The organism is Streptomyces sp. NPDC047886 (assembly GCF_043204435.1).
In the GTDB taxonomy this organism is placed as follows: domain Bacteria; phylum Actinomycetota; class Actinomycetes; order Streptomycetales; family Streptomycetaceae; genus Streptomyces.
Map to the genome: position 1 here is coordinate 1 of NZ_JBIDCF010000014.1, position 112,700 is coordinate 112,700.

Sequence of the window (112,700 nt, forward strand, 5' to 3'; positions counted from 1 at the left end):
TTTCGTGTTTCCAGCTTAGCAGATCCGTTTTCCGTTTCCGCCACCCGCTGGAGCGGGCTGCCGGGCTGTTCTTCGCTTTCGCGTTTCCCTTTCCGACGGTTCCGACTCTATCAGATCCTTTCGGGCCTGATTCCCAGTCAGCGGGGGGTGTCTTTCCGGCTGTTGGGCCGTTCCGACGAGGTGAGACTTTAGCGAATCCGGGGCGCCGACGCTAATCGGGCTGCGTTCTCTCGAACGCCGATTCTTCATTTCGCAAAAGCGCACGGAAAGCGGGGCGACGCTGTGTCGCTCGCTGGAAGTGGTTCTTGCGGAATGGCTGTCCGGGGACCGACCGGGGTCGGCGCTCACGTCGGACAACTCGGAGCACACTACGGATGCGGGAAACCCGTGTCAACTTGAGGCCCCTCCCGTACCCTGGGGGCATGACAGCGCGTACGTGCTTCCTTCAGTGGTGGGCCGCCTGACCGGCGGCCGAGCTGACACGTACGCATCCAACGGCCGCCGCCTCGGCGGCCGTTCGTGTTTCTCCCTCCTCCGGGGGCCGGCCGCTGATCGCGGCGGCTTCGACCAGGTGAGAGTGAGGGAGACAGCGGTGACGCGGATCTTCAGCGGGGTCAAGCCGACCGGGCATCTGACGTTGGGCAACTACCTCGGGGCCGTACGGCGGTGGGTCGAGGTCGATCAGCACCGGGCGGAAGCGCTCTTCAGCATCGTGGATCTCCACGCGCTGACCGTGGAGCACGATCCGGCGCGGGTACTGCGGCTGAGCCGTCAGGCGGCGACGGTGCTGCTGGCGGCGGGGCTGGAGCCGGAGCGGTGCACCGTCTTCGTACAGAGCCATGTGGACGAGCACGCCCGGCTCTCGTATCTGCTGGAGTGCACGGCCGCGGACGGGGAGATGCGACGCATGATCCAGTACAAGGAGAAGGCGGCGCGGGAACGGGCCAGGGGCGGCAGCGTACGGCTGTCGCTGCTGACGTACCCCGTACTGATGGCGGCGGACATCCTCGCGTACGAGACGGACGAGGTGCCGGTCGGCGACGACCAGGCGCAGCATGTGGAGCTGACGCGGGACCTGGCGGTGCGGTTCAACCAGCGGTATGGGCACACGTTCACCGTGCCCAAGACGACGCACCCGCCGGTGGCGGCGCGGGTCATGGATCTCCAGGAGCCCCGCTCGAAGATGGGCAAGTCGCATGAGAACGGGGCCGGCATCGTCTATCTGCTCGACGAGCCCGACGCGGTACGGCGGAAGGTGATGCGGGCCGTCACCGACAGCGGCCGGGATGTCGTGTACGACCGGGACCAGCGGCCGGGGCTCGCGAATCTGCTGGAGGTGCTGGCGGCCTGCCGGGGCGGTGCGTGCGATCCGGAGGTGCTCGCCGGGGAGTACACCTCGTACGGGGCGCTGAAGCGTGATGTCGCCGATGCCGTGGTGGAGCTGCTGCGGCCGCTGCGGAAGCGGCACGCGGAGCTCGTGGCGGATCCCTCGTACGTGGAGGGGGTGCTGCGGGACGGGGCGGCGCGTGCGCGGGCGATGGCGCGGCCGGTGGTGGACCGCGCCTATCGGGCCGTCGGCCTGATGCCGGCCGTCTGACGGAAGGCCGCGCTGTCGTCGCGCGGAACGGCTGACCCGCGGCCGGCGGCTCAGCCGTTGCCGGAGGCGAGTTCGCGGCTGCGGTCGCGGGCCGCTTCCAGCGCGGCGATCAGCGCGGCGCGGACGCCGTGGTTCTCCAGCTCGCGGATGGCACTGATGGTGGTGCCGGCCGGGGAGGTCACGGCCTCACGCAGCTTGACGGGGTGCTCGCCGCTGTCGCGGAGCATGACGGCGGCGCCGATGGCTGCCTGGACGATGAGGTCGTGTGCCTGGGCGCGGGGCAGACCGAGGAGGATTCCGGCGTCGGTCATCGCCTCGACCAGGTAGTAGAAGTACGCCGGGCCCGAGCCGGACAGGGCGGTCGCGGCGTCCTGCTGCGATTCGGGGACGCGGAGGGTCTTGCCCACGCCGCCGAAGATCTCCTCGGTGTGGGCGAGGTGGTCGGCGGTGGCGTGGCTGCCGCCCGAGAGGACCGACATGCCCTCGTCCACGAGGACGGGCGTGTTCGGCATGACCCGGACGACCGGGGTGTCGGGGGCGAGGCGCTCCTCGATGAACGCGGTGGTGATGCCGGCCGCCGCGCTGATGACGAGGTGGTCGCGGGTGACATGGTGGGCGAGTTCGTCGAGGAGCTTGCCCATGTCCTGCGGCTTGACGGCCAGGATGAGGGTGTCGGCGCGCTTGGCGGCCTCGTCGTTGGTGACGGACTCGACGCCGTAGCGGGCGTGGAGTTCCTCGGCGCGTTCGGTGCGGCGGGCGGTGACGAGGAGGTGGGCGGTGGGCCAGCCGGCCCGGATCATGCCGCTGAGCAGGGCCTCGCCGATCTTTCCGGTGCCGAGGACTGCGACTGTCTGGGTCATTGCTCTGTTCACCTCGCCGTGGGGTACGTGCCTGTCGCCATCCTTTCACCGGGGTGGGGGGTGGTGTGGGTGGTGTCCGATGGGCGGTACGGGTACGGGTGGTACGGGTGCGGCTGGGCGGTGCGGTGCGGTGCGGTCAGACGGTGCGGCGGCGGAGCGTGGCCGCGCCCAGGACGAGGACCAGGACGGCGCACCCGGCCACGACGAGGACGTCGCGGACGAAGTCGCCGGTGATGGCGGTGTACCGGAGGACCTGGTTCATGCCGTCGACGGCGTACGACATGGGCAGCGCGTTCGACAGCGCTTCGAGTGCCGGCTGCATCCGGTCCCTCGGCGTGAACAGCCCGCAGAGCAGCAGCTGGGGGAAGATCACGGCCGGCATGAACTGGACGGCCTGGAACTCGGAGGCGGCGAACGCCGAGACGAAGAGGCCGAGGGCGGTGCCGAGGAGCGCGTCGAGCAGGGCGACCAGGAGCAGCAGCCAGGGCGATCCGGTGACGTCGAGACCGAGGATCCAGATGGCGACGCCGGTGGCGAGGGCGGACTGGACGACGGCGAGCAGACCGAAGGCGAGCGCGTAGCCGGCGATGAGGTCGGCCTTGCCGAGCGGCATGGCGAGCAGCCGCTCCAGGGTGCCGGATGTGCGTTCGCGCAGGGTGGCGATCGAGGTCACGAGGAACATCGTGATCAGCGGGAAGATGCCGAGCAGTGAGGCGCCGATGTTGTCGAAGACCTCGGGGCTGCCGTCGAAGACGTACCGGAGCAGGGTGATCATCAGGACCGGTACGAGCAGCATCAGGGCGATCGTGCGCGGGTCGTGGCGCAGCTGGCGCAGGACTCGGGCCGCGGTGGCGAGGGTGCGGGGGCCGTTCATCGCGCGTCCTTGGTGGTCGGGTTCGCGGGCGTGCTCGGGGGTGTGGGGGTGCTCGGGGGTGCGGGCGCGGTGCCGGGGGCGGCCGCGGTCGCCTTCGCCGTCGCGGCCATGGCGTCGGCCGTGTCGACCAGGTGGAGGAATGCCTCCTCGACGGTGGCGGTGCCGTTGCGGCGGCGCAGCGCCTCGGGCGTGTCGTCGGCGAGGATCTCGCCCTCGCGCATGAGCAGGAGGCGGTGGCAGCGCTCGGCCTCGTCCATGACGTGCGACGAGATGAGCAGCGTGGCCCCCCGGTCGGCGGCGATGCGGTGGAACAGGTCCCACAGGTCGCGGCGCAGGGCCGGGTCGAGGCCGACCGTCGGCTCGTCCAGGACGAGCAGTTCCGGTGTGCCGAGCAGGGCCACCGCGAGCGAGGCCCGGCTGCGCTGTCCGCCGGAGAGGTTTCCGGCGAGGGCGTCGGCGTGGGAGGTGAGGTCCACGTCGGTGATGGCCCGGGTGACCGCTTCGGCGCGGGCGTCGTGGTGGCGGCGACCGGGGCGGAGCACGGACGCGAAGTACTCCAGGTTCTGGCGGACCGTCAGGTCGTCGTAGACGGAGGGAGCCTGGGTGACGTATCCGACGCGTGAGCGGAGGGAGGCGTCTCCTGCGGGGCGGCCGAGGACGTCGAGGGTGCCGGTGACCTTGGCCTGGGTGCCGACGACGGCCCGCATCAGGGTCGACTTGCCGCAGCCTGACGGGCCGAGGAGGCCGGTGATCTGCCCGGGTGGTACGGCGAAGTCGAGGTCGCGCAGGACGGTGCGCGTTCCTCGTACGACGGTGAGGCCACGGGCTACGATGGCGACACCAGGGGAATTCATCATGTGATGAATAATGTGCGCGGGGCGAGAGGGGAGTCAAGGGGACACGCACCCTCCGGGCCCGGGCATGACGAAGCCCCCGACGGCCGTGTGAGCGACGCCTGTCGGGGGCGGTGTTCCCGGACCCCTGGTGGGAGGGCTGCTGTGGGGGCTTCTCCAAGGGCTTCCCCTTGCGGGGTTTCGGTGGGCTCGGTGGGGTTTCCCGGTGGGCCTGACCCGTGGAGGGGGTTGTCTCGTGGCGGGTTCCGCGTGGGGGCGGCTTCCCGTGAAGGCGCTAGCGGTTCTTGGGCTTCTTCCTGCGGGCCGCCGGGTTGCCCGCGCGGGTGGAGCGGCGCTTCTCGAATCGCGCGCGGGCCGTCTCGTACTCGCCGCGGAGCAGCTTCTCGCCCGGCGCCTCGTACAGGGAGCGCAGGAAGTACGCGAGGAGCGAGCCGATGAAGCCGATCGCCTTCAGGCCGCGCAGCGCGTCCTCACGGGACGGCTCGGCGGGGCGACGCGTGAAGCCCTCCCACGTCTTGCGGAACGCGATGGCCGTGCACACCGCGAACATCACGACGACCAGGGCGTTGACGAACCCGCCGACCTGCGCCACGGCGAGGCCCTGGTAGCCGAACCGGAGCACGAAGGCCCCGGCGACTGCCGCGGCGAGCGAGCCGGCCGCGACACCGGCGCGCCGCAGCGCGTAGCCGCCGTCGTGGTCGACCCAGGTCGTACCGAAGAAACGGATGGGCTCGGGCTGCGGCCCTGCGGGAGTACGCCCGGCGCCGCCCTGCTCGCCCTGCTCATCGTGCTCGTGCTGGTCGTGTTGTTCGCTCACGGGGTCGATTATCCCCGGGCGACGAACACCGCCCCGCCCGGCGCGTGGCCGGAAGGCGTCAGGCGCAGCGGATGGTGACGTAGCCGTCGCGGCCGGTGTTGACGTACGCGTCGGAGACGTACTCGCCGTTGGCGATGTTGTCCCAGATGTTGGACGTCCCGTACGGGCCGGTGACCCACTGGCCGGGGGTCTGGCAGTTGATCGGGACGCTGACGCCCTCGGGCAGGGTCCTGATCAGCCGGTACTGGGTGCCGGGACCGCTGCGGACGTTCAGGCGGTAGCCCGGGGCGACCGGGTAGCGCTTCACGGACAGCGTCTCGACGCCCGCGAGTTCCGCGTTCTGTGTGGTTTCCTCGGTGGCCATGCGGCCCTCCCCCCATGAGGCGCCCGCCGGGTGCGGATGCGCCGCGCGCAGGCTAACAAGCCGTGGCCGGTTCGTACGCATCATCGACTAGGCTCCGTGCGTCGCGCGTGCGTCGGGCGTACGCGGCGCTTGCGGACGATCACACACGGGGGTGGACGATGCCGCCGACGCGCAAGTCCTGGCAGTCCGGACGGTTCCCGGAAGCGGAACAGCCGCAATATGCCGGAAGGTACCGGCTGGAGTCCTGCCTGGGCGCGGGCGGCATGGGTGTCGTCCACCTGGCCACCTCGGACTCGGGACTGCGCCTGGCGGTGAAGGTCGTCCACGCCGAGCACGCCGAAGACCCCGAGTTCAGGGCACGTTTCCGCCAGGAGGTCAGTGCCGCGCGGCGGGTCAGCGGCGCCTTCACCGCCCCCGTCGTCGACGCCGACCCCGAGGCGGGCCGGCCCTGGATGGCCACCCTGTTCATCGACGGCCCCACCCTGTCGGAACGGGTCAAGCGGAACGGGCCGCTGGACGCCGCCGAGCTGCGCCGGCTGGGCGCGGGCCTCGCCGAGGCGCTGCGCGACATCCACCGGGCGGGCGTGGTGCACCGCGATCTGAAGCCGAGCAACGTGCTGCTCGCGGCCGACGGGCCGAAGGTCATCGACTTCGGGATCTCGCGTCCGTCGGACAGCGATCTGCGGACGGAGACGGGCAAGTTGATCGGGACGCCGCCGTTCATGGCGCCCGAGCAGTTCCAGCGGCCGCGTGACGTCGGCCCGGCGGCCGATGTGTTCGCGATGGGCGCGGTGCTGGTGCACGCGGCGACCGGCCGGGGGCCGTTCGACTCGGACAGCCCGTACATCGTGGCGTACCAGGTCGTGCACAACGAGCCGGACCTCGCTGGCGTGCCGGAGGACCTCGCGCCGCTGCTGCTGCGGTGTCTGGCCAAGGAGCCGGAGGCCCGGCCCACACCCGACGAGCTGATGAGCGCGCTGCGACGCGACGAGGGGTACGACGCGGAGTACGTCGTGCCGGCGCAGCGGCGGGCGCCGGGCGTCCGGGAAGCGGGTGGACGAGAGCCGGGCGTACGGGAGTCGGCTGTACGGGAGCCGGGCGTACGGGCGCCGGGGCCCGAGCCGTCGCGTGCCTCCGCCGCCGGGCGGCGTGCCGGGGAACGGCGGCCTCGGCGGCGGCTCCTGTGGGTGGCCGCCTGCACCGCGCTGGCCGCCGCCGCGGCGGGCGCGGTGGTCGCCGTCCAGGGCGTCGCGGGCGACCGGGAGCCGGGGCGGGACACGGGCCCGGCGGGCGCCGTTGCCGACGCGTTCCGGCCGTGGGCGACCACCCTCGACGGTGGCGCCGGGGAGGCTACCGGCCCGGGTGCCGGGGCCGGGGCCGCCGCCACCCGGCCGCCGCTGTGCACCGCCGGCGGGGCGGGGCTCTACTGCGCCGCACCCGGCATCAAGGCGGCCGGGCTCCGCGCCGACGACGGTACGGGCATCTGGTCCGTGGCCTGGCCGAAGAGCGCGGGCACCCGGTCCGGGACCACGGCCGGGACCACGGCCGGGGCGGCCGGCGCCGGGGACGACCAGGGCGCCGCGCCCGTGCTGTCCGGCGGGCTCCTCCACGTGGTCGCCCCGGACGGCTCGCGCCTGGAGGCGCTGGATCCCGGCTCCGGCGAGACCCGCTGGGGCGTGGCCATCCCCGCCTACGCGCAGGTCCTGTACGGCGACCACACGGTCCTGCTCGTCCTCGCCGACGGGCGGGTGCGTGCCCTGGACGGGCGCACCGGCCATGAACGCTGGACGAAGCGGCCCGTGCCGCCCGGCGCCCAGTGGGTGGCGGCCCCGGGCGGCGCCGAGGTGTTCGCCGTGTCCGTCGCGGGCGACGGGCGGTCCACGCGGGTCGCCTCGGTCGACCCGCGCGACGGCGCCGTCCGGTGGACGAGGCGGCTGACCGGCTCGCTGACGCCCGTACCGCCCGTACGGGCCGACGACCGCGCGCTGGTGCTGCTGTCCGCCGACCGGGAGCTGTACACGGACGCGGTCGTCCGGCTGGACCTCGCCGACCGGACCGCTCGCCGCATCCCGCTCACGGCGCCCGCCGACCAGGCGCAGGCGGCCGTGGACGGCGACACCGTGTACGTGGTCGGGTCGGGCGGGTCGCTCGTGGCCGTCGACACCGGCCGGGAGCGGGCGGACGCCGAGGCGGCGCAGCGCTGGCGGCTGGAGACGGCCGTGTCGCGGGTCTCGCGCCCGGTCGTCGCGGACGGGCGGGTGTACCTGATGGCCGCCGACGGGCGGCTGCTCGCCGTGGACGCCGGGCGGGGCGTCGTGGTGGGGCAGACCGAGGCCCGTATGGCGGGCGGGCGCTACACGTTCGCGCCGCTGCTGCCGGAGCCGGTCGTCGCGGACGGCAAGGTGTTCGGGGCGGCGCCCGACGGCACGGTCTTCGCCGTGGAGGCGGCCGACCCGGCGGACTGGTGAGGCCCGCCGGTCGCCGCGCGCGCTGTGCCGGCCGGCACACCTGCCCGCCGACCGGCCGCCTGCCCGGTGACGGGCTGCCTGCCGGGCTGGGCTGCCGTGGCTGCTCGGGTGGCGGGGGCTACTGGTAATGCTCCGGCCGCCGGTGCCAGCTCGGGCCGCCGGTGCTGCTTGGACTGCCGGTCCTGCCCGGACCGCCGGTGCTGCTCGGGCCGCCGTGCCCGCTGGGGCCACCGTGCCTGCTGGGGACGCCGGTGCAGCTGGGGCCGCCGTGCCTGCCCGGACCGCCGGTGCAGCTCAGGCCGCCGTGCCCGCTGGGGCCGCCGTGCCTGCCCGGACCGCCGGTGCAGCTCAGGCCGCCGTGCCCGCCCGGACCGCCGGTGCAGCTCAGGCCGCCGTGCCCGCCCGGACCGCCGGTGCAGCTCAGGCCGCCGTGCCTGCCCGGACCGCCGGTGCAGCTCAGGCCGCCGTGCCCGCTGGGGCCACCGGTTCCCGCTCGGGCTGCCGGGGCCGCCAGAGCGGCCTTCCGCTGCCGGGCGAGCCCGGTGACGTGCTGTCAGCCCAGCTTGGTGACGTCCCGGACGGCGCCCTTGTCGGCGCTCGTCGCCATCGCCGCGTACGCGCGCAGCGCCGCCGACACCTTGCGGTCGCGGTTCTTCGGCGCGTACACGCCGTTCAGGGCCTCGGCGCGGGCCGCGAGCGTGGCCTCGTCCACGAGCAGCTCGATCGAGCGGTTCGGGATGTCGATCCTGATCCGGTCGCCGTCCTCGACCAGGGCGATCGTGCCGCCCGACGCCGCCTCGGGTGAGGCGTGGCCGATGGACAGGCCGGACGTGCCGCCGGAGAACCGGCCGTCGGTGATGAGCGCGCAGGTCTTGCCCAGGCCCCGGCCCTTGAGGAAGGACGTCGGGTAGAGCATCTCCTGCATACCGGGGCCGCCCTTGGGGCCCTCGTAGCGGATGACGACCACGTCGCCGTGCGTGATCTCCTTGCGGAGGATCTTGTCGACGGCCTCGTCCTGCGACTCGCAGACGACCGCGGGGCCCTCGAACGTCCAGATCGACTCGTCCACACCGGCCGTCTTCACCACACAGCCGTCGACGGCCAGATTGCCCTTGAGGACCGCGAGGCCGCCGTCCTGGGAGTAGGCGTGCTCGGCGGAGCGGATGCAGCCGCCCTCGGCGTCCACGTCCAGCGTGTCCCACCGCTCGGACTGCGAGAACGCCTCGGCGGAGCGGACACAGCCGGGTGCCGCGTGCCACAGCTCGACGGCCTCGGGCGACGGGGAGCCACCGCGCACGTCCCAGGTCTTGAGCCAGTCCGCGAGGGACGGGCTGTGCACGGAGTGGACGTCCTCGTTGAGCAGCCCGGCCCGGTGCAGTTCGCCGAGGAGGGCCGGGATGCCGCCCGCGCGGTGCACGTCCTCCATGTAGTACGTGCGGTCCTTCGCCACGTTCGGCGCGACCTTGGCCAGGCAGGGGACGCGGCGCGAGACGGCGTCGATCTCGGCCAGGCCGAACGGGACGCCGGCCTCCTGGGCGGCGGCCAGCAGGTGCAGGATCGTGTTGGTGGAGCCGCCCATGGCGATGTCCAGGGCCATGGCGTTCTCGAAGGCCGCGAACGTCGCGATGTTGCGCGGCAGGACCGACTCGTCGCCCTGGGCGTAGTACCGGTCGGTCAGCTCCACGACGGTGCGGGCGGCGTTCTCGTACAGCGCCCTGCGCGCCGTGTGCGTGGCGAGGACCGAGCCGTTGCCCGGCAGGGACAGGCCGATCGCCTCGGTCAGGCAGTTCATCGAGTTGGCGGTGAACATGCCGGAACAGGAGCCGCAGGTCGGGCAGGCGTTCTCCTCGATACGGAGGATGTCCGCGTCGGAGATCTTGTCGTTGACGGCGTCGGAGATCGCGTCGACCAGGTCGAGCGTACGGACCGTGCCGTCGACCAGCGTGGCCTTGCCGGCCTCCATCGGGCCGCCGGAGACGAAGACCGTCGGGATGTCGAGGCGCAGGGCGGCCATCAGCATGCCGGGAGTGATCTTGTCGCAGTTGGAGATGCAGATCAGCGCGTCGGCGCAGTGCGCCTCGACCATGTACTCGACGGAGTCGGCGATCAGGTCGCGGGAGGGCAGCGAGTACAGCATGCCGCCGTGGCCCATGGCGATGCCGTCGTCCACGGCGATCGTGTTGAACTCGCGCGGAACCGCGCCCGCCGCCTTGACGGCCTCGCTGACGATCCGGCCGACCGGCGCCAGGTGGGTGTGGCCGGGGACGAACTCGGTGAAGGAGTTGGCGACCGCGATGATCGGCTTGCCGATGTCCTCGCTCGCTACACCGGAGGCACGCATAAGGGCGCGGGCGCCCGCCATGTTGCGGCCGTGGGTGACAGTGCGGGACCTCAGCTCGGGCATCGCCGCTCGCTCCTCATCAGAGTTAGGTCAGACGGTCGTCATCGGAGGTGTGACTGCTTCGAGCGTACGCCGCGACTCCAAGATCTGGACAGCTTGTCCGGATGTCGGGACGGCGGGGTCACTCTTCGGTCAGGTACCGCTGCAGCGTCGGGGCGACCATCGCCACGATGTCGTCCGGGTCCGCCGAGGCCAGCGGCTCCACCTGGACGACGTACCGCAGGATCGCGATCCCGATCATGTGGGACGCCGCCAGCTCCGCGCGGAACGTCGGGTCCGGTACGGCGAGGTCCTTGGCCACCCGCTCCAGGAGCCGCCGCAGCACGAAACCGCGCAGCACCTTCGCCGCCGCCTCGTGGGTGAGCGCGGAGCGGATCACCGCCAGCAGCGGGGCGCGGGTCGCCGGGTTCTCCCACACGTCGATGAAATAGCGGGCCAGCCGCTCGCCGACCCCCTCGGGGCCTGGCCCCAGCACGGCCGGGATGATCAGCGCGGGCTCGAACGAGACCTCGACCGCCGCCGCGAACACCTCGTCCTTCGTACCGAAATAATGGTGGACCAGCGCCGCGTCGACACCCGCCGCCTTGGCGATGCCCCGCACGGACGTCTTGTCGTAGCCGCGCTCGGCGAACTCGGCGCGGGCCGCCTCCAGGATGCGGTCACGTGCGCCGGGACCCTCGTCGGCGGCGGACCTGCGCGGGCGGCCCCGGCCGCGTCGCGGCTCCGTCATGAGACGCGGGCCGCCGACGCCAGGTGCAGCCGGGTGAAGGCGAGCGCCTCCGCCAGATCGGCCTCCCGTTCGGCGGCGGACATCGCGCGCCGGGTGTTGACCTCGATGACCACATGACCGTCGAACCCGGTCCTCGCCAGGTGCTCCAGCAGCTCGGCGCACGGCTGCGTACCCCGCCCCGGGACCAGGTGCTCGTCCTTCGCGGAGCCCCGCCCGTCGGCGAGGTGCACATGCCCCAGCCGGTCGCCCATGCGCGACACCATGGCCATCGCGTCGGTACGGGCGGTCGCCGTGTGCGACAGATCGACCGTGAAGTGGCGGTAGTCGTCCTTGGTGACGTCCCACTCGGGCGCGTACGCCAGCATCTCCCGGTCGCGGTAGCGCCACGGGTACATGTTCTCGACGGCGAACCGCACGTCCGTCTCCTGCGCCATCCGCCAGATGCCGGTGACGAAGTCCCGCGCGTACTGGCGCTGCCAGCGGAACGGCGGGTGCACGACGACCGTGGACGCGCCGAGCTTCTCGGCGGCGGCCTGCGCGCGCTGCAGCTTCACCCACGGATCGGTCGACCAGACCCGCTGCGTGATCAGCAGACACGGTGCGTGAACGGCCAGGACCGGCACCTGGTGGTAGTCGGACAGGCGCCGCAGCGCCTCCAGGTCCTGGCTGACCGGATCCGTCCACACCATGACCTCGACACCGTCGTAGCCCAGACGCGCGGCCACCTCGAACGCCGTCGCCGTCGACTCCGGGTAGACCGAGGCCGTCGACAGGGCGACCTTCGCATCCGGGATGCGCACCACTGACTCCGCCGCTGGTTCTGCCACGAGGGACAGCGTAAAGGCAGCCGCTACGACTCGGGGAGGTGGTCGAGCCGCCGCAGGATGACCCCTTCGCGCAGCGCCCAGGGGCAGATCTCCAGCTCGTCCACCCCGAACAGGTCCATCGCGCCCTCGGCGACCAGCGCCCCGGCCAGCAGCTGCGCCGCCCTGCCCTGGGACACGCCGGGCAGCGTGCAACGCTGCTCCGATGTCATCGCGGCGAGCTTCGGCACCCAGCCCTCGAGTGACGTACGACTCAGCTCCCGCTGGACGTAGAGGCCCTCGCCGGAGCCGGGCGCGCCGGCGATCCTGGCGAGCTGCTTGAACGTCTTGGACGTGGCGACGACATGATCCGGTCTGCCGAACCGGGCGAACTCGCCGACCGTCCGCGCTATCTCCGCCCGTACGTGCCGGCGCAGCGCCTTCACGTCCGCCGGGTCGGGCGGGTCCCCGGGCAGCCAGCCGGCGGTCAGCCGCCCGGCGCCCAGCGGCAGCGAGACGGCCGCGTCGGGCTCCTCGTCGATGCCGTACGCGATCTCCAGGGAGCCGCCGCCGATGTCGAGGAGCAGCAGCTTGCCCGCCGACCAGCCGAACCAGCGGCGCGCGGCGAGGAAGGTGAGGCGGGCCTCCTCCTCGCCGGAGAGAACCTGGAGGTCGACGCCCGTCTCGTCCCTCACCCGGCGGAGGACCGCGTCCGCGTTGGCGGCGTCGCGGATCGCGGACGTCGCGAACGGCAGGACGTCCTCGCAGCCCTTCTCCTCGGCGGTGTGCAGGGCGTCACGGGTGATCGTGACGAGCCGGTCGACGCCCTCGGGGCCGATGGCACCGGACGGGTCGAGCAGTTCGGCGAGGCGCAGCTCGGTCTTGTGCGAGTGGGCGGGCAGCGGGCGTGCGCCCGGGTGCGCGTCCATGACCAGCAGGTGCACCGTGTTCGAACCGACGTCGAGGACTCCGAGTCTCATGCCTGAACGCTACTGCCCCCGACGCATACGCTTGGTGCGTGCCGAAGACGAAGAAGGCGAAGAAGACCAAGGGCGACGCCGCCGACAAGACGGGTGTTCCCGGCGCATCCGCCACGGCTGCGGATACCGCGGGGCGTGCCGGGGCGGAGGTCGTGGGGCGGGCCGGAGCGGGAGCCGGTGCCGGAGCGGGAGCCGGTGCCGACGCGGACGCGGACGCGGACGAGAAGGGTCTCGACTTCCCGCGCGCGTGGGTGGAGTTCCCCGACCCGGCCGACGAGGACCAGGTCTTCCGCTGCGACCTGACGTGGCTGACGTCACGCTGGACGTGCGTCTTCGGCAGCGGCTGCCAGGGCATCCAGGCGGGCCGCGCCGACGACGGCTGCTGCACGCTGGGCGCCCACTTCTCCGACGAGGACGACGAGAAGCGGGTCGCCGCGCACGTGGACCGGCTGTCGCCGGAGCTGTGGCAGTTCCACGACGTGGGTACGGAGACGGGCTGGGTGCAGCTCGACGAGGACGGCGACCGCCAGACCCGGCGCTGGAAGGGGTCGTGCATCTTCCAGAACCGGCCCGGGTTCGCCGGCGGCGCGGGGTGCGCGCTGCACATCCTGGCCCTGCGGGAGGGCAAGGAACCGCTGGAGACCAAGCCGGACGTCTGCTGGCAGCTCCCGGTACGGCGTACGTACGACTGGATCGAGCGCCCGGACGACACGAAGGTGCTCCAGGTGTCGATCGGCGAGTACGACCGCAGGGGCTGGGGCCCCGGCGGCCATGACCTCCACTGGTGGTGCACGTCGGCCACGTCGGCGCACGGCGCGGGCGAGCCGGTCTACGTGACGTACCGGCCGGAGCTGACGGAGCTGATGGGCAAGGCCGCGTACGACGTGCTGGTGGGCCTGTGCGAGGCCCGCCTCGCCTCGCAGCTGCCCCTGGTGGCCCCCCACCCGGCGGACCCGCCCCGGTAGAGCGGGCACATCCCGGGTTCGACCGCCTGGGCACGCGGTCGCTCCGGGCCGTGGGTTCGGGCCGTGGGTTCGGGCCGTGGGTCGGTCCGGCTCCGGGGCGGGTTCCTCCCATGGGTTCCGGCCGTGGGTCGGTCCGGCTCCGAGGTGGGTTCCTCCCATGGGTTCCGGCGGTGGGTCGGTCCCGCTGTGGGGTGGGTTCCTCCCGTGGGTTCGGTCCCGCTGTGGGGTGGGTTCGGGTCGTGGGTTCCGTCCCGCTTTGGGGTGGGGTCGGGGGTGCTCCGGGCTCACCTCCTCGGGGTCGGCGGCCTTGGCTTTACGGTGTCGGGCGCCGCCCTGTTGCCGCCGACCCCTGCGGGGGCGACCCTCCGCGCCCCCTCCCGCGCGTGGTCGGTCAGCGGGGGCACGCGGCCGGGGGGAGGTCGCCCCGTTGCCGCCGACCCCTGCGGGGGCGACCCTCCGCGCCCCCTCCCGCGCGTGGTCGGTCAGCGGGGGGACGCGGCCGGGGGCTGAGGTCGCCCTGTTGCCGCCGGCCCCTGCGGGGGCGACCCTCCGCGCCCCCTCCCGCGCGTGGCGGGTCAGCGGGGGGACGCGGCCGGGGTGCTGGGGTCCTCGGTGGGCGCGGGGGTGTCCTGGGGCGGCGGGTCGGACGACGGGGGCGGGGTCGTCGGCGGCTGCGACGGATCGGGGGCGGGGGATGACGGTGGGGGCGTCGTGCCGTTGCCCGGCGACGGGCTGGTGCCGGGACCCGGGTCGCTGGGACGGGGCGTGGTCGGTTTCGGGCTCGTCGGCTTGGGTTTCTGCGTCGACGGGCGTTTCGGGCCGTGGCCGTCGATCTCCACGACCGCGCCCGCGGGGTTGACGCCGACGCGGGCGCTCCACGGGCCCTGCGGTTCCCTGGCGCGGTCGACGGAGACGTACACCGCCAGTGACTCGCCCGGGTGCAGGGTGCCCGAGGAGCGGCTCGCGTACAGCCAGGGCGCGTCGCTCCACAGGGACCAGGCCACCGGGGAGCCGCCGGACGCGGTGAGGGTGAGGAGCGTCGTGTCGCCGTACGGCTGGGCGGCGACGGTGATCCGGCCGGGTCCCGGCTGCCCGGGGCGGGCGGGCGTGCCGGCGCTGATGACCTCGACGGACACGTCGGGGGCGGGGGCCGTGTCCCGGAGGCGGGGGCCGCCGATCCGGGCGTTGCCCGTGTTCTCGTAGCGGCGGCCCGACCGGTCGCCGGCGGCGGTCTCGTCGCCGGTGTCGGCGGCGCTGACCGCCGGGCCCTCGCGGTCGGTGCGGGGGGAGCTGTCGCCCCGGTACGCCGCCCACAGGGCCAGCACCGGCGCCGCTACCACGGTCGCCACGACGGTCGTCGTCACCGCCCGCGCGCGCAGCCGGTCGCGGCGCGCCGCGTGGTCCTTCGGGTCCAGGGGGAAGCCGTCGCGGCCGAACCGGGGCCCGCCCGCCCGGGGCCGCGACACGTGCGGCATCAGCACGCACGCCGCGGTCCTGGGGGCCTCGACGAGCGGCAGGTTCTCGGGCGTCACGGAGGAGCCGGGCCACGGCCCGCCCGCCCCGGCGCGCTCGGCGGCGCGGCGGCAGCGCGGGCAGTCGTCCACGTGCCGGACCAGTTCGCGGCGCAGCGCCGCCGACAGCAGCACCTGGTGGTTGCCGGTGAGCCGCGCGACCGCCGGGCAGACACCGGTCTCCACGACGGCGAGGGCCGCCCGGGTGCGCTCCACCTCGCAGGCCGCCGCCGACAGCAGTTCGCGCGCGGCCAGCGGGGTCATGCCGAGCACCGCCGCCACGCCGGGCGCGCCGAGCTGGTGGCGTACGGCGAGTTCCAGCGCCTCGCGCTGCTCCGGCGTGGTCCCGGCGGCCTCGGGCCAGGCGAGCAGGGAGAGCTCCCGGCGCCGCCGCTGGGCGACCTCGTCGGGGACCCGGGGGGCGTCGTCGGCGTCGGCGGTACGGGCCGCGTGGGCGCCCTGCCGCTTGCGCCGCTGCTCGGCGAGCTCGCGCAGACAGGCCCAGCGGGCGAGCGCGTACAGCCACGCCCGCCGCTCGGTCTCCCCGTCGGGACAGCGCCCCGACTGCCGTTCGGCGACGGCGAGGACGTCGCCGAGCACGGCGGTGGCCGCGTCGTGGTCGCACAGGACGGACAGGCAGTACGTGAACAGGCCGTCGAGATACGGCTCGTAGCGCGCGGGCGGCCGCCGCGTCACGGTCCGCTGCGCGCCGCCGGCATCGGTGCGGGGGTCGCTCTGGGATGTCCGTCGCTGCGCCCGGTGTGCGCCGGTGGTCTGCGTGGGGGGCTCCAGCCTGCTGCTCGTCATCCGGCGAAGGTAGGCAGGAGGAGGCACACTCTTCGCACCCCTTCGGCACTTTTAAGCCTTACGGGTGAACGTATCCCTCAAAAGGGGACAGCAACCTTTGCCTTCAGGTGGGTGCGGACGCTATAGGGCGAGACCTGGTTCCCGGCGCGTGGGCGGCGGTGTCAGTGGGGGCGGCTACGGTGTGGCGCATGGCTGCCCGTACGAAATCCGGCAAGGAACGGCCGTCCTACCGCTGCACCGAGTGCGGGTGGACGACCGCGAAGTGGCTCGGCCGCTGCCCCGAGTGCCAGGCGTGGGGGACGGTGGAGGAGTACGGCGGGGCGCCGGCGGCCCGTACCACCGCCGCCGGGCGGGTCGCCACGGCCGCGCTGCCGATCGGGCAGGTCGACGGGCGGCAGGCCGCGGCCCGTTCGACCGGGGTCGACGAGCTGGACCGGGTGCTGGGGGGCGGGCTCGTGCCGGGGGCCGTCGTGCTGCTCGCGGGCGAGCCGGGCGTCGGCAAGTCGACGCTGCTGCTGGACGTGGCCGCGAAGGCGGCCAGCGAGGAGCACCGGACCCTCTACGTGACGGGTGAGGAGTCCGCGAGCCAGGTCCGGCTGCGCGCCGACCGGATCGGCGCCGTCCACGACCATCTGTACCTGGCCGCCGAGACCGACCTGTCGGTGGTCCTGGGGCACCTGGACGAGGTGAAGCCGTCGCTGCTGGTCCTGGACTCCGTCCAGACCGTCGCGTCGCCGGAGATCGACGGCGCGCCCGGCGGGATGGCGCAGGTCAGGGAAGTGGCCGGGGCGCTGATCCGCGCGTCCAAGGAGCGCGGCATGGCCACGCTGCTCGTGGGACACGTGACCAAGGACGGCGCGATCGCCGGCCCTCGCCTGCTGGAGCACCTGGTCGACGTCGTCCTGCACTTCGAGGGCGACCGGCACGCGCGGCTGCGCCTCGTGCGCGGCGTGAAGAACCGGTACGGGGCCACGGACGAGGTCGGCTGCTTCGAACTGCACGACGAGGGCATCACAGGCCTCGCCGACCCCAGCGGCCTGTTCCTGACCCGGCGCGACGAGCCGGTGCCGGGTACCTGCCTGACCGTCACCCTGGAGGGGCGGCGGCCGCTGGTCGCCGAGGTCCAGGCGCTGACGGTCGACTCGCAGATCCCCTCGCCCCGCCGGACCACGTCCGGTCTGGAGACGTCCCGGGTGTCGATGATGCTGGCCGTGCTGGAGCAGCGGGGGAAGATCAGCGCCCTGGGCAAGCGGGACATCTACAGCGCGACCGTGGGCGGCGTGAAGCTGACCGAGCCCGCCGCGGACCTGGCCGTGGTGCTGGCGCTGGCCTCGGCCGCCGGGGACATCCCGCTCCCCAAGAACCTGGTCGCGATCGGCGAGGTCGGCCTCGCGGGCGAGGTGCGCCGGGTCACCGGTGTCCAGCGGCGGCTGGCCGAGGCGCACCGGCTCGGCTTCACCCACGCCCTCGTCCCGACCGACCCGGGCAGGGTCCCGGCCGGCATGCGGGTCACGGAGGTCGCCAATGTCGGGGACGCTCTGCGGGTGCTGCCCCGCGCCCGCAGGGCTCCCGCCCCGAAGGGCAGACCCTCCGTGGAGGCGGCGGACCGAGGCTGACGGGCGGCGGCGACGCGACGGGCCGGGCGTCCGGAGGGGGCGTGGGGCGGGGTCTCCGCCGGGGCGGGCGGCCCCTCTGTGGGCGGTCGCGGGACGGGGCGGGGGCGTCGCCGAGGGGGGTCGTCGTCGCGGGCGAGCCCCCGTCCGGGTGGGGGGTCGCTAGACTTTGCCCTGGTCTCGCCCATCCGTACGAGCCGGAGGAGTGCAGTGGCAGCCAAGGACGGGGCAGCAGCTCCCGGAAAGTCCGGCGCGGGCTCCGGCAACGAGGCGCTCATGCGCGCCTCGCTCAGCGCCGTCGCCCCGGGTACGGCCCTGCGCGACGGCTTGGAGCGCATCCTCCGCGGCAACACCGGTGGTCTGATCGTCCTCGGCATGGACAAGACCGTCGAGTCGATGTGCACGGGCGGCTTCGTGCTGGACGTGGAGTTCACCGCGACGCGGCTGCGCGAGCTGTGCAAGCTCGACGGCGCGCTCATCCTCGACAAGGACATCACCAAGATCCTCCGGGCCGGGGTCCAGCTGGTGCCCGACGCGTCGATCCCGACCGAGGAGACCGGCACCCGGCACCGCACCGCCGACCGCGTCTCCAAGCAGTGCGGTTTCCCCGTGGTGTCCGTGTCGCAGTCGATGCGGCTGATCGCGCTGTACGTGGACGGTGAGCGCCGTGTCCTGGAGGAGTCGGCCGCGATCCTGTCCCGCGCCAACCAGGCCCTCGCCACCCTGGAGCGGTACAAGCTCCGCCTGGACGAGGTGGCCGGCACGCTCTCCGCGCTGGAGATCGAGGACCTGGTGACCGTCCGGGACGTCACGGCGGTCGCGCAGCGGCTGGAGATGGTCCGCCGGATCGCCACCGAGATCGCCGAGTACGTGGTGGAGCTCGGCACCGACGGCCGGCTGCTCGCCCTCCAGCTGGACGAGCTGATCGCGGGTGTCGAGCCGGAGCGCGAGCTGGTGGTCCGGGACTACGTGCCGGAGCCGACCGCGAAGCGGTCCCGTACGGTCGCCGAGGCGCTGACCGAGCTGGACGCGCTCAGCCACGCGGAGCTCCTGGAGCTGCCGATCGTCGCACGCGCCCTCGGCTACAGCGGCTCGCCCGAGACCCTGGACTCGGCTGTCTCACCGCGCGGCTACCGGCTGCTGGCCAAGGTCCCGCGGCTGCCCGGCGCGATCATCGAGCGGCTCGTGGAGCACTTCGGCGGCCTGCAGAAGCTGCTCGCGGCGAGCGTGGACGACCTCCAGACCGTCGACGGTGTCGGCGAGGCGCGGGCCCGCAGTGTCCGCGAGGGCCTGTCACGGCTCGCCGAGTCCTCGATCCTGGAGCGGTACGTCTGACGCGGGCGGCCTTCAGTCCTTCGCCAGCGTGAACGACGCGGGCAGCACCTTCACGCCCGGCACCGTCGCCTCCACCAGGTACGTACCGGGCCCGGCGGCGCCCGGGGCGGGGGTCGCGCACCGCGGCTCGCTCGGGCGGCGGTCCCACTCGTGCGTGTACGTGGCGGTGCCGCCCGCCGGGACGCGCACCAGCACGCTGCCGGAACCGCTCGGGCAGTCCTTCGACGACCAGACCCGCTCCGCCTGGTCGTCCTTGATGGTCAGCACGGCCGTCGCGGGGCCCAGGTCGGTCTTGCAGGTGGTGCCCGACGTGTTCTTCGCGACCAGCTCCAGGCGGGGCTTCTCGCCCGGCGCGTAATCGACCTTGGCGCTGCGCAGTGTCAACCGCACGGCGCCCGGCGCGCAGTCGGGCAGCGGGGAGCCGGCGGGCACCTGCTGGCCCGCCGCGGCACCCGTACCGCCGCCGTTCCCGTTCCCGGTGCCGCCGCCGCCCGTACCGCCGGCCGACGTCGAGTCGCCGTTCTTGCCGCCGTCGCCGCCCGCGTCGGTACCCTCGCCGCCGTCGCTCGCGCCGGAGTCGCCCGGCTCGTCACGGCCGCCCGGCTGGGTGCTGATCGCGGGTCCCGACCCGGAGGGTCCGGGGGTGATGGAGGGTGCGGGGGACGTCCCGCCCGCGCCGGCCTTGCCGTCGTCCGGGCCGTCGCCACCGGAGGTGACGAGCCAGACGATCAGCACCGCGAGCAGCGCGGCCAGGCTCGCCGCGACCGCCCTCCGACGCCAGTAGATGGAGGAGGGAAGCGGCCCGACCGGATTGCGCAGAGATCCCACGGCAGAAACTGTACGACTGATCTCCGACAACTCCCGCCCCACCCGCCGCTCATGCGCCAAGTTTTGCCGATGATCACATCTGGTGGCCCCTCAAGAACCGCTGCTCAGGCCGGACTTTCGGGAGCGGCGCCGACGCCGGCCCAACGGTCCGGGGCGTCGTCCGGGACGTCGGTCCGGCGCCGGTCCGGTGTCGGCGGGGCGTCCGCTCCGGTCCCGGCGGACGGCGGCGCGCGGCCGGCCGCCGGAGCCAGGTACCGTCCGTAACCATGAGTCAGGACCTCTATCGCGACATCACCGACTTCGCCCACGGCACTCCCGGCTGGGTACAACTCATCGCCGAACTCTGGACGGAGGCCGGACTGCTGCTCTTCGGCGTGCTGTTCCTCGTCGCCTGGTGGCGGGCCCGGCCGGCGGACTCCCGGGCGGTGGCGCTCGCCGTCCTGGCGCCGGTCGCCACCGCGTTCGGCTATGTCGTGAGCGAGTCGCTGAAGTCGGTGGTGGACGAGGAGCGTCCGTGCCGGGCGGTCGCCGGTGCCGCCGCGTCGCTGGTGGAGTGCCCGCCCTACGGGGACTGGTCGTTCCCGAGCAATCACGCGGCGATCGCGGGCGCCGCGGCGGTCGCGCTCGCCATGGCCTGGCGCCGGATCGGCTGGCTGACCGTGCCGATGGCCCTGCTGATGGCGTTCTCGCGGGTCTTCGTGGGCGTCCACTATCCGCATGACGTGGCGGCGGGCCTGGTGCTGGGCGCGCTGGCCGTGGTCCTCTTCACCCTGCTGCTGACCCGGCCCACGCGGACGCTGGTGGAGACGATGCGTACGAGCCGCTCGGGCATCGCGACCTGGCTGGCCGGGCCCGGTCCCACCGCCGGCGCGGCCTCCTCCGGGCCGGGCGCCCCGGCGCCGCACGGCCGGGTGTCCTCCGAGTCCCCCGTACCGCCCGTACCTCCCACGTCCCCCGCGTTCCCCGCGTCCTCGTACGAGGGGAACGGGGACGGCGTACCGCCGCAGGGCGGCCCCCGGCCGACGCACCGGCGCGTCTCCTGAACCCGCTCGCCCCCTGAACGCGCCGGGGCATGCCAGGATCGGGATGCCATGACTGCGACCGACACCACCCCCACGCCGCCCGGCCCCCTGGCGCCCGCCCCCGGCCGGCTGCACACACCCGTACTCGCCTGGTTCGAGCAGCACGCCCGCGACCTGCCCTGGCGCCGCCCCGACGCGGGCGCGTGGGGCGTGATGGTCAGCGAGTTCATGCTGCAGCAGACACCGGTGGCCCGCGTGCTGCCGGTGTACGAGCAGTGGCTCGCCCGCTGGCCCCGCCCGGCCGCCCTCGCGGCCGAGGCGCCGGGCGAGGCGGTCCGCGCCTGGGGCAGGCTCGGCTACCCGCGTCGCGCGCTGCGGCTGCACGGCGCGGCGGTCGCGATAACGGAACGGCACGGCGGCGACGTACCGCGCGACCACGCGCAGCTGCTGGCCCTGCCGGGCATCGGCGAGTACACGGCCGCCGCGGTGGCGTCCTTCGCGTACGGGCAGCGGCACGCCGTCCTGGACACCAACGTCCGCCGGGTCTTCGCCAGGTCGGTCACGGGCGTCCAGTACCCGCCGAACGCGACCACCGCCGCCGAACGCCGCCTCGCCCGCGCCCTGCTGCCGGACGACGAGCGCACGGCGGCCCGCTGGGCGGCGGCCTCCATGGAGCTGGGGGCGCTGGTGTGCACGGCCAGGAACGAGGAGTGCGGCCGCTGCCCGATCGCCGCGCACTGCGCGTGGCGGCTCGCGGGCAAGCCCGCGCACGAAGGACCCGCACGGCGCGGCCAGACGTACGCGGGGACCGACCGCCAGGTGCGCGGCAAGCTCCTCGCGGTGCTGCGCGAGGCGTCGGCGCCGGTCCCGCAGGCCGCGCTGGACGCGGTGTGGGACGAGCCGGTCCAGCGGGCCCGCGCCCTGGACGGCTTGGTGGCCGACGGCCTGGTGGAGCCCCTGGACGGCGGTTTGTACCGGCTCCCGGCGGGCTGAGCGGAGGGTGCCGGGAGGCCGGCCGTGCGGCTCCCGGCGGGCTGAACGGACGGCTGTCTGGACGCTTCCGGCGGGTTGAACGGACGGCTGTCTGGACGCTTCCGGCGGTCGGACCCTGGGCCCGGCGACGGCCGGGGCCTTCGGGGCGGCCGGGTCGCCCGGGGCTGTTACACAACCGATGGGCAGCCGTGCGTCCGCCGACGGCTGCCTCGGACAGGCCCGTGACAAGAGCTCCGTAACTTCTCGTGGCGTAGACCAAAGCAGTGCTTGTCACGGGGAACGGAGGCGGTTCGGGATGTCGCACGGCGAGGTGCTCGAATTCGAGGAATACGTACGCACGCGGCAGGACGCCCTGCTGCGCAGCGCCCGACGTCTCGTTCCCGACCCGGTGGACGCACAGGACCTGCTGCAGACGGCCCTGGCCCGTACGTACGGCCGCTGGGACGGCATAGCCGACAAGGCGCTCGCGGACGCGTATCTGCGCCGCGTGATGATCAACACCAGGACCGAGTGGTGGCGGGCCCGCAAGCTGGAGGAGGTCCCCACCGAGCAGCTGCCCGACGCGTCCGTCGAGGACGCCACGGAGCAGCACGCCGACCGGGCCCTGCTGATGGACGTGCTGAAGGTGCTGGCGCCCAAGCAGCGCAGCGTCGTGGTGCTGCGGCACTGGGAGCAGATGAGCACCGAGGAGACCGCCGCCGCGCTCGGGATGTCTACCGGTACCGTGAAGAGCACGCTTCACCGGGCGCTGGCCCGTCTCCGCCAGGAGCTGGAGAGCCGGGACATCGACGCCCGCGCCCTCGGCCGCACCGGCCGGCCGAAGCGTACGGAGGGTACGGAACGTATGGGGCGTGTGGAGCGCATGGACGAACGGCGTCGCCGGCGACCGAGCGGTATCGGCGGACAGGAGCGGGAGCGTTGCGCGGCCTGAGCGGCAGACGCGGAAGCGACACCGGTACGAACCCGGCGGCGAGCACCACGGCGATGGCGGTGGTCGCCGCCGTCGGCCTGCTCGTGACCGGGTGCTCCACCGGGGGTACCGGTGCGCGCGACGAGGGAGCCGCCCGTACCGACCAGGTGAGCCCGTCCACCGTCCCCCGCTCTCCGGCCTCCTCGGCTCCACCGTTCGAGAAGGTCGACGTGATCCGGCTGATCAAGAGCGACCCCAAGGTCAGCGACCAGGTCAAGGACGATCTCAAGCCCTGCGCGGCCGACGCGTACCCGGTGGACACCTCGTACGGGAACCTGACCAACAGCGGTCGGCCCGATGTGGTCGTCAACGTTCTGACGTGCGGTGACGCCGTCGGCATCGGAACGTATGTGTACCGGGCCCGGGCCGAGAAGAGCGAGGACGGCGGGAGCGGCGAGGACGGTTCGGGCGACGCCGGGGACTCGGCAGGCTCGGGCGACTCGGGCGACTCGGGCGGCGGGAGGTACGCGTACGAGAACGTGTTCGCGTTCGAGGAGCCCGCCGTGTACTCCGCGATCGACCGGGGCGACCTGATCGTCACCAAGCAGGTGTACGCGAAGGGCGACCCGGTGGCGTATCCGTCCGGCGAGGACGTGATCACCTACCGGTGGGCGGGGAGCAGGTTCACCGAGCACGACCGGGTGCACAACGAGTACAGCAAAGCGGTCGACGGCGGCGACATCGACGGTCCCGCACCGACCGCGCCGAGCGAGAACTGACCGAACGAGCGAGAAGCGGGAACCGAGGGCGCGGGATGGCCGAGACCCATGTGCTGTTCGTCGAGGACGACGACGTCATCCGTGAGGCCACGCAGCTGGCACTGGAGCGTGACGGCTTCGCGGTGACGGCGATGCCGGACGGGCTGTCCGGACTGGAGGCGTTCCGTGAGCGCCGGCCGGACATCGCCCTGCTCGACGTGATGCTGCCCGGCATGGACGGCGTCAGCCTCTGCCGGCGCATCCGGGACGAGTCCACCGTCCCCGTGATCATGCTGTCCGCGCGCGCCGACTCCATCGACGTCGTGCTCGGCCTGGAGGCCGGGGCCGACGACTACGTCACCAAGCCGTTCGACGGCGCGGTGCTGGTCGCCCGGATCCGTGCCGTCCTGCGCCGCTTCGGGCACGCGGGCCGCACGCCCGGCGGCGACGGCGCGGGCCCGGACGACGACGCCGACACGGGCGTACTGGTCTTCGGCACCCTGGAGGTGGACACCGACGGCATGGAGGTACGCAAGGACGGCGCGCCCGTGGCGCTCACCCCGACCGAGATGCGGCTGCTGCTGGAGTTCTCGTCGGCGCCCGGCACCGTCCTGTCGCGCGACAAGCTGCTGGAGCGGGTCTGGGACTACGGCTGGGGCGGCGACACCCGGGTCGTCGACGTCCATGTGCAGCGGCTGCGCACCAAGATCGGCCAGGACCGGATCGAGACGGTCCGCGGCTTCGGCTACAAACTCAAGGCGTGACGGGCCCAGAGCATGACGGTCGCCCGATGAAGTACCTCGCCCTGCGCACCGGTGTGCGCTGGAAGATCTCCATCGCCATCGCGGCCGTCGGCGCGCTGATCGCGGTCGCGCTCAGCCTTGTCGTCCACAACGCCGCACGCGTGTCGATGCTCGACAACGCGCGCGAGGTCCAGATGGAGCGGCTGCTGTTCGCCCAGCGGATGTACGAGTCGTCCAAGCCGAAGGAGGCCAGGTTCGGCACCAAGCTCAACGACCCGGCCCTGCCGCGCGAGCTGGACCGGCTCATGCGCCAGAAGCGGCGCGGGACGTACGTGCAGGAGCACACGAGCGGGGCGCCGGACGTGTGGGCGGCCGTGCCGCTCGGCAACGGCGACGTCCTGTCGCTGCACACCCGGTTCGCCGACCGCAGCGCGACGATCATGAAGGACCTCGACCAGGCCCTCGTCGTCGGCTCGGTGTCCGTCGTGTTCGGCGGCTGCGCCCTCGGCGTGCTGATCGGCGGCCAGCTGTCACGGCGGCTGCGCAAGGCCGCCACCGCCGCGGGCAAGGTCGCCCAGGGCAACACGGACGTCCGCGTCCGGGACGCCATCGGCGGTGTCGTACGGGACGAGACCGACGAGCTCGCCCGCGCCGTGGACGCGCTGACCGACGCGCTGCACGAGCGGATCGAGGCCGAACGCCGCGTCACCGCGGACATCGCGCACGAGCTGCGCACCCCCGTCACGGGACTGCTCACGGCTGCCGAACTGCTGCCGCCCGGCCGCCCCACCGAACTGGTACGGGACCGGGCGCAGGCGATGCGGACGCTGGTCGAGGACGTGCTGGAGGTGGCGCGGCTGGACAGTGCTTCCGAACGGGCGGAACTCCAGGAGATAGCGCTCGGCGAGTTCGTCGCCCGCCGGGTCGCGGTGCTGAACCCGGAGGCGACGATCCGGGTGGTGCACGAGTCGTGGGTCAACACCGATCCGCGGCGCCTGGAGCGGATCCTCGGCAACCTGCTCACCAACGCCGCCAAGTACGGCAAGCCGCCGGTGGAGGTCACCGTCGAGGGCCGCGTCCTGCGGGTGCGCGACCACGGCCCCGGTTTCCCCGAGGAGCTGCTGCGTGAGGGCCCGAGCCGCTTCCGTACGGGCGCGAGCGACCGGGCGGGAGCGGGGCACGGGCTCGGGCTGACCATCGCGGCGGGCCAGGCGCGCGTCCTGGGCGCGCGGCTCACCTTCCGCAACGCGGCGCCTGAGGGGACGGAGGCCGGCCGCTCGGGCGGCGCGATCGCGGTGCTCTGGCTGCCGGAGCACGCGCCGACGGCGACGGGCAGCTTCCCGATGATCTCGTTCCCGGACGACATCCGGCCCCCGGCGTAGTGCCGGGGGTCGGATGGCCGTGAGGTCGTCCGCGCCCGCTGCCGGGTGCGCGGCGCGTGTGGCGCGTGTGGCGCGCGTCGTGTGTGGTGCGTGTCCCGCTGCCGCGCGCCGAGCCTGCGGTGCGTGTCCCGCTGGGGGCCGTGCGTGCCGTGCGTCAGATGGTGACGCCCTCGGCCCGCAGGAACTTGGCCGGGTTCACGGACGAGCCGTAGTTCGGGGTCGTACGGATCTCGAAGTGCAGGTGCGGGCCGGACGAGTTGCCGGTGTTGCCGGAGCGGGCGATGACCTGGCCGGTCTTCACCTTCGAGCCGATCTTCACGTTGATCTTGGACAGGTGCGCGTACTGCGAGTACGTGCCGTTGCCGTGCTTGATCACCACGGCGTTGCCGTAGGCCGGGCCGTCGCCGCCACCGTTGGGGCCGGCCTTCACGACGGTGCCGCCGTGCGTGGCCTTGACGGCGGTGCCGACCGGAACCGCGAAGTCCTGGCCCGAGTGCTTGTTCGTCCACATGTTGCCGCCCTGGTTGTAGCTGGCGGTCAGCGTGTAGCCGACGACGGGCTTGACCCAGGACGAGGCCTTCTTGGCGGCGGCCTTCTTGGCGGCGGCCTTGGCAGCGGCCTTGGCAGCGGCGGCCTTCTTCGCGGCTGCGGCCTTCTTGGCAGCGGCTGCCTTCGCGGCAGCGGCCTTCGCGGCTGCCGCCTTCTTCGCGGCGGCGGCCTGGGCGTCGGCCTGGGCGGCGACGGCCGCCGACGCCTCGATGGCGGGCGCGGCCTGCACCTCGGCGGCGACGGCAGTACCGCCTCCGAACACCATCGTCGCTCCCATGCCGGCGGCGGCGAGGGCGGCGACGGCGGCGTTACGGGCGGACTGCTTGACGCGCTTCGACATGCGGGGAAGACCTCCGGGCAAGAACGGACCCGACGCGAGCGGTGCGCCGGGCGGCTGGTCATCCCTTGGTACCGGCTTCTCCCATCCCACCCCAAACGCCCCATCTACGACATTCGGTCGTAGAAACGGGTGTGTGACCCACCTTCTTGACGTCCACCCCCTTCTCCTGCGCAACACCAGCATTTATGGACAAAAGCCGCAGTTTCCTACGAAGTCCAAGGCGGCCCCCCGCCGCGACCCGTCGGCCCCATGGGCGCACCCACCAGCAGGGTGCCATCGGCAGGGCCACTCCACCCCCTTGGGCGCCACATGCCCGAAACATCCCACTATTCCGGCTAGTACCGCTCGGAACGGCTGTGCGCCTTGTCACGACCAGCGGGCCCGAACGCCACCTTTTCCGGGTCCGAAGTCCCGCCACGCCTTCTTCCGGCTCCGCGTCCCCTCCGGGATGCTCCTGTGCCATGAGCAGACCCGTGACGCGTCCATCCGCGCCATCCGCGCCTCGCCCGCACACCCGTCTCTCCACCCCCCGGACCACACCGGCCACCACCCGGACCACGCTCACCACACTGACCGCCGGCCTCGTGAGCATCGCGGCCCTCCTGGGCCTCGTCGGCCTCACGGGCTCCCCGGCCGGCGCCGGCCCCTCCGACACCGGGCTCAAGGGCGCCATCGACAGGATCCTCACCGACCCCCGGCTCGACGGCGGTGCCGTCAGCGTGGCCGTCGCCGACGCCACGACCGGCGACGTCCTGTACCAGCGGGACAGCGGCGACCGGCTCATGCCCGCGTCCAACACGAAGATCGCCACCTCGATCGCCGCCATGGCCCTGCTCGGCCCGGACCACCGGTTCCGTACGGAGGTCCTCACCGTCGGCCGCCGCACCTCCGGCGTCCTGCGCGGCGACCTCTACCTACGGGGCACCGGCGACCCCACCACCCTCGCCACCGACTACGACCGGCTCGCCGCCCGGGTCGCCGCCTCCGGCATCACCCGGGTCACCGGCCGGCTCGTCGCCGACGACACCCGCTTCGACACCCACCGCCTGGGCCGCTCCTGGGCCGCCGACGACGAGTCCTCGTACTACTCGGCGCAGATCTCGCCGCTCACCCTGGCCCCGGACACCGACTACGACTCGGGCACCATCGCCGTCCAGGCCTCCCCGGCCGCGACCGCAGGGGTGAAACCGCAGGTCAGCCTGGTGCCGAAGACCGACTACGTACGGATCGCCAACCGGGCGGTCACCGTCCCGGCGGGCCGCCCCGACACCCTCGCCATCGAGCGCGAGCACGGCACCAACACCATCGTGATCACCGGCGAGATCCCCCTGTCGGCCTCCCCCACCAAGGAGTGGGTCACCGTCGACCAGCCGACCGGCTACGCGACCGCCGTCTTCGCCGACGCCCTCGCCGCCCACGGCGTACGCGTCGACGGCCCCACCAGGCTCGGCGTCGCCACCCCGGTCACCGCCAGGCTCCTCGCAGACCACAGCTCCATGCCGCTGAAGGAGCTGATGCACCCCTTCATGAAACTCTCCAACAACATGCACGCCGAGGCCCTCACCAAGACCATGGGCCACGAGGTCTCCGGGCGCGGCACCTGGAGCGACGGGCTCGCCGCCATCGCCGCGTACCTGAAGAAGGAGGGCGTCGACACCGGGCAGCTCCGTCAGGTCGACGGCTCCGGACTGTCCCGGATGAACCTCTTCCCCGCCGCCCAACTCACCCGGCTCCTCGTCGCCGTCCAGGACGCCCCCTGGTACGCCGACTGGTACGCGTCACTGCCCGTCGCCTGCGCCCAGGACCGCGCGGTCGGCGGCACCCTGCGCAACCGTATGTGCGGCACCCCGGCCGCGCTCAACGCCCATGCCAAGACGGGCTCGCTGACGGGTGCGTCGGCCCTGTCCGGCTACGTCACGGACGCGGCCGGGCGGCGGCTCGTCTACAGCGTCGTCCTCAACAACTACCTGGCGTCGTCGGTGAAGAGCGTCGAGGACGCTGTCGTCGTCACCCTGGCCTCGTCCGACACGGCCGCCGGCGCCATCCGCACGGCGGAGCCCCGTTCCACCCGGGCCACCGAGGAGCCGCCCGAGGGGTCAACCGACGTCGAGTGCGCCTGGCGGAAGCCGGACTCGCCCTGCTGACAGCCGGGTTGTTCCGCCGAAGCCCCGTCGCCCGGACCGTACGGAGGGTACGGTCCGGGCCATGACCAGCATCGAACTCGCCGACGCCATCGCCTCCGTACGCGACCAGCTCGTCGACGCCGCGACCCGCGCCACCGGGCAGCCCGTCGTCTTCGAGATGGGCGACATCGAGATGGAGTTCACCATCGAACTCCGCAAGGAGATCAAGGGCGGGACGAAGGTCAAGGCGTGGGTGGTCGAGGCGGGCGCCGACGCCGCCCGCACGACCGGCGACACGCACCGGGTCGCGTTCACGCTCAAACCCCGCGACGCGCGCACGGGCAGGGGCTGGCTCGTGGGCGACGATGCCGCGGCGGACGTCACCGACTTCGGCGGCGCCGTGCGGGAGGCGTCGCGTTGAGTCCGCGTGGCGCCGTCGCCGTCCTGGGCGAGCGCCAGGGCAGCGGCGTCCTGCTGAGCACCGACACGGTGCTCACCTGCGCCCATGTCGTCGGTGACGGCCCTGTCGCCGTGGCGCTCCCGGGCCGCCCGCACCCCCTGCCCGGCCGGGTCGTCTGGTCGGACCGGCGGCTCGACGCGGCCCTGCTCAAGCTCCTCGACCACGTGGTCGACGAGCGGTACGTGCCCGACCTCAGGGAGCTGGACACCGAGCACCCGGTACGCGGCTGCGAGATCCTCGGCTTTCCCCGGATCCAGCGGTACGACGACGGGCGCAGGCTCGACCTGGACCAGTTCAGCGGCACGGTCCTCCCCCTGGCGGGGCTCGTACGGAACCGGCTCGTCTTCGAGTTCGACCGCCCGCCCGCCACGGAGCCGACCGGCGGGCCGTCGCCGCTCGCCGGACTGTCCGGGGCACCGGTCCTCGCGGGCGCCAGCCTCGTCGGCATCGTGCGCGAGATCCCCCCGGGACGGGGCCACCGGCGGGCCCACTGCGTCCCCCTCCCGTCGGTCACCGCCGACAACCGGTTCCTGGAAGTCTTCATGTCCACCGCCGGGGTCTTCCTGACAGCGCACCTCCCGCCCCTCACCGGTCCGCACGTCGAGGACCGCGCGTACGCCGAGGAGTACGCCGAGGCCCTCGGCGCCGCCTACCGGCGGACGAGGATCTTCGGCCTGGACGAGCTCGGCAAACGGGCGTCCGAGTGGGACCTCGACACCGCGTACCTGTCCCTGGAGGCCGCCTCCCGCGAGCCCGCCGCCACCGCGCCCGCACCCCAGCGCGTCGAGGACCTGCTGGCGTCCCGGCCCCGGGTGCTGCTGCGCGGCGACGCGGGCGCCGGGAAGACGACCCTGCTGTGGTGGCTGGCCGCGCACGCCGCCGCGGGCACGCTCGGCCCCGAGCTCGCCGAGCTGAACGGGCGGGTGCCGTTCGTGGTGCCGCTGCGCACGCTCCGCGCCCGCGGGGACGCCCTGCCCACCCCTGAGGAGCTGCCACGGGCCGCCCGGCTCATGGTGGACACCGCGCCGGACGGCTGGGCGGGCCGCGTCCTCAAGGACGGCCGAGCGCTGCTGCTGGTCGACGGCCTGGACGAGGTGCCACGGGAGGAGCGCGAAGCCACCCACGCCTGGCTGTCGGGCCTGCTGGCCCGCTTCCCCGGTACACGCTGCGTGGCGACCGTACGGCCGCTCGCCGTCGAACCGGCCTGGCTCGCGTCCGCCGGGTTCGACGAGCTGACACTGCTGCCCATGCGGGACACCGACATCCAGGCGTTCGTCAGCGCCTGGCACAGGGCGGCCCGCCTCGACGCCGACCCGCACGAGGACCTGGACGACCTCGAACGCGGTCTCGCCCAGCAGTTCGCCAGGAACCCCGCCCTGAGCGACCTCGCCCGCACCCCCCTGCTCTGCGCGGTCATCTGCGCCCTGCACCGGCTGCGGCAGGGCTTCCTCCCGGACACCCGGTGGGCCCTGTACGAATCGGCGCTCCAGATGCTCCTGGGCACCCGCGACAGCCGCCGCAGCGTCGACGCCCCCGAGGGCATCACCATGAACGTGGAGGAGCATCAGCAGCTGCTCCAGCGGATCGCGGCCTGGCTGGTGCGCGGCGGCCAGACCGAGTTCACCCGCGACCAGGCGCTGCACCAGCTGGCCCGCGCCCTGCCGGGCATGCCCCGCGTACGGGACCAGGGCGGCCCGGAGGCCGTCCTGAACCATCTCCTCAATCGCAGCGGCCTCCTCCAGGAGCGTTCCGCCGACACGTTCCAGTTCGCGCACCGCACCTTCCAGGACTTCCTGGCGGCAAAGGAGTTCGTGGACGACGACAACCTGAAGGAGATGCTCCAGCACGCCCACGACCAGCAGTGGCACGACGTCCTGCTGCTCGCCGCCGGGCACTGCTCACGCCGTCGGCTGCCGATGCTGGTGAACGGCCTGCTGCAGGCGGGCGACGCCGCCAAGGGCGACCGCCGCACGAGCCTGTACGTGCTGGCCGCCCTGTGCGCCCAGCACGCCGCGTGGCTGGACGAGCACACCGACGAACGCACCCGCGCGGCGGTACGCGGCGTCCTGCCGCCGGCGAACGCCACGCGCTTGCGGGAACTGGCCCGGCTCGGCCCGTACGTCCTGCCGCTGCTCCCCGAACCGGGCGAGCGGCCCGCCCTGGCCGACGACGCGACGTTCCAGCTGCTCAACGAGATCGGAGGCCGGGAGGCCATCCCGTACGCCCGGCGTTTCGTGGCCGACGGCCGACGGCCCAGTCCGTGGCTGGCCTCTCGCTGGTCCGCCTATCCGGCGGAGGAGTACGCCCGCGAGGTCCTGGGCCGCGTGGACCTGACGGCGGTGCTCGTCGTCGTGTCCACCCGGGAGCAGCTCGCACAGCTGCCCCGCCTTCGCCGTGCCGGACACGTGGTGATCATGGGCGACTTCACCGGCGACGAGCTGGGGGCGGCGCTCGCCGGGCACGAGGCCACGCACCTCGACATCTCGAACAACCACGTCCTGACGGACCTGGGCTTCCTGAGCGGGTCGGGTCGCCTGGAATCGCTGTCCCTCGCGCTCTGCCCCGCCGCGGCGGCCGGGACGCTGCCGAGGGGCCTGCCGGGTCTGCGCACGGTTTCCCTGTCCCGGGTGCGGGTGGGCACCGCGGATCTGGAGGCCCTGGCCGGGCTGCCCCGGCTGCGCGCCCTCGAACTGAACGGCACCATCACGGGCGAGAGCGAGAGCGAGAGCGGGAGCGGGAGCGGGAGGCGATTGGACCTGAGGCCGCTGCGTGACGTCCCCGGGCTTTCGATCGGCCTGTCGTCGTCCGTCAAACGCCAGGTCATCGGCCACGAGCTCTTCGGTGACCGCCTGACCGTCACGACCTGGGAGGGCTGAGAGCGGAGAACTCGGAACGCGCTGAGAGCTCGGAAAGCGCTGAGGGCTCGGAAAGCGCTGAGGGCTCGGCACGCTGAGGGCTCGGAAAGCGCGGGGAGCGCTGGGAGCGCTGAAGGCACGCAGAGCGCTGCGAGCGGCTGCGAGCGCCTGCGAGTCCTCGGCGCTCTGAGACGGAAGAAGGGCTCGTCCCGGACCGTGGATACGGTCCGGGACGAGCCCTTCAGGTGTCGCTGCCTCGCGGCCCTACGGCCTCAGCGCGGCGTTACGCGTCCTTCGACAGGTTCGGGCCGCCCGTGCCGCCCGCGGCCTGCTCGATCGGCGGGATGTCCGGCAGAGCCGACTTCTCCTCACCGCGGAAGGTGAACTTCTTCTCCGCACCCTCGCCCTCGGTGTCGACCACCACGATGTGACCGGGCCGCAGCTCGCCGAAGAGGATCTTCTCCGAGAGGATGTCCTCGATCTCGCGCTGGATGGTCCGGCGCAGCGGCCGGGCACCCATCACCGGGTCGTAGCCGTGCTTGGCGAGGAGCTCCTTCGCGGAGCCGCTGAGCTCGATGCCCATGTCGCGGTCCTTGAGGCGCTCGTCCACCTTGGCGATCATCAGGTCGACGATCTGGATGATGTCGTCCTGGCTGAGCTGGTGGAAGACGACCGTGTCGTCGACACGGTTCAGGAACTCGGGCCGGAAGTGCTGCTTCAGCTCTTCGTTGACCTTCGCCTTCATCCGGTCGTATCCGGTCTTGACGTCGCCCTGGGCCGCGAAGCCGAGGTTGAAGCCCTTCGAGATGTCCCGGGTCCCGAGGTTGGTCGTCATGATGATGACCGTGTTCTTGAAGTCCACGACCCGGCCCTGGGAGTCGGTCAGGCGACCGTCCTCCAGGATCTGGAGAAGGGAATTGAAGATATCGGGGTGGGCCTTCTCGACCTCGTCGAAGAGGACGACGGAGAACGGCTTGCGGCGCACCTTCTCGGTGAGCTGGCCGCCCTCTTCGTAACCGACGTATCCGGGCGGGGAGCCGAAGAGGCGGGAAACGGTGTGCTTCTCGCTGAACTCCGACATGTCGAGCGAGATCATCGCGTCCTCGTCGCCGAAGAGGAATTCGGCGAGCGTCTTGGACAGCTCGGTCTTACCGACGCCGGACGGGCCGGCGAAGATGAACGAGCCACCCGGGCGCTTCGGGTCCTTCAGGCCGGCCCGCGTACGGCGAATCGCCTGCGAGAGGGCCTTGATGGCGTCCTTCTGCCCGATGACGCGCTTGTGCAGCTCGTCCTCCATGCGGAGCAGACGGGAGGACTCCTCCTCCGTCAGCTTGAAGACCGGGATGCCGGTGGCGGTCGCGAGGACCTCGGCGATCAGCTCGCCGTCGACCTCGGCGACGACGTCCATGTCGCCGGCCTTCCACTCCTTCTCCCGCTTGGCCTTCGCCGCCAGCAGCTGCTTCTCCTTGTCGCGGAGAGACGCCGCCTTCTCGAAGTCCTGGGAGTCGATCGCCGACTCCTTGTCCCGGCGGACGCCCGCGATCTTCTCGTCGAACTCGCGGAGGTCCGGCGGCGCGGTCATCCGGCGGATACGCATCCGGGAACCGGCCTCGTCGATCAGGTCGATCGCCTTGTCCGGCAGGAAGCGGTCCGAGATGTACCGGTCGGCCAGGGTGGCGGCCTGCACCAGCGCCTCGTCCGTGATGGAGACACGGTGGTGCGCCTCGTACCGGTCGCGCAGACCCTTGAGGATCTCGATGGTGTGCGGCAGCGACGGCTCCGCGACCTGGATGGGCTGGAAGCGGCGCTCCAGCGCGGCGTCCTTCTCCAGGTACTTGCGGTACTCGTCGAGCGTGGTGGCACCGATGGTCTGGAGCTCACCGCGCGCCAGCATCGGCTTCAGGATGGAGGCCGCGTCGATGGCGCCCTCGGCGGCACCCGCACCGACCAGCGTGTGGAGCTCGTCGATGAACAGGATGATGTCGCCGCGGGTCCGGATCTCCTTGAGCACCTTCTTCAGGCGCTCCTCGAAGTCACCGCGGTAGCGGGAGCCGGCGACCAGCGCACCGAGGTCGAGGGTGTAGAGGTGCTTGTCCTTGAGGGTCTCGGGCACCTCGCCCTTGACGATGGCCTGGGCCAGGCCCTCGACGACCGCCGTCTTTCCGACGCCGGGCTCGCCGATGAGGACCGGGTTGTTCTTCGTACGGCGGGACAGCACCTGCATGACCCGCTCGATCTCCTTCTCGCGCCCGATGACCGGGTCGAGCTTGGACTCACGAGCGGCCTGGGTGAGGTTCCGGCCGAACTGGTCGAGGACCAGGGACGTGGAGGGGGTGCCCTCGGCAGGGCCACCGGCCGTGGCGGCTTCCTTGCCCTGGTAGCCGGAGAGCAGCTGGATGACCTGCTGCCGCACCCGGTTGAGGTCGGCCCCGAGCTTCACGAGGACCTGGGCGGCGACGCCCTCGCCCTCGCGGATCAGGCCGAGCAGGATGTGCTCCGTGCCGATGTAGTTGTGGCCCAGCTGAAGGGCCTCGCGGAGCGACAGCTCCAGGACCTTCTTGGCACGGGGGGTGAAGGGGATGTGACCGGACGGGGCCTGCTGCCCCTGGCCGATGATCTCCTCCACCTGCTGGCGGACCGCCTCGAGCGAAATCCCGAGGCTCTCCAGGGCCTTAGCGGCGACACCCTCACCCTCGTGGATAAGGCCCAGGAGGATGTGCTCGGTGCCGATGTAGTTGTGGTTGAGCATCCGGGCTTCTTCCTGAGCCAGGACGACAACCCGCCGCGCGCGGTCGGTGAACCTCTCGAACATCGTTAATCGCTCCTCAGAGCGGTCAGGCAGTAAGGGGTCGGTCCCCTCCCTGTCCTTCCGCAGCTTAGTCCCGCAAGCGGGGACCGCTCATTCCAACTGCCGACACCCGTCGATGGCCTCCTGACCCGAACGCCGACAAATGCTCCAACCCGATGGTGCGAGACGATGTTCCCGCAGGCCAGGCAGTTAGCCCTACCGGCACTACGCCGATGGCGAACGTGAGACGTCCGCGCCTGCGTGTCGCCCCTCCCCACAAGGGATGTCTTACCCGTTGGCAGTGACACTCCATGCGGCGCACCCCGGTTCCCTCCGCTACGGGCGAACATCCTTGCGCTGCGGAGAGCGTCCGCACGCCCCCGCTTCCGCGACCCAGCGCGATCGACCCCGCACATTCCGTAACTTCCGGGACGCGTCGGGAGTTCCCCGGGTATGGCCTTCACCGTCCCGCTCCCTCGTACGCCGCTCGACGGTGGCACCGCGCGGTGGTACGAGCACGAGCTCGGCTGGGCCACGGCGGCGGGACCGCCGGTGCGGCTCCGCACCGGGCTGCGCTTCGACGCGCTGGAACTGCCCGCCGCCGCCGCGCCCGCCGTACTGGGACGCGTCGATGGCGGCTGGCCCGTCGCGATCGACGGGAGCCGGGTGCTGATGCTCGTGGCCGCGGGGAGCGCTGACGAGCTGCCCGGTCTCCTCGACTGGCTGGAGTGGGGCGGAATCGCCCTGGATCTGACCGCGCACGGGGCGGGCGGCCGGATGACCGCCCCGATTCCCCCTGGATGGAGCGGATCCGGCGCCCACGGCGCCGCTGTGTGGCTACGCCCCCCTGAGCCCGGACGTGAGGTGGAGCCGACGCTCCCGGCCCTGTCGGCCGTGGGGGGCGGTGGCGGCGCACCTTCGCTCGCGCGGCTGGTCGCCGCCGCGGCCACGGAGTGCCATCGGGTACGACTGCTGCGTGCCGCCACGGGCACTCAGCGGTTGGCGTCCTCGTAGGCCTGCTTGATGTCGGCGGGGACGCGGCCACGGTCGTTCACGTTGTAGCCGTTCTCCTTGGCCCACGCGCGGATCTTCGCGGTGTCCGGGCTGCCACCCGAGGCGGCGCGGCCCTTGCCACGGCCACCTGCGGCACGGCCGCCGGTACGCCGGCCGCTCTTCGTGTACGGCTCCAGCAGACCGCGCAGCTTGTCCGCGTTGGCGGTGGTGAGGTCGATCTCGTAGGTCTTGCCGTCCAGAGCGAACGTCACGGTCTCGTCCGCCTCGCCGCCGTCGAGGTCGTCGACAAGAAGGACCTGAACCTTCTGTGCCACCGGATTTCCTTTCATCGAAAATGCAGTACGCGGAAAGGAAACCGCTTTTCTCTGGAAAACACAAACCCTTGGGAGAGGTTCAGAACCGCGAGAACGCGGGAAACGTGCGCGATTCGGACATAGGGATCCGTTCACGATGCCGTACGGGATGCCGGTGCGGGATGCCGGTGCGGGATCGCGGTTCTGGATCCCGGTTCTGGATCCGCGTTCGGGATCGCGGTTCGGGAACCCGTTCGGGATCGCGGTTCTGGATCCCGTTCGGGATCGTGGGCCGCTCTCGGTCACAGGTGCAGAAGCATCCGACTGTTGCCCAAGGTGTTCGGCTTCACTCGTTCGAGACCGAGGAACTCGGCGACACCCTCGTCATAGGAACGCAGGAGCTCCGCGTAGACATCCGCGTCGACGGGCGTCTCACCGATCTCCACGAAGCCGTGCTTCGCGAAGAAGTCCACTTCGAAGGTCAGGCAGAATACCCGGCGCACACCGAGCCACCGGGCGGTGTCCAGCAGCTTGTCCAGCACCTGATGCCCGACACCGGCGCCCTTGAAGTGGGGGTCGACGGCGAGAGTGCGGACTTCGGCGAGGTCTTCCCACATCACATGGAGTGCGCCGCAGCCGACAACGACGGCGTCCTCGTCGCGTTCCGCGACCCAGAACTCCTGGATGTCCTCGTAAAGCGTGACGGTCGCTTTGTCGAGCAGGATGCCCGAGCCGACGTACGGGTCGACAAGGCGGCGCACCGCCGGGACATCGGTGGTCCTGGCCCGCCGGACGGTCACGGTTTTCACAGCGGCATTGGGGCGTGGAGACGGGTGCTCTGAGGAGGACATGGCTGGAGACGCTATCGCTCGGGGCCGGTGCCGCCATCGGCGCCCTCGGGGTGCCCGTGGGCTTCTTCCGGGCCCTGTTCCCGTTCCGGGCCCTGTTCCCGTTCCGGTCGGTGTTCCCGTTCCGGTTGCCGGTGCGGTTCGCCTCGCACTTCACCACGGCCTTCCGCTTCGGCTTCCGGTTCCGGGGATGAGGAGTGCTCATCGGGAGTGTCTCGTCGCGCGATGCGGATGGCATCGCCGAGAGCTTCGCGCTGTTCCGGCGACATCATGCCGAAGAAGGCGACGAGTGCCGCCGCCGGGTTGTCGCTCTTCGACCAGGCTTCGTTCATCAGTGCGGCCGAGTAGGCGGCGCGCGTCGAGACGGCGGTATATCGATAGGCGCGGCCGGCGACTTCCCTGCGCACCCAGCCCTTCTGATGGAGATTGTCCAGCACGGTCATGACGGTGGTGTAGGCGATGGACCGTTCCTGCTGGAGATCCTCCAGCACTTCCCGGACGGTGACGGGGCGGTTCCATTGCCAGACGCGTGTCATGACGGCGTCTTCAAGCTCTCCCAATTGACGGGGCACGTCGCCACCATAGTGTGAGATGTCGGAATAGCTTGCTATTGACATAACAAAAAGGACGTACGACGTAAACCGGTCGTACGTCCTCTAAGGGAGCCCCGCCCGCGCGGCGGACGCCCCGCAGCCAGGGCGCCTTCCCGCTCCCCGGGCTCACGGCCGGCCAGCCGGGCGGGCGCGGCCGGGCGGGCGCGGTGCGGCGATCGCCGCCGGTGGGCGCGGTGGGGCGATCGCCGCCGGGTGGGCGCGGTGGGGCGGCCACCGCCGGGTGGGCGCGGGGAGGCGGCTGCGGTCAGGCGCGGCCGGTCTGCGGGGACGCCTCCGCCTGGCGGGCGGCCTCGGCGCGCGCGAGCGCCGCGTCCACGGCCGCGTCCTCCTTGGCCTTGTTCGGACCGCCCTGGCTCTTGACGATCGTCACGACGAGGCCGATGAAGAACGCGGCCATCCCCACGGGCGGCAGGAGCGCGGATACGTATTCCATGCCGTCCAGACTAGCTACCCGGCCGCGCGTTTCTCCGACGGGGGCGGCGGCGCGGGACGGCGGCGCGGCGGAAACACCTCGGACGGCTTGGGGACGGGCCGTTCCGGCGCGGGCGCCGGCGGCTTGGGGGGCCTCGGCTTCGATTCGCCGCCCTCGCCCGAGCGGCCGCCCGGGAGGGCGAACAGCCGGGTGCGCGGGCCGGCCGGCGCGGGCACCATGGCCGTCGCCGCCGCGGGGCGGCGCCCCGCCAGGCGGGCGCGCAGCGACCGCTCGGCCAGCAGCTGGCAGCGGCTCAGCAGCGCGGCACCGGCGGGCGTCGAACGCAGGGTCCGCAGGGCCGCGAGGTCGTCGGGGCGGGGGTCGTAGCCGGCGGCCAGCGCGTCCTGGAGGAGCTCCAGGTAGCCGGGGGCCGCACCGGGCAGCGAGGTCCGGTAGCGGCCCAGGTCCGCGAGGACGAAGGCCCGCATCCGGCCGGCCTCACGGGCCGCCTCGTCCACGGCGTCGGCGAGCCGGAAACAGTCCCGTACGTCCTCGTCGTCCAGTGGGGTGGGGTGGAGGGCGTGGCCGAGGGCGCGTCGAAGCACTCGCAGCTCGTCTGCGCTGAACGCCAGGCCGCCTCGTGATCCGTATGGCGTGGGCATGCTCCGACAATACGTGCTTATCGGACAAAATTCGTCTAGGCGGGATCGCTGGGCGCGTTGTCCCGCCCCTGCTGGCCTACCCCGGGCGGGCGGCCCCGGGCCGGGCCGGTGGGCACGCGTACCCGAAGCCGGGGTGCACCGGGCAGGGCGCCTCGGGTGAGGCGTACCCCGGGTACGCCTCACCTTGGGAAAGGCGTACCCCGGGTGGGGGCGCCTTGGGGAAGGCGTGCCCCTGGCGGGGGCGCCTTGGGGAAGGCGTGCCCCGGGCGGGGGCGCCTTGGGGAAGGCGTGCTCCCGGGGCGCGGCCCTCACATGCGCGAGACGTTCCGCTCGTACACCAGCCGCAGGCCGATCAGCGTCAGCCACGGCTCGTGCTCGTCGATCAGGGACGCCTCGCCCAGCACCATCGGGGCCAGTCCGCCGGTCGCGATGACCGTGACGGCGGACGGGTCGCCGCCGGGGCCGGCCAGCTCGCGGCGCATCCGCTGCACGACCCCGTCGACCTGGCCCGCGAAGCCGTAGATGATGCCCGACTGCATCGCCTCCACCGTGTTCTTGCCGATCACGCTGCGCGGGCGGGTCACCTCGATCTTCCGCAGCTGGGCGCCCCTGACGCCGAGCGCGTCGACGGAGATCTCGATACCGGGCGCGATGACGCCGCCCACGTACTCGCCGCGCGCGCTGACCGCGTCGAACGTCGTCGCCGTACCGAAGTCCACGACGATCGCGGGGCCGCCGTACAGCTCGATCGCCGCCGCCGAGTTGATGATGCGGTCGGCGCCGACCTCCTTGGGGTTGTCCGTCAGGACCGGTACGCCCGTCTTGATGCCGGGCTCGACCAGGACCGCCGGGACGTCGCCGTAGTAGCGGCGGGTCACCTCGCGCAGCTCGTGCAGGACGGACGGGACCGTGGAGCAGATCGCGATGCCCTCGATGCCGTCGCCGAGCTCGTCGCCGAGCAGCGGGTGCATGCCCATCAGGCCCTGGAGCAGGACGGCCAGCTCGTCGGCGGTCCTGCGGGCGTCCGTGGAGATCCGCCAGTGCTCGACGATCTCCTCGCCGTCGAACAGGCCGAGGACGGTGTGGGTGTTGCCGACGTCGATGGTGAGCAGCATGGTCAGTCGGCCTCGCGCAGGTCCAGGCCGATGTCCAGGATCGGGGACGAGTGGGTGAGCGCGCCCACCGCCAGGTAGTCGACACCGGTCGCGGCGTACGCGGCGGCGTTCGCCAGGGTGAGGCGGCCGGAGGACTCCAGGACGGCGCGGCCCGCGACGATGGTGACGGCCTCCTCCGTCTCGGCCGGCGTGAAGTTGTCCAGCAGGATCAGGTCGGCACCGGCGTCCAGGACCTCGCGCACCTGGTGCAGGGTGTCCACCTCGACCTCGATCGGCACGTCGGGGAAGCGTTCCCGCACGGCCTTGAACGCCTGGGCGACCCCGCCCGCCGCGACGACGTGGTTGTCCTTCACGAGGGCCGCGTCCGACAGCGACATGCGGTGGTTGACGCCGCCGCCGCAGCGCACCGCGTACTTCTCCAGGGCGCGCAGCCCCGGGGTCGTCTTGCGGGTGTCGCGCACCTTCGCCTTGTAGCCCTCCAGGGCGTCCGCCCACGCGCGCGTGGCGGTGGCGATGCCGGACAGCCGGCACATGATGTTCAGGGCGCTGCGCTCACCGGTGAGCAGGTCGCGGGTGCGGGTCGTGACGGACAGCAGCTTCTGCCCGGCCTTGACGCGGTCGCCGTCGGAGACGTGCCGCTCGACCTCGAACTCGTCGGTGCAGACGATGGACAGCACCGCTTCGGCGATGTGGATGCCGGCGACCGTGCCGTCCTCGCGGGCGGTGAAGTCGGCGGTGGCCACGGCGTCCTCGGGGACGGTCGCGGCGGTCGTCACGTCCACACCGCCGTCGAGGTCCTCCTCGATGGCGCGGTACGCGACGTCCTCGACCAGTACGGGGTCCAGCCCGGCGTTCACGAGGAGCGCGGCCAGCGCGGGGTCGAGCCCGCACTCGTACACCTCGTCCATGTCGCCGTCTCCCCCACAGCCGCAGCCGTCGCCGCAGCCACCGCCGCCACCGGCCGCTTGCGCCGGGGCGCCGATCTGGATCAGGGGTACGTCCACGGGCTGCGGGCGTTCTTCGGGCGTGCTCATGGTCTACGGCTCCCTGGGGGCGGCGGTCGGGACGGTCAGGTCGGTGGGAGGGGCGGTGGGATCAGCCGGGGCGGTGGGACCCGCCGGGGCGGTGGGACCGGCCGGGGCGGTCGAGGCGGTCACGTCGGTGGGACGGGTCGGGTCCGCCGGGGTCGTTGACGTCGCCGAGGCCGTCGACGTTGTCGAGGTTGTCGAGGTCGGCGAGGCCGTCGCGGTCGTCGCGGTCGTCGGGGGGAAGTCCTGGGTGGCCGTGGTGCGGACCTGCAGGGTCCGGTCCGGCGCGAGGCGTACGACGAGGTGGCGGCGCCACACCGTGTCGTCCCGGTCCGGATGGTCCTCACGCCAGTGGCAGCCCCGGGTCTCCTCGCGGCGGCGCGCGGCGGCGACCAGCACCCGCGCCACGCACAGCAGGTTCGTGGTCTCCCAGGACTCGACCCCGGGCTCGGCCGCCTTGTGCGCGGCGCTCACGGCTTCGCCGTGGACGGCCTCCAGCCGGTCGGCGGCCTCGGCGAGACTGGCGGCGGAGCGCAGCACTCCGGCACCGCCCGTCATCACGTGCTGGATACGGGACCGGGCGGCCGGGTCGAGCAGCGGCAGCACCCGCGGAACGGGGTGCGGCACGGGGGCACCGGCCTCGACCCTGCGGGCCGCGATGTCGTCGGCGATGCGCTCCGCGAAGACCAGGCCCTCCAGGAGCGAGTTCGACGCCAGCCGGTTCGCGCCGTGGACGCCCGTACAGGCGACCTCGCCGCACGCGTACAGGCCGGGCACGGTCGTACGGCCGTGGAGATCGGTGCGGACACCGCCGGACGCGTAGTGGGCGGCGGGGGCGACCGGGATCGGCTCGGTCACCGGGTCGAAGCCATGGGCGCGGCAGGAGGCGAGGATCGTCGGGAAACGGGACTCCCACATCTCGGCGCCGAAGTGGCGGGCGTCTAGGTACATGTGCGCGGCACCCTGCTCGCGCATACGGCGCATGATGCCCTTGGCGACGATGTCGCGCGGGGCCAGCTCGGCCAGCTCGTGCTGCCCGACCATGAACCGGACGCCGTCCGCGTCGACCAGATGGGCGCCCTCGCCCCGTACCGCCTCCGAGACCAGCGGCTGCTGGCCCTCCGCGTCCGGGCCGAGGAACAGGACGGTGGGGTGGAACTGGACGAACTCCAGGTCGCTCACCTCGGCACCGGCCCGCAGCGCGAGCGCCACACCGTCGCCGGTGGAGACCGCCGGGTTGGTGGTGGCCGAGAAGACCTGGCCCATGCCGCCGGTCGCGAGGACCACCGCCGGGGCGTGGACCGCGCCGACGCCGTCGTGCTGGCCCTCGCCCATGACGTGCAGCGTCACCCCGGCCGTACGGCCGTCGGCGTCCGTGAGGAGGTCCAGGACGAGGGCGTTCTCGATGGTGCGGACCGCGCGCTCGCGTACGGCCTCCACCAGGGCTCGGGAGATCTCGGCGCCCGTCGCGTCGCCGCCCGCGTGGGCGATGCGGCGCCGGTGGTGGCCGCCCTCGCGGGTCAGCTCGATGGTGCCCGTGTCGTCGGTGTCGAACCGGGCGCCGGTGGCGATGAGCCTGCGTACGGCGTCGGGGCCCTCGGTGACCAGGGCGTGCACGGCCTCCTCGTCGCACAGGCCGGCGCCCGCGACGAGCGTGTCGTCCCGGTGCTGGTCAGGCGTGTCGCCGTCGCCGAGCGCTGCCGCGATGCCGCCCTGCGCCCACCGCGTGGAGCCGTCGTCGAGGCGGGCCTTGGTGACGACGACGGTACGCAGCCCGGCGGCCGTGCAGCGCAGGGCCGCGGTCAGCCCGGCGACGCCGGAGCCGACGACGACCACGTCCGCGTCGAGGGCCCAGCCGGGGGCCGGGGCCTGGAGTCGTATGCCGGTCATGCGGGGGCTCCGGGGTCGCTCGTGGTGGTGCTGGGCGTATCGGCGGTGCGGGGCGCCGTGCGGGTGCTGCGGGGTGGCGTATCGGGCGTGCGGGGAGTTCGGGAACTGCGGGAGGTGCCACGCGGCATGTCGGCGGTGCCAGGGGGTGTGTGCGTGGTCCCAGGCGGTGCGGGGGTGGTCCCGGGCGGTGCGGGGGTGGCCCGGGGCGGCGTGTCGGCCGTGCCAGGCGGCGTCTGGGTGGTCCCGGCGGGTGCGGGGGTGGTCCGGGGCGGCGTGTGCGTGGGCCCGGGCGCGCCGAAGGTCAGGGGCAGGTTGTCGATGAGACGCGTGCTGCCCACCTTCGCGGCGACCGCCAGGATCGCCTCGCCCGTGTAGTCGTCGGGGACCTCCGTGAAGTCGGCCGGATCCACCAGGGCCAGGTAGTCGAGGACGAGCGGCGGCTCCGCCTTCGCCGCCTCGTCCAGCACCGCCCGGGCCGCCGCGCGTACCGCGTCGGCGCCACCGGGGGCCGCCTGGGCCACCGCGTGCGCGTCAGCCGCCGCCCGCGCCTCGCCGATCCGGGACAGGGCCTCCGCACGCGCCTCCGCACGGCTCTCCGAGGCGGGCAGCGACCGGGCGCGGGCGAGCAGGGCCTGCTGGGCGGCGAGCCGGTCGTGGGCCGCGAACAGCGCGCCCGAGAGGGCGAGGGCGGTGCGCCGCTCCCGGTGCGACAGGTACCTGTTGCGGCTGGACAGGGCGAGCCCGTCGGCCTCGCGCACGGTCGGTACGCCGACGATCTCGGCCCGGAAGTTCAGGTCACGGGCCATGCGGCGGATCAGGGCGAGCTGCTGGGCGTCCTTCTGGCCGAAGAACGCCACGTCGGGGCGGGTGAGGTGGAGCAGTTTCGCGACGACGGTGAGCATGCCGTCGAAGTGCCCCGGGCGGGACGCGCCTTCCAGCCGCTCCCCCATGGGGCCCGCGGTGATCCGGACCTGTGGCTCGCCGCCCGGGTACACCTCGTCCACGGACGGGGCGAACACGGCGTCGGCGCCCGCCGCCTCGGCGGTCTTCAGGTCGGCGTCGAGCGTGCGGGGGTAGCGGTCGAGGTCCTCACCCGCGCCGAACTGGAGCGGGTTGACGAAGACGGTGACGACGACGAAGCCCTCGCGGCCGACGTGCCGCCTGGCGGTACGGATGAGGGTGGCGTGACCGTCGTGGAGGGCGCCCATGGTCATGACGACGGCGGTACGGGCGCGCGCACGGCCCGCGGCGCCCCGGTACGTGCCCGGCTGCGCTGCCCCGCTCGCTATGTGGTCGTGGTCCTGCGTCCGGCCCGGCCCGTGGCGCAGCGCCTGGCCCACGGCCTGGTCCATGGCCTGGTCCATGGCGGCCTGGCCCATGTCCACGGCCTCGTCCAGCGCCTGGTCCAAGGCGTGATCCAGCTCCGCGCGGGTGCGGACCAGCCGGAAGGCGCGGCCGGACACGCCGGGGTTCGCGGACAGGCCGTTCGCGGTGCCGCCGCCGGCCGTCGTGCTGCCGAGCGTGTCGCTCATCGGCTGGTGTCTCCTTCCGGGCCTTCGGCGTCGTCGGGACCGCCGGCCCCGGGTCCGCCGGTCCCCGGGCCGGGCGCCTCATGGCTGTCGTGGGAGCCCGCGAGGGGCGTGGCGGGTCGCTCGGCGAGTACCCCGAGCAGGTCCTCGGCCAGCTCGGGCTTGAGCAGACCGTGGGCGAGCGCCCGGTCGGCGGTCGTACGGGCCATCGCCAGATACCCGGCGACGGTCGCGGGGGCGTGCTTGCGCAGCTCGGCGACGTGCGCGGCGACCGTCCCCGCGTCACCGCGAGCGACCGGACCCGTGAGGGCGGCGTCACCGGACCGCAACGCGTTGTCGAGCGCGGCGCCGAGGAGCGGGCCGAGCATCCGGTCGGGCGCGGCGACACCCGCCGTACGAAGCAGTTCCATGGACTGGGCCACCAGGGTGACCAGATGGTTCGCCCCGAGGGCGAGGGCCGCGTGGTAGAGCGGACGCGCCTCCTCGGCGATCCACTCGGGCTCGCCGCCCATCTCGATGACCAGCGCCTCGGCGGCGAGGCGCAGCTCGTCGGGGGCGGTGACGCCGAACGAGCAACCGGCCAGCCGCTGCACGTCCACGCTGGTACCGGTGAACGTCATGGCCGGGTGCAGGGCGAGCGGCAGCGCTCCGGCTCGGCGGGCCGGGTCGAGGACCGCGACCCCGTACCGGCCCGAGGTGTGCACCAGGAGCTGGCCCGGGCGCACGGCTCCGGTCTCGGCGAGGCCCTCGACCAGACCGGACAGGGCGTCGTCCGGGACGGTGAGCAGCACCAGCTCGGCGCGTTCCAGCACCTGGGCGGGCGGGACGACGGGTACGCCGGGGAGCAGCTCGGCCGCGCGCCGCACGGAGGCGTCCGATACGCCGGAGACGGCCACGGGCCGGTGCCCGGCCAGCCGCAGGGACGCGGCAAGGGCGGGACCCACCCGGCCGGCGCCTACGACGCCGACGGTGAGCCGGGCGGGGCGGGGTTCTGGTGCTGGATTCACGCGTCGACGGCCTTCCGTTCCAGTCCTCGGTGGGTACCGGACGATTTCTCGTCATGCTACGCCAGCGTTTCGCGCCGTCACCGCGCTGTCCACAGGCCACGAGAGCCGGTCCGATAATCACAGCCACCTGTGGACAGTGCGGTGGATGATCGATGGATGACCGATGACGATGGGCACCACGGACCACACGTCGGACGGCACGACGTCCAGGAGCAGGGTGACGGCGTGGGCCGTGAACAGGGCCATGAGCAGCCGGGTGACGACATGAGCCGTGAGCAGCCGGATGAGCGGCGCCATGAACACTGCCGCGAACGCGGTCATGGGGAACAGCTGGATGAAGAGCCGGATGAACAGCCGGATGAACAGCTGAGTGAACAGGTGAATGAACAGCTGGGAGACCAGCTAGCGGCACAACTGGGGGAACAAGCGACGGAACAGGAGGAGAAGCGACGCAGGTTCGCCGCCTGGAGAGCGGCGCGGAAGGTGCTGTGGCGCTCCTCGGCGGACGCCACGCTCGGGGAACGGCTGGCGTCCCTGGCCGAGGACGCGGGCTCGGTGTGCGACCTGGACGACGGGGTCGACCTGTACGGGGACGGGGTGGTCGAGGAGCTGGAGCGACGGGTGGCCACGCTGCTCGGATTCCCGGCGGCCGTGTTCTTCCCCACCGGGACCATGGCCCAGCAGGTGGCGCTGCGCTGCTGGGCGGGGCGTACGGGCAACCCGACCGTGGCGCTGCATCCGCTCGCACACCCGGAGCAGCACGAGCGGCGAGCGCTCGGGGCGGTGAGCGGGCTGCGGACGGTCCACCCGACGAACGCGGCCCGGTTGCCGACGGCCGCCGAGATACGGGGCATGGACGAGCCGTTCGGAACGCTGATGCTGGAGCTGCCGCTGCGGGAGGCGGGGTTCCTGCTGCCGGAATGGGACGAACTGGAGGAGGTGGTGGAGGCCGCGCGGGAGCGGGACGCGGTGGTGCACTTCGACGGCGCGCGGCTGTGGGAGTCCGCGACGCACTTCGGGCGTGGGCTGCCGGAGATCGCGGGCCTCGCGGACAGTGTGTACGTGTCATTCTACAAGTCCCTGGACGGGCTGTCGGGCGCGGCGCTGGTGGGCCCGGAGTCCCTGGTGGACGAGGCACGGGCATGGCGGCACCGCTACGGGGGCGTGCTGTTCCAGCAGCACCCGGCGGCGCTGGCGGCGCTGCTGGGTCTGGAGCGGGAGCTGCCGAGACTGCCGTCGTACGTGGCGCACGCCCGCGTCGTGGCGGCGGCGCTCCGGGAAGGGTTCGAGGCGGCGGGCGTGCCGTGGTTCCGGGTGCACCCGGAACAGCCCCACACCCACCAGTTCCAGGTGTGGCTCCCGTACGACCCCGAAGCGCTCACGGAAGCCTCCGTGCGCCAGGCGGAGGACACCGGTGTGGGCCTGTTCCGCCGCTGGTTCGCCCCCGTCCCGGCGGGCCCCCCGGGCGTCGCCGTCACGGAGGTCACGGTCACCGCCCCAGGTCTGACCTGGACGCACCAGGACGTGCTGGACGCGGTGAACGACTTCCTGGCCCTCGCGCGAGGCCGCCGCTAGCCGCCCCGGGCCTGGGCGGCCACCGGCCGGAAACGGGCGGTCGGTACGCCTACCCGTGCGCTCGGCCGGCGGGGGCTAGCGGTGCGCCCGGCCGAGATGGCCAAGCGGTACGCGGGGGCCGGGGGGAGGCGGGACGGATCATGCGGAGCGTCGCCGTGTCGTCGCGGCCCGGCAGCGGCGGCGGGGCTTCGCCGTGCTGGGCCGCCCGGTAGATGTCGATCATGTGCTGTTGCGTCGCGTTCATGACTTCAGGCTGCGTCCGCCGTTCCGCCACGCACGCGTCGATTGACGAGGCCCGTCAAGTGAACGCGGCTCTCGCCGCGCGACCCGTCACCATGGTTGGGTGAGCGTGAGCATCGACATCACCGGCCTGCCGCCCGAGCGCGTCCTCTTCGAGATCTCGCCCCTCGCCGAGCTGGGCGTGGCGCTGCACGCGCTGGCCGAGCCGGCGCACCACCCGGGGCTGCACGGCTGGGCGACGGCGACGGCCGCCGGGCTCAAACCGGACCTGGCGGACCGGCTTCATGAGGCGAACTTCCTCTGGACGACGATGTTCTCCGACGTCCTGATGCCCTACGCCGGGCTCCGGGGTGGCGACGGCCGGCCCGGTGCGACGCTCGCCGACGAGCTGGATCTGCTGGACCAGCTGGACGAGGAGCGGTTCGTGACGGCGGCGCTGGAGTTCACCTGCTCCAGTTCGTACGCTGTCGGTGGGCCCGTGCGTCCCGAGCGGGCGCTCGAACTCGCCGCGAACCGGGGGCCCAAGCAGCTCGAATTCACCCGGCGGATGCTGGACGACCCCAGCGGCGTGCGCGCTTGGCTGCGGCGTCTGTTCGAGGACTGCGACGAGGCGTTCTTCGCCGACACCTGGCGCCGGGTCGCGCCGGGTCTCGCCGCCGACGCCCGGCACAAGAACGAGGTGCTGCGCCGCAAGGGCCTGGCGGATGCGCTGCATGCCGTGTCGCAGGCCGTGACGCTCGACGAGCAGGCCGACGGCCGGCGCTGCATCCAGGTCGACAAGCTGGCGCACGGGCGGACGACCGCCGTCGACCCGGCGGTCGGCCCGGGGGTGCTGTTCCTGCCGTCCAGTTTCGGCTGGCCGCATCTGATGGTGTTGCACGCACCCGGCTGGCGTCCTGTCGTGCACTATCCGGTCGGTGCGCCCGAACTGCCGGGCCCCGCCTCCGTGGAGCTGCTCCAGCTGCGGATGGAGGCGCTGGCGCATCCGATGCGGATGCGGCTGTGCCGGCAGCTGGCGCGCGCCGCGTACACGACGAGCGAGCTGGCCGACTCGCACGACATCACCTCGCCGGAGGTGTCCCGGCATCTGTCGGTGCTGAAGAAGGCCGGGCTCGTGTCGACGCGGCGTCGCGGCCGCTATGTGCTGCACCAGCTGGACGTGGCGGCGGTCGCCCGTATCGGCAGCGACTTCCTGGAGACGGTGCTCCGCTAGGACAGGCCGGTCGATGAGGACGGGCCGGTGGGGTAGGACGGGCGGGTCAGGTACGACGGGGCGGACGGGTACGACGGGGCGGACGTGCCCGCGCTATGACCGGGCGGTGGCGCGGACGTGGAGCGGAGTTGGCCCGAGGCCGCTGTCCGGCGGCCGCACTTCGCCGCCCGCCTCCCCGGAGGCCCGTACCGTTCCGGCCACCTCAGCCGATGGCACCGCCACCCGCGCGCACCAGGCCCGTCTCGTACGCGAGGACCACGACCTGGACGCGGTCGCGCAGGCCCAGCTTGGTGAGGATGCGCCCGACATGGGTCTTGACGGTGGCTTCCGACAGCACGAGCCGGGCCGCGATCTCGCCGTTCGACAGGCCCTGGGCGACGAGCAGCATGACCTCGCGTTCCCGTTCGGTGAGCCGTTCCAGGGTCTTGTGCTGCGGCTCCTTGCCGGTGGACGGCAGCAGCGGAGAGAAACGGTCCAGCAGCCGCCGTGTCGTCGACGGCGCGACGACCGCGTCGCCGCTGTGCACCGAGCGGATGGCGGCGAGCAGCTCGCCGGGCGGCACGTCCTTCAGCATGAAGCCGCTGGCACCGGCCTTGAGCCCGGAGAAGGCGTACTCGTCCAGGTCGAAGGTGGTGAGGATGAGCACCTTCGGCGCGTCGGGCTCGGCGCAGATCCGCCGGGTCGCCTCGACCCCGTCGAGGCGGGGCATCCGTACGTCCATCAGGACGACGTCGACGGCGGTGGACCGCAGGATGTCGATGGCCTCGGCGCCGTCACCGGCCTCCGCCACGACCTCCATGTCCGGCTGGGCGGCGAGCACCATGCGGAATCCGGTGCGCAGCAGCACCTGGTCGTCAACGAGCATCACGCGGATCGCCATGCTGGGTTCCTTCTACGAGGTCGGGGACAGCGGGACAGCGGGGAGGGTTGGAAGAGGAGGGGGGGAAGGGGAAGGGAGAAGGGGGGAAGGGGGGAGGGGGTGGAGCGGGGGGTGGGCGCGCGCACCGGGGTCAGTTGCTTTCCGGCTTGAGCGGGAGCAGCGCGCTGATGCGGAAGCCGCCGCCCGGCCGGGGCCCCGCGTCCAGGGTCCCGCCGACCATGCCGACCCGCTCGCGCATACCGATCAGGCCGTGTCCCTGCCCGTCGGCGCCGCCGTCCTCGTACACCTCGTGCGGCGCTCCCCTCCCGTCGTCCTCGACGAGGAGCCCCAGTCCGTCGTCGAAGTAGACGAGCCGCACGCTCGCTCCGGCGTCGGGGCCGCCGTGCTTGCGCGTGTTCGTCAGCGCCTCCTGGACGATGCGGTACGCGGTGAGTTCGACGCCGCGCGCGAGCGGACGCGGCGTGCCCTCGATCTTGAAGTCGACGGCGAGGCCCGTGCTGCGCACCTGCTCCACCAGGTCCTCGATCTGCTGCACATCGGGCTGCGGCACGTACTCGCCGGCTTCCTGGTGTTCGCCGGTACGGAGTACGCCGAGGAGCCTGCGCATCTCCGCGAGTGCCTGGCGGCCGGTGGTCGAGATGGTCTGGAGCGCCTGCCGGGCCTGGTCGGGCGAGTTGTCGAGGACGTAGGCGGCGCCGTCGGCCTGGACGACCATGACGGACACGTTGTGGGCGACGACGTCGTGGAGTTCGCGGGCGATGCGGGCGCGTTCGGCGGCGACGGCGACCTTGGCCTGTGCCTCCCGTTCGCGTTCCAGTCGGGACGCGCGTTCCTCAAGCTGCGCGAAGTAGGCGCGGCGGGTCCGCATGGAGTCGCCGAGGACCCAGGCGAGGACGAACGGCACGGTCATCACGACGGTGAAGAAGATCTTGCCGGGGACCGAGACGTTCTCGACGGGCCAGCGCACCTGCGAGATCGGTGCCGCGCACACTCCCCCGATCAGCGCGAAGCGGGACGCCCAGCGGGCTCCGTCGTGCGCGGCGACGGTGTAGATGACGACGAGCATCGCGAAGTCGGCCGGGTTCGTGGCGATGTCCAGGACCAGTTGGGCGACCCCGAGGGCAGCCGCGAGCAGCAGCATCTTCTCGGGCGCCTTGCGGCGCAGCGCGACGACGAGGCAGAGCAGCAGCACGATGACGGCGGCCACGGCGGGCGGCTCGGCCCCGACCGGGACCTCGGCCACCCACAGCATGGAGAACGCGAAGAGCAGCGCAGCCCAGAAGCTGTCGACGCCCGTCGGGTGTCTGCGGAGGAAGTCATAGAGGCGCTGCACGTAACCCAGCGTAGGGAAGCCGATAGGTGCAGGGGTCAACCGGAGGGGCGATCCGCCCGGCGGAGGCGTACTCCGCAAGGTGGAGACTGGGTCCCGTGATGGATGAGACGGGTCGGGCGGGTCGCTACGAGGGTTCCGGCGGTGGTGGCGGGGGCACTGCGGCCTCCGGTCGGGCGGGGCGTTACGAGGGTTCCGGCGGTGGTGGCGGGGGCATCGCGGCATCGGGCGCGGATGGGGACGCGGGGGCTGGCGGGCCAGATAGGGCCAGTGGGGCCTGTGCGGCCGATGGGGCCGGTGCCGGGGGCGGGGGCGGGGCCGGGGCTGGGGGCGGGGGCGAGGCCGGGGCTGGGGGCGGGGCCGGGGCTGGGGGCGGGGGCGAGGCCGGCGGTCCGGTGTGGCGCGGGTGGCGTGAGGCCACGGAGGACGCGCTGTACGGGCCCGGCGGCTTCTATCTGCGGCCCGAGGGCCCGGCCGGCCACTTCCGTACGTCCGTGCACGCCTCGCCCCTGTTCGCCGCCGCGGTCGCCCGGCTGCTGGTGCGGGTCGCCGAGGAGCTGGGCGCGGGCGGCGCGGGCAGCGGGGACGGGGCGGACGAGGTCGCCTTCGTCGACATGGGCGCGGGCCGGGGCGAGCTGATCACGGGTGTGCTCGCCGCGCTGCCGGAGGGCCTGCGGGTACGGGCGTACGCCGTCGAACGCGCCGCCCGGCCCGCCGGTCTGGACCCGCGGGTCGAGTGGACCGCCCGGCCGCCTGCCGGGGTGCGGGGCCTGCTGTTCGCGAACGAGTGGCTGGACAACGTCCCGGTGGAGGTGGCCCAGGTCGACGAGAGCGGTACGCCCCGGTACGTGGAGGTGCGGCGGGACGGCACCGAGCGGCTGGGTGCGCCGGTGGGCGGCGCGGACGCCGCGTGGCTGGAGCGGTGGTGGCCGTTGCGGGAGCCGGGCGAGCGCGCCGAGATCGGGCGGCCCCGGGACGCGGCGTGGGCGCGGGTGGTGTCCACGCTGGCGGGCGGGATGGCGGTCGCGGTGGATTACGCGCACGGGGCGGCGGCCCGGCCGCCGTTCGGGACGCTGAGCGGTTTCCGCGGCGGCCGGGAGGTGGCGCCGGTGCCGGACGGCACATGCGACATCACGGCCCATGTGGCCTTGGACGCCTGCGCCGAAGCGGGCCGCCGCGCCCGCACCGAGCCCGGCGCCACCGAGCTGATGTCCCAGCGTGAGGCGCTGCGCCGTCTCGGGGTGTCCGGGGAGCGGCCGCCGCTGGCGCTCGCGTCGAGCGACCCCGCCGCCTATGTCCGTGCCCTGGCCGGGGCCGGGGAGGCCGCCGAGCTGACCGCGCGCGGTGGTCTCGGGGACTTCGCCTGGCTGCTCCAGCACGTCCCGGAAGGGGGATACTGTCCGGCATGACGGAGAGCACCCAGTCCAGGGAGACCACGGTCGGCATCGGCGGTGCCGCTGAGAGCACCGACATGGTGCTCAACATCGGGCCGCAGCACCCTTCTACCCATGGTGTGCTCCGCCTGCGCCTCGTCCTCGACGGCGAGGTGATCCGGCATGCCGAGCCGGTCGTCGGCTATATGCACCGCGGTGCCGAGAAGCTGTTCGAGGCCCGCGACTACCGGCAGATCGTGATGCTGGCCAACCGCCACGACTGGTTGTCCGCGTTCTCCAACGAGCTCGGTGTCGTCATGGCCGTCGAGCGGATGCTCGGCATGGAGGTTCCCGAGCGCGCCGTGTGGACGCGGACGCTGCTCGCGGAGCTGAACCGGGTCCTGAACCATCTGATGTTCCTCGGCTCGTACCCACTCGAACTGGGTGGTATCACCCCGATCTTCCACGCGTTCCGCGAGCGGGAGGACCTCCAGCACGTGATGGAGGAGGTCTCCGGCGGGCGGATCCACTACATGTTCAACCGGGTGGGTGGTCTGAAGGAGGACCTGCCGGCCGGCTGGCTGGGCCGGGCCCGTGAGGCCGTCGCCACCGCGCGCTCCCGGATGGACGTGTACGACCGGCTAGTCCTCGGCAACGAGATCTTCCGGGGGCGTACCCGGGGCGTGGGCGTGCTGTCCCCGGAGATCGCGCACGCGTACGGGGTGAGTGGCCCGATCGCCCGCGCGTCCGGTGTGGACTTCGACCTGCGCCGCGACGAGCCGTATCTCGCGTACGGGGAGCTCCAGGACACGCTGAAGGTGGTCACCCGTGAGGAGGGCGACTGCCTGGCGCGCTTCGAGTGTCTGCTGGAGCAGAGCCACAACGCGCTGGAGCTGGCGGACGCCTGTCTGGACCGGATCGCCGAGCTGCCGCCCGGGCCGATCAACCAGCGGCTGCCGAAGGTCCTGAAGGCGCCCGAGGGTCATACGTACGCCTGGACGGAGAACCCGCTCGGCATCAACGGCTACTACCTGGTCTCCAAGGGTGAGAAGACCCCGTACCGGCTGAAGCTGCGCTCCGCGTCGTACAACAACATCCAGGCGTTGACCGAGCTGCTGCCGAACACGCTGGTCTCGGACATGGTGGCGATCCTCGGTTCGTTCTTCTTCGTCGTCGGCGACATCGACAAGTAGACGCGGGGCGGGGCGGGGTTCGGCTGGGCCCGGTAGGCCGGGTGGGCCCGGTAGGCCAGGTGGGGCCCGGTAGGCCGGGTGGGCACCTGAGCCCACCCGGCATCCTCACACCAACCGGGTTCAGGAGCTGACCGCGTCCCGCAGTCCGGCGACGTCGATCTGTTCGGTCTCGTCGTGCACGGTCAGGTCGATGACCTTGCCGACGGCGCGCTCGTCCGACCGGCGCTGGACCTTCGGCTGCTCGTCGTCCGACCGCTGGTCCTTCGGCTGCTCGCTCTTCAGCCGCTCGTCCTTCGGCTGCCCGTCCTTCGGCGTCTGGCTCTTCGGCTGCTCGGCCGCCGGCCGCTGGTGCTGGTCGGCGAGGACCTCCTCGCCGACCACGTCCGCGAGGTCCTCGTGCTGTACGGCCTCGATGGCGGCGGTCGCTTTCCGCCCGCCCTTCTCCAGGGCCTTCTGGGTGCCGAAGAAGTCGAAGCCTCCCTCGGGGCGGGGGGCGCGGCGCTGCGCGGTGTACGGGACGATCGCGGCCGCCGCCGGGACGGTGCGCATCGCGGACGCGGCGGATCCGGTGCCGGCCCCGGAGTCGGGCTTCGTGATGGCGTCGGCGATCCGGCGGGCTTCCTGGACCGCGGCGTTGCGCGTCAGGTTCTCCAGGGCCCTGGCGGCCTCGCGGTATGCCGCGGCGGTCGGTGTCGAGGGCGCGGCGGGGAGTTCCTTCGCCGTTCCGGTGGCGTCGGAGCCCGTGGGCGCGGTGCCGTCGGCCGGGGTGGTGGAGGCGGTGGCTTCGAGGGCGAGTCGGCGGCGGCCTTCCAGCGCGCTGGCCCGCTCCGTCTCGGCGGTGGCGTACCGGCGGAGGAGTTCGGCGTGCTCGTTGCGGAGGCCGGCGAGCTCGACACGCTTGGCGCGCAGCTTGGCGTCGAGTTTGGCCCGTAGTTCGCGGGACTCTTCGAGGTCGGTCTCCAGCTCGGCTATCCGCTCCTCGGTCCGCCACTGGTCGCCGGCCCGCGCGCGGGTCAGCTCGGCGACGCGGCGGCCGGCCGCGCGGTCCCAACTGCGCATGAGGACCGCGCCGGTGACGGCCGCGGCGGCCGCGGCGGCGGCGAGGAGGCGCAGGATCAGCGGATCCGCGAGGAGCCAGGCGCCCGAAGCACAGAGAACCGACGCTCCGGCGACCGCCGAAGGCGACAGAAGCCGGTGCAGGGGTGGTGAATGGCGGTGGCGTCCACGTGGCATGGCCTGAAATTTACCGTGCGTAGGTGTCGTATGGGGCGTCGGCCCGGCAATGTTTTCGCCATCGTCCGGGCCGGGCCGCCGGCGGCTACTTCTCGATCAGTCCCTTGGACTCCAGGTATGCCTTCGCCACGTCGGCGGGCTTTGCCCGTTCGGCGTCGACCTTCCTGTTCAACTCGACCAGATCGGCGGTCGTCAGCGCCTTGGTGATCTTGCCGAGGGCGTCGGCGATCTCGGTCGAACCGGCGTCCTTCGCATTGACGACCGGAAGCACATTGTCCGCGTTCTGCAGCTTCTTGTCGTCCTCCAGCAGCACCAGCCCGAAGTTCTCCAGCGTGGCGTCGGTGGTCGTGGTGAGGACGAGCTGGTCGATGCCGTCCTTCACGGCCTGCTTGGACTGGGGCGTGCCGACGCCCTTGGGGTCGATGCCCGTCACATCGATCCCGTACGTCTTCTTCAGGCCGGGCGCGCAGAACGGCCGTATCTCGCACTCGTCACCGGCGGCGATCTTCACCTTCAGCTTCGACCTGCCGAGGTCGGAAAGCGTCTTGAGGTTGTTCTTGTCGGCGAATTCCCGGGTGACGGCGAATGCGTTCTGATCGACCGCCGTACCGGCCGGGAGGACCTTCAGTCCGCGCGGTCCGGCGAGCTTCTCCAGGGCGGCGACGGTCGCGGTGACATCGCTGGAGGCGACCGGCTTCTCCTCGGGCGCCTTGGGTCCGTTCACCTTCGCGTTGAGGAATTCCGCAAGCGTAGCCGCGTATTCCGGTACGACGTCGATCTCCCCGTTCTCCAGGGACGGTTCGTAGAGCTCCCGGTTCTCCACCGTCTTGATGGAGGTGTCGTACCCGGCGTCCTTCAGCACCTGGGCGTAGAGCTCCGCCAGCACGTTGGCCTCGGTGAACCCCGCCGATCCGATGACCAGCGCGCCCTTGCCGCCGCCGGACGCCGGCGATCCGCCGTCCGCCCCGCCGCGCTCCTCCAGGCTGCCGCCACCGCACGCGGCGAGCCCGCCGGTCAGTGCCATCGCGCCCAGTACCGCGCCTGCGATGCGCGAGGTCCTGTTCATCACGTTCTCCGTCTCCGTCCGGGTGTGGAAAATGTCGGGTCGAACATCCGCCCGAGCGCCACCAGCAGTCCTTCCACCAGCAGGGCCAGCGCACCCACGATCAGCGCCCCCGCCACCACCTGTGGGGTGTTGTACGTGTTGAAGCCCGCCGTGATGATCCGGCCCAGGCCGCCCTGGCCGGCCATCGCCGCGAGCGTCGCGGTCGCGATCACCTGGACCGTCGCCAGCCGTAGACCCGTCATCACCATCGGGTACGCCAGCGGGAGTTCCACCCGCCAGAACAGCTGCCCGCCCGACATGCCCATCCCCCGCGCCGCCTCGACGACCGACCGGTCCACCTCACGCATTCCGAGGTACGCGTTGGTGAGCAGCGGCGGTACGGCGAACAGCACCAGGGCGACGATCACCGGGAGCCCGCCGTGTCGGCCGAGCGGGGTGAGCGTGAGCAGGACGAGCACCGCGAGCGTGGGCACCGCGCGCCCCACGTTGGAGACGTTGACGGCGAGGGCGCCGCCCCGGCCGATGTGCCCGAGCCAGAGCGCCAGCGGCAGGGCGATCAGACAGGAGACCGCCAGGCACACCCCGCTGAACCACAGGTGTTCGGCGAGCCGGTGCCAGACACCGCTCTCCCCCTGCCAGTTCGCGCCCGTCGTCAGCCAGGTCCAGGCGTCGGTCACCGCGCCCATCGCTCAGCCCGCCTCGCTCACGGTGCCGGTGCCCGATAGGGGACCGGGCCGCGTCCTGGTGCCCGCGCTGCCACGGGTGTCCCGACCGCCACGGGTGTCCCGACCGCCACGGGTGCGGGCCCCGCCCGCGCGGGTCCAGGGTGTCAGCAGCCGCTGCAGTCCGAGGAGCAGCAGATCGGCGGTGACCGCCAGCAGGACGCACAGCACGGACGCGGTGAGCACCTGCGCCTTGAAGAAGCTCTTCAGGCCTGAGGTGATCAGCGTGCCGAGCCCGCCGTGGTCCACCAGCGCGCCCACGGTCGTCAGGGCGATCGTGGACACGGTCGCCATCCGCACGCCGGCCAGCAGCGCGGGCAGGGCGAGCGGAAGCTCCACCTCCCACAGCAGCCGCCCCGGCCCGTACCCCATGCCGCGCGCGGCCTCCCGGGCCTCGTCGGGCACCGCGGCGAGGCCCGCCAGGGTGTTCCGTACGAGAATGGTCAGCGAGTACAGCGCGAGACCGGTGACGACGAGCGCGGCCGACAGCCCGAACAGCGGCAGGAGCAGCGAGAACATCGCCAGCGAGGGAATCGTGTACAGCACGGTCGTCATCCCCAGGACCGGGCCCGAGAGCCTCGGCCGGGCCCGCACCAGCAGCGCCAGTGGAAACGCCACGGCGAGCCCGATGAGGACGGACACGACCGTGATCCACACGTGCTGGACGGTCGCGTCGGTCAGCTCCTGGCTCCGGGAGCTGACGTACTCCGCGCAGATCCACTCGTTGGCCGCCAGACAGCTCTGTGCCGCACGCATACGCTCCGCCCCCTCCCCCCTTCGAGGCCCGAAACCGTCACTCGCCCCACGCCGCGCCGCCCCACGCCGCGCCGCCACGCGCCGCGGCACCCCATGCCGCGACGGCACGCGCCCCGCGCCCGTCGCCGGCCGAGAAGCCGCGCGCCGCGACACGACACGCGCCGCACGTCGTACGTTCGACTCGTATGTTCGACTGCCAACGACCCTAACCCGCACCACTGACAATCGGGGGAACCATGATCCGATTCGAGCGCGTCACGAAGCGGTACCCGGACGGAACGACCGCGGTCGACGACCTGTCGTTCGAGGTCGCGGAGGGCGAACTCGTCACGCTGGTGGGCCCGTCGGGCTGTGGCAAGACCACGACGATGAAGATGGTCAACCGGCTGATAGAGCCGACGTCCGGCCGTATCCTCCTCGACGGCGAGGACATCGCGCGCCTCGACCCGGTCGCGCTCCGCCGCCGCATCGGCTACGTCATCCAGCAGGTCGGACTGTTCCCGCACAGGACGGTGCTGGAGAACACCGCGACCGTCCCGCATCTCCTCGGTGTGAAACGAGCCCGCGCCCATGCCCGTGCCGCCGAACTCCTCGACCTGGTCGGTCTCGACCCGGCCGTGTTCGGCGACCGCTACCCCGAGCAGTTGTCCGGCGGCCAGCGCCAGCGCGTCGGTGTCGCCCGCGCCCTCGCCGCCGACCCGCCGGTCCTGCTGATGGACGAGCCGTTCGGCGCGGTCGACCCGGTCGTACGCGAACGGCTGCAGAGCGAGTTCCTGGCCCTCCAGTCGCAGATGCGCAAGACGGTCCTCCTCGTCACCCACGACATCGAGGAGGCCGTCCGCCTCGGGGACCGCATCGCCGTCTACGGGCACGGCAGGATCGAGCAGTTGGACACGCCGGCCACCGTGCTCGGCGCGCCCGCGAGCCCGTACGTCGCGGACTTCGTGGGCGCCGACCGGGGCCTGAAGCGGCTGTCCGTGACCCCCATCGAAGAGGGCGACCTCGAACAGCCGCCGGTCGTCGGCCTGGACGACCCGCTGCCCCGGGAGCTGGGCGCCCGCTGGGCGGTCGTCCTCGACGGGCGCGGCCGGCTGCACGGCTGGATCTCCGCCGAACGCGCACGCGCGGGCGGCACGGTGCGGGAACACGCCCGCCGTATGGACGCCCGGCTGCCGCTCGGCGCTTCGCTGAAGCAGGCGTTCGCGACGATGCTGCAGCACGACGCGGGCTGGGTCGCGGTGACGGACGAGCCCGGCACCGCCGAGACCCCCGGGGGTGCCGAAGCCCCCGGTAGCGGCCGGTTCCTCGGCGTCCTCACCCCCGCCCGGCTCCACGAGGCGCTGCGCCGGTCCATCGACGCCGACGCTCAGGACGTACCCCGCGGCGACGTCACCGTGGAGAGCGTCGCGACGGCGGAGACCGGCCCCGCCGCCACGGACGGCGGCACCACGGAGGCCGCCCCCACGGACGGCGGCACCACGGACGGCGGCACCACGGAGGCCGCCCCCACGGACGGCGGCACCACGGATGGCGGCACCACGGCCCGCACCGCCCCCGGCGGCGTCACGCGGCGCTGAGCCGGCCGCTCATCCAGACCAGCGCCGGCGGGATCTCACGGCGCCAGGTGTTGAAGTTGTGGCCGCCGCTGTCGAGGGTGATGGAGGAGACGCGCGCGGGAGCCTTCACCTTCTTGATGAACTCCAGCGTGCCCTCCCGGTTGCCCTCGCCCTGCAGGGACGTGGTGACCAGGAACGACGACGCCTGGTCCTTCGGCAGCCGCTCCACGCTGCGCAGCAGGTCGGCGCGCTCGCGCAGAGCGCGGTCGCCGCGGAAGAGGTCGCCGGTCGTCGGGTCCTCGGCCGCCTTGTAGTACGCCGACAGGCCGGCGCCGGCGGCGAACCGGTCCGGGTGGTGCAGGGCGATCTTGAGGGCGCAGTAGCCGCCGGTCGAGTTGCCGATGAAGCCCCAGTTGCGGGGCTCTTCGCCCACGCGGTACGTCTCGGAGACGGCCTTCGGCAGGTCCTCGGCGAAGAAGGTCTCGGTCTGCGGGCCGCCGGGCACGTCGACGCACTCCGTGTCGCGGGGCGGTGCCACGGTCGGCCGGAGCATCACCAGGATCATCGGCTGCATCTTCTTGCTCTTGGCCTGCTCGTACGCCGTGCGCGGGTACTGAAGCCCCTTCAGCAGGTTCTCGGCCGTCCCGGGGTAGCCGGTCAGCACGACGGAGGCCGGGAAGGTGCGCCGGGAGTGCTGGGGCTGGAAGTACTCGGGGGGCAGGTAGACGTACGCGGGGCTCTCTATCCGCGACCGCTCCCCGGAGACGACCACCTTGTGTATCTGGCCGCCGATCTCGGGGCGGTGCCCGCCCGGCACCTCCAGTTGCTGCTTACCGACCACGCGAACGTTTCTGCTGCCGGCCGAGTGGTCGACCACCACGCCCATCTCCTGCTCCTGGCCGAGCAGATCGGCCCAGGAGCCGTAGAAGAGGAAGTAGTTGTTGGCCGCCAGACCCACCGAGGCGAACAGCGCCAGCTGGGTCACGAAGAGCAGGCCCACCCTGCCGAGGACCGTCCGCCAGCTCCGCCGCGACAGCCGTGGCCACAGCCAGACGGTGGCCACGAACGTCACCACGGCCAGCAGGGAGGCCAGCGCAAGAACTTTGTTGCTGGTGAGACCCATGAGTCGTTTAAGCCTTCTTCGTCAAGAATTTCCGGCGGCGAATGAACCCACTCCCCAGGGGTGTCGTCCTAGAGGGCGCACATTGTCCGGGCCGACCGAGTCGGGCCGAAGGGACAAGAGGATCTCTCGCGGAGCCACGGGAAGCGATGTCTGTCACGGTAGATGGGGATAATTCGGGATCGGTTCCGAATCGGGTACGCCGAGCCCTGCGGGGGCCGCGCGCCGAGAAGGTTCCGTCGCTCGTCGGAACGGCCTGCACGATCATCGGTCTGATCGATATCGCCGCCGGGGTCTTCCCCCGCTTCCGGGCGAGCCGGATCCATGACTTCGCTGAGGTGCTGCCCGGCACGATCGGGCCGCTGTCCGCCGCGCTGTCGGTGAGCGCCGGTGTGCTGCTGCTCCTGCTCGCGCACGGCCTCAAGCGCCACAAGCGCCGCGCCTGGCGTGCCGCGGTGATCCTGCTGCCGGTCGGAGCGGTGGCCCAGTTCGCCTACCGGCACTCGGTCGTCGGCGTCCTGCTGTCGCTGGTCCTGCTCGCGCTGCTGCTGCGCCACCGCGGTGAGTTCGCGGCGCTGCCCGACCCGCGCAGCCGCTGGAAGGCGCTCACCAACTTCGTCCTCATGGGCGCCGGTTCGATCGCCCTCGGGCTCGTCATCGTCAGCGCCCACCCGGGGAAGGTCATAGGCAGCCCCAGCCTCAGCGACCGGCTGGAGCACGTCCTGCTGGGCCTCTTCGGGGTCGAGGGCCCCGTGGGCTACGGCGGCAGTGTCTCCTGGACGGTCGGCTACTCCCTCGGCGCGCTCGGTCTGCTCACCGCCATCACCACCGTCTACCTGGCGTTCCGTCCCGAACACCCGGTCGCCCGGCTCACCGAGGACGACGAGAACCGGCTGCGGGCGCTACTCGACAGGCACGGCGGCCGCGACTCGCTCGGGCACTTCGCGCTCCGTCGCGACAAGGCCGTCGTCTTCTCGCCCAGCGGCAAGGCGGCCGTCACCTACCGCGTCGTCTCCGGCGTGATGCTGGCCAGCGGCGACCCCATCGGCGACGTCGAGGCCTGGCCCGGTGCCATCGAGCGGTTCATGGACGAGGCGAAGGCGCACTCCTGGACCCCGGCCGTGATGGGCTGCTCGGAGACCGGCGGTGAGGTCTGGACCCGCGAGACGGGCCTGGACGCCCTGGAACTGGGTGACGAGGCGGTGGTGGACGTCGCGGATTTCTCGTTGAGCGGGCGCGCCATGCGCAACGTGCGCCAGATGGTCAAGCGCATCGAGCGCAATGGCTACGAGACGCGAGTACGGCGCGCCCGAGACCTGTCGGACGGTGAGCTGGAGGCCATCCGGCGCGCCGCCGCCGACTGGCGCGGCACCGACACCGAGCGCGGGTTCTCCATGGCGCTCGGCCGGATCGGTGACCCCGGGGACGGTGACGCGGTCATCGCGACCGCGCACAAGGAGGACGCGGACTCCCCCTACGGGGACCTGAAGGCGATCATCCACTTCGTGCCGTGGGGCCCCGACGGCATGTCGCTCGAGCTGATGCGGCGCGACCGTTCCGCCGATCCCGGCATGAACGAGCTGCTGATCGTCGCCGCCCTCCAGGCCGCGCCCCAGCTGGGTGTGAAGCGCGTCTCACTGAACTTCGCGATGTTCCGCTCGGCGCTGGCCCGGGGCGAGAAGCTGGGCGCGGGACCGGTGCTGCGGCTGTGGCGGGGCCTGCTGGTCTTCCTGTCGCGCTGGTTCCAGATCGAGTCGCTGTACAAGTTCAACGCCAAGTTCCAGCCCCGCTGGGAGCCCCGGTTCGTGGTCTACCGCAACAGCCGGGACCTGCCGCGCATCGGCTTCGCCGCCATGCAGGCCGAGGGCTTCGTGGACGTGTCGCTCCCCCGCCCGTTCCGCCGCCGCTCCGCTCCCGCCGCCCGGCCGTGCGCGCACATCACACCGCCGCCCCCGGCCGAGCACGAGTTCCGCGCGGCCTGACGGCGGCCCCGCACGCCGGTGGCCGACCCGTGGGCGGGCTGCGGGTCGGCCGTACGCGAACCCGTAGGTGAGCCGTACGCGCACACGTAGGTGAGCCATACGCGCACCCGTAGGTGAGCCGTACGCGCACCCGTACGTGGCCACGGCCCGACCGGGCGGCGCCCGGCCCCTCGGTCGGGCCTAGGCTGGTCGCATGAGTACGTTGCGTGGACGGGGCACGGCCTTGGGCCTGCCGGAGTGGGACCGGTGTGCGGTCATGGGCGTCGTCAACGTGACGCCCGACTCCTTCTCCGACGGCGGCCGCTGGTTCGACACCACGGCCGCCATCAAGCACGGCCTGGACCTGGTCGCCCAGGGCGCCGACCTGGTGGACGTGGGCGGGGAGTCGACCCGCCCCGGCGCCACCCGGGTGGACGAGGACGAGGAGCTGCGGCGGGTCGTCCCCGTCGTACGGGGCCTGGCCGCCGAAGGGGTCACCGTGTCGGTCGACACCATGCGGGCCACGGTGGCCCGCCGGGCGGTCGAGGCGGGCGCCGTCCTCGTCAACGATGTCAGCGGCGGCCTCGCCGACCCCGAGATGGTCCCGTCCGTCGCCGCCGCCGACGTGCCGTTCGTCGTCATGCACTGGCGCGGCTTCAGCGAGAACATGAACAGCCTCGCCGTCTACGAGGACGTGGTCTCCGAGGTGGTGTCCGAGCTGCACGCGCGCGTGGAGGCCGTCGTCGCGGGCGGTATCGCCCCCGAGCGGCTGATCGTGGACCCCGGCCTGGGCTTCGCCAAGCGCGCCGAACACGACCTCGCGCTGCTGGCCGGCCTGCCCGCGCTGCGGGCGCTCGGCCGGCCGCTGCTGGTCGCGGCGTCCCGCAAGCGGTTCCTCGGACGGGTGCTGGCCGGAGACGACGGCGCCCCGCCGCCCGCGCGGGAGCGGGACGCGGCGACCGCCGCCGTCTCGGCGATCGCCGCGCACGAGGGCGCCTGGGCGGTCCGCGTCCACCAGGTACGGGCGACCGCCGACGCCGTGCGCGTGGCACGCGCCGTCGAGGGCGCCGCCTCGTGAGCGACGCCCGCACCGACACCGAGGCGGTCGAGCTGGCCAACACCGCCTTCTACGAGGCGATGGAGCGCGGCGACTTCGAGGCGATCTCCGAGCTGTGGCTGGACGAGAGCCACAGCGACATCTCGTGTGTGCACCCCGGGTGGCCGGTGCTGTCCGGCCGCGGCGAGGTCCTCCGCTCGTATGCGCTGATCATGGCGAACACGGACTACATCCAGTTCTTCCTGACCGATGTGAAGGTGTCCGTGGCGGGTGACACCGCGCTGGTCACCTGCACCGAGAACATTCTCAGCGGCGGCCCCGCCGAGGACGGCGCCGAGCTCGGCCCGCTCGTCGGGCAGCTGGTCGTCGCCACGAACGTGTTCCGGCGCACCCCGGACGGCTGGAGGGTCTGGTCGCACCACGGTTCACCTGTCCTGGCGGAATCCGGGGACGACGAGGACGACGACAACGCCGTGTGAGTGGGTAAGCGAGCCCATGGGCGGGTGCTGTCAGTGCTCGCAGGTAGATTCGATGCGTGGCACGGGGCCGTCCGCACCCGGCCGAGTGCCATCAGACCTACGACAGCAGGAGTGATTCGCGTGGATCGTGTCGCGCTGCGCGGCCTCAGGGCCCGCGGGCACCATGGCGTCTTCCCCCGGGAGCGCGAGGAGGGACAGACCTTCATCGTGGACCTGGTGCTCGGCCTCGACACGCGCCCGGCGGCGGCCGACGACGACCTGGCGAAGACGGTGCACTACGGCATCGTGGCCGAGGAGGTCGTCGAAGTGGTGCGGGGCGAACCGGTCGATCTGATCGAGACGCTCGCCGAGCGCATCGCCCAGCAGTGCCTGAAGCACGACGGGGTCCAGGAGGTCGAGGTGTGCGTGCACAAGCCGGACGCGCCGATCACCGTCCCGTTCGACGATGTGACCATCACCATCACCCGGAGGCGCGGAGCATGAGGCCCACGTCCAGCGACCCCACGGTGCAGCCGGTCCCGGCCTCCGTCGTGGAGCAGGTCGACGCCGCCGACACCACCCTGTCCAATCCGAAACGGGCCGTGCTCTCGCTCGGCGCCAACCTCGGGAACCGGCTGGAGACCCTCCAGGGCGCCATCGACGCGCTGGAGGACACCCCGGGCCTGCGGGTCAAGGCGGTCTCACCGGTGTACGAGACGGAGCCGTGGGGCGTCGAGCCGGGCAGCCAGCCGTCGTACTTCAACGCGGTGATCGTCGTGAAGACGACACTGCCGCCGTCGTCGCTGCTGGAGCGGGCCCACGCCGTCGAGGAGGCCTTCCACCGGGTCCGCGACGAGCGCTGGGGCGCGCGCACCCTGGACGTCGACATCGTGACGTACGCGGACGTCGTCTCCGACGATCCGGTGCTCACCCTGCCGCACCCGCGGGCGCACCAGCGGGCCTTCGTGCTGCGGCCGTGGCACGACGTCGAGCCGGACGCGCAGCTGCCGGGCGCGGGCCCGGTCGCCGAACTGCTCGGCGGCGTCGGCGGGGACGGTGTCCTCGTCCGCTCCGACCTCGAACTGCGCCTGCCCGAGTAGGCGGGCGCCGATCCCCTACGAACAACCGAACGAGTGAAGGGCACCCGGTGAAGCAACTGCGGGTCAAGGTACTGGCCGGACTGTTCGTGGTGGCCGGCATCCTGTCCTGGGGCGGCGCCCGCCTGTGGGACGCCTTCGGCACGCTGCCGAGCGTGCCGCTCGCCGCTCCCATCGTCCTCGCGGTGATCGCCGCCGTCCTCGCCGCGACCGCGCTCTCGCTCCGCTCGCGGCTCACGGCGCAGCGCGAGCGGCAGCCGGGCGCGAAGGGCGTCGAGCCGCTGATGGCGGCCCGCGCCGTGGTCTTCGGCCAGGCCAGCGCCCTCGTGGCCGCGCTGGTCAGCGGCATGTACGGGGGCACCGGCGTGTTCCTGCTCGGCTCGCTGGACATCCCGGCCCGCCGCGACCAGGCGATCTACGCCGGGTTCTCGGTGCTCGCCGGGATCGCGGTCATCGCCGCCGCGCTCTTCCTGGAGCGCGTCTGCAAGCTCCCCGAGGACGAGGACCCCACCGGCACGTCCACGACGACGGCGTAACGCCCCCAGGGTGCCCCAGGCGCACCCGGAGTCCCGCCGGTCGGCCCGGCGGCTCGGTCAGCTCGGTCAGCTCGCCATGATGAGGCTCATCGCCTCGGCCCGGGTCGCGGCGTCCCGGAGCTGTCCGCGCACGGCGGACGTGAGGGTCTTGGCGCCCGGCTTGCGGATGCCGCGCATCGACATGCACATGTGCTCGCACTCGATCACCACGATGACACCGCGAGGCTCCAGGATGTCCATCAGCGAGTCGGCGATCTGCGTCGTCAGCCGCTCCTGCACCTGCGGCCGCCGCGCGTACACGTCGACCAGCCGGGCGAGCTTCGACAGGCCGGTGATCTTGCCGGACGTCGACGGGATGTAGCCGACGTGGGCCACACCCCGGAAGGGGACCAGGTGGTGCTCACACGTGCTGAACACCTCGATGTCCTTCACCAGGACCATCTCGTCGTGACCCAGGTCGAACGTGGTCGTCAGGACGTCCTCCGGCTCCTGCCAGAGGCCCGCGAATATCTCCTTGTAGGCCCGCGCCACCCGGGCGGGGGTCTCGCGCAGCCCCTCGCGGTCCGGGTCCTCGCCGACCGCGATGAGGAGTTCCCGCACGGCGTTCTCGGCTCGCTTCTCGTCGAACTCGCCGATCGTGCCCTCGCCGTCCAGCGTCACCGGGTCGGTCATCTGTGCCTCGTTCCGTGGTGCCTGAAAGTACGCGAAAACGCCGCGCCCCCACAGGCTAGAACCTGGGGGGCGCGGCATCCATTCCGGGGCTGCCGGGACCGCTGGGGGCCGGCGGCCAGAGTGTCCGGGGGCGGTCAGGCCTCCGGGCGCTCCTCGGGCACCGCTTCCGGCGCCTTGGTGGTGTCGACCGGGGTGGCGGCCGTGCTGGTCGCCGTGGTGCCCGTCGAGGCGGCCGCGCCGTTGGTCAGCGCGAGCTCCTTCGGCGAGAGCACCGGCGGGCGGGTGGAGGGCGTACGCCGCGAGGAGCCGGTCCAGGCCGGGCGCGGCGGGCGCTTGACGATCGGGGCGAAGATCTCGGCGATCTCCTCCTTGCCGAGCGTCTCCTTCTCCAGCAGCTGGAGGACCAGATTGTCGAGGACGTCACGGTTCTCGACGAGGATCTCCCAGGCCTCGTTGTGCGCGGCCTCGATGAGCTTCTTGACCTCTTCGTCGACGAGCGCCGCGACTTCTTCGGAGTAGTCCCGCTGGTGCGCCATCTCGCGGCCGAGGAAGGGCTCGGTGTTGTCGCCGCCGAACTTGATCGCGCCGAGCCGCTCGGTCATGCCGTACTGCGTGACCATCGCGCGGGCCGTCGTGGTGGCCTTCTCGATGTCGTTGGCGGCGCCCGTGGTCGGGTCGTGGAAGACCAGTTCCTCGGCCGCCCGGCCGCCCAGCATGTAGGCGAGCTGGTCGAGCATCTCGTTGCGCGTGGTGGAGTACTTGTCCTCTTCGGGCAGGACCATGGTGTAGCCCAGGGCCCGGCCACGGGACAGGATGGTGATCTTGTGGACCGGGTCGGAGTTCGGGGACGCCGCCGCGACCAGGGCGTGACCGCCCTCGTGGTACGCGGTGATCTTCTTCTCCTTGTCCGACATGATCCGGGTCCGCTTCTGCGGGCCCGCCACCACACGGTCGATCGCCTCGTCCAGGCTGTGGTTGTCGATGAGCTTCTTGTCGCTGCGCGCGGTGAGGAGCGCGGCTTCGTTCAGCACGTTCGACAGGTCGGCACCGGTGAAGCCGGGGGTGCGCCGGGCGACGGCGCCGAGGTCGACGTCCGGGGCGACCGGCTTGCCCTTCTGGTGGACCTTGAGGATCTCCAGGCGGCCCTGCATGTCCGGGCGGTCGACGGCGATCTGCCGGTCGAAGCGGCCGGGGCGCAGGAGGGCGGGGTCGAGGATGTCGGGCCGGTTCGTGGCGGCGATCAGGATGACCCCGCCCTTCACGTCGAAGCCGTCCATCTCGACCAGCAGCTGGTTGAGGGTCTGCTCGCGCTCGTCGTGGCCGCCGCCGAGGCCGGCGCCGCGGTGTCGGCCGACGGCGTCGATCTCGTCCACGAAGACGATCGCCGGGGCGTTCGCCTTGGCCTGCTCGAAGAGGTCGCGGACACGCGAGGCGCCCACACCGACGAACATCTCCACGAAGTCGGAGCCGGAGATCGAGTAGAACGGGACGCCCGCCTCGCCGGCGACGGCGCGCGCGAGCAGCGTCTTGCCCGTTCCGGGCGGGCCGTACAGCAGCACACCCTTCGGGATCTTGGCGCCGACGGCCTGGAACTTCGCCGGCTCCTGGAGGAACTCCTTGATCTCGTGGAGCTCCTCGACGGCCTCGTCCGACCCCGCCACGTCGGCGAAGGTGGTCTTGGGGGTGTCCTTGGTGATCAGCTTGGCCTTGGACTTCCCGAAGTTCATGACTCGGGAGCCGCCGCCCTGCATCTGGTTCATCAGGAACAGGAAGACCACGACGATCAGCACGAAGGGCAGCAGTGAAAGCAGCACGGAGACGATCGCGCTCTGCTTCGTGGGTGAGATCGTGTAGCCCTTCTCGATGTCACCCGCCTCGTACTTCTGCTGCAGCGTGGCGGCGAGGTCGGAACCCTGGGTGCCGATGTAGCTCGCCTGGATCTTGTCGCTGCCCTTGATCTTCTGGCCGCCCTTGAGGTCGACCTTGATCATTTGTTCGTCGCCGGTGGTCAGCTTGACCTGTTCGACCTGGTTCTTGTCGATCGCCTGGACGACCTCACCGGTGTCCACCGTCTTGTAGCCGCCCGACGAGCCGACGACCTGCATCAACACGACCACGGCGAGGACGGCCAGCACGATCCACATGACCGGCCCACGGAAGTATCGCTTCACGTCCATCCATACGGAGCGATGACGCCCCGTCCCTCCTGCCCGTAGGTAAATGCTGCTGTGAGAGTAAGTGCGAGAGTAGGTGCTGCTGGGGGAAAAAGCTGTTCTTCGGAAGGTACCCCAGCATTGTCACCCGGGACCGCCTTCCCTTGCTCCAACGGCGGGAAGGCGGCCTGGGTTCCCGTGCCGCGCCGGGGCGTCAGCTGTTCAGCCGCCGTAGACGTGCGGCGCGAGCGTGCCGACGAAGGGGAGATTGCGGTACTTCTCCGCGTAGTCCAGCCCGTATCCGACCACGAACTCGTTGGGGATGTCGAAGCCGATCCACTTGACGTCGATCGCGACCTTGGCCGCCTCCGGCTTGCGCAGCAGTGTGCAGACCTCCAGGGAGGCCGGCTCGCGCGAGCCGAGGTTGGACAGCAGCCAGGACAGGGTCAGTCCGGAGTCGATGATGTCCTCGACGATCAGGACGTGCTTGCCCTTGATGTCGGTGTCCAGGTCCTTGAGGATCCGGACCACGCCGGAGGACTGGGTGCCCGCCCCGTACGAGGAGACGGCCATCCAGTCCATGGTGACGGGGGTGGACAGCGCGCGCGCCAGGTCCGCCATCACCATCACGGCGCCCTTGAGGACACCGACGATGAGCAGGTCCTTGCCCGCGTACTCAGCGTCGATCTTCGCGGCCAGCTCGGCCAGCTTCGCGTCGATCTCTTCCTTGGTGATGAGTACCGACTGGAGGTCGGCACCCATGTCGTTCTGGTTCACCCGGGTCACTTTCGTTGCAGCCTGCGTCAGCCTTGCCGAATGACCAGTCTGCCACCCTGCCGTCGCGCGACGACGCGGCCCGGCAGATTGATGGCTCCCTGACCCCGCCAGCCGGTGATCAGCCGGTCGAGTTCTTCGATGTGGCGGGCGAAGAGGGAGCCGGCGGGCGCGCCCTCCGCGATGGCGGCCCGGCGCAGGACCCGGCGGCGGACGGCGGGCGGCAGCGCGTACAGCTTGGCGCACTCCAGCAGGCCGGCCTCGTCCCGTACGGAGGCGTCGGCGTCGGCGGCCCAGGCGTCGAGCGCGTCGGCGTCGTCGCGGCAGAGCTGCGCGGTCCTGGCGAGGGCCTCGACGACGCCCTTGCCGAGGGACTTCTCCAGGGCGGGCAGGCCCTCGTGGCGGAGCCGGGACCGGGTGTAGGCCGGGTCGGCGTTCATCGGGTCGTCCCAGACGGGGAGGGACTGCACCAGGCAGGCCTTGCGGGCGGTCTGCCGGTCGAGCTGGAGGAAGGGGCGGCGGTAGCGGCGGGCGGCGCCGGAGACGGCGGCCATGCCGGACAGGGAGCGGATGCCGGAGCCGCGGGCGAGGCCGAGGAGCACCGTCTCGGCCTGGTCGTCACGGGTGTGGCCGAGCAGGACGGCGGCGGCGCCGAGCCGTTCGGCGGCCTCGTCCAGCGCGGCGTAGCGGGCGTCGCGGGCGGCGGCCTCGGGTCCGCCCGCGCGGCCGACGGTCACGGCGACGGCCTCGACCGGGTCGAGCCGCAGGGCGGCGAGCCGGGAGGCGACCTCGGCGGCCCGGAGGTCGGAGCCGGGCTGGAGGCCGTGGTCGACGGTGATCGCGCCGGCCCGTACGGAAAGCTTGGGTGCCTCGAAGGCGAGGGCGGAGGCCAGCGCCATGGAGTCGGCGCCGCCGGAGCAGGCGACCAGCACGAGCGGGGGCTCGCCGGTGGGGGGCTGTTCGGTTGTGGCGTGGCCGGTCCCGGCGCCGGGGGCGGTGTCCCGTACGGCCGCGTCGCCGGCCGGGGTGGCGCCCGTGGGGCGGCCCGGGTGGATGGCCGACGGGTTCTGGGTGAGTTCGTTGAGTACGTCGTGGAGTACGCGGCGGACCGCCAGGCGTATCGCCGCGACCGCAGGATGGGGACCCATGTCCGGTGCCCTTCGTGGAAGTTGGGGGGTGCCTCGGTCGGAGTCTTAACGGTCGGAACGGGGGGTTCGGTCACTCCGTCGGTCACTCAGAGTGCGTCGATGGTGACAGAACCCGGCCGTTCCCCGAGCATCGCACGCCTATCCCTCGCCCACGGTCCCTCGGATGGGTGATTGGAGGGGCGTTCTTCTGCCGTCGGCCGGAACGGACTCCTCACTCTCCTTTACGGTGCACCCGCGCGACCCAGTCCGCCGGTTTGGCGATCTCCGCCTTGGTGGGGAGGGTGTTGGGTGACGTCCACACACGGTTGAAGCCGTCCATGCCGACCTCGTCGGCCACCGACCGTACGAACCGTTCGCCGTCGCGGTACTGGCGGAGTTTGGCGTCGAGTCCGAGGAGCTTGCGCAGCGCCTGGTCGAGTCGGGACGCGCCGCGCGCCCTGCGCTGCTGGAACTTCTCGCGGATCTCCAGCACGGAGGGCACGACCTGCGGGCCGACGCCGTCCATCACGTAGTCGGCGTGGCCTTCGAGCAGGGACATCACGGCGGTGAGGCGGCCGAGGATCTCGCGCTGCTCGGGGCTCTGGACGAGCTCGACGAGGGAGTGGCCCTCCTCTTCGCCTTCGCCTTCGGGGCGGGCGCCGGAGAAGGTCTGGGCGGCCTCGCGGAGCCGTTCCACGACGGTCATCGGGTCGACGTCGGTCGCGGCCAGGAATGACTGGATCTCGCCCTGCAGGTGGTCCTTGAGCCAGGGCACGGCGGTGAACTGGGTGCGGTGGGTCTCCTCGTGGAGGGTGACCCAGAGCCGGAAGTCGTGCGGGTGGACGTCCAGCTCGCGTTCGACGTGGACGATGTTGGGGGCGACCAGAAGGAGCCGCCCGCCGCCGTTCCGCCCGGCCGGGAACTCGCGGGTCGCGGGGGCGAACGTCTCGTACTGGCCGAGGACGCGGGACGCCAGGAACGACAGCAGCATGCCGAGCTCGACACCGGTGACCTTGCCGCCGACCGCGCCGAGGACGGCGCCGCCCGGTGTGCCGGAGCGGCGTTCGCGCATCTTGTCCAGGAGCGGGGCGAGGAGTTCCCTGAACCCGGCGACGTTCGCCTTGATCCAGCCGGCCCGGTCGACGACCAGGACCGGGGTGTCCTCCGGTTCGTGGCCCTCCGGGATCATCCGGGTGAAGCCGCGGACGTGCTCCTCGGACGCCTTGGCGTGCCGCCGCAGTTCCGCGACGACCTCGCGGGCCTCTTCGCGGCTCACCTCGGGCCCTGGCCGTACGAATCGGGTCGCGGTCGCGACCGCGAGGTTCCAGTCGACCATCTCGGCACCACCGATGCTCGTCATGCGTCAACGGTACGTGGTCGGGCCGGATCGGGTCAGGGCGCTGCGTCAGGCGGTGGGGGCCGGTGAGGCGCCGGCGGCGCGGTCGGGGCCGTTCCCGGCGGCCGTGAGGGCGTCGGCGAGCCGGTCGAGCGCGGGCTGCGCGGTGTACGGCGACGGGGTGTTTCCGGCGAGGAACGCGAACGCCAGGAGGCGCCCGTCGGCGGTGACGAGGGTGCCGGCCAGGGCGTTCACGCCGGTCAGGGTGCCGGTCTTGGCGCGGACGAGTCCGGCGCCCGGCGAACCGTCCCCGTACCGGTCGCCGAGCGTGCCGGTGAAGCCGCCGACGGGCAGGCCGGTGAGGACGGGGCGCAGCTCGGGGCGGGCCGGGTCGGCGGCGCGGGCGAGGAGCTCGGTGAGGAGCCGCGCGGTGACCTTGCCGCGGCGGTCGAGTCCGCTGCCGTCGGCGAACCGGGCGCCGGCCAGGGGCAGCCCGAGCTTCGCCAGCTGGGCGTGGACCGCCTCGCCCGCGCCGTCGAAGCTCGCGGGCCGGCCGGTGGCCAGGGCGGTGTGGCGGGCGAGTGCCTCGGCGAGGTCGTTGTCGCTGTGGGTGAGGGTCTGTTCGACCAGGGCGGCCAGGGGTGCCGAGTGGGTCCGGGCGAGCGGGGCGGCGTCCTTGGCGGCGCGGCCGGGCGCGGGGGCGGGGGCGGTGTCGATGCCCCGGTCGTCGAGGAGGGCGGCGAAGGCGCGGGCGGTGTCGCCCGCCGGGTCGGCGGAGCGGGGGGCGGGGCCGCTGGTGGAGGAGTCGAGGCGGCCAGCCCGGGTCATGAGGGCCGTGACGGCGGCGATGTTGTCGTTGACGCCGATGCGGTGGCGTTCGGGCCCGGTGTAGCGGCCGGTGTCGTAGGTGAGCCGGACGGCTGTGGTGCCGCGCCGGCTCAGGGCGCGGGCGGTGGCGTCGGCGAGGGCGCGCAGGCGGGCCCGGTCCAGGGTGGGGTCGCCGCCGCCGACGAGGGTGACGGTGCGGCCGTCGGGCGCGGCGACGACGGTGGTGGGGATGCGGTGGCGGGGGCCGAGGGCGGTGAGGGCGGCGGCCGCCGTGGCGATCTTGACGGTGGAGGCGGGAGTCATGGGGGTGCCGGCGCCGCGCCCGTACAGCTGCTCGCCGGAGGCGAGGTCGATGACGGCGGCCGTGCGCAGCGGGCCGAGACCGGGGTCGGCGACGAGCGGGTCGAGGGCGGCGGCGAGTCCGGCGGGGGGCGCGGCGGGGGCGGCCGGGGCGGTGCCGAGCGCGGCGAGGACACCGGGGGCGCTGGGGGCGGGGGCGGGCTCGGCGGGGCGGCGCGGCTCGTGATGTGCGCCACCTGTCGGGGCCTGGGCGGCCGCTCGGACGCGCTCGGCCGTACGCTGTCCCGAGTCCCAGGGGCCGGCCAGCCCCGCCGCGGCTGCGGACAGCAGCAGACCCAGGGCGGCGGAGCCTGCGGTGAGCTGCAACGCCTTCGGCTCCAGCACGGCTGACCAGCCCCTTTCGCGAGCACACGGTTGCGTGGGGGACACTTAACCACTGAGCTGTGCCACGAGCACGGCACCCCCGGTGAGCACGGCGGTCCGATCCTGCTGGGGGCGCAGTATCACCCGACATTTGTGTTGATCTTGGAGGAGCCACCCGTGGAGTTCGACGTCTGCATCGAGATTCCGAAGGGTTCGCGGAACAAGTACGAGGTGGACCACGAGACGGGCCGTATCCGGCTCGACCGCCACCTGTTCACGTCGACCGTCTACCCGGCCGACTACGGCTTCGTCGAGGGCACCCTGGGTGAGGACGGCGACCCGCTGGACGCGCTCGTCATCCTCGACGAGCCGACCTTCCCGGGTGTCCTGGTCAAGTGCCGTGCGATCGGCATGTTCCGTATGACGGACGAAGCGGGCGGCGACGACAAGCTGCTGTGCGTGCCGGCGTCCGACCCGCGCATGGAGCACCTGCGGGACATCCACCACGTGTCGGAGTTCGACCGCCTGGAGATCCAGCACTTCTTCGAGGTCTACAAGGACCTGGAGCCCGGCAAGTCCGTCGAGGGCGCGAACTGGGTCGGCCGCGCCGAGGCCGAGGCCGAGATCGAGGCGTCCGTGAAGCGCCTGGAGGCGCAGGGCGGCGCTCACTGAGCCGAGGCTCACGGAGCGGGCGCTCACCGGGCCGCGGCGCATCGGGCCGCAGCCGGCCGGGCGGGCGCCCACCGAGCGGTCTCCCCTTTTTCCGTACGCCTTCTCGTACGTCCGCCGGGCGGCGCACCTCGCTGGTGCGCCGCCCGCCGTGCTGTGGACGCCCATGAGCGTGCTCATACTGGGCAGACGCAAGACGGAACCGATGGGAGTGAGGGCGGGCAGAGTGGTGGCGGAGCCGAACGGTCCTGATGAGGACCGTAAGCCTCAGTCTGACGAGGCACGCAGCGCGTTCACGCCGCCGGCCGGTGTGGAGCAGCCGGCGCCGCCGGAGGACGACCACCCGACTTCGGAGTTCGCGCTTCCGCCGGGGCTGACGCCGGACACGTCGTCCGAGCCCGAGGGGTCGGCGTTCGCGCCGCCCTCCACGTACACGAAGCTGTCGCACCCGGCGTACACGCCCGTCCACGGGGGGCCCTCGGTCCGGCTGTCGAAGGACGCGCCCTGGCAGGACCGGATGCGCACGATGCTGCGGATGCCGGTGAGCGAGCGGCCGGTGCCCGAGCCGGTGCAGCGGCAGGACGAGACGGGTCCGGCGGTGCCGCGCGTGCTCGACCTGACCCTGCGGATCGGCGAGCTGCTGCTCGCGGGCGGCGAGGGCGCGGAGGACGTCGAGGCGGCGATGTTCGCGATCTGCCAGGCGTACGGTCTGGACCGCTGCGAGCCGACGGTCACCTTCACGCTGCTCGGGGTCACCTACCAGCCGTCGCTGGTGGACGACCCGGTGACGGTGAGCAGGACGGTACGGCGGCGCGGCACGGACTACACCCGGCTGACGGCCGTGTACCAGCTGGTCGCCGACATCAACTCCGCCGACCACGAGGTGTCCCTGGAGGAGGCCTACCGGCGCCTGGCGCTGATACGGCGCAACCGGCACCCCTATCCGGGGTGGGTGCTGACACTGGCGGCGGGCGGTCTGGCCGGGGCCGCGTCGGTGCTGCTCGGCGGTGGCCTCGCGGTGTTCCTGATCGCGGCGGCCGGGGCGATGCTGGGCGACCGGCTGGCGTGGTTCTGCGCGGGGCGCGGGCTGCCGGAGTTCTACCAGTTCGCGGTGGCGGCGGTGCCGCCCGCGGCGATGGGCGTGGCGGTGAGCCTGCTGCACGCGGGGCTGCGGCCGTCCGCGGTGATCACGGGTGGCCTGTTCGCGCTGATCCCGGGACGGGCGCTGGTCGCGGCGGTGCAGGACGGCCTGACCGGCTTCTACATCACCGCGTCGGCACGGCTCCTGGAGGTCGCGTACTTCTTCGTCGCGATCGTGGTGGGGGTGCTGACGGTCCTGTACGTGGGGGTGCAGCTCGGCGCGAAGCTGAACCCGGAGGGGGCGGTGGCGCCGGTCGAGCGGCCGGTGACGCAGATCATCGCGGCGGCGGCGCTGTCGCTGACGTTCGCGGTGCTGCTCCAGCAGGAACGTTCGACCGTGCTGTTCGCGATGTGCAACGGCGTCGTGGCGTGGGTGGTGTTCGGGGCGATCGCGCTGGCGGCGAACGGCTCCACGGTGCTGGCGACGGCGGTCGCGGCCGGTCTCGTGGGCCTGTTCGGGCAGTTGACGGCCCGGTACGAGCACACCTCGTCGCTGCCGTACGTGACGGCGGCGATCGGACCGCTGCTGCCGGGCTCCGCGACGTACTACGGCGTGCTGCACATCGCGCAGAACAACATGGACCAGGGGTTCGCCTCGCTGGCGCGGGCCGCGGCGCTGGCGCTCGCCATCGCGATCGGGGTGAACCTGGGAGGCGAGCTGGCCCGGATGTTCATGCGTTCGCCGGTGTCGGCGGCGTCGCGCCGGGCTGCCAAGCGCACGAGGGGCTTCTGACGGGGCGTCCGGCCCTGGCCCCGCGCCCGGGTCCCGCCCGGTCCCGCGCCCGGGTCCGGTCCTGGTCCGGCGCCCCGTCCGCCGCCCCCGTCCAGGCGTCGCGGGGCCCCAGGGGCTCGCGGGCGCACCCCATAGGATGGGTGCTCGCTCCAGCCCTCATCCAGGACGGCTCGCGATGGCGCGGTCCTGCTACGAAAACAGGAGACCATGGCTAAGCTGGCCGGCCCCCATCTCTTCAATGTGTTCCGCGGGGCCCTCATCGGCACCGCCGAGGCCGTACCCGGCATCAGCGGCGGCACCGTCGCGCTGATCACCGGCGTGTACGAGAAGCTCATCGGCGGCGCGGGGAACCTGACGTCCGCCGTCCGCCTCGCGGCCTCCGACCTGCCCCGGGGCCGGGGCGGGGCACGCGCCGCGGCCGAGGTGAAGAAGGTCGACTGGTCCGTCGTCGTACCGCTGATCATCGGCATGGGCGCGGCCCTGGTGCTCGCCGCGAAGCTGATCGCGCCGCTGGTGAAGGAGCAGCCGCAGTACTCGTACGCGGTGTTCTTCGGTCTGGTGCTGGCGTCCCTGTGGGTGCCGTTCTCCAGCTCGGGGCGGCGCTGGCGGCCGCTGGACTACCTGCTCGGGCTCGCGGTCGCGGTCGGCGGCTTCGTGCTGACGGGGCTGCCGCCGGCGCAGATGCCGACCCACCCGGTCATCGTCGCGGCGGCGGGCGCGGTCGCGATCTGCGCGCTCGTCCTGCCGGGCGTCTCCGGCTCGTTCATCCTGCTGACGCTGGGCCTGTACGAGCCGACGATCGACGCGGTCAACGAGCGGAACTTCACCCACCTGGGCGCGTTCGCGCTGGGCTGCGTCGTGGGCCTGGCCCTCTTCGTGAAGCTGCTGAAGTGGCTGCTGGAGCACCACCACCACATCACGCTGGTCGTGATGACCGGTCTGATGGCGGGCTCCCTGCGGGCGCTGTGGCCGTGGCAGGACGAGAACCGGGAGCTGCTCGCCCCGTCCGGTGCGGTCGGCCTGACGTTCGCGCTCGCCGCGCTCGGCGCCCTGGTGGTCGTCGTGGTCCTGGTCGTGGAGCACAGGGCGCAGGCGAAGAAGGCCCGCGAGGAGGCCCCGCGCGGCCGCCACGCCCGGGTACCGGCGCAGGATGCGGCCGCCGAACCGATGCGGGATGCTGCGCGCAGGAGGTGATGCCCATGGGCATCGAGGAGTACGGCGGCGGTCAGTCCACCCAGTCCGACGTCCTCGTCGTCACCACGAACGACGTCCCGGGCTACCAGGTGCAGCAGGTGATCGGTGAGGTGTTCGGCCTGACCGTGCGGTCCCGGCACCTGGGCAGCCAGATCGGCGCGGGCCTGAAGTCGATGATCGGCGGCGAGCTGAAGGGCCTGACGAAGACGCTCGTCGAGACCCGGAACCAGGCGATGGAACGGCTCGTGGAACAGGCGCGCGCACGGGGCGCCAACGCGGTGCTGGCGTTCCGCTTCGATGTGACGGAGGCGGCGGACGTGGGCACGGAGGTGTGCGCGTACGGCACGGCGGTCGTGATCAACCGCGTGTAGCCGCGCGGGACAGGACGTGAGGCGGCGCCACCGGGGCATGGCCCTGGTGGCGCCGCCTCTGCCGTTCTCCCGCTGCCCGGCGCGTCCCCTGTGCGCGCCGGGCGGGCTCCGCGTGGCCGGGCGGCTCCGCGTGGCCGCGAGTGCTAGCGAGGCCGAGGCCGCGGGGTCTAGACGTGGCCGCGGGGTCTACGGGAGGCCGCGGGACCACGCGAGGCGCGCGGGGGTCTACGCGTGGCCGCAGGATCTACGCGAGGCCCCAGGGCCTGCGCGAGGCTGCGGGTCTACGCGTGGCGCGCGGCGTTCGCGTGGATCGCGTCGCGCAGGTGCGTGGCCATGCCCGGGCGGAGCCCGTCGAAGAACGCCGTGAAGCGCTCGTCCGCCACGTACATGTCCGCGAGGCCCTGGTGGATCTCGTAGGTGCACTCGTAGTGCCAGCGGCAGATCTGCTGCCGGTGCTCCTCCGCCAGCTCCATGGCGCGCTCGCCGGACGGCTCCTCGCCGTCCTCCAGGAGCGCCACGTACCGCTCGCCCCATTCCTTCGCCTCGTCCTGGATGCGCTGCCAGTCCTCCTTGGTGTAGCCGGCCGCGCGGCGCTGCGAGTCCTTGTACGCCTCGGTGCCGCCCCAGCGCCGCTCGGCCTCCTCGGCGTACTGGTCGGGGTCGAAGTCCCCGAACACCTCGAACTTCTCCTCGGGCGTGAGGTTGATGCCCATCTTCTTCGCCTCCATGGCGTGCTCGACGGCCTCGGCCATCTTCTGGAGTTCGGCGATCCGCGCGGTCAGCAGATGGTGCTGGCGCCGCAGGTGCTCCCGCGGGTCGGCGTCGGGATCGTCCAGAAGGACCGCGACCTGGTCGAGCGGGAAACCGAGCCCCCGGTAGAACAGGATCTGCTGCAGCCGGTCGAGGTCGGCGTCGTCGTAACGCCGGTGCCCCGCGAGGCTGCGGCCGCTCGGGGAGAGCAGCCCGATCTCGTCGTAGTGGTGCAGTGTGCGCACCGTGACCCCGGCGAAACCGGCGACCTGTCCCACGGAGTAGCCCACGGCTCCCCGCTCCCTTCCTGTGTCGGTACGCCCTTCAGCCTGGGGCCTCACGCGACGTGAGGTGCAAGCCCGCCGACGTGAGGTGCGAGCCCGCCGGTCGTCTCCGCCCGGAGCCGCCGGTCAGCGGGTGTCGCCGGGGTGCGGCGTGCCGGTCGCGTAGGGGTTCTCCTCGCCCGGCCGCAGGACCCCGACGAACGGCTCGCCCTCCCCCGCGAACGTGTAGGCGCCGCCCTCGATCCGTTCGATCAGGCCGCGCGTCCACGCGGCGCCCGCGTCGGCCGAGTGCACCCACATGTTCATGATCTCGCCGATGTGGCCCAGCGACTCGGGCCCGTCCGCCGGCGTGTAGTACTCGGTGACGCCCGCCCGCCACCGTTCCAGTCCTGCGACCCGGCGCTTCAGCAGCTCGACGGCCTCGGCGCGCGGCAGGTCCACGATGAAGCCGAGCGCGGCGGAGAGGCTGTCCTGCTTCTGGTCGTGGGTGGTCAGCGCCTCGCGCAGGAGCGTGAAGTACTCCTCGGTGCCCCGGTCGGTGATCTCGTACTCGGTGCGCGGGGGGCCGCCCGCCGTGCTGGGCGCCGTCTCGTAGGCCCGCAGCAGCCCCTGCTTCGCCATCTGCTTCAGGGCGTGGTAGATCGAGCCCGGCTTGGCGTTGGACCACTCGTGCGCGCCCCAGTACTCCAGGTCGTTGCGTACCTGGTAGCCGTGCGCCCGCCCGTGCTGGCGCACGGCCCCGAGAACCAGCAGCCGGATCGCCGACATCGCCCACCCTCCGTACCGACTCGTCAATTTTGACCAGAGTACGGGGAGGGCGGCCGGTTCAGCTCTCGCTCTCCATGGCGATGAGCTCGAACGAGGTCTTGCCGTCCAGGGACTCCCGGATGATGTCCGCGTGACCGGCGTGCCGGCCCATCTCCTGGACCAGGTGCAGGGCCATCCAGCGCATCGAGACGCGGCCGTCCTTGGGGAACCAGGGCGCCTCGGGCAGCGGGAAGGTGTCGTCCAGGCTGGGCACGGAGCGCAGGAAGTCGTCCGTCTCCTTGGCGACGGCGTCCCAGAAGGCCAGCGTGCCGGGGATCGTCTCCCCGTCGGTCAGCCGGAACGCCTCCGCCCATGTCTCCCGGGTCCGCTGCCTCTCGTTCACCCGCCGCTGCGCCAGCCGCAGCCAGTTGAGCTCCACTTCGGCGACGTGCTTGATGAGGCCCGACAGGGACAGCTCACTGGCGCTGGGGCGGCTCGCCGCCTGCTCCTCGGTCAGTCCGACGACCGAGCGGCGGACGGCGGCGCGCTGCGCCTCGATGAAGTTCAGCAGCGCGCCGCGGTCATCGCCGTGCGCCTCCGCGGGAACGAGAGCGACCATGGGAGTTCCTCCTTCGTCGACGTCCTGACACCGGCCAGGCTACGGACGCTTCCGGTCAGGTTCTGTCCGCAACCTCGGTCATCGGCGGTTCGGCGCGTTCGGCAGCGGCGGCGCGTTCGCCAGCCCGGCACATTCGGCAGCGGCGGGGCGTTCGGCTGCGGGGCGCGTTCGGCGGGTCAGAACGGGAAGCGGCTGCGCCCGTGCTGGATGGAGATCCACTTCTGGGTGGTGAACGCCTCCACGGTCGCGTCGCCGTTCAGCCGGCCGAGACCGGAGTGCTTCTCCCCGCCGAACGGGACGATCGGCTCGTCGTGGACGGTGCCGTCGTTGATGTGGATCATGCCGGTGTGGATGCGGTGGGCCAGCCGTACACCGCGCTCGACGTCGCCGGTGTGGATGGCGCCGCTCAGCCCGTACGGGGTGTCGTTGGCGATCCGTACGGCCTCCTCCTCGCCGTCGAACGGCACGATGAGCGCCACCGGGCCGAAGATCTCCTGGGAGAGGACCGGGGAGTCGGCCGACAGGCCGCCGAGGACCGTCGGGGCCACCACGTTGCCCTCCGTGGCGCCGCGCACCAGCGCCGTGGCGCCGGCCTCGACGGTCTGCGCGACCAGCGAGGTGACGGCCTCCGCCTGCGAGGGATTGATCAGCGGGCCGATGTGCGTGGAGGGGTCGGCCGGGTCGCCGGTCCTCAGGGTGCGGACCTTGGCGACGAACTTCTCGGTGAACTCGGCCTCCACGGAACGGTCCACCAGCACCCGGTTCGCCGCCATGCAGACCTGGCCCTGGTGCACGAACCGGCTGAAGACGGCCGCGTCGACCGCGTAGTCGATGTCCGCGTCCTCCAGGACGATCAGCGCGCTGTTGCCGCCGAGCTCCAGCACGGCGTGCTTGAAGTTCCGCGCGCAGACGGTGGCGACGTGCCGGCCGACCCGGTCGGAGCCGGTGAAGGAGATGACCTTCGGGACGGGGTGTTCGATCAGCGCGTCGCCGATCTCGGCGATGTCGGTGACCACGACGTTCAGGAGGCCCGGCGGCAGGCCCGCGTCCTCGAAGATCTTCGCGATCAGGGTGCCGCCGACGATGGGGGTGTTCTGGTGCGGCTTGAGCACCACGGCGTTGCCGAGGGCGAGCGCGGGGGCGACGGACTTGATCGACAGGAAGAACGGGAAGTTGAAGGGGCTGATGACCCCGACGACCCCGACGGGGACCCGGTAGAGACGATTCTCCTTGCCGTCGATCGGCGACGGGAGGATCCGCCCCTCGGGGCGCAGCGCCAGGCCCATCGCCTCGCGCAGGAACTCCTTGGCGAGGTGCAGCTCGAACCCGGCCTTGAGGCGCGTACCGCCCAGCTCGGCGATGATCGCCTCGGTGATCTCGGCGTCGCGGTCCTCGATGAGCCGCAGGGCGCGCTCGAAGACGGCGCGCCGCGCGTAGGGGTTGGTCTCCGCCCAGGCGCGCTGCGCTCTCTCGGCCGCGCGGTACGCCTGGTCGACCTCGTCGACCGTGGCGACGGTTATGGAGGCCAGCTTCTCCTCGTTGTACGGGTTGAAGTCGATGATGTCCCACGAGCCGCCGCCGGCCCGCCATTCACCGTCGATGTACTGCAGGGCCAGGTCTGTGAAGTAGGACATGCCATCCCTTCCGTCGGCCAGAGGGGCCTTGTGACGAGACGTCATCCTACGGCTGTGTCAGATGAGTTGGAGGAGACCTCGGAGAAGATCCCGGCTCTCCTCCGGCCCGGGGCTGTCCTCGTGCAGGCGCTCTATCGCCTTCTCGTACTGGGCGACCTCCTCACGCTTGTCGAGGTAGAGGGCGCCGGTCAGCTGCTCCAGGTAGACGATGTCGGAGAGGTCGGACTCGGGGAAGCGCAGCATGGTGAAGGCGCCGCTCTCCCCGGCATGGCCGCCGAAGCTGAAGGGCATCACCTGGAGCGTGACGTTGGGCCGCTCGGAGATCTCGATCAGGTGCTTGAGCTGATCGCGCATCACGGCCCGGTCGCCGTACGGGCGGCGGAGCGCCGCCTCGTCGAGAACGGCGTGAAAGCGCGGGGCCCGCTCGGACACCAGGACCTTCTGGCGCTCCACACGGAGGGCGACGCGGCGGTCGATCTCGGCGGCCGGGGCGTCCGGCATGCCCCGGGCGACGACGGCGTGCGCGTACGACTCGGTCTGCAGGAGGCCGTGGATGAACTGGACCTCGTAGATGCGGATGAGCGACGCGGCGCCCTCCAGGCCGATGTAGGTCTGGAACCAGCCCGGCAGGACATCGCCGTAACTGTGCCACCAGCCGGCGACGTTGGCCTCGCGGACGAGCCCGAGGAGCGCCTCGCGCTCGATCGGGTCGGTGACGCCGTAGAGCGTCAGGAGATCCTCGACATCCCGCGTCTTGAAGCTCACCCTGCCCAACTCCATACGACTGATCTTGGATTCGGATGCCCGGATCGAGTAGCCGGCGGCCTCACGGGTGATGCCGAGCGACTCCCGCAGTCGCCGCAGCTGTGAGCCCAGCAGGATGCGCCGCACGACGGAACCGCCCGATTCGCTTGCGGTCACGTTTCCAACCCTCCCCATCGCTGATGTGTACGACGGAGCACCCCCGAGCCCCGAGGAGGCGGATTCTGCCACCAAATCGCTTCACCCCGTACTCATTCGATTACGGAAAGGGGAACGCTTCGGCCAGCCCCCGGAAAGTGGTCCGGGGAAGATATGGCCAAGAACCGGCACGTGCCCGGACACGTCGGGCGCGTGCACGTGCATCTGCCCTTGCATCAGCTCCCCGCTTTCGGAACCATGGACCGCGCGCACCTGCGTACTCGTTCGTGTTGTAGCACCACAGCCGCGAATCCCGGGAGTGCCTCGCATGGGGACGAATGGATCGACCATGCTCGAGCCGTTAAGGCAGGGGCTTCCTCCGATCGACGCCGCCTCCGTCTCCAGCTCCGCGTCCTGCGCGCTGCCCGCGCGGTACGAAGCGGTCCGCGGGGCACGGCAGTTCACGAGCACGACGCTGGCGCAGTGGGAGCTCGACGACCGGTTCGACGACGTCGCCCTGGTCGTCTCCGAACTCGTCACCAACGCCCTGCGGCACGCGCTGCCCGCCGACACCCCGCGCGAACACCCGCACGACCCGCCCGTCCGGCTGCATCTGATGCGCTGGGCGAGCCGGCTGGTGTGCGCGGTGCGCGACCCCAGCCCGGACAGCCCGGCGACCCGCGAGTCCGACGAGGACTTCTCCGCGGAGTCGGGCCGGGGGCTGTTCCTGGTGGAGTCCTTCAGCGACAGCTGGGGCTGGCACCCGCTGGCCGGCACCCTGCGCGGCAAGGTGGTCTGGGCGCTGTTCCGGCTGGGCGACACGGCGACACCGTAGGCGCGCACCGCGACCGCGCGCCGGGACGACGGGACTCCGCCACGGGCGGAGTCCCTTTCTCGCTGTGCCGGTGCGGCGCTCAGCCGCCCACCAGGTGGTCGAACTCCCCGTCCTTCACGCCCAGCAGCAGCGCCTCGATCTCGGCCGGGGTGTACACCAGCGCCGGGCCGTCGGGGTGCCGCGAGTTGCGCACGGCCACGTTCCCGCCGGGCAGCTTGGCGAACTCCACGCACGAGCCCTGCGAATTACTGTGCCTGCTCTTCTGCCAGACGGCCCCATGAAGCTCTGTGGCCGCCATGCCGTTGTACACATCGTGCACAGGACGCTCCCCGAGTCACATGAGTTGCATGAGTTAGTGATGATGCAGGTGTCAACTATCCGGGATCATAGCTCTGTTCATGTGCGCCTGCACGAGCAGATGCACGTGCACGGGGGGTACTCCTCCGACTACAGAGACGTGTGGCGGCCCGTATCGGCTCCCTCCCGCCCCGACACATGTGAAAGAGGGCCCCTCCCGAAGGAGAGGCCCTCTTTCGCAGGTGAAACGGGCGGGGGACCAGGGATCAGCGTGACGACGAGGAGTACGGCAGCAGAGCCATCTCGCGGGCGTTCTTGATCGCGCGGGCCAGCTCCCGCTGCTGCTGCGCGGACACCCGGGTCACCCGCCGACTGCGGATCTTGCCCCGGTCGGAGATGAACTTCCGCAGCAGATCGGTGTCCTTGTAGTCGATGTACGTGATGCCGTCGCGGTCCAGCGGGTTCGGGCGGGACTTGGCGGGCTTGCGGTCCGTCGGGCGGCGCGGGGACATGGGTCAGACCTCCAGGAGGGCGTCGAAGGCGGGCGGGAGCCGCTTCCAGGCCTCACGGCCCGCGGCGTACTCCGCGTCGGTGAGCAGACAGGAGTCGAGGACCTCGGCGAGCCCCTCGCGGTCCAGGCCGGGCGAGGTGAACACCAGGTGCTGGCAGCGGTCCCCGAACTCGGGGTCCCACTCCAGGGCGGCCGCGGCCCGGCGGACCGGCGGCACCATCTCCCAGGCCGCGTCCGGCAGCGCGGCGAGCCACGGTCCCGCGCTCTCCACGCAGAGCGCACCGCCCGCCGCGTCCCAGCCCAGCAGCGTGTCCGGCCGGTCGGCGAGCCAGAACCTGCCCCGGCTGCGGGCGGCGGCACAGGTCAGGTCCTCCAGCGCGGCGTACAGCCGCTCGGGGTGGAACGGCCGGCGGCGGCGCCACACGTACGTGCCGACGCCGGACACCTCCGCCTCCTGCGGCAGCAGCGCGCAGGACGGGTGCTGGGCGGCCGCGGCGGCCTCGACGTCGAACCCGGCGAAAGCGGCGGCCGCGAGGTCGCCGTCCGGGACCGGGACCCGGCGGGCCGTCGGGTGGAGCTGGGCGAGCAGCGCGCGGTCCTCGTCGTCGGCGTCGGGGCTGTCGAGGACGGCGAGCACGGGGGCGTACTCCAGCTGCCGCGCCCAGGTGTCGGCGACGGTCCGCTGGTCGGTGGTGGCGGCCGCGAGGCCCGCCTCCGTCAGGTCGTCGCCGTTGCCCAGGTACGGCAGGAGCAGCGCGGGGTCGACCGCCGTGATGACGGACGTCACGGTGAACCCGGCGGCGGCCACGACCTCGGCCATCGCCTTGGGCTCGACCGAGTCCCACAGCTCGACCACCGCGAGCCGGGCGACGCCGTCGAGGCCGCTGTCGGCGAGGCGCTCCAGCTCGGGGACGAGGTCCTCGCGCAGGGCGCAGCAGGCGCAGTCGTTGACCAGCGGGGTCCGGCCGGTGGACAGGACGCCGCCGGCGTCGCGGACGGTACGCAGGACCGTGCCCCGCGACGCGGCGTCCGACAGGTCGTGGTGGAGCGCCACGCTGCCGGGGACGGTGGCGAGCAGTCGCTCCACCGCGGCGGTGCGGGCGTCGGAGTGCAGCCCGCAGACGAGGGCGACGGACAGGGTGGCGGACGACATCAGCGGGCCTCGCGCCTGCCCTGCGGGCCGTACCGGCGCTCGAACCGCTCCACGCGTCCGGCGGTGTCGAGGACGCGCGCCTGGCCGGTGTAGAAGGGGTGGCTCGCGGACGAGATCTCCACGTCGACGACGGGATAGGTGTTCCCGTCCTCCCATTCGACCGTCTTGTCGCTGGTCATGGTCGAGCGGGTGAGGAAGGCGAGGCCGCCGGCCTTGTCTCGGAAGACGACGGGCTCGTACGGGGGGTGGATGCCGGGCTGCATGGCGGCTCAGCGCTCCTCTCGGAAGTCGACGTGGCGACCGACGACGGGGTCGTACTTGCGCAGCGTCATGCGGTCGGGGTCGTTACGGCGGTTCTTGCGGGTCACGTAGGTGTATCCGGTGCCGGCGGTCGACCGGAGCTTGATGATCGGGCGGAGTTCGTTGCGGGCCATGGGGTTAGGATAAATGGAAACGATTCCCATTTCCAAACACTCGATGGAGAGGTAGGTCACCTTGTCCGCCCACTGCCAGCTGACCGGCGCACAGCCGGGCTTCGGCAACCGCGTCTCGCACTCGCACCGGCGCACCTCCCGGCGCTTCGACCCGAACGTCCAGCGCAAGCGCTACTGGCTGCCGAGCGAGGGCCGGTACGTCCGGCTCACCCTGAGCGCCCGCGCGATCAAGACCGTCGACACCATCGGGATCGAGGCCGCCGTGGCCCGCATCCGCGCCCGCGGGGTGAAGGTCTGATGGCGAAGAAGAGCAAGATCGCGCGCAACGAGCGGCGGAAGGCCGTGGTCGAGCGGTACGCGGCCCGGCGCGCCGAACTGAAGGAACTCATCCGCCGCCCCGGCACCCCCGAGGCCGAACGCCTCGCCGCGCAGGCCGAGTTGCGGCGCCAGCCGCGTGACGCCAGCCCCACGCGCGTCCGCAACCGGGACGCCGTCGACGGCCGCCCGCGCGGCTACCTGCGCAAGTTCGGGCTTTCGCGGGTGCGGACCCGGGAGGAGGCACACGCGGGATTCCTGCCCGGCGTACGCAAGTCCTCCTGGTAGCACCGCTGGTAGCTTGGCGCGGTCATGCAACCTCCGAGGGGGACACGAACGTGCACAAGCTCGATCGGTCGGTACGCGCCGGGGTCGCCGTCGCGGCCTGCGTCACCGCCGCCGTCGCACTGACCGGCTGCGGCAGCGGCGACGACTCCGGCAAGGGCGGCCCGTCCGCCACCCCGCCGCCCGCCTCGCCGTCCACGGGCGGCACGGACGCCGGCCCGGGGAGCGCCACCCTCGCCGGCGTCGAGGGCTCCTGGGCCGGCATCACCGACGGCAAGCCCGTCAACCTGACCGTCAGGAAGGGCCAGGCCGTGGTGATCACGGAAGCCCGGGTCTGCCAGGGCGAGGCCAAGGAGGCGGGGGTGGCCGGAGAGACCGGAGAGGCCGGAGAGGTGACGCTCGCCCTCCGGTGCCAGGACGGCAACACCGACCGTGCGACGGGCACCGTCGAGTCCGTCGACGGCACGCAGATCGTCGTGGCGTGGGACGGCGGCAAGCGGGACACCCTGATGAAGGCCACGGCGAACCTGCCGAGCTCCCTGCCGTCGCTGCCGTCGCTCCCGCCCCAGCCGTAGCCCACCCCCACGCGGCGGCAAGGCCGCTGGGGGCGGGGCCGCCAGGGGCGGGGTCGCGGAGGGAGCGGGGTCGCCGAGGGCAGGGTCACCGAGGGGACGGAGTCGCCGGGGGCCGGACCACCGGAGGGCGGGGCCACCGGAGGGCGGGGCCACTGAGGGAGCAGGGTCACCGAGGGGACGGAGTCGCCGGAGGCCGGGCCACCGGAGGGGCGGGGCCACCGGAGACCGGGGTCGCCGAGGGAGCAGGGCCATCGGAGGGCGGGGCCACCGAGGGGAGATCACCGAGGGGTCAAGGGCGCTACGTCGCCTTCAGGGCGTCCGAAAGCGCGTCCAGCGCGTCCAGCAGTTGCCGTACCCCGTCCCGTACGAGCGGATCGGCCGGAGCCGCGTCGTCCAGGGCGTCGCGGATCTCGTCCCAGCGCGGGACGCGGCGCTCCAGGATGTCCTTCGCGCCCTGCTCCGTGGCGTGGTGCAGGGCCTCCGCGAGGGGTGCCGCGGCCGGTGACGGAGCGGCGCCCCGGTCCGGCAGGTGCGCCTCCAGCAGCATCGCGGCCCTGCCGAGCCGGGCCAGCGCCTCGTCGGCGCCGTCCGCGGCGGCCCGGGACAGCCCCCGGTTGCGCACCGGTTCGTGGGCGGCGCGGCCCAGCGCCTCCCGCCAGGCCGACCGGGCGGCGCGGGTGTCGAGCACGGCCTCGCGCACGTCAGCGGCGTCGCGTCCCACGGGGTTCGCGTGGTGGGCGACGACGAGCGCGGCGTACCGGCCCGCCGCCACCAGCCACTCCGCGAGCCGCGCCCGCAGACGCGGCGTCTCCCACGCCGGGTACAGCGCGTACGCGAGCATCGCCAGCAGACCGCCGAGCAGCGTCAACACGACCCGCTCCGGCACGGTCTGCGTCCACTCCTCGCCGCCCATGCCGAGCAGGAAGACCACGTACGCCGCGACGCACACCTGCCCGACCGCGTAACCGGTCCGCATCAGCAGGTACATCCCGAACGCGCACCCCACCGCGAGCGCCGCCGCCGTGTACGTGCCCGGGTCCGCGACCCGCACCACGCCCGTGGCCAGCGCCACCCCGAGCAACGTCCCGCCGAAACGGGCGACCGAACGGGCATACGTCTGTGTGAAGTCCGGCCGCATCGCCATCACCGAGGCGAGCGGCACCCAGTAGCCGTGCCCCAGCGGCAGGCCCACGCCCAGCGCGTAACCGGCCGCCGCGACCACGGAGACACGCACCGCGTGCCGGAAGAACGGCGAGTCGCCCCGCAGTTCGGCGCGCATCGTGCGCAGCACCACGGGCACCAGCCGCACGAGGGAGGGCCGGCGGAGCAGCGCCCCGTCCTCACCACCCCGGCGGCCCGCGTCACCGGCCGGGGCGGCCGCCGCCAGGACGTCCTCCAGGAGGGCGGCGAGCCGGACGGCGGCACGGCGGGCGGGCGCCCCGGTCAGGATCAGCGCCGTGTCGGGCGTCCGGACGGCGGCGAGCGCGCCGGGCGGCACCGCCACGGGTTCGCCCTCGCGGATGGCGCGGGCGGCGGCGTCCAGCACCGCGCCCGCGGCGGCCAGCAGCTCCCGCACCCGGTCACGCTGCGGGCCCTCCCCCGGGACGCCCACCGCCGGGTCGGCGAGCGACGCGATGACGGGCCGGATCCGCTCCGCCAGCCCCCGGGCGCCGTGCAGTTCGGCGGGGCGGCGCCGGGCCTGGCGCCGGGTGACGGCCGCGGCGCTGCGCGCGGTCATGAGCGGCTCGGGATCGAACCGCGCGTACGGGTCGTGGCGCAGCCGCCTGGCGTAGTCCGCCTCGGCGGCCAGCGCGTCGGCGAGCGCGTCGCGCTGCGCGCCCCAGCGGCGGATCGGGAACAGCACGATCAGCCCCGCCTGGACGAGCCCGCCGACGGCGATCACCGCGGCGTGCCCGGCGGCGTCCGCCACGGAGGTCGGCAACGTGACGGTGATCAGCATGATGGCGACGTTCGACGAGGCGACGAGGCCCACCGTGGGCCCGGCGGACCAGGCGAGCCCCGTCACGAACGCCCACACCACCAGCAGCGCCAGGAACCCCGCCAGGTGCCCGCCGGCGACGTAGCCGAGGAACGTCGACACCGCCAGGCTGACCCCGGACGCGAGGGCCAGCGTGGGGCGGGGCCGCCAACTGCGCTGGAACGTCGCGATGGCCGCCTGGAACGCCCCGAACGCCGAACTGGCCGCGACGGCGGGCCCGAACACCGAGAGGCTCACGAACACCACCAGGGCGAGCCCGGCGGCGGCCCGCAGCGCGGCGAGCGGCTCCAGGCGCCGCCGCTCGACCGTCAACCCGGAACGCGCGGTCGCCTTGAGGGCCCGGAACCAGGTCATAGCGCCGAGATTAGTACCGACCGGCGCAAACCATCCGCCCCGGCTGGAAGGGGACACGGAGAGTCGCCCCCGCAAGGGGATCCGCCCCGGCGAGCCCCGCCCCGGGAGGGGCTCTCGCCCGCCCCGGCGAGCCCCGCCCAGGAAGGGGAACCCCGCCCGGGGAGGGGCTCCGGCACGGGGAAGGGCTCCAGGGCGGGGAGGGGCTCCGGCACGGGAAGGGCTCCCGCCCGGAGAAGGGCTCCCGGCACGGGAAGGGCTCCCGCCCGGAGAAGGGCTCCCGGCACGGGAAGGGCTCCCGCCCGGAGAAGGGCTCCGGCGCGAGGAGGGGAACTCAACCCCCGAGAAGGGCTCCCCCCGGGAAGGGTCCCGCCCGGGTAAGGGCCCCGGGCGGGGAGGCGAGCGCGGCTCGTGCCCCGGCTCGCCTGTGTGGGGTCAGGCGGAGATCTCCGGGGGGCGCGGGCCCGTGTGGGCGGCGTCGGCGGCCGCCCGGCCGTGGACCCAGCCCGCCTCGTCGACCGCGCCCCGCACGCGGGTCGACGTCGTGTGCGGGAACATCCGCTCCGCGTGGTCCGTGACGGCCACGTCCCGCGCGGCCAGCACCGGCAGCAGCGTCGGCTCCTCGGCCGTCACGCGCCGGGCGGTGGACGACAGCCGGTCGCCGATCCGCTGCGCGTACGCCAGCAGGAACGACTGACGGAAGGTCTTCGTACGCTTGCGGCCGCCCGCCCGTACCCCCGCCTCGGCCTTCGTCATCGCGCCCGTCCCCTGGACCAGCAGCGATGTGTACAGCAGCTCCACGACCTCCAGGTCGGGCTCGAACCCGACGACCGTCGAGAACCCGAACGCCTCGTTCCACACCGCGTGGCAGCGGTTCGCCGAGGCGACCGCGTCGAGCAGGATCGCCTTGGCCGTCTCGTACGGCGGGTCGACTCCGACCCGTACGGCGGCGGGCTCGTCGGGGCGGTGCGTGCGCGCCGCGAGCGCCGCCTCGTCCAGGCTGTGCCGCGCCATCAGCTCCTGGGCCTTCGCGGTGAGCGCCTCCGCCTCCTCCGGGTACGGCGTGGCCTCGGCCTTGGCGAGCAGCGCCCGGATCCGGGACAGCGTCCGCGGCTCGCCCGCCACCGGTCCGGCCACCGGTGGCGCGCCGGGTGCCGGACCGACCGGTTCGATCGCGGGCAGCCGGGCGAGCAGCCGGTACAGCTCCAGCACGGCCGTGGCGTACGAGAAGCGGTCGGCGCGCCACGGCCCGGACTCCCCGAGTTCATCGGCCTGGGCGGCCCAGCGCGGCGGCAGCCGGTCGTAACCGGCCAGCTGTCCGGTGATGAGCCCGGCGGCGAGCCGTACGTGCTGGTCGGCGAGGTCCCGGCGGACGAGCCGCACGACGTCGGCGGGCTGCCAGCCGCGTTCCCACGCCCGCCGGACGAGCTCCCGGCCGCGCGCGGCCAGCTCGGCGTCCGCACCGGCGTCGGCCGCGAGCATCGACGCACCGGTGTCGAGAGCGGTGTCGTCGTCCGTGTACAGCACGGCGGACAGGGCACGCTCCACGGTCGTCACGGCCACCTCCCGCCACCTCCACCAGGGCTCCTAGGCTTTCGCCCACCTTAACGAGGGCTCGGAGGGAGCATCGATGGGCGAGCACAAGCGGAGGATGCTGGCCGGCGACTGGTACCTGCCGGACGACCCGGAGCTGGCGGCGGACACCGAGCGGCGGTTCGCGCTCTGCGCGGCGTACAACGCGAACGGCGGCGCCCCGGCGGCCGACCGTACGAGGATCCTCACGGAGCTGCTCGGCTCGCTCGGCGAGGGGGTCCGCGTCCGGCCGCCGTTCCAGTGCGACTTCGGCTATCACATCGGCATCGGCGCCCGGACGTTCGTGAACGTCAACGCGGTCTTCCTGGACGCCGCGCCGATCACCATCGGCGAGGACGCGCAGATCGGCCCGAACGTCCAACTGCTCACTCCCACCCACGAGCTGGACGCGGGAAGGCGCCGGGCGGGCTGGGAGAAGGCGGAGCCGGTGACGATCGGGGACAACGTGTGGCTGGGCGGCGGCGTGATCGTCTGCCCAGGAGTGACGATCGGCGCGGACACGGTGGTCGGCGCGGGATCGGTGGTCACGAAGGACCTGCCGCCGGGGGTGCTGGCGGTGGGGAACCCGGCGCGAGTGATCCGTACGCTGACCCGCTGACCCCACTGACCCCCTGCCCCCACTGACCCCCTGCCCCCCGACGCGCTGCCTTGGTGATCGGCGGCTGTCAGTGCCGGGTGCGAGACTCGCACCCATGAGCGACAGGTGGGCGGTCGAGGGGGTCGAGGGCGGCGGGGCGCGGCTCGTCCCCCTCGGTCCCGACGGCCTGCCCACCGGCCCGGTGCGGACCGAACCGGATCTGGCGGAGGCGGTCGGGTCCCGCCCGGAGGTCGGCCGCTGGGTGTGGCGGTCCACGGCCGGTCTCTACCCCCGGCTCCTCGCGGCGGGCGTGCGGGTCGAGCGGTGCTACGACGTCGAGGCGGCGGAACAGCTGCTGCTGGGCCACGAGGGACGGCTCGGCGAACCGCGTTCGGCGGCCGCCGCGTGGGCGCGGCTGCACGACCGCCCCGTACCGGCCGATCCGCCGCAGCGGGCGGCCGAGCCGAGCGCTCAGTCGTCGCTGTTCGAGGCGCGGGCCGCCGGGCCTGAGCTGCCGTTCGAGGCCCTGGTGGAGGTGTACGCGGAGCAGCAGCGAAGACACGCGGCCGCCGAGCACCCCGACCGTATGCGGCTGCTGACAGCGGCCGAGTCGGCGGGGACGCTGGTGGCCGCCGAGATGCACCGGGCGGGCCTGCCGTGGCGGGCCGATGTGCACCGGGCGGTGCTGCACGAGCTGCTGGGCGAGCGGTACGCGGGAGGTGGGGAGCCGCGCCGCCTGGCGGAGCTGGCGGACGAGGTGTCGGCGGCGTTCGGCCACCGGGTGCGGCCTGACCTGCCCGCCGACGTCGTGAAGGCGTTCGCGCGGGCCGGCGTCAGGGTCCGGTCGACGCGGCGCTGGGAGCTGGCGGAGATCGACCATCCGGCGGTCGAGCCGCTCCTCGCGTACAAGACGCTGTACCGGATCTGGACGGCGCACGGCTGGAGCTGGCTGCAGGACTGGGTCCGCGACGGACGGTTCCGCCCCGAGTACCTGCCGGGCGGCACGGTCAGCGGGCGCTGGACGACCAACGGCGGCGGTGCCCTGCAGATCCCGAAGGTGATCCGGCGCGCGGTCGTCGCCGACGAGGGCTGGCGGCTCGTCGTCGCGGACGCCGACCAGATGGAGCCGCGGGTGCTGGCGGCGATCTCCCGCGACCCGGGGCTGATGGAGGTGGCCGGTCATGACGACGACCTGTACACGCGCCTGTCGGACCGGGCGTTCTCGGGCAGCCGTGATCACGCGAAGCTGGCGCTGCTGGGCGCGATCTACGGGCAGACCAGCGGTGACGGGCTGAAGAACCTGGCGGCACTGCGCCGGCGGTTCCCCCGGGCGGTGGCCTATGTGGACGACGCGGCGAAGGCGGGCGAGGAGGGGCGGCTCGTCCGCACCTGGCTGGGCCGTACGAGTCCGCGCGCGGCGGGCGCGGGCGAACCCGACGAGGCCGGCATCCCGCAGGAGGACACGGCCCCGGCGGCCACGGACGACGGGTTCACCCCCGGGTACGCGTCGGTGAACGCCCGGGCGCGCGGCCGGTTCACCCGTAACTTCGTCGTGCAGGGCAGCGCGGCCGACTGGGCGCTGCTGATGCTGGCCGCGCTGCGCCGGGCCACCGCCGGGATGCGTGCCGAGCTGGTGTTCTTCCAGCACGACGAGGTGATCGTGCACTGCCCGGCGGATGAGGCGCCGGCGGTCGCCGAAGCGATCCGCGCGGCCGGTGACCTGGCAGGGCGGATCGCGTTCGGGGACACACCGGTGCGGTTCCCGTTCACGACGGCGACGGTGGAGCGCTACGCCGACGCGAAGTAGGGGCAGGCACCGGCCCCCGTGCGCGCCCGTCGGCATGGCCCCGTGCCCGTGCCGACGGGCGCGCACGATGAGATCCGGTCCGGCCCCGCCGAGGAAGACCCGCCCCGCCGAAGGAGGCCCCGGCCGCCGGGGCGCTCCGGCCCGCCGAGGACGGTCCAACCCGCCGAGGACGGTGCCGCTACTTCTTCAGCTTCAGCCAGCGGTCGCTGGTGGCGATCGCCTGCAGCTGCTCCATGCTCAGCGCGGGCTCCGCGCGGGTGGCGGGCTCGTGCTGGGCGCCCGTGTTGAACGCGGACACGACGACCCGGTAGCCGTCCGGGCGCATCGTGTCGACGCTCCACCAGACGACGGCCGCCTTCTCGCCTGTCTTCCGCGCGACGGCCACCTTGGTGCCGTCGGGCAGCGTGGTGTACGCGCCCGGCTGGAACAGCTGGTCGGCGACGTCGCTCATGTCGGGCTGCGCGTTGACCTGGATCAGGGACTTCCCCTTGCCGTCGTCCACCACGGCGTACGCGAACTCGCCGTCGTGGCTCTCGGCCGTCACGTCGAGGTCCTTGGGCAGCAGCGACATGAACGTGGGCCCGACGCCCGCCGCGTCGAACCGGAAGCCCCGCCCGTCCCCGTCGCCGGGCGTACCGTCACCCACCCCGGCGGATGCCGGCTCCCCGTCATCGCCCGGCTTCTTCGCGTCGCCGGCGTTCCGCAGGCTGTCCAGGACGGGCTCCCACTTCCCGGACGTGACGAGCGCCTTCATCTGCTCGGGGCTGAGCGGCGGTTCGGGCCGGGTGACCGCCGCGCCCTTCTGGGCGGGCGCGTTCCACTCGCTGGCGTCGATCACCAGGCCGTCCTTCAGGAGCAGGGTGGCCCGCCAGTTCTTGGTCTCCTCGCGCTTGTCCGGATACTCGTACCCCTGGAGCATCACCAGCCGGGCGCCGTTCGCGAGTGTCTCGGCGGTGCACGCGTCGTACGGCGTGAACACCTTGTCCGGGCAGTCGGCGAAGCCCGCGTCCGTCCCCGGGGAGCGGAAGAAGCCGACCCCGATCGCGGCCTTGCCCTTCCCGTCGTCGAAGACGCCGCTCACCATCGGGCCGAGTTCGGCGTCGGTACCGCGGGCGGTCGTCCCGGTCAGCTCGCCCTGCGGCAGCAGCTCCTTGAAGAGGGTGATGAGGTCGGCGGATCCGACCTTCCCGTCGCCCACCACCACCTGGCCGACCGGCGTCGGTGCCGCGGCGACCGACGCGTCACCGCCCTGGCCGAGCGTGCCGTTCAGATAGGCACCGCCGACCCCGACCAGCGCCAGGGCCAGGGCGCTGCCGGTCACCGCGGTGACCCGTCGGCGCATCACCCGGCGGCGGCCCCTGGCGACCCCGCCGGTCACGAGCCCGTTGCCGTCATCGGTGGTGAAGCTGTCCCCCGTGCGGCGCATGGCGGCGCCGAGTTCTTCGTCGAAAGGCATGGTGAACCCCAACTCCGATCGTGGTCACTGAATGAAACGCCTGGCGGAGAGCGGAAGGCGGGCGCGAGGCCGGTACGGGACGAGTGACGGGCCCAGGGGGCGCGCCCCTAGCGGGCGGCGAACTCGGCTATGGTGCCGCCGAGTTGTTCCCTGAGCCGGCCCAGGGCCCGCACCGACCGGGTGCGTACGGCGGCGGAGCTGACCCGCATCGCCTCGGCGGTCTCCTCGATGCTGCGGTCCTCCCAGTACCGCAGCACCACCACCGCCCGGTCCTTCGGCGCCAGGGTGGCGAGCGCGTCGAGGAGCGCGATCCGCAGCTCCGGGTCGTCGCCTGGTGCCTGCGCGGTGTCGGGGAGTTCCCCGAGCGGCCGCTCGTCGGACGAGCGGCGCCGCCGGTGCGTGAGGAACGTCCGTACCAGCACCGTCTGGGCGTACCCGGCCGGGTTGTCGACCCGGGACACCCGGCCCCACAGGGCGTACATCCGGCCGAGCGTCTCCTGCACGAGATCCTCGGCGAGATGGGTGTCGCCGCTGGTCAGCAAGCATGCCGACCGGAACAGATGACCTGCCCGCGCCGCGGCGAACTCCATGTACGCCTCCGTACGGGACCGTCTCATGCCCTCCCCCTTCGTCCCCCGTGGCCGTCCCCCACCTCTTTGACGCGACGACCTCCGCAGAATGTTTCATCCGTCTCCGCGGAGAGTTTCGTCCGTGCCGGACACGGACGTGGGCGGGCCCCGCACCCGTGGATCGGATGCGGGGCCCGCCCATGCGCTCCCGTGGAGACCGGCCGCCCGGCCGCGTCAGTCGCGGCGTTCGCGTCAGTCGCGGCGTTCGCGTCAGTCGCGGCGTTCGCGTGAGACGCGCGAGTCGCGCCAGCCGCGTCTGTCGCGTCTGTCGCGTCAGTCGACGGCGACGGCGCCGTTCTCGGAGATGACGTTCTCCAGGATGTGCGACAGGGCGCTGTCGCCCTTGACCGCCGTGGAGCTCTCGGCACACTGCTGGTCCTGCGTGTCGTTCAGGATGTCCTGAACGCCGACGTTGACCAGGGCGACGATGTTCTGGACATCGGCCTGGATCGGGATGCCGAGGCACGGCTTGTTCAGGGTGCCCTGAACGAGGCCGATCTGCGGGCTCATGTAGCCGCCGGTGACCGTGTTGCCGTACTGCTGCTTGGCGAAGTTGCCGTTCTGCGTGTCGACACCGTGGTCGCCCACGGCCACGGCCATCGGAGCGCCCGCACCCAGGACGGCCGCAGCGACACCGGCGGTAGCCAGAACCTTCTTGATCATGGTCGATCCTTCTCGTCGAGAGACCCGGCGTCCGGGTCGTCCTGCCGCACCCCCACGTGGGGCGCATAGGTCTTGTTCAGTAGAGGGGGCGTGACCGGCCTGCCCGGCGGTCACGCGGGGACGGCCCGCACGACGGCGCTCGCGCATCGTGCGGGCCGACCGGTCCGGCGTCAGTCGACGGACGCGGCGCCGTTCTCGGAGAGGACGTTCTCCAGGATGTGCGACAGGGCGCTGTCGCCCTTGACCGCGGTGGAGTTCTCCGCGCACTGCTGGTTCTGCGTGTCGTTGAGGATGTCCTGAACACCGACGTTGACCAGGGCAACGATGTTCTGGACGTCGGCCTGGACCGGCAGACCCAGGCAGGGCTTGTTGAACGAGCCCTGGATGAGCCCGATCTGCGGGCTCATGTATCCACCGGTGTAGGTGTTGCCGTAGGACTGCGTGGCGAAGTTGCCGTTCTGCGTGTCGACGCCGTGGTCGCCCACGGCGGCGGCCATCGGCGCACCAGCACCGAGGACGGCGGCGGCGACACCAGCGGTAGCCAGAACCTTCTTGATCATTACGTGATCCTTCTCGTCGAGAGACCCGGTGCTCGGGTCGCTCTGCCCAACACCGCCGCGCTGTTTAAGTTGCGCCAGGTCACCCGAAGAGCGCAATCCATGAATACCGGCTCAGCTTATTAATGACGATAGTTTTGACGCGCGGATACGGGGTCCTCGTGTCGCCCGGAGAAGTCACCGCCGAAACACATGTGTGATTCCACGACTGACTCCCCGACCGAGGGGTACGGGTATTCCATGGAAGCTCTCATCACGTACGCCGCGGAATTCGCCGCGAGGGACCATCTCGTCGGTATCGGCCCACTCGTCGCGGGCATCTTCCTCGTGGGGTTCCTCATCGGTGCCTTCTGGCTGGGACGGCGCATCAGGTCCCGGGAGCCGGCGGCGCCCAAGCCGGACGAGCAGCCGCATAGGCCGCCCGACGCCGGACTGCCCGGTGAGGCGGAGGGCCACCGCAGGCCCGCCGAGCTCACCGAGCGGGAGGACCGGCTCATGCCGTACGAGCTGAAGCACGAGAACACCGAACCGGACACGTCACCCGTCTCCGAGTCGGACCAGAAGTGGCGCGGCGCCTCCAGCGGCGGCTTCGGCAGCGGCGGCCCCACCACCGGCAGCTGACGGCACCCGAGGGCCGGCCCGGCGCCCCGGGCCGGCCCACCGGCCCCTTCCTCCGTGCGACTCCCGGGTCACAGTCCCCTCCGGCCCGGGAGCCGCTCCCGTGCGCCGGGGCTCCAGAGCTCCAGAGCCGCCGGACCCCCGGGCCGCCGGACCCCCGGGCCGCCGGAGCGCCGGAGCCCCGAAACGAGCCCCGCACCCCCCTGACCCGCCCGCCCCACCCGTGTCGTTTCGGGGCAACCGGCGGGGGCACTCGGCGGCTATGACCAGTACGGACAGGTCGACCCCGAGGTCCGCTCGCTCACCCGATCGGGCCTCGGCCCGCGACACGGCACGGATCGCCGCCGTGCTGGTGGCCCCCACCCTCGCGGCCGGCGTCGTCCTCCGGCGCCGCACCGGTATGGCCCTGGCCGAGCGGTACGCGGTCGACCGGCGCGCCACCGAGCTGCTCCGCGACCTGCGCGCGCGGTACGGTCCGGGTCCGCTCCGCCTCGATCTGGGGGGACGGCACTTCGCCGTGGTCCTCCGTCCGGGTGATGCCACGCGCGTTCTCGACGACACGCCCGACCCGTACTCCCCGGCGACCCGGGAGAAGCGGGCGGCGCTGGAGCAGTTCCAGCCGCACGGGGTGCTCATCTCGCGCGGCACCGACCGTGTCGAGCGGCGCGCCTTCAACGAGGCGGTGCTGGAGACCGGCAACCAGCTGCACAGCCTGGCCCCGCGCCTGGTGCGCACCGTCCGCGAGGAGGGCGGGGCGCTCCTGGCCGCCGTCCTGGCCGACGACGGCGACCTCGACTGGGACACGTTCGCGCTCGCCTGGGACCGCATGGTGCGCCGGCTCGTACTCGGCGACGCCGCCCGCCAGGACACCGCGCTGACCGCGATGCTCGCCCGGCTGCGCGCCGCCGCCAACTGGTCCGTCGCCGCCCCGCGCCGTACCGGCCTGCGGGACCGCTTCGAACGGCGCCTGCGCGACCACGTCGGGCGCGCCGAGCCCGGCAGCCTCGCGGGGGTCCTCGCGAGCACCCCGGCCGGGCACGGCACCGATCCGGCGGGCCAGGTGCCGCACTGGCTGTTCGCGTTCGACGCGGCGGGCATCGCCGTCTTCCGTACGCTCGCCCTGCTGTCGACGCACGCCGCGCAGGAGAAGCAGGTGCGCAACGAGCTCGCGGTCACCGATCTCACCGAGCCGCGCCTCCTCCCCTATACCCGCGCCTGTGTGCTGGAGACGCTGCGCCTGTGGCCGACCACCCCGTTCGTGCTCCGCGAGTCGGTACGGGAGACGGACTGGGGCGAGAGCGCAGGCACGCTGCCCCCGGGCACCGAGTTCCTGATCTACGCCCCGCTGTTCCACCGGGACGACGCCCTGCCGTACGCGGACCGGTTCACGCCGGAGATCTGGCTGGACGGGACGGCGCAGGACACGCAGGGGCTCATCCCGTTCAGCGCGGGTCCCGGCGCCTGCCCCGGCGAGGACGTGGTGCTGCTCATCACGTCCTCGCTGCTCGCCGCGCTGCTGGAACGACACGCCCATCTGCTGGAGCGCCCCGGCCGGCTGCGGCCCGACCGGCCGCTGCCCCGCACGCTGGACCACTTCGGCCTGCGGTTCACGACGGTACCGGCACCTCCTCACTGGTAGTGACGGGTACGGGACGGACAGCTGTGACATGATGCGAGAGCCTCGCCAAGCTGTGAACGGAAGGGTCGGCATGGCTCAAGGCGCCGGAAAATGGCAGCGCGTTCCCCTCATTCCTCCGAGCAGGCGGGCGGCTGACCCGAGCGCCGAAGCCGCCCCTCTCTATTCGTCGCTCGCCCGCGAATGGCGAGCACTCGGGCGCACCGTCCCGGGCGCCCAGGACCACGAGTGGGACGCGCTGATGGCGCGCCCCGTCTGGCCCGGCCGCTGAAATCACGCCATCCGCCGCCGTGCTCTCCTCCCGTGCGGCGTGGGCCAGTTGGCGGTCGGCGTTCGAGTGAATCGATTGCGCCGACAGCTCGACTGGTGTCTTTTGGCTTTCGTATTCGTTGTGATATTCGCGACGGAAGCCGGGCCTCACCGGGGCTCGTGGGTCACGAAATCCGTGGCAAGACTTCCGCTGTGGGAAAGGAAGCCAAAATGAAGTGCAAGAAGGCTGCGGTGCTGGCCGCCGGTTTCGTCATGGCGATGGGTGCGGCCGCTCCGGCTTTCGCGGACGCCGACGCCGAGGGCGCCGCCGTGGGTTCCCCGGGCGTCATCTCGGGCAACGTCGTCCAGGTGCCGGTGCACATCCCGGTCAACATCTGCGGTAACAGCGTCAACATCATCGCGCTGCTCAACCCCGCGTTCGGCAACGTCTGCATCAACGACTGACGCGACACACGGCGAGCCGGTCCCGGAGGACGCTCCGGGACCGGCTTTCGCGTGCCCGGCCGTGGACCGACCGCCGCGCCACGGCCGCGCGGCGGCGGGCTCAGCCGCTCGCGCCGACCCTGCCGTCCGCCGCGCCCCTGCCCGCCGGCTCGTCCCCGGCGCGGGCCCTGTCCAAGCCCGGCGCGACGTCCCGGCCGGGGGTCACGTCCCGGTCCTCCGGCGGGGGCGCGGGCGACGGCGGAGACGGGGCCCGCAGCCGCCGCTCGACGCCGCGCACGAGCCGCTCGGCCGTGTAGGCGGCGCCGTACACGAACCGCATGGCCGGGCCGTAGGACGGCGCGGTAAGCAGCCCGGCCAGGAACAGCCCCGGGAACGACGACTCGAACAGGGCGCCCGCCTCGGGGGCACCGGTGCCATCGACGGTACGGAGCAGTTCGCGCAGCGGCTCGCTCAGCAGGCCCACCCGGTCCAGGCGGGGTGCGAAGCCGGTCGCGGCGATGACATGGTCGGTCTCCAGCGTGGCGGGCGGGCTCGCCGGGCCGGCGACCGTCAGCCGCAGCCGGTCGCCGGCGGGTTCGGCGGCGACGACGGCACGGCCGAGCCGTACGTCCGCGACGGCCTCGAACCGGTGCCTCAGCCACCAGGCGCCGGCCGGCCCGAGCGCGGTGGTGAAGAGCCGGGTGCGGGTGGCGGGCGGCAGCCGCCGGAACAGCCCGGGGGTCCGCGCGTACAGCCAGTTCTGCCAGCCGCAGCCGAGCCCGGTGTGCGGGGCGAGGACGGCCTCCCGGCGGGGGCGCCGCAGCGACGGCGGGACGGTGTTCCAGTTCAGCCGGTCCGCGCGGGCGACGATCCGGGCGCGGGCGCCCCGCTCGGTGAGGAGGACGGCGGTCTCCAGCGCGGCCTGCCCGGCACCGATCACGGTGACGTCCCGGCCGGCGAAATCGCTCAGGTCGCTGTGGTGGCAGCTGTGCGACAACCGCTCCGGGGGCAGGTGCCGCAGCTCGTGCGGGACCTGGACGAACGGCATGACACCGAGGGCCAGGGCCACCGTCCGGGCCTGGACCGTCTCGCCGTCGTCCGTCGTGACGTCGAAGCCGCCGTCCGGGCGCGGGTGGACCGAGGCGACGGTGCGCGGGTCGACGGGCGGGACGGCCCGGTGGGCGAACCACTCCCCGTACGCGGCGAAGAAGCTCACCGGCAGCGGTACGCCGTGCTCCGCGCGCACCCGGCGGGTCGCGGCGTACGCGGCGAGGCCGTACGCGCCCGCCGGGTCGGAGAGGTCCGACGCCCACGGCTCGGACTTCAGGAACATGCCCGGCGGCATGGCGTGCCAGGCGCTCATCACCTGGCCGAAGACCCGCACGTCCAAGCCCTGGGCCACCGCGTGCGCGGCCACCGAGAGCCCGTAGGGGCCCGCGCCCACCGTCACCAAGTCGTACATCCAGCCCACCACTTTCGTCATCGTCGGGGAGAAGGGGTCACGGACACGGCCGCGGGCGCCGGCAGGGCGGGCCGTGGCACCGGCCGGCGGGCGTCCCAGGCGCGGCGCAGCGCCCGCACGGCCCGCCGCAGCAGATGCGCGGTCCACGCCCACGCCATCGCGAGGGCCGGGACGGGGTCGTCGGCGGCGCACCAGGCCGCCTCCAGGCCCCCGGGGCCGGTGCGCGCGGAACCCGTCCCGCCGCGGGGCCTCGGGGAGACGAGGACGGACAGGGCCGCGTAGTTCTCGACCACGAAGCCGCGCCCGTAGGAGGGGGCCAGCCCGGGAACCGGCCGCCCCGTCAGGTCCAGGTGCAGGGCCCGCACCACGTCGAGGCCGGACGCGTCGGTGAACAGCCGGAACTGCGCGCCGGGCCGGGGGTTGAAGTCCAGCAGGTGGTACGTGCCGGTCGCCGGGTCCAGCCGGAAGTCGAGGTCGGCGATGCCCCGGTAGCCGAGCGCCGCGACGAGGCCGCGCGCCAGCCGCTCGACCTCCGGATTGGGCAGCCAGACGCCCACCGCCGTCAGCCCCGCCCCGTCGGGCCACGACCGCAGCTTCCGCCCGGTGGCCGCGACACCGCAGCGCCCCTGGCGGTCGCAGTACGCGTGGAAGAACCAGTCCAGGCCGCGCCCCTCGGGGAGCAGCCGCTGCAGCAGGAGCCGGCTGCCCGCCCGGTCGCTCAGCTCGTACAGGTCGCGGACCTCCCGTGCCGAGCGGGCGACGGTCGTGCTGCGCAGTCCGCCGCCCGCGGGCAGCAGCCACGGGCGGCTCCACTTCGCCACGACGGGCAGGCCCAGCGACCAGGCCATCGCGGCCGCCTCGTCGGCGCAGCCGGGCACGAGCGTGCGCGGGTGCGGAATGCCGAGGAGCCGGCACGTCTCGGCCAGCTCCGCCTTGTCGGCCACCCGCGCGGTGAGCCCTGACGGCTGCTCAGGCAGCAGGAAGGCGCCGGGCCCGCCGCCGGGCCCGCGCAGCTCCTCCAGCGCGAGCGCGGTGACGTCGTCCATCGGTACGAGGACGGCGGGTTCCCCCGCGAGCGCGTCGGCGACCCGGTCGAGCGCGCGGCGAAGGCCCGTCAGGTCGCGTGGCTCGGGGGCGGGATGGCAGCGGCGTACGTACCGGGAGCGGGCGAGGGGACCGGCCGGTTCCTCGACCACGGCGTGCACCGGCACGCCCGCCCGGCCCAGGGAGCGTGCCGCGCCCAGGGTGCCGTGGTGGAAGGGGTTCCGGTCCAGCCGCATGAGCACGGCGGCGACGCGAGTGTCAAAGCACGGCACGGCATGTCCTCGTCTCGGTGCCCCGATCGGGCGATGAAATCCACTGATGGGCTAGGAAAAGCCGGGGCCGAATTCCCGATCGGCGCAATAGGAATACTTTTGAGCCATGCGACGGACGGGACCGGGCGCCTGACGAAGGAGCGGACATGGGCAAGGCAATCGGGAACGCGAAGACGACGATCGCCTGCCTGGGGGTGTTCACCGCCGGTCTCCTGGTCTCGGGTTCTGTCGTGCCGTCACCGGTCCATGCCATGGAATCCCCGACGGCCCGCGACCCGGTTTCCTCGGGCGAGACGGCACTCGGCGCCTACCTGCACTACGGGCCGCGCGGAGTGCAGCGCATGACGGAGTTGCAGAAATGGCTCGACGGCACGGAGCTGCGCGTCGGCCACACCTATCTGCCGGGAGACCGGTGGTCCAACATCGCGGGAAAGCCCGCGTTCCTCGACGCGTGGGCGGAGTGGCGGCGGGCGCGGGAGGACCGGCTCCTGGTCCTCAACGTGCCGATGATGGAGCGCAACGAGAGCCCGCTGCCGGACGGCCTGGTCCGCGCGCTGCTGCGGCGCGGCGCCGACGGGCTGTTCGACCACCACTTCCGGGCCCTCGCCGAGCGGCTCGTCCGGCTCGGCGTCGAGGACACGGTGATCGTGCTCGGATGGGAGATGAACGGCTCCACGTACAGCCACCGCTGCGGCCCTGACCCGGCGGCCTGGAAGACGTACTGGAAGCGCATCGTCACCACCATGCGTGAGGTGCCCGGCCAGAAGTTCCGCTTCGACTTCGCCCCGAATCGGGGTCGGGACGCCATTCCGTGGACGGAGTGCTATCCCGGTGACGACGTCGTCGACATCGTGGGGATGGATTCCTACGACCAGCCGCCGGGCAGAACTTTCGACGAGCAGGCGAACGAGCCTTACGGGCTACGGGACCATGTGCGATTCGCCGCAGCTCACGGCAAGGCTATCTCGTATCCGGAGTGGGGCCTGTTCCGAAACGGCGACAATCCGGAGTACATGCGCCGCATGCTGGAATGGATCGACGAGCACAAACCGCTGTACCACACGATCACCGACTACTGCCCGCACGGCGTCTGGCAGTGCCGTGACAATCCGAAGTCGTCCGAGGTGTTCCGTACGATGCTTTCCGGCCGCGTTCCCGTGCCCCAGCCGACCGAGCCGGCCCCCACCGAGCCGACGCCGAGCGAGCCCGTCCCCACCGAGCCGGTGCCGACCGAGCCGGTGCCGACGCCCACCGCGCCCGCGCCGACGGACCCGACGCCGAGCGAGCCGGTGCCCACGGACCCGACGCCCACGCCGGAGCCGACCGAGCCGGCACCGACCCCGGAGCCGACCGAGCCCCTGCCGACACCCGAGCCGACGGAGCCGCTGCCGACCCCGGAGCCGACCGAGCCGACGGCACCGGAGCCGGTACCGACCGAGCCCCTGCCGACCGAACCGGCACCGCCGCCCGCGTGCAAGCCGGTCCAGCTCGCCTCCTGGATCGAGAAGCTGCTCGGCGGGAAGGTGTGCGTCCGCTGGGACTGGTGGCCCCGGCCGCGCTCCTGACCCGCGCGCCCCGGGAGCGGTGGCGGAGGCGACGGGCCGTCACCTTCCGCCGCCGCGCCGGAGCCTGCGGGCCCACGGCCGGTCCCGCAGCCGGTCGGCGGCCCAGCGGCGCCCGCCCGCGTACACCGCCCGCAGCCAGAGCACCGGTGCGGTGCGCCGGCGGGCCAGCATCAGCCGCCGGTTGGTCACGGGCTCCGGGCGCCAGTGGTGCTTGTACGGCTCCTCACCGCGCAGCAGGCTGAGCACGGGCCGGCCGCTCCCCGCGCTGATCCGGGTGCCGTTGCGCAGCAGCAGGGTCGCCATGTCCACCTTCAGCGAGCGCAGCACCGGGTCCGCGCCGTACAGATAGCCGCCCGACAGCAGCGGTGACAGCAGCGTGAGGTCCACGGCCACCACCGCGCCGCCCATCCGGAACTCGGTCACCCGCGCCTCCCCGGCGGCCGCCATCGCGGTCACGGCCCGTTCGAGGTGCGCGGCGAACCGGTCGCTGAGGTGCTCCGCCGTCACGCCCCGCCCCGCCCACTGCCGTTGGTGCAGCTCCAGCAGCCGCCGCAGGGCGCGCGGCACCTCGGCCGCCGGTACCGGCCGCGCCTCGATGCCCTCCTTGTCGAGCTTGCGCAGCTTGGACCTGGCGCGCTGGCGGCGGGATGCGGGCAGCCGGTCGACCAGCTCGCCGACGGGCAGGGCGGGCAGTTCCAGGCAGATGGAGTCGGCCAGGGCGCGGCGCGGGCCCCGCCAGCCCGCGTGGACCCGTTCGGCGGCGCCGCCTGGGCGGACCTCCCGCAGGTCGATCACGGCGGTGCGGGCCAGCCGGGCGAGTTCGCCGGACAGCGCGGGCACCGCCTCGGCGCAGCCGTCGTCCACGAGGACGTCGCAGTAGTCGGTGAGGGTGCCGCCGAGGGGGGCGAGGACCGGTACGGGGCCCGGCACCCGCCACAGCGGCGCTGCGGCGACGAGCAGCCCGTCGCGGCGGACGAGGACGACCCGCAGCCGTCCCCGGCCGCCGTACGAGAGCCACCAGGAGTGCAGCCAGGCGTGCGACTGGAACGGCGTGGCGGACCGGCAGCGGCGGCACAGATCGGCCCACTCGGCGGCGAGGGCGCCGAACTCCTCGTCGTCACGGCAGACGGACGCGGTGGTACGGGACGAGGCGGCGGGTGAGCTGTCGCCCCTGCGGGCGGCGGTACGGCCCGGGGCCTTCCGCTCGTCCAGGTCCGCGCCGGGCAGCGCGGCGCGGGTCGCGGCGGTGCGCGGCGCGGTCATACGGCCTCCGGCTGGGGCGCCGCGCCGGCCGTCGGGCCGGGCACGGAGACGTACCGCTCGTCGGAGCGGCGGCGGGCCGGGCGGACCAGCAGGGCGAGACCGCCGAGCAGGCCGCCCGCGCTCGCGCCGACCAGCGCGGAGAGCGGGGTGGACGGGGATACGGGGGCGACCGGCCGGGTCGCCCGGCTGAACTGGAGGACCCGCACGCCGGTGCTCGTCTGGGTGTGCGAGCCCTTCTCCACGAGGGCCCTGGCCACGCTGTCGGCCAGGGCGACGGCGGTCAGCGGGCGCGGGGACAGTGCGGTGATGGAGATCATCGGGGCGTCCGGCGACGTCGCCGTCCGCACGCTCGCCCGGAGCACGGCCGGTGACACCCCGGCGGAGACGGCCGCGTCGCCGGTGACGGCGATGTCGGTGGCGACGCGTCCGTACGCCTGCGCCAGGCCCATCGCGGCCGCCGGGTCGGAACGTTCGCCGGGGGCGAGGACGACATAGCTGGTCGCGGCGTACTCCGGGGTCTTCAGCAGCCCGTACGTGCCACCGGCCGTGGCGCCCAGCAGCACGGCGGCGGGGACGACCGCCCAGCGGCCGGGCCGCTTCATCCGGGACACCCGGCGGGTGAACCGGCCGAGCCGGCGGCGTACGGAGAAGGGTCGGAGGGTCATCGGCAACTCGCTTCGTCGTAGAGGGTCATGAGCTTCCGGGCGCTGCGGGCGATGTCGTAGCGGTACGCGGCGGGCGGCACCGGCAGGCGCGCGCGGCCCGGGGCGGCGGCGCCCGGCGGCGGGGTGGCACCCGGCGGCGGGGTGGCGCCCGGCGGAAGGTCGGCACCCGGCGGCGCGGTGGCGCCCGGCGGGGAGTCGGCGCCCGGCGGCGGGTCGGCGTCGCGCAGCTCGCGCAGGGCGGCCGCCACATCGGCGACCGACCCGCCGATCCGGCGCGCCCCGGGCGCGTCGCCGGGCGGCAGGTCGTCGAGCGCGGGGCAGGCGACGTACCGCACCGGCAGCCCGGCGGCGAGCGCCTCGACGATCGCGAGCCCGAACGCCTCGTCGGCGGAGGTGGACACGAACGCGTCCATGGCGCTCAGCAACGCCGGCAACCCGCCGGGGTCGCCGCCCGCCCGCGCCCCGCCGTGGGCCGCGCCCGCATCGGGCACGGCGCCCGCCCAGACCACGCGCTCCGCCGCTCCGCACGCGCGGGCGACCTGCTCCAGGCGGCGCCGTTCCACGCCGTCGCCGACCAGCAGCAGCCTGGTGCCGGGCACCTCCGCCACCGCCCGGACGAGGGTGTCGAACCGCTTGCCGGGGACCAGCCGCCCCACGCCGCCCACGACGAACGCGTCCGGCGGGAGGCCGAGTCGCCGCCGGGCGTCCCGCCGCGCCGCCGGGTCGAACGCGAAGCGGGCCACGTCGATGCCGTTGGGCACGACCCGGACCCGCGCGGGCGGCACGCCCCACTCGGTGAGGCGCCGCGCCACGGTGTCGGAGACGGCCACCGTGGACGTGCCGAGCCGTTCGCCGGCCAGGTACAGGGCGCGGGCGCCGGAGCTGAGCGGCCGGCCCTCGATCTGCGCGGCGCCCAGCGAGTGCTCGGTGGCGATCACGGTCCGTACCCCGGCCAGCCGGGCCGCGAGCCGCCCGTACAGACAGGCCCGGTAGAGGTGGGTGTGGACGACGTCGAAGCGGCCGCGCCGGATGAGCCGGGTCAGCCGGGGCAGCGCCGTCAGGTCGCGGTTGCCGCGCATGCCGAGGTGCGTGACGGGCACGCCGTCCGCGCGGAGTCCGTCGGCGACCGGGCCGGGGTTGGTGAGCGTGACGACGCTGCTGCGGACCGGCAGATGGGGCAGGAGCAGCCGCAGTTGCTGCTCGGCGCCGCCGATGCCGAGACCCGTGATGACGTGCAGGACCTTCATGCGGCTCATGCGGCTCATGCGGCGGGCACCGGAGCCGGCAGGTCGGCTGGGCCCCGGCGGCGCAGCGCGTGCAGCCGGCGCTTGGCGTGCAGCCGCCAGGAGGTGTCCCGTTCGCCGATGTGGACCCGGGGCAGCGCGTGGACGCCGCTGAGGCCGTCCGGCGGGTCGATGGCGCAGCCGTAGCCGTAGCCCGCGTCGCGGACGGCGGCGACGGCACGGGCGTCGATGTGCCCGTACGGGTAGCAGAACCCCTCCGGTGCGGTGCCCGTGAGGGTACGGAGCAGCTCGCGGCTGCCGTGGACCTCCTCGCGCAGGGCGTCGTCGTCGGCGCCGGGCAGCGGGACGTGGAGCATCCCGTGCGAGGCGACCTCCATGCCTGCGTCGGCGCAGCGGCGGACGCCGTCCTCGGTGAGCAGCGGCTTGCGCGGGCCGAGCACGTCCCAGTCGTTGGCGCCGCCGAGCCTGCCGGGCAGTACGAACACGGTGGCCGTGCAGCCGTGGCGGCGCAGCAGCGGCACGGCCCGGTCGAGGAAGTCCGCGTAGCCGTCGTCGAAGGTGAGGCCGACGAGCCCGCGGGCCTCGCCCCGGGCGGTGGCCCGCAGCAGTTCGGCCACACCGACGCCGCGCAGCCCCCGGTCGCGCAGCCAGCGCAGTTGCCGGTCGAGCCGGTCGGGTGTGACCGTCACGCGGTAGGGGTCGTCCCTGTCGGTGTCGACCGAGTGGTACATCGCGATCCAGGGCGGTGCGGGCCGGCGGAGCGGGGTCGGTCGGCGCGGTGACCTACGGGGCATGGGGCGGCCTTCGGAGTGCGGAACGGATCGGGGCATGGACCACCGGGGCCCGCAGGACGCAGGCGGTGGCGAGGAAGACGACGGTGACGGCGGCGAACGTCAGCGCCACGCTCACCGGCAGCGGTCCGGGGGCGAAGAACGCGGCCACCACCCCGCCGAAGGTGGCGGCGACGGCGGCCACGACGAACCGGGAGAGGCCGGCGACCAGGCGGCCGGTGGACAGCGGGATGTGCTGCCGCCGCACACCGAGCAGGAGCAGCGCGGCGGACAGGGTGATGCCGACGGCGTTGGCGGCGGCGATGCCGACCGCGCCCCAGAGCCCGGCCAGGGCCTGGCCCGTCGTGGCGGTCACGGCGATGCCGCACATCATGGCGGCGGCCGGGTACCACAGCGGGCGGGACGCGGAGAAGTAGCAGCGGACGAGCGCGCCGACAAGGGTCTGGCCGAGCAGCCCGAGTGCGTAGACGCGCATGACGGCGGCGGTCGCCTCGGTGTCGGCGGTGTCGAACGCGCCGCGCTGGAAGAGCAGTTCGATGATCTGGGGGGCGGCGGCCAGCAGGGTCGCGGCTCCGATGAGGACGACGACGCCCGCGAGCAGCAGGTCCCGTTCGGCGCGGCGCCGGGCGGTGTCGGTGTCCCCGGCCGCCATGGCGCGGGCGACGACCGGGAAGCTGACGGTGCACAGCATCAGCGACAGCACCATCGGCAGCTGCGCCACCTTCTGCGCGTAGTTGAGGTGCGAGATGGCCCCGGCGGGCAGCGGCGCCGCGAGGAACCGCTCGACCAGGACCTGCGACTGGCGGCTGACGGCGAAGACGATGACGGGGGCGAGCAGGGCCAGGCTCACGCCCGCGGCCGCCGGGCCGTGGGCCGGACCGGTGGCAGAACCGGTGGCAGGGCCGGTGGCAGGGCCGGGGCCCGCCCGCCCGGTGATCGCCGGCGCGGCGGTTCTCGGCCCGCCGACCGTACGCGACCCGCCGACCGTGCTGGGCCCCGCGATCGTGCTCGGCCCGCCGATCGTGCTCGACCCGGCGATCGTGCTCGGCCCGCGCCCGCCGCGCCGTTCCCGCAGCCGCCGCCGCAGCGCGGGCAGCTGGACCAGCACCATCAGCACCCCGCCGACAGCGACCCCGGCGGCGGCCGCCCGCACGCCCCACAGGGGCCCGAGCAGCACGACGGCGGCGATGATGCCGGTGTTGTACGCGACGTAGATCGCGGCCGGCACGAGGAACCGGCCGTGGGCGCGGAGCGCGGCGCTGAAGTACCCGGCGAGCGCGAACGACAAGACGCAGGTGGCGGTGAGCCGCGTGCAGTCCACCGCGAGCCCCTGCTCGGGAAGTCCGGGCGCCAGCAGCGGTACGAGGACGGGCGCGCCGAGCACGAGCAGCACGGCGGTGGCGGCGGCGATCGCGGTCGCCTTCGGGAGGGTGGCGCGCACCAGCGCGTGCACCGGGTCGGGTGCGGTGCGGCCGGCGGCCCTGTGGGCGAGGGCGGCGCTGAACGCGGGCACCAGGATCAGCGCCATGGCGTCCTCGATGAGGAGCGTGGCGGCGAACTCGGGAACGGTCCAGGCGACCAGGAACGCGTCCGTCTCGGTGCCGGCGCCGAACAGGTGGGCGAGCAGCTGGTCGCGTACCAGGCCCAGCAGGGCCCCGGCGGCGGTGAGCCCGGCCGTGACGAGCGCGGCCCGCGCCAGGAACCGGTTGGACGGCGCCCACGACCGGGGCTCAGCCGCCGGGGCCCGGCCCTGCGGGCGCACGGTGTCAGCCATGGTCGCCCTCCGTGCCCGGGGCCAGCGCCCACCAGGCGGCCAGGCCGATGACGACGGCGGTGAGCACCGTCGACGGGCCGCCGATGTCGGCGTACGCGAAGTCGACCAGCTGCCAGACGAGCAGGCCGACCGCCGGCAGCGCGCAGGCGAGGTCCCGGCCGGGACCGGCGCGCCGGGCGGCGGGGATCCGCCGCAGCCCGCACACCAGCAGGGCCAGCCAGCCGCCCGCGAGCGCGAGCACGCCGAGCAGTCCCTGTTCGCCGAGGATCAGCAGGTACATGTTGTGCGGGGACAGCAGCGCCTGCCGCTGGAAGCCCCGGCCGGCGCCCGCCGTGTCGCTGCCGGACGACAGGGCGAGGGACGCGTTGCCGTCCCGGTACGCCGGGAAGCCCTTGAGGCCGACGCCCGTGACGGGTTCGGCGCTCCACATCCGGGCCGCCGCCGCCCACATGGTGTACCGGTCGGTGACGGACCGGTCGGGGGCCGCGGTGACCTGCGTGATGCTGGTGAGGCGTTCCTGGACCATCGTGGACCCGATGCCGAACCCGCCGACCAGGACGACGCAGGCCGCCGCGACCGCGAGCCCGGCGCGGACCGCCCTGCGCGGCCCCGCCAGGGCGAGCTGCGCCGCGCACGCGATGACCGTGGCGATCCAGGCGCCCCGGCTGAACGACACGACGAGCGGGAACACCAGCAGGCCCGCGCAGACGAGCGCCGCCGTGCGGGCGCGGCCGCGGTCGGGTGCGCCGAGGGCGAGGCCCACGGCGGCGACGAGCCCGTACGCGACGACGGTCGCCATGCCCATCACGTCGGTGGGGCCGAACGTGCCGACGGCACGGATGTCCTCGCCCATGTAGGAGGCGCCGGTGCCGGTCAGGTACTGCGTGGTGCCGATGGCGCCCTGCGCGAGGGCGAGGGCGACGAAGGCCCAGGCGACGACGGCGAAGTCCCGGCGCGTCCGCACGAGGAGGACGACCGAGGCGGGTACGAGGACGAAGACCTGCAGGTAGCGGGCGAATCCGGGCAGCGCGGCGGCCGGGTCGTGGGAGGCGATGGCCGCGGCGCAGACGCCGAGCACCGGCAGGCCGAGGACGACGGCTGCGGTGCGGGTCAGCGGCCGCACGCGGGCGCGGGCGACCCGGACGAGGCACCAGCCGACGAGCACGGCGGACGCCGCGTCGGCCAGGGTGCCCCAGCCGCCGCCGACGCCGCCTCCGGCCCCCGCCTCCGCTCCGGCTGCGAAGGGCCCGAGGCCGGGCGGTACGAGGAGCAGCGCGACGACCGCGAGGAGCGGCGCCAGGTGGGCGGACTCCACCACCGGCGCCCACCGCGCCGCCGGGACGAACCGCGCCCCCGCCGGGCCGCCGAGCGCGGCCGGGCCCCCGAACCCCGCCTGAGCGGTCATCAGCTGCCCGCCGGACGGAACAGGGTGGCGGCCGTGCGCAGCAGGATGCACACGTCCTGCCAGAGGGACCAGTGGTCGATGTAGTGGTTGTCGAAGCGGCACCGGTCCTCGATGGAGGTGTCGCCGCGCAGCCCGTGGACCTGGGCGAGCCCGGTCAGCCCGACGGGCATCCGGTGCCGGGCCGCGTATCCGGGGTGCACGCGGCTGAACTGGGCGACGAAGTAGGGGCGTTCGGGGCGCGGGCCGACCAGGCTCATGTCACCGCGCAGCACGTTCCACAGCTGGGGCAGCTCGTCCAGCGAGGTGCGGCGCAGCAGCGTGCCGACGACGCTCATCCGGTCGTCGTGGGCGACGCTCCACCGGGTGGCCGCCTCCTCGTCGTCGTCGGGGCGCAGGGTGCGGAACTTCAGCAGCGTGAACAGCCGGCCGTCCTGGCCTACGCGTTCCTGGTGGAAGAGGACTCCGGGCCCGTCGGCCAGCCGGACGGCGAGCGCGCACAGCAGCAGGAGCGGCCAGGTCGCCGTGAGCAGCAGCCCGGCCACGGTGACGTCGAGGATCCGCTTGGGCAGCCGCCCCCGGTACGCGGGCGGCGGCTCGATGCGCCGGCACGCGTACCCCCACAGGTGCTGGCTCATCGGCACCGGCGCGGTGTCCACGTCCTGCGCGGCGGTGCCGCCCGCCCGCCCCGGGGCGGCGACGAGCCAGGTGGCGCAGCCGTAGTGGCGGAGCAGCGTGACGAGGTCGGCGCGGTGTTCGCCGTCGTCCCCGGCGAGGAACAGGGCCTCTCGGACGCTGTTCTGGATGACCGCCCGGTGGATCTCCTCGGCGGTCGTCAGCAGCGGCAGCTGCGGCGCGCCCGGACCGGTGTCCTGGCGGGTGCCGGGCTGGGGGATGTCGTGGGCGGGCGCGACGATGCCCACCGGCCGGATGCCGTACTCGGCGTGCCGGGCGAGGGTCGCGGCGAGCCGCTGCGCTCCCTGCGCGGGGCCGATGACGAGCGCGGAGCGTGGGTGGGACCGTGCCGACGTGCGCCGCCGGTGGTGGATGACGGCTCGGCACCCGCACACGAAGGCGAGGTGTGCGGCGTACGCGGCGGCGAGCGTCGCGGGGCCGGGGGACCGCGTGGGCGAGAGCGCCGCGAGCAGCGCGGCGGCGGCCGTCCAGGCGATGGCCGCCCGCCCGGCGATGGCGGGCAGTTCGTCCAGTACGGAGGCGACGGCGGCGGGCCGGTACAGCCCGGCGTGCGCGTTGAGCGCTACCAGGCCCGTCGTGAGCTGCATCAGCAGGGCCGCGTCCCGCTGCCCGGGGGCCAGCACCAGCGCGGCGAGCAGGACGGCGGCGCAGTCGGCGGCGACGAGCGAGGAGGTGAAGGGCGGCGCGGGCGCCCGGCGGGGTGGCGGGAGGGCCACCCGGTCGGCGGCGCCGCGCGGTCGTGCGACGGCGGTGGCGCGGTTGCCGCGCCCGGCCGCCGTCCGCGTGCCCGTGCCCGAGCCCGCGTCCGCGCCTGTGGTCCCGCCGGTGCCTGTGCCGCTCGTGCTGGTGCCGGTACGCGTCCCGGCACTCGTACCGGTGGTGGTCTCGCTGGTGCTTTCGGTGGTCACTGAGGAATCGGCTCTCTGAGCTCGCGGTACCGCGGGGCGGCCACCTCGCGGTACACGTCCGCGAGGGCCGCGCCGGCGCGCCGCACGTCGAATCGGCTGAGTACGTGCTGATGGGCCTGGCGGCCCAGGACCTGCCGCAGGATCGGCCGCTGGAGCAGCCGGGTCAGGGCGGCGGTGAGGGCGGCCGGGTCGCCCGGGGGGACCAGGCAGTGCGCCGCGTGGCCCGGCGGGAGGCTCTCGCGGGCGCCGTCCACATCCGTGACGAGGACGGGGCGGCCGCTGGCCATGGCCTCCAGCGGGGCGAGCGCCATGCCCTCCCAGCGGGACGGCAGGACGACCAGGTCGGCGGCCCGGTACCAGGGCGCGGCGTCGTCGACGGCGCCCGCGAACAGGACGGAGGCGGGGGCGGCGGCCCGCAGCCCGGCGGCCGACGGGCCGTCACCGACCAGGACGAGCCGGGCTTCCGGGATCCGCGCGACGACGGAGGGCCAGGCGTCCAGGAGCAGGTCCTGGCCCTTCTGCCGGCACAGCCGCCCCACGCACACCACGACGGGCGCTGAAGGGCCGAGCTGCGGGTGGAGGGTCGCCCGGGTGGCCGCCCGGTCCGTGGTGACGCCGAACCGGGCGACGTCCACACCGTTGTGGATGACGGACCAGGGCGCGCGGACGCCCGCGCTCTCGCCGCGCCTCCGCTCGGCCTCGCTGACGCAGACGACGCGGTGGGTCCAGCGGGCGGCCCAGCGTTCCCAGCGCAGGGCGAGCGCGGCGGTCGCCCCGTCGACGGCCTCGAAGGACCAGGCGTGCGGCTGGTACACGGTGGGCACCCGGCCGCGTACGGCGAGCCGGGCGGCCAGCCCCGCCTTCGCGCTGTGCGCGTGGACGAGGTCGGGCCGTACGAGGGCGACGAGTCCGGCGACGCGGCGGCTCTCCGGCACGACGTTCCGGCCGGGTTCGCGGCAGGCGGGCCAGGGCAGCGGCTCGCCGCCCCGTTCCCGGACCGCGGCGGCCAGCGGCGTACCGGGAGGGCAGGCGACGACGGCCCGCATGCCCTGCGCCACCTGGACGCCGATCACATCGGTGACCACACGGGCCACGCCGCCGTCGCCTGGCTGGACAACATGCAGTGCGGTGAAGGGGGGACGCACGCGTGACCCTTTCTACGGAGCGGGGGGCAGTGAGGGGTCGGCGCTGTCGAGCGCGCGGCGAACGTCAGGGCCGGGCGTCCGCCTGGAGGAGGAGCGCGCCGAGCCAGACGAAGTCCCGCTTGGACTCCAGCCGTACTCCGAGCCGGTCGGCGCCCTTTTCGAGAGCGCCGCGCAGATCGAACACGTCCGAGTCGTACCCGAGGGTGTTGCGGTGGCCGGGATTGCGGCCGGCACGGCTGACGCCGTCATCGGTGATGGTGGAGTTCAGTACGTCGTCGGCGGAATTCCCGTAATCGCTGAGGACCGTTTTCCGGGTGCCCGCCGTAAGGGTGAGGGAATCTCCGGTGATACCCCGGTCGCCGTCGTAGGCGACGATCCCGAGG

The 112,700-nt window shown here is 73.2% G+C and carries 101 protein-coding genes and 3 pseudogenes (1 of these 104 running past the window's edge); 40 read left to right on the forward strand and 64 right to left on the reverse strand.

Going from position 1 to position 112,700, the window contains the following annotated elements:
• Positions 1-592 precede the first annotated feature (592 nt).
• Positions 593-1,597 carry a tryptophan--tRNA ligase gene (gene trpS, locus ACGF5U_RS29895; protein WP_392717712.1) on the forward strand — a complete coding sequence of 335 codons (1,005 nt, stop codon included), beginning with the start codon at positions 593-595 and terminating at the stop codon, positions 1,595-1,597.
• A gap of 50 nt (positions 1,598-1,647) precedes the next feature.
• Here trpS and proC read toward each other — a convergent pair whose 3' ends face one another.
• The 5 genes from proC to ACGF5U_RS29920 all read right to left on the reverse strand — a co-directional run bounded on the left by proC (position 1,648) and on the right by ACGF5U_RS29920 (position 5,366).
• Positions 1,648-2,457, reverse strand: coding sequence for a pyrroline-5-carboxylate reductase (gene proC / locus ACGF5U_RS29900; protein ID WP_392717714.1), 810 nt, complete (start codon positions 2,455-2,457; stop codon positions 1,648-1,650).
• Between the two features lie 136 nt (positions 2,458-2,593).
• Entirely contained in the window at positions 2,594-3,331 is a 738-nt protein-coding gene (locus tag ACGF5U_RS29905; RefSeq protein WP_392717717.1) for an ABC transporter permease, read from the reverse strand.
• Positions 3,328-4,188, reverse strand: a complete 861-nt coding sequence (locus tag ACGF5U_RS29910) for an ABC transporter ATP-binding protein (protein WP_392717719.1) — start codon at positions 4,186-4,188, stop codon at positions 3,328-3,330. The genes ACGF5U_RS29905 and ACGF5U_RS29910 overlap by 4 nt, the downstream gene beginning before the upstream one ends.
• Before the next feature lie 271 nt (positions 4,189-4,459).
• Positions 4,460-4,912 (reverse strand): hypothetical protein, encoded by a 453-nt coding sequence (locus ACGF5U_RS29915; RefSeq protein WP_392717911.1) that lies wholly within the window; start codon positions 4,910-4,912, stop codon positions 4,460-4,462.
• A 148-nt stretch (positions 4,913-5,060) separates the two neighbouring features.
• A complete protein-coding gene (locus tag ACGF5U_RS29920; protein ID WP_392717721.1) occupies positions 5,061-5,366 on the reverse strand; it encodes a peptidase in 306 nt (101 codons plus the stop codon).
• Positions 5,367-5,524: 158 nt separating this feature from the next.
• Here ACGF5U_RS29920 and ACGF5U_RS29925 point away from each other — a divergent pair, with 158 nt between their 5' ends.
• Positions 5,525-7,834, forward strand: a complete 2,310-nt coding sequence (locus ACGF5U_RS29925) for a PQQ-binding-like beta-propeller repeat protein (protein WP_392717723.1) — start codon at positions 5,525-5,527, stop codon at positions 7,832-7,834.
• A 553-nt stretch (positions 7,835-8,387) separates the two neighbouring features.
• On the opposite strand, the gene ilvD is transcribed toward ACGF5U_RS29925, so the two are convergent.
• From ilvD to ACGF5U_RS29945, 4 genes are all read right to left on the reverse strand, one after another.
• The gene (ilvD, locus tag ACGF5U_RS29930) at positions 8,388-10,238 is read right to left on the reverse strand and encodes a dihydroxy-acid dehydratase (protein WP_392717725.1); all 1,851 of its coding nucleotides are present in this window, start codon (positions 10,236-10,238) and stop codon (positions 8,388-8,390) included.
• Between the two features lie 118 nt (positions 10,239-10,356).
• Complete coding sequence (locus ACGF5U_RS29935) at positions 10,357-10,965, reverse strand: TetR family transcriptional regulator (RefSeq protein ID WP_392717727.1); 609 nt, start codon at positions 10,963-10,965, stop codon at positions 10,357-10,359.
• The gene (locus ACGF5U_RS29940) at positions 10,962-11,768 is read right to left on the reverse strand and encodes a sugar phosphate isomerase/epimerase family protein (RefSeq protein WP_392717913.1); all 807 of its coding nucleotides are present in this window, start codon (positions 11,766-11,768) and stop codon (positions 10,962-10,964) included. Before ACGF5U_RS29940 ends, ACGF5U_RS29935 begins: the two co-directional genes overlap by 4 nt.
• Before the next feature lie 47 nt (positions 11,769-11,815).
• Entirely contained in the window at positions 11,816-12,748 is a 933-nt protein-coding gene (locus ACGF5U_RS29945) for a Ppx/GppA family phosphatase (RefSeq protein WP_392717729.1), read from the reverse strand.
• A 38-nt stretch (positions 12,749-12,786) separates the two neighbouring features.
• On the opposite strand from ACGF5U_RS29945, the gene ACGF5U_RS29950 reads away from it, so the two are divergent.
• Positions 12,787-13,713 carry a hypothetical protein gene (locus ACGF5U_RS29950; protein WP_392717732.1) on the forward strand — a complete coding sequence of 309 codons (927 nt, stop codon included), beginning with the start codon at positions 12,787-12,789 and terminating at the stop codon, positions 13,711-13,713.
• 575 nt (positions 13,714-14,288) lie between these two features.
• Here the strand turns inward: ACGF5U_RS29950 and ACGF5U_RS29955 are convergent.
• On the reverse strand, positions 14,289-16,031 hold the full coding sequence (locus ACGF5U_RS29955; RefSeq protein ID WP_392717734.1) for a hypothetical protein: 1,743 nt from the start codon (positions 16,029-16,031) through the stop codon (positions 14,289-14,291).
• 188 nt (positions 16,032-16,219) lie between these two features.
• Here ACGF5U_RS29955 and radA point away from each other — a divergent pair, with 188 nt between their 5' ends.
• Together radA and disA are read left to right on the forward strand one after the other, a co-directional pair.
• Entirely contained in the window at positions 16,220-17,647 is a 1,428-nt protein-coding gene (radA, locus tag ACGF5U_RS29960) for a DNA repair protein RadA (protein ID WP_392717736.1), read from the forward strand.
• Between the two features lie 207 nt (positions 17,648-17,854).
• Positions 17,855-18,979 carry a DNA integrity scanning diadenylate cyclase DisA gene (disA, locus tag ACGF5U_RS29965; protein ID WP_392717738.1) on the forward strand — a complete coding sequence of 375 codons (1,125 nt, stop codon included), beginning with the start codon at positions 17,855-17,857 and terminating at the stop codon, positions 18,977-18,979.
• 12 nt (positions 18,980-18,991) lie between these two features.
• On the opposite strand, the gene ACGF5U_RS29970 is transcribed toward disA, so the two are convergent.
• The gene (locus ACGF5U_RS29970) at positions 18,992-19,807 is read right to left on the reverse strand and encodes a hypothetical protein (protein ID WP_392717740.1); all 816 of its coding nucleotides are present in this window, start codon (positions 19,805-19,807) and stop codon (positions 18,992-18,994) included.
• Positions 19,808-20,073: 266 nt separating this feature from the next.
• Here ACGF5U_RS29970 and ACGF5U_RS29975 point away from each other — a divergent pair.
• The 6 genes and pseudogenes from ACGF5U_RS29975 to cseC all read left to right on the forward strand — a co-directional run.
• Positions 20,074-20,685, forward strand: a pseudogene (locus ACGF5U_RS29975) (phosphatase PAP2 family protein); the annotation flags it as partial.
• 213 nt (positions 20,686-20,898) lie between these two features.
• Positions 20,899-21,822, forward strand: a complete 924-nt coding sequence (locus ACGF5U_RS29980) for an A/G-specific adenine glycosylase (protein ID WP_392717742.1) — start codon at positions 20,899-20,901, stop codon at positions 21,820-21,822.
• A 295-nt stretch (positions 21,823-22,117) separates the two neighbouring features.
• Positions 22,118-22,753, forward strand: coding sequence for a SigE family RNA polymerase sigma factor (locus ACGF5U_RS29985; protein WP_392717744.1), 636 nt, complete (start codon positions 22,118-22,120; stop codon positions 22,751-22,753).
• Positions 22,741-23,511, forward strand: coding sequence for a hypothetical protein (locus ACGF5U_RS29990; RefSeq protein WP_392717746.1), 771 nt, complete (start codon positions 22,741-22,743; stop codon positions 23,509-23,511). Before ACGF5U_RS29985 ends, ACGF5U_RS29990 begins: the two co-directional genes overlap by 13 nt.
• Positions 23,512-23,546: 35 nt before the next feature.
• Positions 23,547-24,254: a two-component system response regulator CseB gene (gene cseB / locus ACGF5U_RS29995; RefSeq protein ID WP_392717748.1), complete on the forward strand. Its 708-nt coding sequence runs from the start codon at positions 23,547-23,549 to the stop codon at positions 24,252-24,254.
• A gap of 26 nt (positions 24,255-24,280) precedes the next feature.
• Positions 24,281-25,615 carry a two-component system sensor histidine kinase CseC gene (gene cseC / locus ACGF5U_RS30000; RefSeq protein ID WP_392717750.1) on the forward strand — a complete coding sequence of 445 codons (1,335 nt, stop codon included), beginning with the start codon at positions 24,281-24,283 and terminating at the stop codon, positions 25,613-25,615.
• Between the two features lie 154 nt (positions 25,616-25,769).
• On the opposite strand, the gene ACGF5U_RS30005 is transcribed toward cseC, so the two are convergent.
• On the reverse strand, positions 25,770-26,504 hold the full coding sequence (locus ACGF5U_RS30005; RefSeq protein ID WP_392717752.1) for a M23 family metallopeptidase: 735 nt from the start codon (positions 26,502-26,504) through the stop codon (positions 25,770-25,772).
• A 461-nt stretch (positions 26,505-26,965) separates the two neighbouring features.
• On the opposite strand from ACGF5U_RS30005, the gene dacB (ACGF5U_RS30010) reads away from it, so the two are divergent.
• From dacB (ACGF5U_RS30010) to ACGF5U_RS30020, 3 genes are all read left to right on the forward strand, one after another.
• Positions 26,966-28,648 carry a D-alanyl-D-alanine carboxypeptidase/D-alanyl-D-alanine-endopeptidase gene (gene dacB, locus ACGF5U_RS30010; protein ID WP_392717754.1) on the forward strand — a complete coding sequence of 561 codons (1,683 nt, stop codon included), beginning with the start codon at positions 26,966-26,968 and terminating at the stop codon, positions 28,646-28,648.
• Positions 28,649-28,709: 61 nt separating this feature from the next.
• Positions 28,710-29,048, forward strand: a complete 339-nt coding sequence (locus tag ACGF5U_RS30015; protein ID WP_392717756.1) for a trypco2 family protein — start codon at positions 28,710-28,712, stop codon at positions 29,046-29,048.
• On the forward strand, positions 29,045-31,963 hold the full coding sequence (locus ACGF5U_RS30020) for an NACHT domain-containing protein (protein WP_392717758.1): 2,919 nt from the start codon (positions 29,045-29,047) through the stop codon (positions 31,961-31,963). The genes ACGF5U_RS30015 and ACGF5U_RS30020 overlap by 4 nt, the downstream gene beginning before the upstream one ends.
• A 262-nt stretch (positions 31,964-32,225) precedes the next feature.
• On the opposite strand, the gene ACGF5U_RS30025 is transcribed toward ACGF5U_RS30020, so the two are convergent.
• Positions 32,226-34,754, reverse strand: a complete 2,529-nt coding sequence (locus ACGF5U_RS30025; protein ID WP_392717760.1) for an ATP-dependent Clp protease ATP-binding subunit — start codon at positions 34,752-34,754, stop codon at positions 32,226-32,228.
• 429 nt (positions 34,755-35,183) lie between these two features.
• Between ACGF5U_RS30025 and ACGF5U_RS30030 the strand changes: the two genes are divergently transcribed.
• Positions 35,184-35,744: an SCO3374 family protein gene (locus ACGF5U_RS30030; protein ID WP_392717762.1), complete on the forward strand. Its 561-nt coding sequence runs from the start codon at positions 35,184-35,186 to the stop codon at positions 35,742-35,744.
• Here ACGF5U_RS30030 and ACGF5U_RS30035 read toward each other — a convergent pair.
• The 11 genes and pseudogenes from ACGF5U_RS30035 to ACGF5U_RS30085 all read right to left on the reverse strand — a co-directional run bounded on the left by ACGF5U_RS30035 (position 35,723) and on the right by ACGF5U_RS30085 (position 45,463).
• A complete protein-coding gene (locus ACGF5U_RS30035) occupies positions 35,723-36,058 on the reverse strand; it encodes an Lsr2 family protein (protein WP_392717764.1) in 336 nt (111 codons plus the stop codon). The genes ACGF5U_RS30030 and ACGF5U_RS30035 overlap by 22 nt on opposite strands.
• 281 nt (positions 36,059-36,339) lie before the next feature.
• Positions 36,340-36,888 (reverse strand): amino-acid N-acetyltransferase, encoded by a 549-nt coding sequence (locus ACGF5U_RS30040; protein WP_392717766.1) that lies wholly within the window; start codon positions 36,886-36,888, stop codon positions 36,340-36,342.
• An 11-nt stretch (positions 36,889-36,899) separates the two neighbouring features.
• On the reverse strand, positions 36,900-37,421 hold the full coding sequence (locus ACGF5U_RS30045) for a BlaI/MecI/CopY family transcriptional regulator (RefSeq protein WP_392717915.1): 522 nt from the start codon (positions 37,419-37,421) through the stop codon (positions 36,900-36,902).
• 322 nt (positions 37,422-37,743) lie between these two features.
• Entirely contained in the window at positions 37,744-37,932 is a 189-nt protein-coding gene (locus ACGF5U_RS30050) for a hypothetical protein (protein WP_392717768.1), read from the reverse strand.
• Between the two features lie 14 nt (positions 37,933-37,946).
• Positions 37,947-38,543 (reverse strand): hypothetical protein, encoded by a 597-nt coding sequence (locus ACGF5U_RS30055; RefSeq protein WP_392717917.1) that lies wholly within the window; start codon positions 38,541-38,543, stop codon positions 37,947-37,949.
• A gap of 338 nt (positions 38,544-38,881) precedes the next feature.
• Positions 38,882-39,688 (reverse strand): type III pantothenate kinase, encoded by an 807-nt coding sequence (locus ACGF5U_RS30060; RefSeq protein ID WP_392717770.1) that lies wholly within the window; start codon positions 39,686-39,688, stop codon positions 38,882-38,884.
• A gap of 2 nt (positions 39,689-39,690) precedes the next feature.
• Positions 39,691-40,722, reverse strand: coding sequence for a carboxylating nicotinate-nucleotide diphosphorylase (gene nadC, locus ACGF5U_RS30065; RefSeq protein ID WP_392717772.1), 1,032 nt, complete (start codon positions 40,720-40,722; stop codon positions 39,691-39,693).
• Between the two features lie 225 nt (positions 40,723-40,947).
• Positions 40,948-42,606, reverse strand: a pseudogene (locus tag ACGF5U_RS30070) (L-aspartate oxidase); the annotation flags it as partial.
• 290 nt (positions 42,607-42,896) lie between these two features.
• Positions 42,897-43,970 (reverse strand): annotated as a pseudogene (gene panC, locus ACGF5U_RS30075) (pantoate--beta-alanine ligase); the annotation flags it as partial.
• A gap of 164 nt (positions 43,971-44,134) precedes the next feature.
• A complete protein-coding gene (locus ACGF5U_RS30080) occupies positions 44,135-45,142 on the reverse strand; it encodes a Rossmann-like and DUF2520 domain-containing protein (RefSeq protein WP_392717775.1) in 1,008 nt (335 codons plus the stop codon).
• 117 nt (positions 45,143-45,259) lie between these two features.
• Positions 45,260-45,463, reverse strand: coding sequence for a hypothetical protein (locus tag ACGF5U_RS30085; protein ID WP_392717777.1), 204 nt, complete (start codon positions 45,461-45,463; stop codon positions 45,260-45,262).
• A gap of 57 nt (positions 45,464-45,520) precedes the next feature.
• Here ACGF5U_RS30085 and ACGF5U_RS30090 point away from each other — a divergent pair, with 57 nt between their 5' ends.
• Positions 45,521-46,717, forward strand: coding sequence for a threonine aldolase family protein (locus ACGF5U_RS30090; RefSeq protein WP_392717779.1), 1,197 nt, complete (start codon positions 45,521-45,523; stop codon positions 46,715-46,717).
• Positions 46,718-47,066: 349 nt separating this feature from the next.
• Positions 47,067-48,170: a DUF5937 family protein gene (locus ACGF5U_RS30095; protein ID WP_392717919.1), complete on the forward strand. Its 1,104-nt coding sequence runs from the start codon at positions 47,067-47,069 to the stop codon at positions 48,168-48,170.
• A 202-nt stretch (positions 48,171-48,372) separates the two neighbouring features.
• On the opposite strand, the gene ACGF5U_RS30100 is transcribed toward ACGF5U_RS30095, so the two are convergent.
• Positions 48,373-49,050, reverse strand: coding sequence for a response regulator (locus ACGF5U_RS30100; protein ID WP_392717781.1), 678 nt, complete (start codon positions 49,048-49,050; stop codon positions 48,373-48,375).
• 130 nt (positions 49,051-49,180) lie between these two features.
• Positions 49,181-50,383, reverse strand: a complete 1,203-nt coding sequence (locus tag ACGF5U_RS30105; RefSeq protein ID WP_392717783.1) for a sensor histidine kinase — start codon at positions 50,381-50,383, stop codon at positions 49,181-49,183.
• Positions 50,384-50,775: 392 nt separating this feature from the next.
• On the opposite strand from ACGF5U_RS30105, the gene ACGF5U_RS30110 reads away from it, so the two are divergent.
• Positions 50,776-51,789, forward strand: coding sequence for an SAM-dependent methyltransferase (locus ACGF5U_RS30110; protein ID WP_392717785.1), 1,014 nt, complete (start codon positions 50,776-50,778; stop codon positions 51,787-51,789).
• Entirely contained in the window at positions 51,786-52,946 is a 1,161-nt protein-coding gene (locus tag ACGF5U_RS30115) for an NADH-quinone oxidoreductase subunit D (protein WP_392717787.1), read from the forward strand. The genes ACGF5U_RS30110 and ACGF5U_RS30115 overlap by 4 nt, the downstream gene beginning before the upstream one ends.
• Before the next feature lie 120 nt (positions 52,947-53,066).
• Here the strand turns inward: ACGF5U_RS30115 and ACGF5U_RS30120 are convergent, their stop codons facing one another.
• The 4 genes from ACGF5U_RS30120 to ACGF5U_RS30135 all read right to left on the reverse strand — a co-directional run bounded on the left by ACGF5U_RS30120 (position 53,067) and on the right by ACGF5U_RS30135 (position 56,723).
• Positions 53,067-54,179 carry a hypothetical protein gene (locus ACGF5U_RS30120; protein WP_392717789.1) on the reverse strand — a complete coding sequence of 371 codons (1,113 nt, stop codon included), beginning with the start codon at positions 54,177-54,179 and terminating at the stop codon, positions 53,067-53,069.
• Positions 54,180-54,264: 85 nt separating this feature from the next.
• Positions 54,265-55,245, reverse strand: a complete 981-nt coding sequence (locus ACGF5U_RS30125) for a glycine betaine ABC transporter substrate-binding protein (protein ID WP_392717791.1) — start codon at positions 55,243-55,245, stop codon at positions 54,265-54,267.
• Positions 55,245-55,931 carry an ABC transporter permease gene (locus ACGF5U_RS30130; protein ID WP_392717793.1) on the reverse strand — a complete coding sequence of 229 codons (687 nt, stop codon included), beginning with the start codon at positions 55,929-55,931 and terminating at the stop codon, positions 55,245-55,247. Before ACGF5U_RS30130 ends, ACGF5U_RS30125 begins: the two co-directional genes overlap by 1 nt.
• A gap of 3 nt (positions 55,932-55,934) precedes the next feature.
• On the reverse strand, positions 55,935-56,723 hold the full coding sequence (locus ACGF5U_RS30135) for an ABC transporter permease (RefSeq protein WP_392717795.1): 789 nt from the start codon (positions 56,721-56,723) through the stop codon (positions 55,935-55,937).
• A 236-nt stretch (positions 56,724-56,959) separates the two neighbouring features.
• On the opposite strand from ACGF5U_RS30135, the gene ACGF5U_RS30140 reads away from it, so the two are divergent.
• Positions 56,960-58,300, forward strand: a complete 1,341-nt coding sequence (locus ACGF5U_RS30140) for an ABC transporter ATP-binding protein (RefSeq protein WP_392717797.1) — start codon at positions 56,960-56,962, stop codon at positions 58,298-58,300.
• Here ACGF5U_RS30140 and ACGF5U_RS30145 read toward each other — a convergent pair.
• The gene (locus tag ACGF5U_RS30145; RefSeq protein WP_392717799.1) at positions 58,287-59,402 is read right to left on the reverse strand and encodes an alpha/beta hydrolase; all 1,116 of its coding nucleotides are present in this window, start codon (positions 59,400-59,402) and stop codon (positions 58,287-58,289) included. The two genes, ACGF5U_RS30140 and ACGF5U_RS30145, sit on opposite strands and share 14 nt — an antisense overlap.
• Positions 59,403-59,548: 146 nt before the next feature.
• On the opposite strand from ACGF5U_RS30145, the gene ACGF5U_RS30150 reads away from it, so the two are divergent.
• The 6 genes from ACGF5U_RS30150 to ACGF5U_RS30175 all read left to right on the forward strand — a co-directional run bounded on the left by ACGF5U_RS30150 (position 59,549) and on the right by ACGF5U_RS30175 (position 64,508).
• A complete protein-coding gene (locus ACGF5U_RS30150; RefSeq protein WP_392717801.1) occupies positions 59,549-61,381 on the forward strand; it encodes a phosphatidylglycerol lysyltransferase domain-containing protein in 1,833 nt (610 codons plus the stop codon).
• Between the two features lie 193 nt (positions 61,382-61,574).
• Complete coding sequence (folP, locus tag ACGF5U_RS30155) at positions 61,575-62,438, forward strand: dihydropteroate synthase (protein WP_392717803.1); 864 nt, start codon at positions 61,575-61,577, stop codon at positions 62,436-62,438.
• Complete coding sequence (locus ACGF5U_RS30160; RefSeq protein WP_392717805.1) at positions 62,435-62,896, forward strand: nuclear transport factor 2 family protein; 462 nt, start codon at positions 62,435-62,437, stop codon at positions 62,894-62,896. Before folP ends, ACGF5U_RS30160 begins: the two co-directional genes overlap by 4 nt.
• A gap of 120 nt (positions 62,897-63,016) precedes the next feature.
• A complete protein-coding gene (gene folB, locus ACGF5U_RS30165; RefSeq protein WP_392717807.1) occupies positions 63,017-63,379 on the forward strand; it encodes a dihydroneopterin aldolase in 363 nt (120 codons plus the stop codon).
• A complete protein-coding gene (gene folK, locus ACGF5U_RS30170) occupies positions 63,376-63,975 on the forward strand; it encodes a 2-amino-4-hydroxy-6-hydroxymethyldihydropteridine diphosphokinase (RefSeq protein WP_392717809.1) in 600 nt (199 codons plus the stop codon). The genes folB and folK overlap by 4 nt, the downstream gene beginning before the upstream one ends.
• Positions 63,976-64,022: 47 nt before the next feature.
• Complete coding sequence (locus tag ACGF5U_RS30175; protein WP_392717811.1) at positions 64,023-64,508, forward strand: DUF3180 domain-containing protein; 486 nt, start codon at positions 64,023-64,025, stop codon at positions 64,506-64,508.
• Between the two features lie 66 nt (positions 64,509-64,574).
• On the opposite strand, the gene folE is transcribed toward ACGF5U_RS30175, so the two are convergent.
• From folE to dacB (ACGF5U_RS30205), 6 genes are all read right to left on the reverse strand, one after another.
• Positions 64,575-65,180 (reverse strand): GTP cyclohydrolase I FolE, encoded by a 606-nt coding sequence (folE, locus tag ACGF5U_RS30180; RefSeq protein ID WP_392717813.1) that lies wholly within the window; start codon positions 65,178-65,180, stop codon positions 64,575-64,577.
• A gap of 134 nt (positions 65,181-65,314) precedes the next feature.
• A complete protein-coding gene (ftsH, locus tag ACGF5U_RS30185; protein ID WP_392717815.1) occupies positions 65,315-67,357 on the reverse strand; it encodes an ATP-dependent zinc metalloprotease FtsH in 2,043 nt (680 codons plus the stop codon).
• 198 nt (positions 67,358-67,555) lie between these two features.
• Positions 67,556-68,095, reverse strand: a complete 540-nt coding sequence (hpt, locus tag ACGF5U_RS30190; protein WP_031077393.1) for a hypoxanthine phosphoribosyltransferase — start codon at positions 68,093-68,095, stop codon at positions 67,556-67,558.
• Positions 68,096-68,136: 41 nt separating this feature from the next.
• The gene (gene tilS, locus ACGF5U_RS30195; protein ID WP_392717817.1) at positions 68,137-69,255 is read right to left on the reverse strand and encodes a tRNA lysidine(34) synthetase TilS; all 1,119 of its coding nucleotides are present in this window, start codon (positions 69,253-69,255) and stop codon (positions 68,137-68,139) included.
• 211 nt (positions 69,256-69,466) lie between these two features.
• The gene (locus tag ACGF5U_RS30200; RefSeq protein ID WP_392717819.1) at positions 69,467-70,594 is read right to left on the reverse strand and encodes a zinc-dependent metalloprotease; all 1,128 of its coding nucleotides are present in this window, start codon (positions 70,592-70,594) and stop codon (positions 69,467-69,469) included.
• A 45-nt stretch (positions 70,595-70,639) separates the two neighbouring features.
• A complete protein-coding gene (gene dacB, locus ACGF5U_RS30205) occupies positions 70,640-72,082 on the reverse strand; it encodes a D-alanyl-D-alanine carboxypeptidase/D-alanyl-D-alanine-endopeptidase (protein WP_392717821.1) in 1,443 nt (480 codons plus the stop codon).
• A 156-nt stretch (positions 72,083-72,238) separates the two neighbouring features.
• On the opposite strand from dacB (ACGF5U_RS30205), the gene ACGF5U_RS30210 reads away from it, so the two are divergent.
• The 4 genes from ACGF5U_RS30210 to ACGF5U_RS30225 all read left to right on the forward strand — a co-directional run bounded on the left by ACGF5U_RS30210 (position 72,239) and on the right by ACGF5U_RS30225 (position 76,168).
• Entirely contained in the window at positions 72,239-72,733 is a 495-nt protein-coding gene (locus ACGF5U_RS30210; RefSeq protein WP_149184441.1) for an inorganic diphosphatase, read from the forward strand.
• Between the two features lie 223 nt (positions 72,734-72,956).
• Entirely contained in the window at positions 72,957-74,603 is a 1,647-nt protein-coding gene (locus ACGF5U_RS30215; protein ID WP_392717921.1) for a threonine/serine exporter ThrE family protein, read from the forward strand.
• Between the two features lie 207 nt (positions 74,604-74,810).
• On the forward strand, positions 74,811-75,797 hold the full coding sequence (locus ACGF5U_RS30220; RefSeq protein ID WP_392717823.1) for a DUF368 domain-containing protein: 987 nt from the start codon (positions 74,811-74,813) through the stop codon (positions 75,795-75,797).
• Positions 75,798-75,802: 5 nt separating this feature from the next.
• Entirely contained in the window at positions 75,803-76,168 is a 366-nt protein-coding gene (locus ACGF5U_RS30225; protein WP_392717825.1) for a YbjQ family protein, read from the forward strand.
• A 281-nt stretch (positions 76,169-76,449) separates the two neighbouring features.
• Here ACGF5U_RS30225 and ACGF5U_RS30230 read toward each other — a convergent pair whose 3' ends face one another.
• From ACGF5U_RS30230 to ACGF5U_RS30250, 5 genes are all read right to left on the reverse strand, one after another.
• The gene (locus ACGF5U_RS30230; RefSeq protein ID WP_392717827.1) at positions 76,450-77,208 is read right to left on the reverse strand and encodes a MerR family transcriptional regulator; all 759 of its coding nucleotides are present in this window, start codon (positions 77,206-77,208) and stop codon (positions 76,450-76,452) included.
• 120 nt (positions 77,209-77,328) lie between these two features.
• A complete protein-coding gene (locus ACGF5U_RS30235; protein WP_392717829.1) occupies positions 77,329-77,970 on the reverse strand; it encodes a PadR family transcriptional regulator in 642 nt (213 codons plus the stop codon).
• A 58-nt stretch (positions 77,971-78,028) separates the two neighbouring features.
• Entirely contained in the window at positions 78,029-78,568 is a 540-nt protein-coding gene (locus ACGF5U_RS30240; protein WP_392717831.1) for a DinB family protein, read from the reverse strand.
• 176 nt (positions 78,569-78,744) lie between these two features.
• Positions 78,745-80,202 carry an aldehyde dehydrogenase family protein gene (locus ACGF5U_RS30245; protein ID WP_392717833.1) on the reverse strand — a complete coding sequence of 486 codons (1,458 nt, stop codon included), beginning with the start codon at positions 80,200-80,202 and terminating at the stop codon, positions 78,745-78,747.
• 57 nt (positions 80,203-80,259) lie between these two features.
• Entirely contained in the window at positions 80,260-81,123 is an 864-nt protein-coding gene (locus tag ACGF5U_RS30250) for a helix-turn-helix domain-containing protein (protein WP_392717835.1), read from the reverse strand.
• Between the two features lie 307 nt (positions 81,124-81,430).
• On the opposite strand from ACGF5U_RS30250, the gene ACGF5U_RS30255 reads away from it, so the two are divergent.
• The gene (locus tag ACGF5U_RS30255) at positions 81,431-81,937 is read left to right on the forward strand and encodes an ATP-binding protein (protein ID WP_392717837.1); all 507 of its coding nucleotides are present in this window, start codon (positions 81,431-81,433) and stop codon (positions 81,935-81,937) included.
• Positions 81,938-82,016: 79 nt separating this feature from the next.
• On the opposite strand, the gene ACGF5U_RS30260 is transcribed toward ACGF5U_RS30255, so the two are convergent.
• The 5 genes from ACGF5U_RS30260 to rpmG form a co-directional block, all read right to left on the reverse strand.
• Positions 82,017-82,256, reverse strand: a complete 240-nt coding sequence (locus ACGF5U_RS30260; protein WP_392717839.1) for a DUF397 domain-containing protein — start codon at positions 82,254-82,256, stop codon at positions 82,017-82,019.
• Positions 82,257-82,500: 244 nt separating this feature from the next.
• The gene (rpsR, locus tag ACGF5U_RS30265; protein WP_392717841.1) at positions 82,501-82,746 is read right to left on the reverse strand and encodes a 30S ribosomal protein S18; all 246 of its coding nucleotides are present in this window, start codon (positions 82,744-82,746) and stop codon (positions 82,501-82,503) included.
• Positions 82,747-82,749: 3 nt separating this feature from the next.
• Entirely contained in the window at positions 82,750-83,898 is a 1,149-nt protein-coding gene (locus tag ACGF5U_RS30270) for a CobW family GTP-binding protein (protein WP_392717843.1), read from the reverse strand.
• Entirely contained in the window at positions 83,898-84,161 is a 264-nt protein-coding gene (locus tag ACGF5U_RS30275) for a type B 50S ribosomal protein L31 (protein WP_392717845.1), read from the reverse strand. The genes ACGF5U_RS30270 and ACGF5U_RS30275 overlap by 1 nt, the downstream gene beginning before the upstream one ends.
• Before the next feature lie 6 nt (positions 84,162-84,167).
• Positions 84,168-84,332, reverse strand: a complete 165-nt coding sequence (gene rpmG / locus ACGF5U_RS30280; RefSeq protein WP_009719228.1) for a 50S ribosomal protein L33 — start codon at positions 84,330-84,332, stop codon at positions 84,168-84,170.
• Between the two features lie 61 nt (positions 84,333-84,393).
• Here rpmG and rpmB point away from each other — a divergent pair, with 61 nt between their 5' ends.
• The 3 genes from rpmB to ACGF5U_RS30295 are packed head-to-tail and all read left to right on the forward strand — an operon-like array spanning position 84,394 to position 85,507.
• Positions 84,394-84,630 carry a 50S ribosomal protein L28 gene (gene rpmB / locus ACGF5U_RS30285; protein ID WP_392717847.1) on the forward strand — a complete coding sequence of 79 codons (237 nt, stop codon included), beginning with the start codon at positions 84,394-84,396 and terminating at the stop codon, positions 84,628-84,630.
• Complete coding sequence (rpsN, locus tag ACGF5U_RS30290) at positions 84,630-84,935, forward strand: 30S ribosomal protein S14 (protein WP_392717849.1); 306 nt, start codon at positions 84,630-84,632, stop codon at positions 84,933-84,935. The genes rpmB and rpsN overlap by 1 nt, the downstream gene beginning before the upstream one ends.
• A 50-nt stretch (positions 84,936-84,985) precedes the next feature.
• Complete coding sequence (locus ACGF5U_RS30295) at positions 84,986-85,507, forward strand: hypothetical protein (RefSeq protein WP_392717851.1); 522 nt, start codon at positions 84,986-84,988, stop codon at positions 85,505-85,507.
• A gap of 298 nt (positions 85,508-85,805) precedes the next feature.
• Here the strand turns inward: ACGF5U_RS30295 and ACGF5U_RS30300 are convergent, their stop codons facing one another.
• Both ACGF5U_RS30300 and ACGF5U_RS30305 read right to left on the reverse strand, forming a co-directional pair.
• The gene (locus ACGF5U_RS30300; RefSeq protein WP_392717853.1) at positions 85,806-87,860 is read right to left on the reverse strand and encodes an FUSC family protein; all 2,055 of its coding nucleotides are present in this window, start codon (positions 87,858-87,860) and stop codon (positions 85,806-85,808) included.
• A gap of 432 nt (positions 87,861-88,292) precedes the next feature.
• Positions 88,293-89,414, reverse strand: coding sequence for a DUF2786 domain-containing protein (locus tag ACGF5U_RS30305; RefSeq protein ID WP_392717923.1), 1,122 nt, complete (start codon positions 89,412-89,414; stop codon positions 88,293-88,295).
• 73 nt (positions 89,415-89,487) lie between these two features.
• Between ACGF5U_RS30305 and ACGF5U_RS30310 the strand changes: the two genes are divergently transcribed.
• A complete protein-coding gene (locus ACGF5U_RS30310) occupies positions 89,488-90,048 on the forward strand; it encodes a sugar O-acetyltransferase (protein ID WP_392717855.1) in 561 nt (186 codons plus the stop codon).
• Between the two features lie 94 nt (positions 90,049-90,142).
• Complete coding sequence (locus tag ACGF5U_RS30315) at positions 90,143-91,834, forward strand: bifunctional 3'-5' exonuclease/DNA polymerase (RefSeq protein ID WP_392717857.1); 1,692 nt, start codon at positions 90,143-90,145, stop codon at positions 91,832-91,834.
• A 178-nt stretch (positions 91,835-92,012) separates the two neighbouring features.
• Here the strand turns inward: ACGF5U_RS30315 and ACGF5U_RS30320 are convergent, their stop codons facing one another.
• The 4 genes from ACGF5U_RS30320 to ACGF5U_RS30335 all read right to left on the reverse strand — a co-directional run bounded on the left by ACGF5U_RS30320 (position 92,013) and on the right by ACGF5U_RS30335 (position 95,142).
• On the reverse strand, positions 92,013-93,290 hold the full coding sequence (locus ACGF5U_RS30320) for a hypothetical protein (protein ID WP_392717859.1): 1,278 nt from the start codon (positions 93,288-93,290) through the stop codon (positions 92,013-92,015).
• 107 nt (positions 93,291-93,397) lie between these two features.
• A complete protein-coding gene (locus ACGF5U_RS30325) occupies positions 93,398-93,907 on the reverse strand; it encodes a SigE family RNA polymerase sigma factor (RefSeq protein WP_392717861.1) in 510 nt (169 codons plus the stop codon).
• Positions 93,908-94,192: 285 nt separating this feature from the next.
• Positions 94,193-94,582 (reverse strand): rodlin, encoded by a 390-nt coding sequence (locus ACGF5U_RS30330; protein ID WP_392717863.1) that lies wholly within the window; start codon positions 94,580-94,582, stop codon positions 94,193-94,195.
• Positions 94,583-94,752: 170 nt separating this feature from the next.
• Positions 94,753-95,142, reverse strand: a complete 390-nt coding sequence (locus tag ACGF5U_RS30335) for a rodlin (protein WP_392717865.1) — start codon at positions 95,140-95,142, stop codon at positions 94,753-94,755.
• Between the two features lie 237 nt (positions 95,143-95,379).
• Between ACGF5U_RS30335 and ACGF5U_RS30340 the strand changes: the two genes are divergently transcribed.
• The 3 genes from ACGF5U_RS30340 (at position 95,380) to ACGF5U_RS30350 (ending at position 98,107) form a co-directional block, all read left to right on the forward strand.
• Complete coding sequence (locus tag ACGF5U_RS30340; RefSeq protein ID WP_392717867.1) at positions 95,380-95,760, forward strand: DUF6479 family protein; 381 nt, start codon at positions 95,380-95,382, stop codon at positions 95,758-95,760.
• A gap of 259 nt (positions 95,761-96,019) precedes the next feature.
• Positions 96,020-97,396 carry a cytochrome P450 gene (locus ACGF5U_RS30345; RefSeq protein WP_392717869.1) on the forward strand — a complete coding sequence of 459 codons (1,377 nt, stop codon included), beginning with the start codon at positions 96,020-96,022 and terminating at the stop codon, positions 97,394-97,396.
• A gap of 477 nt (positions 97,397-97,873) precedes the next feature.
• Positions 97,874-98,107 (forward strand): chaplin, encoded by a 234-nt coding sequence (locus ACGF5U_RS30350; protein WP_392717871.1) that lies wholly within the window; start codon positions 97,874-97,876, stop codon positions 98,105-98,107.
• 100 nt (positions 98,108-98,207) lie between these two features.
• Here ACGF5U_RS30350 and ACGF5U_RS30355 read toward each other — a convergent pair whose 3' ends face one another.
• Complete coding sequence (locus ACGF5U_RS30355; protein WP_392717873.1) at positions 98,208-99,548, reverse strand: NAD(P)-binding domain-containing protein; 1,341 nt, start codon at positions 99,546-99,548, stop codon at positions 98,208-98,210.
• A 17-nt stretch (positions 99,549-99,565) separates the two neighbouring features.
• Entirely contained in the window at positions 99,566-100,864 is a 1,299-nt protein-coding gene (locus tag ACGF5U_RS30360) for an ATP-grasp domain-containing protein (RefSeq protein WP_392717875.1), read from the reverse strand.
• A 146-nt stretch (positions 100,865-101,010) separates the two neighbouring features.
• On the opposite strand from ACGF5U_RS30360, the gene ACGF5U_RS30365 reads away from it, so the two are divergent.
• Positions 101,011-102,429: a glycoside hydrolase family 26 protein gene (locus tag ACGF5U_RS30365; RefSeq protein ID WP_392717877.1), complete on the forward strand. Its 1,419-nt coding sequence runs from the start codon at positions 101,011-101,013 to the stop codon at positions 102,427-102,429.
• A 39-nt stretch (positions 102,430-102,468) separates the two neighbouring features.
• Here ACGF5U_RS30365 and ACGF5U_RS30370 read toward each other — a convergent pair whose 3' ends face one another.
• From ACGF5U_RS30370 to ACGF5U_RS30410, 9 genes are all read right to left on the reverse strand, one after another.
• The gene (locus ACGF5U_RS30370) at positions 102,469-103,692 is read right to left on the reverse strand and encodes a GNAT family N-acetyltransferase (RefSeq protein WP_392717879.1); all 1,224 of its coding nucleotides are present in this window, start codon (positions 103,690-103,692) and stop codon (positions 102,469-102,471) included.
• Positions 103,689-104,357, reverse strand: a complete 669-nt coding sequence (locus ACGF5U_RS30375) for a lipopolysaccharide biosynthesis protein (protein ID WP_392717881.1) — start codon at positions 104,355-104,357, stop codon at positions 103,689-103,691. Before ACGF5U_RS30375 ends, ACGF5U_RS30370 begins: the two co-directional genes overlap by 4 nt.
• A complete protein-coding gene (locus tag ACGF5U_RS30380; RefSeq protein ID WP_392717925.1) occupies positions 104,354-105,604 on the reverse strand; it encodes a glycosyltransferase in 1,251 nt (416 codons plus the stop codon). Before ACGF5U_RS30380 ends, ACGF5U_RS30375 begins: the two co-directional genes overlap by 4 nt.
• A 14-nt stretch (positions 105,605-105,618) precedes the next feature.
• Positions 105,619-106,332, reverse strand: a complete 714-nt coding sequence (locus tag ACGF5U_RS30385; RefSeq protein WP_392717883.1) for a polysaccharide deacetylase family protein — start codon at positions 106,330-106,332, stop codon at positions 105,619-105,621.
• A gap of 52 nt (positions 106,333-106,384) precedes the next feature.
• The gene (gene murJ, locus ACGF5U_RS30390; protein ID WP_392717884.1) at positions 106,385-108,166 is read right to left on the reverse strand and encodes a murein biosynthesis integral membrane protein MurJ; all 1,782 of its coding nucleotides are present in this window, start codon (positions 108,164-108,166) and stop codon (positions 106,385-106,387) included.
• Positions 108,159-109,571, reverse strand: coding sequence for an O-antigen ligase family protein (locus ACGF5U_RS30395; RefSeq protein ID WP_392717886.1), 1,413 nt, complete (start codon positions 109,569-109,571; stop codon positions 108,159-108,161). The genes murJ and ACGF5U_RS30395 overlap by 8 nt, the downstream gene beginning before the upstream one ends.
• Complete coding sequence (locus ACGF5U_RS30400; RefSeq protein ID WP_392717888.1) at positions 109,571-111,172, reverse strand: sugar transferase; 1,602 nt, start codon at positions 111,170-111,172, stop codon at positions 109,571-109,573. Before ACGF5U_RS30400 ends, ACGF5U_RS30395 begins: the two co-directional genes overlap by 1 nt.
• A complete protein-coding gene (locus ACGF5U_RS30405; protein ID WP_392717890.1) occupies positions 111,169-112,266 on the reverse strand; it encodes a glycosyltransferase in 1,098 nt (365 codons plus the stop codon). Before ACGF5U_RS30405 ends, ACGF5U_RS30400 begins: the two co-directional genes overlap by 4 nt.
• Positions 112,267-112,381: 115 nt before the next feature.
• On the reverse strand, positions 112,382-112,700 hold the end of the coding sequence (locus ACGF5U_RS30410; protein WP_392717892.1) for a DUF3344 domain-containing protein. The gene runs 830 nt beyond the window's last position; only the last 319 of its 1,149 coding nucleotides appear in the window; its start codon lies beyond the right edge, outside the window; the stop codon is at positions 112,382-112,384.

Excerpts from the sequence above, each read along its gene's own strand:
- proC (WP_392717714.1), bottom strand. The coding sequence starts at position 2,457 with ATGACCCAGACAGTCGCAGTCCTCGGCACCGGAAAGATCGGCGAGGCC.
- ACGF5U_RS29905 (WP_392717717.1), bottom strand. The coding sequence starts at position 3,331 with ATGAACGGCCCCCGCACCCTCGCCACCGCGGCCCGAGTCCTGCGCCAG.
- ACGF5U_RS29910 (WP_392717719.1), bottom strand. The coding sequence starts at position 4,188 with ATGATGAATTCCCCTGGTGTCGCCATCGTAGCCCGTGGCCTCACCGTC.
- ACGF5U_RS29920 (WP_392717721.1), bottom strand. The coding sequence starts at position 5,366 with ATGGCCACCGAGGAAACCACACAGAACGCGGAACTCGCGGGCGTCGAG.
- ACGF5U_RS29925 (WP_392717723.1), top strand. The coding sequence starts at position 5,525 with ATGCCGCCGACGCGCAAGTCCTGGCAGTCCGGACGGTTCCCGGAAGCG.
- ilvD (WP_392717725.1), bottom strand. The coding sequence starts at position 10,238 with ATGCCCGAGCTGAGGTCCCGCACTGTCACCCACGGCCGCAACATGGCG.
- ACGF5U_RS29935 (WP_392717727.1), bottom strand. The coding sequence starts at position 10,965 with ATGACGGAGCCGCGACGCGGCCGGGGCCGCCCGCGCAGGTCCGCCGCC.
- ACGF5U_RS29945 (WP_392717729.1), bottom strand. The coding sequence starts at position 12,748 with ATGAGACTCGGAGTCCTCGACGTCGGTTCGAACACGGTGCACCTGCTG.
- ACGF5U_RS29955 (WP_392717734.1), bottom strand. The coding sequence starts at position 16,031 with ATGACGAGCAGCAGGCTGGAGCCCCCCACGCAGACCACCGGCGCACAC.
- radA (WP_392717736.1), top strand. The coding sequence starts at position 16,220 with ATGGCTGCCCGTACGAAATCCGGCAAGGAACGGCCGTCCTACCGCTGC.
- ACGF5U_RS29980 (WP_392717742.1), top strand. The coding sequence starts at position 20,899 with ATGACTGCGACCGACACCACCCCCACGCCGCCCGGCCCCCTGGCGCCC.
- ACGF5U_RS29985 (WP_392717744.1), top strand. The coding sequence starts at position 22,118 with ATGTCGCACGGCGAGGTGCTCGAATTCGAGGAATACGTACGCACGCGG.
- cseB (WP_392717748.1), top strand. The coding sequence starts at position 23,547 with ATGGCCGAGACCCATGTGCTGTTCGTCGAGGACGACGACGTCATCCGT.
- cseC (WP_392717750.1), top strand. The coding sequence starts at position 24,281 with ATGAAGTACCTCGCCCTGCGCACCGGTGTGCGCTGGAAGATCTCCATC.
- ACGF5U_RS30005 (WP_392717752.1), bottom strand. The coding sequence starts at position 26,504 with ATGTCGAAGCGCGTCAAGCAGTCCGCCCGTAACGCCGCCGTCGCCGCC.
- dacB (WP_392717754.1), top strand. The coding sequence starts at position 26,966 with ATGAGCAGACCCGTGACGCGTCCATCCGCGCCATCCGCGCCTCGCCCG.
- ACGF5U_RS30015 (WP_392717756.1), top strand. The coding sequence starts at position 28,710 with ATGACCAGCATCGAACTCGCCGACGCCATCGCCTCCGTACGCGACCAG.
- ACGF5U_RS30025 (WP_392717760.1), bottom strand. The coding sequence starts at position 34,754 with ATGTTCGAGAGGTTCACCGACCGCGCGCGGCGGGTTGTCGTCCTGGCT.
- ACGF5U_RS30030 (WP_392717762.1), top strand. The coding sequence starts at position 35,184 with ATGGCCTTCACCGTCCCGCTCCCTCGTACGCCGCTCGACGGTGGCACC.
- ACGF5U_RS30040 (WP_392717766.1), bottom strand. The coding sequence starts at position 36,888 with ATGTCCTCCTCAGAGCACCCGTCTCCACGCCCCAATGCCGCTGTGAAA.
- ACGF5U_RS30045 (WP_392717915.1), bottom strand. The coding sequence starts at position 37,421 with ATGACACGCGTCTGGCAATGGAACCGCCCCGTCACCGTCCGGGAAGTG.
- ACGF5U_RS30050 (WP_392717768.1), bottom strand. The coding sequence starts at position 37,932 with ATGGAATACGTATCCGCGCTCCTGCCGCCCGTGGGGATGGCCGCGTTC.
- ACGF5U_RS30060 (WP_392717770.1), bottom strand. The coding sequence starts at position 39,688 with ATGCTGCTCACCATCGACGTCGGCAACACCCACACCGTCCTCGGCCTG.
- nadC (WP_392717772.1), bottom strand. The coding sequence starts at position 40,722 with ATGAGCACGCCCGAAGAACGCCCGCAGCCCGTGGACGTACCCCTGATC.
- ACGF5U_RS30085 (WP_392717777.1), bottom strand. The coding sequence starts at position 45,463 with ATGACCGCGTTCGCGGCAGTGTTCATGGCGCCGCTCATCCGGCTGCTC.
- ACGF5U_RS30100 (WP_392717781.1), bottom strand. The coding sequence starts at position 49,050 with ATGGCGATCCGCGTGATGCTCGTTGACGACCAGGTGCTGCTGCGCACC.
- ACGF5U_RS30115 (WP_392717787.1), top strand. The coding sequence starts at position 51,786 with ATGACGGAGAGCACCCAGTCCAGGGAGACCACGGTCGGCATCGGCGGT.
- ACGF5U_RS30120 (WP_392717789.1), bottom strand. The coding sequence starts at position 54,179 with ATGCCACGTGGACGCCACCGCCATTCACCACCCCTGCACCGGCTTCTG.
- ACGF5U_RS30125 (WP_392717791.1), bottom strand. The coding sequence starts at position 55,245 with ATGAACAGGACCTCGCGCATCGCAGGCGCGGTACTGGGCGCGATGGCA.
- ACGF5U_RS30130 (WP_392717793.1), bottom strand. The coding sequence starts at position 55,931 with ATGGGCGCGGTGACCGACGCCTGGACCTGGCTGACGACGGGCGCGAAC.
- ACGF5U_RS30135 (WP_392717795.1), bottom strand. The coding sequence starts at position 56,723 with ATGCGTGCGGCACAGAGCTGTCTGGCGGCCAACGAGTGGATCTGCGCG.
- ACGF5U_RS30140 (WP_392717797.1), top strand. The coding sequence starts at position 56,960 with ATGATCCGATTCGAGCGCGTCACGAAGCGGTACCCGGACGGAACGACC.
- ACGF5U_RS30145 (WP_392717799.1), bottom strand. The coding sequence starts at position 59,402 with ATGGGTCTCACCAGCAACAAAGTTCTTGCGCTGGCCTCCCTGCTGGCC.
- ACGF5U_RS30150 (WP_392717801.1), top strand. The coding sequence starts at position 59,549 with ATGTCTGTCACGGTAGATGGGGATAATTCGGGATCGGTTCCGAATCGG.
- folP (WP_392717803.1), top strand. The coding sequence starts at position 61,575 with ATGAGTACGTTGCGTGGACGGGGCACGGCCTTGGGCCTGCCGGAGTGG.
- folK (WP_392717809.1), top strand. The coding sequence starts at position 63,376 with ATGAGGCCCACGTCCAGCGACCCCACGGTGCAGCCGGTCCCGGCCTCC.
- folE (WP_392717813.1), bottom strand. The coding sequence starts at position 65,180 with ATGACCGACCCGGTGACGCTGGACGGCGAGGGCACGATCGGCGAGTTC.
- ftsH (WP_392717815.1), bottom strand. The coding sequence starts at position 67,357 with ATGGACGTGAAGCGATACTTCCGTGGGCCGGTCATGTGGATCGTGCTG.
- hpt (WP_031077393.1), bottom strand. The coding sequence starts at position 68,095 with ATGGGTGCCGACCTCCAGTCGGTACTCATCACCAAGGAAGAGATCGAC.
- tilS (WP_392717817.1), bottom strand. The coding sequence starts at position 69,255 with ATGGGTCCCCATCCTGCGGTCGCGGCGATACGCCTGGCGGTCCGCCGC.
- ACGF5U_RS30200 (WP_392717819.1), bottom strand. The coding sequence starts at position 70,594 with ATGACGAGCATCGGTGGTGCCGAGATGGTCGACTGGAACCTCGCGGTC.
- ACGF5U_RS30220 (WP_392717823.1), top strand. The coding sequence starts at position 74,811 with ATGGCTAAGCTGGCCGGCCCCCATCTCTTCAATGTGTTCCGCGGGGCC.
- ACGF5U_RS30225 (WP_392717825.1), top strand. The coding sequence starts at position 75,803 with ATGGGCATCGAGGAGTACGGCGGCGGTCAGTCCACCCAGTCCGACGTC.
- ACGF5U_RS30235 (WP_392717829.1), bottom strand. The coding sequence starts at position 77,970 with ATGTCGGCGATCCGGCTGCTGGTTCTCGGGGCCGTGCGCCAGCACGGG.
- ACGF5U_RS30240 (WP_392717831.1), bottom strand. The coding sequence starts at position 78,568 with ATGGTCGCTCTCGTTCCCGCGGAGGCGCACGGCGATGACCGCGGCGCG.
- ACGF5U_RS30245 (WP_392717833.1), bottom strand. The coding sequence starts at position 80,202 with ATGTCCTACTTCACAGACCTGGCCCTGCAGTACATCGACGGTGAATGG.
- ACGF5U_RS30255 (WP_392717837.1), top strand. The coding sequence starts at position 81,431 with ATGGGGACGAATGGATCGACCATGCTCGAGCCGTTAAGGCAGGGGCTT.
- rpsR (WP_392717841.1), bottom strand. The coding sequence starts at position 82,746 with ATGTCCCCGCGCCGCCCGACGGACCGCAAGCCCGCCAAGTCCCGCCCG.
- ACGF5U_RS30270 (WP_392717843.1), bottom strand. The coding sequence starts at position 83,898 with ATGTCGTCCGCCACCCTGTCCGTCGCCCTCGTCTGCGGGCTGCACTCC.
- ACGF5U_RS30275 (WP_392717845.1), bottom strand. The coding sequence starts at position 84,161 with ATGCAGCCCGGCATCCACCCCCCGTACGAGCCCGTCGTCTTCCGAGAC.
- rpmG (WP_009719228.1), bottom strand. The coding sequence starts at position 84,332 with ATGGCCCGCAACGAACTCCGCCCGATCATCAAGCTCCGGTCGACCGCC.
- rpsN (WP_392717849.1), top strand. The coding sequence starts at position 84,630 with ATGGCGAAGAAGAGCAAGATCGCGCGCAACGAGCGGCGGAAGGCCGTG.
- ACGF5U_RS30300 (WP_392717853.1), bottom strand. The coding sequence starts at position 87,860 with ATGACCTGGTTCCGGGCCCTCAAGGCGACCGCGCGTTCCGGGTTGACG.
- ACGF5U_RS30310 (WP_392717855.1), top strand. The coding sequence starts at position 89,488 with ATGGGCGAGCACAAGCGGAGGATGCTGGCCGGCGACTGGTACCTGCCG.
- ACGF5U_RS30315 (WP_392717857.1), top strand. The coding sequence starts at position 90,143 with ATGAGCGACAGGTGGGCGGTCGAGGGGGTCGAGGGCGGCGGGGCGCGG.
- ACGF5U_RS30320 (WP_392717859.1), bottom strand. The coding sequence starts at position 93,290 with ATGCCTTTCGACGAAGAACTCGGCGCCGCCATGCGCCGCACGGGGGAC.
- ACGF5U_RS30325 (WP_392717861.1), bottom strand. The coding sequence starts at position 93,907 with ATGAGACGGTCCCGTACGGAGGCGTACATGGAGTTCGCCGCGGCGCGG.
- ACGF5U_RS30330 (WP_392717863.1), bottom strand. The coding sequence starts at position 94,582 with ATGATCAAGAAGGTTCTGGCTACCGCCGGTGTCGCTGCGGCCGTCCTG.
- ACGF5U_RS30335 (WP_392717865.1), bottom strand. The coding sequence starts at position 95,142 with ATGATCAAGAAGGTTCTGGCTACCGCTGGTGTCGCCGCCGCCGTCCTC.
- ACGF5U_RS30340 (WP_392717867.1), top strand. The coding sequence starts at position 95,380 with ATGGAAGCTCTCATCACGTACGCCGCGGAATTCGCCGCGAGGGACCAT.
- ACGF5U_RS30345 (WP_392717869.1), top strand. The coding sequence starts at position 96,020 with ATGACCAGTACGGACAGGTCGACCCCGAGGTCCGCTCGCTCACCCGAT.
- ACGF5U_RS30350 (WP_392717871.1), top strand. The coding sequence starts at position 97,874 with ATGAAGTGCAAGAAGGCTGCGGTGCTGGCCGCCGGTTTCGTCATGGCG.
- ACGF5U_RS30355 (WP_392717873.1), bottom strand. The coding sequence starts at position 99,548 with ATGTACGACTTGGTGACGGTGGGCGCGGGCCCCTACGGGCTCTCGGTG.
- ACGF5U_RS30365 (WP_392717877.1), top strand. The coding sequence starts at position 101,011 with ATGGGCAAGGCAATCGGGAACGCGAAGACGACGATCGCCTGCCTGGGG.
- ACGF5U_RS30370 (WP_392717879.1), bottom strand. The coding sequence starts at position 103,692 with ATGACCGCGCCGCGCACCGCCGCGACCCGCGCCGCGCTGCCCGGCGCG.
- ACGF5U_RS30375 (WP_392717881.1), bottom strand. The coding sequence starts at position 104,357 with ATGACCCTCCGACCCTTCTCCGTACGCCGCCGGCTCGGCCGGTTCACC.
- ACGF5U_RS30380 (WP_392717925.1), bottom strand. The coding sequence starts at position 105,604 with ATGAAGGTCCTGCACGTCATCACGGGTCTCGGCATCGGCGGCGCCGAG.
- ACGF5U_RS30385 (WP_392717883.1), bottom strand. The coding sequence starts at position 106,332 with ATGTACCACTCGGTCGACACCGACAGGGACGACCCCTACCGCGTGACG.
- murJ (WP_392717884.1), bottom strand. The coding sequence starts at position 108,166 with ATGGCTGACACCGTGCGCCCGCAGGGCCGGGCCCCGGCGGCTGAGCCC.
- ACGF5U_RS30395 (WP_392717886.1), bottom strand. The coding sequence starts at position 109,571 with ATGACCGCTCAGGCGGGGTTCGGGGGCCCGGCCGCGCTCGGCGGCCCG.